Here is an 81,740-nt window from a genome sequence, read left to right as displayed (position 1 = left end):
CCCTCGCTCCCACCCCGCCACGCTAGCCCACCGGACACGACCCCAAGCGAACAGACCGACACGAACGAGCCAACCGCCATCACGAGGGCCAACCTTGCCCGCGTCATGGCGCCCATCCCAACGTCCCACGACACACCCTCAGCGCCACTCCTGCCCCCGAACCGCAACGACAGACCCCCGCAGCCCGACACGCCACCCACCGTCAGATCGCCCTGCTACCGCCCGTGCTGGCGCGCGGTGTGTACGCGGACGAGAAGGTCATGGCCACGGAGGCCACCGAGGCCGAGCGGGCCCTCGCGGACCGCATCGTGGCGGACCTGCCAGGCCTGGCGTACGTGCGGGTGGACCTGCTTCCCACCGAGGACGGACCCGTGGTGCTGGAGCTGGAGCTGACGGAGCCCAGCCTGTTCCTCGCGCTGGGCGAGGGAGCGGCCGAGCGCGCCGCTGCCGCGTTCCGGGCGCTGCTGGGCTGACGCGAGGGCGAGCGCCTGCACTCACCAGGGACGGAGACGGCCAACGTCCCGGTCCCATGCGGCGTACGCTCGGGCTATGACCGTCACCATTGCACAGCCGGGCCTCGTGTGGCTCAAGGACCCCGTCAACCGCAAGACGGGCAAGCCCACCGGCAAGGCTCCGGTGATGCGTCACCACGAGGACTGCATGCACTTCGAGCGTGCCGCCGACGGCAGCCTGCTGGGGCCCGCGCCGTACAAGGCGACCGAGGAGCAGATGGCGACCATCCCGCCGTGCCGCACCTGCTCGGACACCTCGGGATCGGGCGCCCCGCGCCCTCGTGTGGCCGCGGACCGCATCGGCGCCCCGTGCTCGCGCTGCGGCATGACGCTTCCGCTGTCCCGCGTGTGCGACAACTGCGCGTAGCGGTGCCAGCGCCTGTCGGAGGCCGCCGCTAGCCTGATCCTTGCGCCCGCCGTCGGGTGCGCATCGGCCATCTCCAGGAGGCACACGCATGAGCACGCCCATCATCGACGCGCGCGGGCTGCGCAAGACCTACTCCGTGCGGGGCCGCGGCAAGGACGCGCCGCGCACCGTGGAGGCCGTCAAAGGCGTCGACATCACGGTCGCTGCCGGAGAGATCGTCGGCTTCCTGGGTCCCAACGGCGCCGGCAAGACCACCACGCTGCGGATGCTGACCACGCTGCTCGATCCCAGCGGCGGCACCGCGACCGTCAACGGCCACGACCTCGCCAAGGACCCGGTGGGGGTGCGCCGCTCCATCGGCTACGTCGCTCAGATGGGCACCACGGACCCGAGCGCCGTCGCCGGTGAGGAGCTCGTGGACCAGGCCCGGCTGTACGGCATCGATCGAGGCGTCGCCGCCGAGCGTGGCAAGGCACTGCTGAGCGGGCTGGACCTGGACGGCATCTGGGAGCGCAAGTGCGGCACGCTCTCCGGCGGCCAGCGCCGGCGACTCGACATCGCCATGGGGCTCATCCACGAGCCCACCATCGTGTTCCTCGACGAGCCCTCGACCGGTCTGGACCCGCAGTCGCGCGCCAACCTGTGGGAGCACATCCGGCGCGTGCGGGACGACTTCGACACCACCGTGTTCATCACGACCCACTACATGGACGAGGCGGACGCGCTCAGCGACCGCCTCCTGGTCATCGACCACGGCGAGATCGTGGGTGCCGGGACCTCCGACGAGCTCAAGCGCTCCGTGGGCGGCGACCAGGTGCTGCTGACCGCCTCGAGCGCCGATGCCGCAGCGGCCCTGGCGGCGGCCGCCACCGAGGTGCTGGGCGACGTGCCCCACGAGATCGACGGAGACGTGGTGCGGCTCACGGTGCCCGATGGGGCATCCGCACTGCCCACGCTGCTGAGGGAGATGGGGAGCGGTCACGACGTCGCAGGGGTCGAGGTGCGACGCCCCACCCTGGACGATGTGTTCCTCACCATGACCGGGCGCTCGCTGCGCGACGAGGAGGCCTGACATGACCATCGCACGCGACACCTGGATCGTCTTCTCCCGCGCGATGCGGCTCAGCCTGCGCCAGCCCGTGTGGGTGGTGTTTGGACTCCTGCAGCCCATCCTCTACCTCGCCCTGTTCGGGCCGCTGCTCGAGACGATCGCGGACACCCGCGCCTTTGGCGAGGACGTCGACGCGTGGCAGATCTTCGTGCCCGGACTGCTGGTGCAGCTGGGACTGTTCGGCGCGAGCTTCGTGGGCTTCGGCCTCATCGCGGAGTGGCGCGCCGGCGTGATCGAGCGCATGCGGGTCACGCCCGCCTCGCGGGCCTCGCTGCTGCTGGGTCGCGTGCTCAGGGACGTCATCGTGCTGCTGGTGCAGGGCACCATGCTGGTGCTCGTGGCACTGCTGTTCGGTCTGCGTGCGCCATGGTGGGCCATGGTGGCCGGCGTCGCCACGGTGGCGCTGCTGGGCGCGTGCTTCGCCTCGCTCAGCTACGGCGTCGCGCTCACCCTCAAGTCCGAGGACTCGTTCGCGCCGCTGCTCAACGGCGTCGCGCTCCCGTTGCTGCTGCTCTCTGGCATCCTCCTGCCTATGTCGCTGGCACCTCAGTGGCTGGAGACCCTGAGCAACCTCAACCCTCTCAAGCATGTGGTGGACGGCGTCCGCGCGATGTTCCGCGGCGACCTGACGGACCCCGTCGCACTCTGGGGCGTAGGCATCACGGTCGCGCTGGTGGCGTTCGGCCTCGCCATCGGCACCCGCGTGTTCCGGCGCGAGAGCGCTTGACGGAATGGGCGCATCGGCCCGTCTGTTGAGCCCGTCATGGCACAGGTGACGGAGCTTGCGGGGGTCTACGACGCGGATGGCGGCGTGCGCGGCGAGACCGCGTACGTGATCGGCCACCTGCTGGGGCGTGCCCACTGCTCACTGTGCGACATCACCCACTCGCCGGTGCGACGCAAGCCCGCCTGGGACCGGATGGCGGCTACGCTGCCCGTGCCCGTGCGGCTGCTGCACCGCAACGAGCTCGACGCTGACCTCGCGGACGCCATCGACGGCGAGCCGCTCGCGCTGGTCGCCGCACGCGTCGACGGCTCCTGGTCCGTGCTGCTGGACGCCGCCGACCTCGACGGCCTGGACGGAGACGTGGACCGCTTCCGCGGGCTCCTCCTGTCGCGACTGCGCGAGCGCAGGTGGGAGCCGGCCGCTCTCTAGCGCTGCTCGGGCTCCGTCAGCTCGTACGGATCCAGCAGCCACTCGGTGCCGTCGCAGACGGCGACGATGCGGTCGCCGTCGAACTCGCCGGCATGGCCGCCGCCCAGCGGCGAGCAGCCCGGCGCGGGCGTGGCAACCACGGCATCGTCCTCGAAGGAGTCGACCAGCAGGTCATGCACCACCCACTGGTGGTCGGTCACCGTGCCGATGTCAGGATCGATGTACTCGCCGTGGAACACCGCGCGCCCGCCCTCGGCATCGATCCACGCATCCACGCCGCGGTCGCGCGAGAAGCCCTGGACGACCATGCGGCGAATCTCGTCCTGCACCAGGCTCGGCTTCCAGGTCTCGCCGTCACGCCAGAACACTCCCGTGGCGGCGCCGTTGGCGTCGTAGGAGACCCACAGCTCGAGGCCGTCCGGCTGCGCACCCACCACGTCGACGTTCGCGATGCCCCCCTCGATACGGTTGGCCGTGCTGATCGCGCTGTCCCCGAAGTCGTAGGTGTTGGTCTGGGTCAGCAGCTCGAACTCGATCACCTGCTCCCACTCGGAGCCGTCGCTGCGCTTGATCCACGCGACCGTGAGCGCGGGGTCCCAGTGCACCACGTCACGGTCGATGGTGGTGTCGAACTCCGCGACCGTGAAGTGCTCGCCGGTGGGGGAGATCAGATAGAGCTCCTGGACGTCGGAGAACCACGTGTACTGATCGCCTTCGCCCACACGCAGCACCGCGAGCTCCCAGTCCTCGTCCACCAGGTCCCACACCCACGGCTGCAGCACGTACGAATCCGGCATACGGTCGTCCTCGTGCGGCACCACCGCCGGGAGCACGTGGTCCGTGCCCTGCAGCCACTCGGGACGGCTGTCCTGCTCGCCCGCCGCGTCCACCGCGGCCGTGGGCGAGGCCGTGGGCGCGGCGGTTCCGAGGTAGCCCTGATCGGTCAGGAACCAGTACGCGCCGTACGCTGCGGCGCCCACGAGCGCGATCGCGATCAGGGCGCCCACGGGGAAGCGTCCCTCGTCCCCGCTCGGCAGCCTCATGGGGCGCAGGATATGTCACATCGTCCGTGCTCCCAAGGGCCCGCGCCGCCGCGCCTGGCCGCTCGCCACTTGCGTCTGAGAGTCGCGTTCGCCACAGTGTGAGGATGGCTGTCCCTGCCCCTGCGTCCATTCAGACCAATCCGCTCACCCAGCTCACGCTGGCTCAGCTGCGCGACCGCACCAGTGCCAAGTGGCACAAGTACGCGCCCGACGTGCTGCCCCTGTGGGTGGCGGAGATGGACGTCGCGCTCGCCGATCCCATCCGCGAGGAGCTGGAGCGCGCCGTCTCCGGTGGGGACACCGGTTACGCCTCGGGAACGACGTACACCGAGGCGTTGGCGACGTTCGCTGACCAGCGCTGGGGATGGTCGGTGTCGCCGGGCCAGATGACCACCGTGGCGGACGTCATCACCGGGTACACCGACGTCCTGTGCATGCTCACGGAGCCGGGCGACCAGGTCGTCGTGAACTCGCCCGTCTACCCGCCGTTCTACTCGTATCTCAAGGCCGCAGGCCGTCAGGTGGCGGAGGCGCCGCTGGGCGAGGACCTTCGGATCGACTTCGACGCGCTGGACGCGGCATTCACCGCTGCGACGGCCGGAGGCCGCTCCGCGGCGTACCTCCTGTGCAGCCCCCACAACCCCACCGGCGTCGCGCACACCCGAGCCGAGCTCGAGCGCGTGGCGGCCCTCGCTGACCGGCACGGCGTGCGCGTGGTGGTGGACGAGATCCATGCACCGCTGGTCTACGAGGGCCACGAGTTCGTGCCATACCTGTCCGTGGACGGCGGCGAGAAGGGCTTCTCGCTCATGGCCGCGTCCAAGGCGTGGAATCTCGCCGGCATCCCCGCCGCGATCGTGATCGGCGGCCGTGCGGTGCAGGCCGAGCTTGCGCGCTACGCGACCTCTCCTCATCACGGACCCACGCACTTTGGCACCCTCGCGCAGACAGCGGCCTACCTCCACGGCCAGCCGTGGCTGGATGCGCTCATGCAGGGCCTGGACGCGAACCGTCGCCTGCTGGGGACGCTGATCGACGAGCACCTGGCGGGCGCCGTCTACCGCCAGCCCGAGGCCACGTACCTGACGTGGATCGACTGCCGCCCTCTGGAGCTCGACACGGACCCTTCCGCGCACTTCCTCGAGCACGCGCGGGTCGCAGTGAACTCCGGACCCACGTTCGGCACCGGCGGCGCCGGCCATGTGCGCCTCAACATCGCCACGCACCCGGACATCATCACGGAGGCCGTGCGCCGCATGGGCGCCTCGACTCACCGCGGGTGATGCGAGCCGCGCGCTCTACCGGTCCAGCGGCTTGGTCCATGTGAGCGTGTAGCGCCACAGCGCCCGCCGGCGATACACCGAGCCGGGCATGATCCGCGTCGCGGCCTCCCGAACCTGTGCATACGTGTGCGGGGGAGGCCATATGGTGGGCGACGGATGCTCCCACTGCTGGCGTCTACGCCGCGCCGCGACATCAGCCGCGATCGCTACCGCCTCCCAGTGGAGCTCGCGCCACGTGGCTTGGGCGAGGCCCACGATGAGGACTGTTCCCCCCGGTGCGGTCAGCTCGGACAGCCTACGCAGCCCGGAATCGAGATCGAGATGGTGAAGCGTCGCGACGCAGGTCACCACGTCGAAGCCGTGCTCCCGCAGGTGCTCCGTCATCACGTCCGCGATCCGATAGTCGATGCCATCCGACAGTTGCGCGCGGGCGCGCTCGATGCTCGCCGCATCCGTATCCAGGGCGGTGACCGCGAGCCCCCTCTTGACCAGCTCACGGGCCAGCAGGCCTTCGCCACAACCGACATCGAGCGCCGTTCGCGCGGTCTCAGGGATCAGCTCGCTGAGCTCGCGCTGATAGGCGATGCTGTGGTTCCAGCGCTCGTGGTCCGGCAGATCGGTGAGCATGCGCCCACGCTAGCGACCCGGCGAGCGGCGTGCGCGTTGGGAGGACATGGGGATGGGGCTCGTGGAGCCTGATCCCCATGTCCCACCGGGATGGGGCGGCTACGCGCCGGCGGCGTCCAGCATCGCCACCTGCTCCGCCGTGAGCTCCACGTGCAGCGCGTCGATGTTCTCCCGGTACTGGTCGTAGGTGCGGGGCCCAATCAGGGGCAGCACGCTCGGCGAGTCCTGAGCGAGCATCCACGCGAGCACCACCTGGTTGCCCGTCGCGCCCGTCTGCGAGGCGACCTCGTCCACGGCGGCGAAGCGCGCATCGGCGTCGGGGCCGGCGTAGTTGCCCATCGCCCAGAAGTCCGCGCCGCGACGCGAGCGGTCCGAGTACGCGCCCTTCAGCACGGGCGAGTACGCCACGAGCTGGAGGTCCGGGTGATGCTCCAGGTAGTCCAGCTGCTCGTCGCCCACGATCGAGCCGTGCCGCAGGCCCGCACGGCGGCGCAGGTAGGAGTGCTGCTGCTGGAGCGCCACCGGCTGGGGCCAGCCGTGCTGCTCGCACAGCGCCCGGATCTGAGCCAGGCGCCACGCGCGCACGTTGGACCATCCGTAGGCGCCGATGCGCCCGTCGGCCACGAATCCGGCAAGGGTCTCAAGGGTCTCCTCGAGAGGCGTCGAGAGATCATCCACATGCACGTAGTACAGGTCGATGCGGTCGGTGGCCAGGCGCTCGAGCGAAGCCTCGAGACTGCGCTTCAGCACGGGCGCGGAGGCGCCTACGAAGTGCTGACGTGCGTACTCCCAGTCAGCCTCGCCGTCCTTCCACGCGGTCTCGGCTCCGTCGACCATCCCGGTGGCCTTGGTGGCGAGGAACACGCGATCGCGCACGCCGGCATCGGCCATCCAGCGGCCCAGGAGCGACTCGCTGTGACCGCCCTGCGAGCCCGGCGCCTCCCACCAGCAGTAGCAGTCGGCCGTGTCGATCATCGCGCGTGCGGGGGAGCCGTCTGCGGCCGCATAGCGCGGCGCTACCTCTCCCAGGAAGTGGTCGAGGATGCGACGGGACTCGCCCTCGGGGGTGCGGGTGCCCATGATCATCGCGCCCAGCGCGATGGGGACCAGCGTGGCGTCGGTACCCGCCAGGGTGCGTCCGGCGACGGCTGTATCGGTGGTGGTCATGCTTCCTCCACGGGTTCGCGTCGGGGCCGGTTGACCCGCTCGATGTCGACGCTAGGAGTTCGAGCGCGCTCGAAGTCAACCGATGGACAGGCCCCTTGACTTCGAGTGCACTCGAAGTCCTACTGTGGCGAGATGAGCGCCTACAGCATCGACGACGTCGCCACCCTCACCGGGGTCTCGAAGCACGCCTTGCGGTACTACGAGCGCGAGGGTCTGCTCGCGGAGGTCCCCAAGGCGCCGAACGGGCACCGGCGCTACTCCGAGGATGACCTGGGCTGGGTGCGGTTCCTGCAGCTGCTGCGCGCGACCGGCATGCCCATTCGCGAGATGAAGGCGTTCGTGGACCTCACCCACGCCGGCGAGCACACCATCGCGGACCGAGTCGAGGTGCTCGCGCACTACCGCGAGGCTCTCGTGACACGGATGGCGGCGGACCGCGAGCATCTAGAACGCCTGAACGCGAAGCTCGACTACTACCGGGGGGTGCTCGCTGCTGCGGACGCCGTCCCTGAGGACATCACCGGGTACGTGCGCACAGATCGCGCACGTACCTGACCTCGGCCACCGGCACGCCGCCGAGCTCCTCGACGTGCGCGCCGCCGTCGCCGGCCCATCCCTCGCGCTCGTAGAAGCGGCGGGCACGCAGGTTGTCACGGGCGACCCAGAGGTACGCGCGCGTCTCGCCGCGTTCGCGCAGCCGTGCGATCACCTCGGCGTGGAGCGCCGTCGCCGCCCCGGTTCCGAAAGCGTCGGGGTGGGAGTTGAGCATCCACAGCTGCGCACGCGGGATGTCGGACTCCTCGTCGCGCGCGGGCCCGATCGCCGCCATCGCCACGACTCGCCCATCCAGGGCTGCGACCAGCCGCGCCCACGGCGCGGGCTCTCCGCCGGTTGCGCCATCCCCACGCAGGCTGGCGGTCCATCGCTCGCCCACCGCGACCGGGTCACGCCGCGCCAGGAATTCCGGGTCCATGATGCCGGCGTACGCGGAGCGCCAAGCGGCGACGTGGATCTCTCCCATGGCGAGGCCGTCGGCTGGCTCGGCGTCGCGGATCACCAGGCTCATGGCGCCAGGCTAGCGATGTGCCTCACCCAGCGCGCTCGTAGGCGGCCGCGAGCCACCCGGCGACCTCGTCGTCCACGTCGTCGATGCTCGTGAGGTCTGCTCGATGCGTGCACATCCCTCCGGCCTCGACCACGCGTGTGCCGGGCGGCGTGGCGTCGAGATTCAGGCTCAGCCGGACGCGCTTCACGGACGGCGCCTGGACAAGCGCGAACTGCTTGGCGCGGCGCAGGCTCACGCCTGTCTTCTGCACCACCACCTCGACGTCGTCACCCAGGGCGCGGGCCTGGGCGACCACCGCATCGTGGATGGGCCGCAGCACCTTCTTCGCTCCCGCGTACTGCGCGCCGAGCAGATCGTCGGCGGGTGGAGGCCCGCCGGCGAGCCGCTCCCGCACCGCGTGGGCGAGCGCATTCGCGTTGCCGTGCGTGAGCCCATGGCTCGCCTTCAGGTGGGCGACGATCTGACCGTGACGCTCGAGGCCCGCTGACTCGACCTCGGTCGCGAAGTCGGCGACGCTGCGCCCCGTCGCCTCCTCGATGTTCGCCAGCTGACTCGCCTTCTGCGCCTGCACATCCGTCATGACTGCTCCTCTCATCAGCCGCATCGTCGCGCTGTCGCAGCCGCGCCGTCTTGAAGGAATTCAACCCGGCCCCGGCATCGGCCGGCGAGCGGGTCAGCGCGGCGCCTCGACGTCCGGGGAGAAGCCGGGCCCGGCGTTGCCCTCGAGCGCGAAGGAACGCTGCACCTGAAGGTAGCGGCGTGGGCTCAGCCCCGTGTGGCGCGTGAAGTCCCGAGTGAAGTGCGCCTGGTCGCTCCAGCCGCCGTCCGCCGCGACGCTCGCCCATGGCACGTCCGCGAGCGGGTCGAGCCCCTCGATGAGCCTGCGTAGGAGCAGCAGGCGCGCCAGCTCGCGCGGCCGCAGGCCTACGATCCGCGAGAACTCTCGATCCAGATGCGCGTGACTCACGCCCACCTCCTGCGCCAGATCCTGGATGGACCGACGCGGGGCCGCCACCAGCGACGCAACCGCGCCCTCGACACGACCCAGACCGGGCACGTCGAGGTTCACGAGCTCAGCGACCCGATGCTCGACCGCGTCCAGGAGCGCCTCGGGATCATCGGCCCGCCTGACGGCCAACGCCGCCCGGAGCTCGACCAGGCTGGGAGCGCCGGTGGCGAGGTCGACGATCCTGCCCCGCAGACCCGCAGGACGGTGCCCCAGCAGCGCCTCGCATCCCACGGCCGTCGTGACGATGCCCACCGCGAACGTCTCCCCGTAGGGCGCATTCGTGATGGGCGCCGTGTGCGGTCCGATCACCAGACCCTCCGCAGAAGTCACCTCGACCCCGCTCGCCGCCGTCTGGGTGATCGAATCGCCAAGGATGAGGATCGCCACCGTTGAACCCGTGGGAGCGATCAGCTCGCTGCGGTACGGCACCGTGCCGCGCGCGAACCACACCTGCTCGACCGCGCGACCGGGCTCGCCGCGCACGGGCCGTGTGCGGAAGTCGAAGTCGAACCCCAGGTCCACGCCGCCAGGCTAGCGAGAGACGCGCACGCGCGTGCCTACTCTGAAGGGGTGACGATGGCGCACGCACCCGAGGCTGAGATCTCGATCGATGCCGAGCTGGTGCGCGCCCTGCTCGCGGACCAGCACCCGGACCTCGCTCAGCTGCGCATCGGCGCCCGCATGGATGGCTGGGACAACGCGATGTTCCGCCTGGGCCCCTCGCTCGCGGTGCGCCTGCCGCGACGGGCGGTGGGCGCGGAGATCTCCGTGACCGAGCTCGACTGGCTGCCGCGCATGCGGCGCGACTGGACCTTTCCCGCGCCGGTGCCCACGCGCATCGGCCTTCCCGGCCGGGGCTATCCCTGGCGCTGGAGCGTGGTGCCGTGGCTGCAGGGACGCCCTGCGTTCGAGGAGCCCCTCACCGTCGCGGGCGCCCGCGACCTGGGCGCCGCGCTCGCGCAGGTCCACCGGCCCGCACCGGCCGATGCGCCCGTGAACCCGTATCGCAGCGGCACCCTCGCGGAGGTGGCGGAGCGCTGCGATGTGCGCCTGCGCACCCTGGAGGAGACCGGCGACCTGAGCTCGCCGGACGCCGAGCTGCTGCGGCGCTGCTTCCAAGCGGGCGCGGACACGCCCGAGCCTCGCCGCACCTGGGCTCACCTGGACCTTCATGGCGCGAACGTGCTCACGCGCGACGGGCGGCTCGCGGGGATCGTCGATTGGGGGGACGCGGCTGCCGCGGATCCCGCGACGGACCTGGGTCAGGCGTGCGTGCTCGTGGGCTCCGCGCACAGCGATGCGCTGCTGGAGGCGTACGGCACGGCGGAGGGCACGCTCAGGGTGGGTGCCGGCAGCGACGGTCGACGCAGAGTGAGGGCCCGGGCGGTTGCCTACGCAGTCACGCTCGCGACCTTCGTCGAGGAGCCCTACCGCGGTGCCGGCCTGCGCGCCGTCGCGGAGCTGGCGGAGGAGTGCCGGTCACCCACCGGCTGAGCCTGGGCGCGCCACGCCGCTGAGCAGCGCTACGCCGCGTCCGCGATGCGGCGGGCCCGGGAGGCCCCGCGCCGCAGGCGCCTCGCCACCGCGGTGGGCGCTGCCGTGAGCAGGTCCACCACCGCCTGCTCGATGGCAGCCTGGATCGCGGCGTCGCGCTCGCCCGGAGAGAGGTCCTCGCCGTGCTCCCCCAGCGCGTCGATCACCGGCGCGATCGAGACGCCGTCCTCCCAGAGGTCGATCACTCGCGGGTCCACGTAGGAGGCGCGGGCGACGGCGGGCGTGTTGCCCAGGTTCTCGGCAACCTGACGCATCGCGCCGGCGACGGCGCGCTTGCGCGCGGTCTGGCTCATGCCTGCGGCGTCTCCAGCCTGCGCGAGCGCCTGGGCGGCGATCACCGTGCCGTGCCAGGTGCGGAAGTCCTTGGCGGTCGCGCCTGGCTGCACCACGATCTGGATGTACTCGTTGATGTCGTCCGAGTCGATGTCGTGCCACACCACAGGCGTGACGTTCTCCCGCCATGCCAGCAGCTGAGGGTCGTCGTCGGTGCGGCGCTTGAGCGTGGTGATCGCCTCCTCGACCGCGGGCTCGCGCACCACCACGTGCTGCTCCTTGCCGGACTTGCCCACGTAGTCGAACACCACGCCGTCAGCGGTCACGCGTGCGTGCTTCTGGAGCAGGGTGGCGAGGCCGTAGGAGCCGTTGTTCGCGGCGTACGAGTCGCCGCCCACGCGGAACAGCCCGCGGTCCAGCAGGCGGAAGGCGATCCCCAGCACGTGCTGCTTGGACATGTCGCCGCGGCCCGCGTCCGCATCCGCGACCGCGCGCGCGGCGGGCAGTCCGCCGGCGATCTCGACCACGCGCTCGTGCTTGTCCCGGTCGCGGCGCTCGCGCCACGCGGGGTGATAGAGGTACTGGCGCCGGCCGGCCTCGTCCGTGCCGAGCGCCTGCAGGTGGCCGTTGGGCCACGGGCAGATCCACACGTCCGTCCACGCGGGCGGGATCACGAGCGCGCGGATGCGCTCGACCACCTCCGCGTCGCCGATGCGCTCGCCGGCCTGGTCGCGGTAGGTCCAGCCCGTCCCGGCTCGCCTGCGCGTGAAGCCGGGCTCGGAGGGGCGTGAACGGCGCAGTCGCGGCATGCGGAGAGAACGCGACGCCGCCTCGAGAAAATCCCGGGAATGAAACCGGTGACTCCCGCGCTGAAGTGTACGCTCTCGTACACTTAACTGAAGGAGTTCCCATGAGACGCCATCTGGCCCGCATCTACGTCGAAGCCGTGGGGGTGCTGGCACTGGCCGCCGTCGCCCTCGCGATCTGGCTCGCCACCGGCCCTGCCGGCTGGCCCGCGCTGCTGGGCGCCGCGACCTGGCTGCTCGCGCTCGGTCTCATCGGAGCAGGCAAAGTCCTCCCCTCCCGGCTGGTCGCCAGGCTCCCCCGCCACCCGTGGCCGCTGTACGGCCTCGCTGCCGCGGCCACCGTTGCCTCCGGGTTCGTCAGTGGGCTCGCGTTCGCGCTGGCCGCGACCGGTCTCGCCGCGCTGCTGGGCTACACGCTGTGGTTCTCGCGGCAGCATCGGCCGTCCCCCGTGGTCGCCGTGGGCGAGCGACTGCCGGACTTCCCGCTGCAGACGGTCCACGGCGACGAGGTGGGATCCGCGGCGCTCACGCACGAGCCCCACGTCATCCTGTTCTATCGAGGCTCCTGGTGCCCCTTCTGCGTCGCGCAGATCACCGCGATCGCCGGGCAGTACCGCGCGCTGTCCGAGCGCGGCGTGCGCGTGGCCCTCATCAGCTCGCGCCGCGCGGAGGAGACGGAGGAGCTCTCCGCGCGCTTCGACGCGCCCATGGACTTCTACGTCGACTCCGGAGGTCAGGCCGCGGCGGCGCTGGACATCGTGCAGGAGGGTGGCACGCCCGTGACCTTCGCCGGCGGCGCCGGGGACGCGGGCGGCGATACGGTGGTCCCCACCGTCATCATCACCCGCGCAGACGGCACGGTCGCCTGGATCCACCACTCGGACGACCACCGCGTGCGGCCCGAGCCATCGCTGTACCTGGAGGTCATCGATCGTGAAGGGATCGCCGTCGCGCGGGATGGCTCGTAAGGACTCGATCGCCCAGGTCGCGCTCGAGCTGTACCTCGAGCGCGGCTTCGGCGTGTCCATCGACGAGGTCGCCGCCGAGGCGGGCGCCTCCAAGCAGACCATCTACAAGTTCTTCGGCGGGCGCGATGGCCTGGCGCGAGCGGCGATGGAGCTCGAGCTGGAACGCGTCGTGGGGCCCATGCGCGAGGCCGCTGCCGCCGCAGGCGTCGCGTCCGCACGGCTGGCCGCCTTCGCCGAGGCCTACCAGGACGTGCTGTTCTCCTCGCGATGCCTGGCGATGTATCGGTTCGTGATCGGCACTGCAGGCGAGACTCCGGAGTTCGGCGCAGCATTCAACGACACGGTGGTGGAGTACGTGCTGGGACTGGTGACGCCGCTCATCGCAGAGGCAACCGGCGCACGTCCCGCCCAGGCGCGTGACCTCGCGGACCAGTTCATCGGCACCCTTCAGGGCAGCGAGCTCAACCGCGCGCTCGCGGGCGTAGCGGTGGACGATCAGCGGCTGGCACGGCTGCGTGGCCGGGCCATCGCGACCCTCGCCTCCTCTTGAGCAGGGGAGCACCGGGAGCGCGAAGCGAGGCCCGGGACTAGGCTCATGTCATGGAGACGCCGTTCGAGCCGCTGGTGACCGAGCGCCTGATGCTCAGGGCCATGACGCTGGACGACGCCGAGGACCTCGCGGAGCGACGCTCCGACACCACCACCGCGCAATACCAGGCATGGCGTGCTCCGTACCCCATCGAGCGGGCGCGCGAGCTGATCGAGGACATCACCTCCCGGCCTGGTCCGCAGCCCGGCCACTGGTACCAGATGGCCGTGGTGCGGCTGCGCGATGACAAGGTCCTGGGCGACGTGGCGCTGTGGCTGTCCGAGAACGGCCGCACCGCAGAGGTGGGCTTCACGCTCCACCCGTGGGCACGCGGCCACTACTACGCCACGGAGGCCACCGCGCGGCTCGTGGACTACGCCGTGTTCGACCTCGAGGTGCACCGGGTCGAGGCCTCGACTCACCCGCACAACGTCAGCTCGATCAAGGTGCTCGAGCGCATCGGCTTCATCCCCGAGGGCATCCGTCGCGAGCGCTACTGGGTCGAGGACCAGGTGTCCGACGACGCCATGTACGGCCTGCTCGCCCGCGAGTGGAAGGCGCGTCGAGCGCAGGACTGAGCGGCCGGTCCGACGCCGCTCACACGTCGCCGGCTAGAAGTCGCCCGGCGCGACCTGCAGGCACGTCAGCCCCAGCTCATCGCGCCACATGTCGACCACATGGTTGCGGTCGTCCAGCACGCACAGCACGTCGAAGCGGGGAGCGATCTCGCGGTCGTAGATCTCCCGCTTGACGATGCCGTCGGTGCGGTCGTCGCTGTCCGCCCGCAGGTGCAGGCCCTCGAAGGGGACCGGCAGGTGCGTGCCCAGCCACCATTCAGTCTCCGTGCGCGAGACCTCCTTGCGGCCGGAGATGATCACGATGGTGTGGCCCGCCGCATGCAGGGCGCGCACCACCTCGACCACGGGCCGGTTGGGGGTGTCCTTGTCGTAGCCGGTGGTGGCGAAGGGGTGGCGGTCACCCATGTGGGCCAGGGTGCCGTCGAGGTCGACGATCACTGCCGAGGGAAGCGTGCTCATGTCCGGCAGGCTATCCCGACAGCCGGTCGCAGGCCCGCCACGCCTAGACTGCACCGGTGGGACACCTCCAGATCAGCGACCTTCGCTTCACGCTCGCGGACGGCCGGGTGCTGCTGCGCGACGTCTCGCTGAAGGTGGGAGCGGGGGACGTCGCGGCGCTCGTGGGTCCCAACGGAGCGGGCAAGACCACGCTCACGCGCCTCATCACCGGCGACCTCAAGCCGGACGAGGGCGCCGTCGCCGTGACGGGCTCGCTGGGGGCGATGCGGCAGTTCATCGGCTCCGTGCGAGACGAGTCGACGGTGGCGGACCTGCTGCTGTCGCTGGCGTCCCCGAAGCTGCGCGACCTCGCCCAGCGGGTCACCGCCACCGAGGCCCGCATGCACCAGACGGCCAGCGAGAAGGACCAGATGGCGTACGCCGGTGCCGTGATCGCCTGGGGAGACGCCGGCGGCTACGAGCTGGAGACGCTATGGGATGTGTGCACCGTGGCGGCGCTGGGCATGCCCTTCGACAGCGCCCGCGACCGCAAGGTGACCACGCTGTCCGGAGGCGAGCAGAAGCGCCTGGCCCTCGAGGCGCTGCTGCGCGGGGACGACGAGGTGCTCCTGCTCGACGAGCCCGACAACTACCTGGACGTTCCCGGCAAGCGCTGGCTCGAGGATCAGCTCATCGCGTCGCGCAAGGCGATCGTGCTGGTGAGTCACGACCGCGAGCTGCTGGACCGTGCCGCCACGCGTATCGCAACGGTGGAGACGAACGCCAACGGCAACACGCTGTGGGTGCACGCCGGCCGGTGGTCCACGTACCGGGACGCGCGTGAGGCTCGCAACGAGCGGCTCGCGGAGGACCTGCGGCGGTGGGACGAGGAGCACGCGCGCATCAAGGAGCTGGTGCGAGTGATGCAGGCGCGGGCCAAGATCTCGCCGGACATGGCCTCGCGCTACGCCGCGGCGCAGACCAAGCTGCGCAAGTTCGAGGAGGCCGGCAAGCCCGAGCCCGTGCCGCTCGCGCAGTCAGTGTCGATGCGACTGGGCGGCGGCCGGACGGCCAAGCGCGCCGTGGTGGTCGAGCACCTGGAGCTCACCGGCCTCATGGAGCCGTTCGACAGCGAGATCTGGTTTGGCGATCGGGTGGCGCTGCTGGGCTCCAACGGGTCAGGCAAGTCGCACTTCCTGCGGCTGCTCGCCGCAGGCGGCTCCGATCCGGACGGCGAGCACCGTCCCGTGGGAGACGTGGTGCCGGAGCCGGTCGCTCACACCGGATCCGTCAGGCTGGGCTCGCGGGTGAGGCCCGGCTGGTTCGCGCAGACGCACGCGCACCCGCAGTGGCACGGCAAGGCATTGACGGAGATCCTCCACCGCGGGGACGACCATCGCGCGGGTCTGGTGCGCAAGGCCGCCATCGCGTCGCTGGACCGCTACGGCCTGGGCGGACAGGCGGACCAGGCGTTCGACACGCTCTCCGGTGGGCAGCAGGCGCGGTTCCAGGTGCTGCTGCTCGAGCTCGCCGGCGCCACGCTGCTGCTGCTGGACGAGCCCACGGACAACCTGGACCTGGAGTCCGCGGAGTCCCTCGAGGCGGCGCTGTTCGCCTTCGAGGGAGCGGTGATCGCGGTGACGCACGACCGCTGGTTCGCGCGATCGTTCGACCGCTTCCTGCTCTTTGGCGCCGATGGACAGGTCACCGAGAGCACCGAGCCCCGGTGGGACCTGGGCCGCGTGGACCGCGCGCGCTAGACGCGCTCCAGCACCTCCACGCCGTAGGGCGGCAGCGTCAGCGTCGCCACGGCGTCACCGCCGCCCAGCGGCACCAGCGACTCGCCGTCGGGCACGCGTGGGAACGCCTGGGTGGGCCGGTCCGCCATGTTGATCAGCCACACGAAGCGCCGCCCGTCCTCGTGGTGCAGCTCGCCCACGATGACGTCCGCATCGTCCGCCCTGACCTCCGGCGCGACTCCCGCATCCTCCGCCAGCGCGGCGTACAGTCGCACGAGGTCATTGGGGTTCACCGCCGGCGAGACCGCCGCCATGTGCTCGAGAGGGTAGGTGCACAGGATCGCCTGGCCCTCGCCGATGCAGTGGCGCAGCAGGGCTGGCCGGCCATGGGCATCCGTCGCGATCACCTGGGCGCCATCCGGCTCCACGGGCAGGAAGGCGCGCGAGTTCTCGTTGCCCGCCGCGGCGAACTCCAGCGTGGTCCCCGCCTCGATGCCGCCGAAGTCCTCATGGAAGGTCATCTCCACCACCGGGTCCACGATGGGATCCACAAGACCATAGCGAGTCAACTTTCTCACTCCGAACAGCTCGTGCATCGTGGGCCACCACGGCCCGCGCTGGTTCCCGTGGGCACCCAGGAAGTAGGAGGCGTACACGGTCTTGCCAGCGCGCGCCAGCTCACCCACGCGCTCCCAGGTGGGCGAGGTGACGTGCTTGATGGAGGGCAGCAGGTACAGCGACGCGTCGTCCGGCAGGCCGGGTCCGACGTCCATCGGCTCCACCTCTGACGCATAGCGGTGCTGCACGCCGTCCTTCAGGTCCCGGACGGTGCCCGGCTCCCAGGACAGCCCATCGGCCTCGCGGACGAACCCCACGGGAAGGTCCGCATGCCGAGCCGAGACGTACGCCTGCAGCAGGTTCAGGGACGCGGACGGGCCGTCGAGCTCATGCGTGAAGGGGTACTGGTTGTCGAGGTACGCCGTCACCACCATGGCGATCTCCGCATCCGGGCGCGTGCAGCGCGCGACGTCGATGCGCTCCAGCAGCTGCGCGAAGGCCTTCATCTCGAGCGCCTGCGGCTTGGGCTCGCCGTCCTTGTCGATGAGCCCGAAGTGCTGCTCGAACGGCCGGTGCGTGTACGGCGCCTGGCGTGCCAGGTGGTCGTAGTCAGTGTTGTTCCACGCGAGCCAGCCGGTCGCGCCAGCCAGCAGCGTGTGATGCAGCAGCTGACGGTAGTAGTGCGCGCCGTTGACGTCCGACGTGTAGTCGGAGGTGGTGCCGAACTCCTCCATCACCACCGGCAGGCCCGAGCGGTGCAGCTGCTCGCACACATACGCCGCCCCCAGGAACTGCCGGGACTGATCCGTCTCCATCCGGTACACGTGGGGTCCCAGAAAGTCCACCAGCTCCGCGACGTCGCGCACCCGGAAGCCGTTGTCGGAGCCCGTGATCTCGACGCCCCAGGCACCCTCGCCGATCGACACGGGCTGCGTGCCTCCACCAGCGCGCACGGCGTCGATGAGGATCTGCGCCCAGCTGATGATCACGTCCGGGTCCAGCGCGCCGTTGCCGCGCGACTTCCAGTCGCCGTAGATGGGCACCTCGTTGGTCAGCAGCCACGCCGCCACCGCGGGGTGCTCGCAGAACCGCGCCGTCAGCTCGCGGACGTACCAGGCCTGACGTGCGACGAACCACACGTCGGAGAACAGGTCCCGACCCTCGCGCCACGCCGGATCCCAGTTCTGGCCGGACATGTGGCCCACGATGAAGGTGGGGATGGTCTGCATCCCGCGGGCCTCGTGGCGGTCCAGGAAGTCGTGGAAGCGAGCCACGAGCTCCTCGTCCAGCACGTCAGGCTCCGGGTGGAAGTCCGGCCAGTAGAAGAAGGAGCGCGTCACGGTCATGCCGTGCTCGCGCATCTGATCCAGCTCCTGGTCGATGACGTCGCCGTCGTACTCGCGCCACATCAGCGGCCCGCCGGTGCGGGACCAGAAGTTGACGCCCACCCATGCCCGCGGCTGCCCGCCGGTCTCCACCTTGAGATTCGGTCGCTCCATGCCCACCATCCTGGCGCATCGGCACCACCGGACGCACGCCGCTACGCTGGCCATATGACGGACGATGGCGCCCGGGAGCCTCTCCACATCACGGATGAGACCGTCCGTGCGCTCGTCGACGAGCAGTTCCCCCAGTTCGCTGGGGTCGAGCTGGGCAGGCGCTACACGCTCGAGGACCACATGGCGATCCGGATCGGGGACCACTACGGCGCCCTGATGCCCCGCGTCGCGCGGCTCGACCATCTGTACGCACGCGTCACGGACCTCATCGCAGAGCCCTCCACGCACTGGACCTTTCCGTCCTCGCACCCGATCGCGACGGGCATGCCGGGCCATGGCTACCCCTTTCACTGGAATCTCGTGGATTGGAACTCGAGTTCGACCGCCGGGTTCGTGCCGTTGCATCCCCACGCGGTCGGAGACCTGGGCCGCGCGATCCGCGAGATCCATCAGCCGGCCCCCGAGGGCGCGCCCCTGAACCCCCGCGCGGGCCGCGGACTCGCGGTGCTCCGCGAGCCGTTCGAGCAGCTCATCGACGTCGCCGTCGCGAAGGGTGCGCCGGAGAATCGCGAGCTCGACCCGGCCGTGGTCAAGCGCATCTTCGACGCCGGAGTGGCCGCTCCGGTGGACCTGGGGCTGCACTGGACCCACGGCCGTCTCGAGCCTCGCGCGGTTCAGTCGGATCGCGGTGAGTTCGCGGGCATCCTCATCTGGCACTGCTTCGGCGCTGGAGACCCGGCTGCGGACCTGGGCTACGCGGCCAACCTGGTGCCGCTGGAGGCGCTCGACGAGTACCGCGGGGGGTACGGCGAGACGTCGGAGGAGACCATCGTGCGAGCCCGTGCGTTCCAGGTGTTCGCGGCGCTGGGATACATCTTCTACGACGACCCCTTCCTGCAACGCATGGCGTGGGAGCGCCTCATCGAGTTGGGCGCGGTCAAGGGCGGCTGACCACCCACTCCCAGAATTTGGCACCATTTTCATCGTCTCAGGCTGGCCATGAGGAAGAACCCTCCGTACAGACGAGGGACGGACGGCCGATGCGCCCATCGCCAGCCGCGCACAGGCTCGGCAAGGCGGGAGTGGGTCGTGCATCGGCGCTCGCGCTTGGAGGTTTTTTCATCGCGTAGGGGCTTGGGCGATGAAAATGGTGCCAAATTCTGGGAAGGCGGTAGGGAGGGCACTCGTCGAGCCCGTCGTGACAGACTGACGCCATGGACATCTACGAGACTCCGCTTCCGGGCATCGGCGTCCGGTACGAGTTCCAGTCGGAGAGCGGCGACCACGTGGGCGTGGTGGTGCGGCGCGACGGCAAACGCGACTTCGCGCTCTACGACCGCGAGGATCCGGACTCGTGCAAGGGCACCGTCGAGCTGTCCGAGGGCGACGCGTCCAAGGTCGCGGAGCTGCTGGGCGGCACCAACATCACCGCTCGCCTGGACTCCCTGCGACACATGGTGGAGGGGCTCGCGATCGAGTGGATCGCCATGCCCGCCTCCGGCGGACTCACGGATCGCACCATCGGCGACGGGCGCATCCGAACGGAGACATCGGCCTCCGTCGTGGCGGTGATCCGCGGCGACACGGGCATCCCGGGCCCCGACCCCGACTTCACCCTGCGCGGAGGCGACACCGTCCTCGTCATGGGCAGCACCGATGCGGTGCGCCAGGCGACCACGATCCTGACGGGATAGCCATGCTCACCGCCGCGCTGCCCGTCGAGGTGCTTCCGGAACCGGACGCCAGTCACGCAGGAGAGGTGCTCATCGAACTGGGCATCATCCTGCTGGTGCTGGCAGGTCTGGGGCGCCTCGCGGCTCGCATCGGCATCCCCTCGATCCCGCTCTACCTGCTCGCCGGCGTCCTCATGGGCGACGGCGGGTTCATCCCCGTGAGCGCCGGCGAGGAGTTCCTCGAGGTGGGCGCCGAGATTGGCGTGGTGCTGCTCCTGCTGCTGCTGGGGCTCGAGTACTCGCCGCAGGACCTGCGCAACGGGCTGCGCTCCAACTGGGTCGCGGGGCTCGTGGACGGCCTGGCCAACGCGGTGCCAGGCTTCGCGGTGGGCCTGATGATGGGCTGGTCGCTCACCGCCTCGCTGCTGCTCGCCGGGGTCACCTACATCTCCTCCTCCGGCATCATCGCGCGGCTGCTCGACGACTTCGATCGCGTCGCCAACCGCGAGACTCCCGTGCTGCTGAGCCTGCTCGTGATGGAGGACATCGTCATGGCGGTGTTCCTGCCCATCATGGCGGTGCTGCTCGTGGGCGCGACGTTCGTGCAGGGCGCCGTCGCCGCGGGCATCGCCTTGGGGCTCGTGGTGATGGCCTTCGTGGTGTCGATGAAGTTCTCCGAGAAGGTGTCGCGCCTGGTGCACTCGCACTCGCGCGAGCTGCTGCTGCTGACGGTCCTGGGACTCACCTTCCTGGTGGCGGGACTGGCCGATGCGGTGCAGGTCTCCGCGGCGGTGGGCGCCTTCCTGCTGGGACTGACGCTCTCCGGTCAGGTTGCGGACGATGTCAGGAGCCTGATGCCGCCGCTGCGCGACGTGTTCGGCGGCCTGTTCTTCGTGTTCTTCGGCCTCACCATCGACCCACGCGATCTGGTGCCGGTGCTGCTGCCGGCGCTCGCGCTCGCGATCGTGACCGCGCTCACCAAGATCTTCACTGGCGTGTTCGCCGCGCGCCGCAACGGGATAGGCCCCAAGGGCCAGTGGCGCACCGGACTGTCGCTCATCCCGCGCGGCGAGTTCTCGATCGTCATCGCCGGCCTGGGCGTCGCAGCGGGCGCGCAGGCGCAGCTGGGTCCCTTCGCGGCGGCCTACGTGCTGATCCTTGCGGTCACCGGCTCGCTGCTCATGCGCTTCGCGGACCGCATCCCGATGCCCGTCAAGCTGCGCGGCCAGAGCTCGTGGCCCGGTTCGCGCACCACCGCACCACCGCTTGCATCCGCTGGCGCACCACCAGGCGCTCCCGAGGTGCGCAAGCCGCTCGCCTAGACCGCGCATCGGCCGTCCGGACGGCCCCGCGCATGGCGCCCGCTTTTCGCCGTCTTTGCCTGCGAGAACGCCCGGCAAAACTTCGTGAAAACGGTCATTCTCAGGCCTGCGAGTGTGCGAACATTTCCTGCCGCCACTTCCGAGTGGGCGGTGCGCCGGCTACGTCGCGCAGGTGGTGTAGCAAGCGTCCGAGGCAGACTCGGACGCCAGCCCTCCGACCAGGATCCCGCAGCACGCTGCGCCTGCGAGGGGGCGTCCTGAGCTTCATAAGGACCCCGCAGTGCTCTCCCGATACCTCGAGATCCTCTCGACCCCTGGCGCCCGCGCGTTCGCGGGCTGGGGTCTCCTCGCCCGTCTGCAGATGGGCCTCACCGGCCTCGCCACGTTCCTGCTGGTGCAGATGCAGTACGGCTCGTACGCGTGGGCCGGCATCGTCCTGGCCGCGATCGCCGTCTCCTACGCCATCGTCGCGCCGCAGGTCGCGCGCCTCGTGGATGCGCACGGCCAGTCCGCCGTGCTGCGCTGGGGCTTCGCCGTCGCGCTTCTCGGTCGCGCCGCCATGCTGCTCGCCGTGTTCACCGAGCAGCCGCTGTGGGTCCTGATCGCGATCGCCCCCACGTTCGCGGCCGGCGGCTCGCAGTCGACCCTCACCCGCGCTCGCTGGGCGCACGCACTCAAGGACCGCGCCAGGCTCGACACCGCGTTCGCGCTCGAGTCCTCTCTCGAGGAGGTCATCTGGATCCTGGGCCCCGCCGTCGCCACGGTGCTCGCGGTCTCCGTCGCGTCCTGGGTGCCATCCGTGCTCGCGATGGTCTCCCTCGCCGTGGGCGGCTACGTGTTCCTGTCCCTCAAGGACACGGAGCCGCCGGTGCGCAGGAACAGCGCCGATGCGGGACTCACGGAGGCAGCCCTGGCCGTCGCCCCCGCGACGGCCGCCGCAGCCATCGCGCTTCCCCCGGTGACCGCCGCATCGGCCCGTCGCGTGCGCCGCTACCGCAACCCGTTCTCCGGCCACCTGCTGGTGACGGCGCCCACGCTGGGCATCGCCGCGCTGATCTTCCTGACGCAGGGCGCGATGTTCGCCTCGATCGACGCGTCCGTGGTCGCGTTCGCAGAGCAGCTGGACGCCAAGGGCGCGTCCGGACTGATCCTGGCCGTGTGGGCCGCGGGCTCTCTCGTGGGCGGGCTCGCGTACGGGGTGATCGCATGGCGACGCACCCTGGCGACGCGCCTGTTCTGGGGCGTCACGGCCACGGGCCTGTTCGCGGTGAGCCTGATCTTCGCTCCGTCGCTGTTCGTGCTGGGCGGCCTGCTGTTCGGCATGGGCCTGTTCATCGCGCCCAACATGGTGATCGGCGACGGCCTGGTGCATCACAGCATCCCCCGCGCGCGAATGACCGAGGGCATGACGTGGACCCGCACGGGCATCGACCTGGGTGTCGCGATCGGCGCCTGGGCCGCGGGCGTCGCGATCGACGCGCGCGGCGCGGGCGCAGGCTTCGCGATCACCGCCGTGGCGGGCCTGGCGGTCGTGGCGGCCGGATGGCGCTACATCCGCTCCCGCCCGGCGTACGTCGAGGCCCCCGAGCTGGTGCCTGCGGCCGATGCGCCCGGTCACCTGGTCGCCGCCGGCAGCGCCGATGCGACGGTCCACCTGCCGGGCGAGGTCGCCCACGCGCACGAGGCGCCGGCCTCGGCGCAGTCGCCGCGCGTCCCCGTCTGACGCACGAGACACGGCGCGCACCCTTGCCAGGGTGCGCGCCGTGCGCTTTCATCGGCACATGCGCATCGGAGCCGTCGCGGCCGTCCTCGCCTCGACGGCGGCGCTCGCCGCATGCTCGGCCGGGGATCCCCCTGCACTGAACCCCACGGCCGATGCGCCTGTCGCCTCGACCTCCCCCGTCGCCACCGCGACGGCCACGCCCCAGCCGTCGCTCGCATCGGCCGCAGTCGATCCCGGCGTCTACGCCATCGCCTGCGACCCCGCCGGCCACGCCCGCCCGGACGCCGTGACCGTGCTGAGCGAGACCCAGTACCGCATTGGCGGCTGGAACCACCTGAATGGCGTGGGGACGTTCGCGAGCGCACGGCTCGCTCCGACGGAGTACGCGATCAGCGCGCAAGCGTTCGTCGAGCAGCCCGACTGCGATGGGCAGCGAGCTCTCGAGACCGTGCTGGTGAAGAAGACCTACGACTGGGACCGCCAGCATGCCAACGGCATGGAGGCGTCCTTCCCGGCGGAGTCGCTGACGTTCGGAGAGGTGAGCGACATCGTGCTCGAGCTGCGCGTCGACGCGGCCACCACCGCCATCCCGAGCGCCAGCGACCTCGCGGCGGCCTACGGAGACGTGCTGGATGAGAAGCAGCTCGGTGAGCTCGACGCGCAGCAGATCAACCTCGAGCTGACGCTCTACGGCGATGGTGCCGGCGCCGGGGCGCAGACCATGAATGCCGGGATCATCGTCGCGGTGGACCCAGCCGAATTCGCTGACGGCTGGGTGCGCGTGGCGGTTCCGCGGGAGGACCTGACGTTCTACACCGAGACCGACTATGTGCGCACCGAGGTGGCGCCGGACGCGCACGCCACGCTGCTGGTCGAGGGCCTGCGCATCAATCCCGAGACGGCGACCGGAGCGACCGTGCGACGGTTGGTGACCGGCGTGGGCGGCGAGTTCGATCCTGCCGCCAAGCCCGAGCTGCTCAAGGAGATGGGGCTCACCTTCGCCCTCATCCAGGTGGGCCGCTCCGCGTGACTGCGCCTGTGCGTGGGCCAGGCACAATATCTCCATGATCCGCGACGCGACCCCGGACGATGCCGCTGCCATCGCCGCTCTCTACAACCCGTATGTGCGCGACACCGTCATCACGTTCGAGTACGACGAGGTGAGCTGCGAGGACATGGGAGCGCGCATCGCGAAGGTGCTGGGGCTTGGCCTGCCCTGGATCGTGGTGGAGGACGCCGAGCGGGTCGTGGGCTTCGCGTACGCCGCGCCGTACCGGCCGCGCGCCGCCTATCTGCACTCCGTGGAGTCGACCATCTACCTGGCCCAGGACGCCGGTGGCCGCGGATTGGGGCGAGCGCTGTACGGCGAGCTGCTGGAAAGACTGAAGTCCTCCGACGCGCACTCCGCGATTTCGCTGGTCGCGCTGCCCAACGACGCGTCGATGGGCCTGCACCGGGCGCTGGGCTTCCGCGAGGTGGGCGTGCTGCGCGAGGTGGGACGTAAGTTCGACCAGTGGATCGACGTGGCGTATCTCCAGCACGATCTGACGTGACCGCGTCAGCGCGCTGCCCCGCTTCGGGGCCTTTCCGCCGCTTTTCCACTCTTGCGCGGCCGTGTGAGGTGCGTCACGATGGGGTGTCGCCCCATCGATGGCTATCGAACTTGAGGGGCGTCACCCGCCCTGGCGGGTTTGAACTGAAGAGAGAACATCATGGAAGTCCCCACCTCACGGCGGGGATCCGAGGCGGGCTTCTCGCTGGTCGAGCTGCTCGTGGTCATCATCATCGTGGGCATCCTTGCCGCGGTCGCCATTCCTCTGTACCTGACCCATCAGGCCAAGTCACGGGATGCCGCCACGCAGTCGGATGCGATGAACCTGGGCATCCTGGTGCGGGCAGCGTTCGATGAGAGCGAGACCGGCGTCGTGGTGACCGGAGATGGCACGGCGTACTACATCGACGGCGAGAGAGTGCTCGGTGCCTCCCCCGGCGTCGAGTTCGTCCAGTACACCGGCGGCGACATCGACAACTGGTGCCTCGAGCTGAGGCATCCGGGAGGCGAGAAGTCCAGCAGCCCGGGCGTCAGGTTCGACGCCCAGAACGGGTACGTCGAGCAGGCCACCTGCTGACCGCATCGGAACCCCATGAACGCCCGAAGGCCCGGTCCCCTCCATGGGGGCCGGGCCTTCGTCGTGCCCGGAGCGGGGGACTCCACCGGTTGCGAATCTCCCGCGTCGAGTTAACACTGTTCACATGGCTGCAGTGAACTGGTTCGAGATCCCCGCGTCCGACCTCGCGCGTGCGAGCGCGTTCTACGCCCACGTGCTCGACGTCGCACTGGTGTCCGAGGACATCGGGGATGGCAACCCCAAGTCGCTCATCCCCGGTGGCGACGGAATGATCGGCGCGGTGTCCCACGGCCCCGACTGGACACCCAGCACCCACGGGACGCTCGTCTACTTCGACGGCGGCGACGACCTCCAGATGCTCCTGGATCGCGCGGTCGAGGCGGGTGGCCAGATCGTCGAGCCCAAGCAGACCGTCGACGCCACCTCCGGCTATTGGGCCCGCTTCCGGGACACGGAGGGCAATGTCATCGGCGTGCTGTCGCCGAACTGACGCCCTCCTGCGCACCCCACCCGCGCATTGGCCGACTCCGGCGCACATGACGAAGGCCCGACCCCCTCGCGGGAACCGGGCCTTCGTCGTACGTGACCTTCGTTACGCGGAGCGCACCGCGCGCGTCGCGTCGATCAGGTTCTTGAGCGTCGCGTTGGTCTCCTCGTAGCCGCGGGTCTTGAGTCCGCAGTCCGGGTTGACCCACAGCTGCTTGCCGGGGATCGAGTCCTTGGCCAACTGCAGCAGCTCGGTGACCTCCTGCGTGGAGGGCACGCGCGGCGAGTGGATGTCCCACACGCCGGGGCCGATCTGGCGCTCGTAGCCGTGGTTGCGGATGGCGGGCAGGACCTCCATGCGCGACCGCGCAGCCTCAATGGACGTGACGTCAGCGTTCAGGCCGTCGATCGCGTCGATGATCTCGCCGAACTCCGAGTAGCACAGGTGCGTGTGGACCTGGGTGTCGTCCTTCGCGCCGCTCGTGGCGAGGCGGAAGGAGTTCACCGACCAGTCGAGGTACGCGGCCTGGTCCGCCTTCTTGAGCGGGAGCAGCTCGCGCAGGGCGGGCTCGTCGACCTGGATGATGCCGATGCCGGCCGCCTCGAGGTCCGCGATCTCCTGACGCAGCGCCAGACCCACCTGGTTGGCGGTGTCGCCCAGCGGCTGGTCGTCGCGCACGAAGGACCACGCGAGGATCGTCACCGGACCGGTGAGCATGCCCTTGACGGGCTTGCTCGACAGCGACTGCGCGTACTGCGCCCACTTGACCGTCATGGGCTCGGGACGGGCCACGTCACCCCAGAGGATCGAGGGACGCGTGCAGCGCGAGCCGTAGGACTGCACCCAGCCGTTCTTGGTGACGTCGAAGCCCTCGAGAAGCTCCGCGAAGTACTGCACCATGTCGTTGCGCTCGGCCTCGCCGTGCACCAGGACGTCCAGGCCCAGGTCCTCCTGCAGCTTCACCACGGTGGCGATCTCGTCCTTCATCGCCTGCTCGTAGTCGGCGTCGGAGAGCTCGCCCTTGGCCCACGCGGCGCGAGCCTTGCGGATCTCCTGGGTCTGCGGGAAGGAGCCGATGGTCGTGGTCGCCAGCTCCGGAAGGTGGAAGCGGCTGTCCTGAGCGGCCGCACGCGCGGCGTACGGGCTGCGCTCGAAGTGGCCAGGCTCGACGCCGTCGAGCGCCTGGCGCACGTCCGCGCGGTTGGTGCCGGGGTGCTCGGCGCGAGCCTTGAGCGCCGCACGGGCCTCGGCGAGCGCGCCGGCGACGGCACCCTCACCCTCGGCACGGGCGGAGGCGAGCGTGGCGATCTCGCCGACCTTCTCGTCCGCGAAGGCGAGCCAGCTCAGCAGCTCATCGCCCAGGTGCTCCTCGCCCTGCAGGGTGTGGGGCACGTGGAAGAGGCTGGTGCTCGAGGACACGGTGACCGTGGCGCCCAAGGCGGCCACGGCATCGGCCTTCTCGAGTGCCTTGTCCAGGTCCGTGCGCCAGATGTTGTGGCCGTCCACGACACCCGCCACCACCGTGGTTCCGGTGAGGTCGATGCCCGTGGGGACGGAGCCGCGAACCAGGTCGATGCCGATGGCGTCGACGCCCGAGTCCTTGAGCACCGGCAGCGCGTCGTCGAGCGCGTTGTACGGCGCCGCGACGAACAGCGCGGGGCGCTTGGTCGCGGCAACCAGGGCCTCGTAGACCTTGGCGGCGTTGGCAAGCACGTCGGCACGATCCGCGTCGATGTCGGCGACCAGGATGGGCTCGTCGATCTGGACCCACTCGGCTCCGGCGCCCTCGAACTCCGCGAGCAGCTGGATGTAGACCCGAACCAGGTCGTCAAGACGCTCGATGGGGTCGAAGCCCGTGGGGGCGTCGTCGGAGGGCTTGGACAGGTACAGGAAGGTCAGCGGGCCGGTGATGACCGGACGCGTGATGAATCCGGCCTCCTTGGCCTCGACGAACTCGTCGACCCAGCGGCTCGAGGTGAGCGAGAACACCGTCTCCGGGCCGATCTCCGGCACCAGATAGTGGTAGTTCGAGTCGAACCACTTGGTCATCTCAAGCGGCGCCTTGTCGCCCACGCCGCGCGCGATCGTCGAGTAGCCCGCGAGGTCCACCGAGCCGTCCTGTGCGCGCAGGTCGTTGAAGCGCGTGGGGATGGCACCGAACGTCACCGACGCGTCGAGCACGTGGTCGTAGAACGAGAAGTTGCTGGGGATCGAGCTGTCCGTGCGGCCCAGTCCCAGTGCGGCCAGGCGGTCGCGGTTGGCGGCGCGCAGGTCCTTGGCGACGGCCTCGAGGTCCGCCTCCGTCGAGTTGCCCTTCCAGAACGACTCGAGTGCCCGCTTGAGCTCACGCATTCGGCCGATGCGCGGGTATCCGAGGATGGTGCCGCCGGGGAAGGCGGGCGCAGGGGCAGAAGAGTTCGTGGTGTCAGTCATGCTTCCTCATGGAGGTTGTGGTGCGCGGCGGGCTCGCCATTGCGCTTGGTCGACGCGTCTGAGCGCCGATGCTGTGCGTGCGCGATTCTAGCCCGATACCGCGCCCGTGGCTACGCGGGGGTGAGACGCGGTGTCCGCATCGTGAGATGGGCCTGGTGCGCGTGAGGGCGCGGGCCATCCGAGCGACGCACGCCGTGCGCACGCCGTGCGTCGATGGCGGACGTCACGGGTCCTCGCACGGCAGGCGTTGCTGCGGTGCAGGAATGAGCCGCCGCGCACACGGGTTGCACGCCGTGACTGAGAGGATGGCCACCATGGCTGAAGAGATCACGAACAAGCAGGTCACGCTGACCCGCGAGGCGGAGGGCGTGTATGTGGCCCGCAATGCGGATGGCGCGGAGTATCGGTTCGGCTACAACGTGGACGGCGCGCTGAGTTCCGTGGAGCTGCTCATGGTGGCGATCGCCGGCTGCTCCGCGACGGACCTCGACATGATGACGTCCCGCCGTGCCGAGCCCACGAAGTTCGAGGTCACGGTGAGCGCTGACAAGGTGGGCGGCTCCACGCCCGCGATCCTGCGCGACATCGACGTGGCCTTCGACGTGGCGTTCCCCGAGGGCGAGGACGGCGACAAGGCGCGTGCCCGCGTCGAGCCCGCCCTGCGCTCGGCGCACGAGAAGACGTGCACCGTGTCACGGACCGTCGAGAACGGCGCGACGGTGACCCTGCGCGAGGCCTAGCGGCGCAGCGGCAGCTGGCTCACGAGGTCCATCGCGGCCTCATGCTTGTTGAACGTGATGACGTGGATGCCGGGTGCACCCGCATCGAGCAGGTCGCGCGAGAGCTCCGCGGCGTGAGCCACGCCCGCGGCACGGGCAGCCGCGTCGTCCTCCGCGGCCTCCAGGTCTGCGATCAGCGCCTCCGGCGTCTCGACCCCCGTGAGCTGCGCCGCACGGTGCGCTCGGGTCGCTGACACGAGCGGCATGACCTCGGGGATGATCGGCAGGTCGATGCCCTCCCGCTGGGCGTCGCCCACCAGCGCCGTGTACTGCGCCGCGTCGTAAAACACCTGGGTGATCGCGAAGTCCGCACCCGCGTCCTGCTTCGCGCGCAGCACGTCCAGGCCCTGCTGGCGCCACTGCGGCATCACGTGCTGGGCGGGGAAGGCGGTCACGCCGATGCTGAGGTCATCGATGCCGTGGGCGGCCGCCACCTCGCGCAGCAGGATGACGAGCTCGCTCGCGTAGAGCAGGCCGTCGGGGTGCGGTCGCCAATCGGTCTGACCCTTGGGCGGGTCGCCACGCAGCGCAAGGAAGTCGCGCACGCCCTCGGCGAGATACTCCTCGATCACGGTGGTCAACTCCGCGCGGGACTGGTCCACGCAGGTGAGGTGCGCCAGCGGCGGAATCGTGTGCGTCGCGGCGAGGCGCTGCACCACCGTGCGCGACGTGCTGCGCGTCGAGCCGGAGGCGCCGTAGGTGATCGAGATGAAGTCCGGCTCCGTCGCCGCGAGCATGCGCATGGTCTGCGTCAAGGTCTCGTCCGCCGCGGGAGAGCGCGGCGGGAAGAGCTCGTAGCTGAGCGTGGGCGCGTGCGCGCGCAGGAGTTCCCGGATGGTCATGGCGTGGACACGATACTGGCGTGCGGCGCGCACCCGCTACCCCGCCGTCCACAGGACCGCCTCAGTGGCGCGCTCTCCCGAGGAACGGCCCGGCCGATGCGCGGGCTGGCAGATCTGCCGCCAGACTTGAGCGCATGACACCCACGACGAACGACCCGCTCCGCTGCTTTGGGGCCGGCGACGACCTGTACGAGCGGTACCACGACGAGGAGTGGGGCCACGAGGTCCACGGGGACGCCGCGCTGTACGAGCGGATGACGCTCGAGGGTTTCCAGTCCGGCCTGTCGTGGCTCACGATCCTGCGCAAGCGAGAGTCGTTCCGGCAGGCGTTCGCGGGCTTCGAGCCGGCGGCCGTGGCCGCCTTCGACGAGGCCGACGTGGAACGGCTGATGGAGGATGCCGGGATCGTGCGCAACCGCCGCAAGATCGAGGCGGCCATCACCAACGCGCGCGCCGTCGTGGCACTCCAGCAGGCAGGGCGCTCGCTGGACGAGGTGGTGTGGTCGCATCGGCCGCAGGCGCGGGCCACGAGGCCCGCCGGGTGGGAGGACGTGCCCGCCTCCACCGACGAGTCGAAGGCGTTGGCGAAGGAGCTCAAGTCGCTGGGCTTCGTGTTCGTGGGGCCCACCACGATGTATGCGCTCATGCAGGCGTGCGGGCTGGTCGACGACCACATCGTGGGCTGCGTCGCAGCGACGTGACGCGTCAGCAGTAGGCGCGGCGGTGGCGCGCGGTGGCGTCCTCGAGCAGCGCCTCGACGATCCGCTTGTCCGCCGGCAGCCATGCGACGTCGCGCCAGCCCCCTGGCTCGAGCCAGCGCAGCGCGTCGTGGTCCTCGAGCGGCCGCGGCTCCACCGTGGCGCCGTCCGCTCCGGGCAGGATCCTGGCCCACCACACCCGCATCACCAGACGCTCGACGTCGGCGTCGCCGGGACGCAGCATCCACACGGGTTCCTCGCCGCACTGGTCCTCGATGCCACGGCCGTCGTCGGGGCCCAGCACCTCGTCGCCGATCTCGACCTCGACGCCCAGCTCCTCGCGGAGCTCGCGGCGCAGCGCCTGCTCGGCTCCCTCGCCACGCTCGACCTTGCCGCCCGGGAACTCCCACAGGCCCGCGAGTGCGGCGGGTGACGAGCGCCGCGCGGCAAGAAGAGTGCGCGGGATCAGCAGATCATCGGTGATGGCGGCCGCCACCACCAGCCTGGTCTTGGCCTCCCCCATCAGCGCGCTCCGCCCGGACCGCGGCGCCCGCGATGCATGGCGACTACTCCGTCACCGCCGCGTAGCCCGCGGCATCGAGCAGCTCGCCTGCGTCCTCGGTCAGCTCGACCTTGAAGATCCAGCCGGAGCCATAGGCGTCCGCGTTGATCGCCTCGGGCGCGCTCTCGAGATCCGCGTTGACCTCGGTGACCGTTCCCGTGACGGGCGAGTACAGCTCGGAGACGGCCTTGGTGGACTCGAGCTCCCCGCACACGCTGCCGGCGTTGACCTGGCTGCCCAGGACGGGAGCCTCGACGAACACCACGTCGCCCAGGGCATCGGCCGCGTGCGCGGTGATGCCCACCGTCACGACCGATCCGGAGACAGGGTCTCCCTGGACCCACTCGTGCTCCTTGGAGTACTTCAGCTCCTCGGGGATGCTCGTCATGTCAGCCTGCCTCTCGCTCGGTGGACCGGGCCGCGCCCGTCACGCGTCTCGCTTGTAGAACGGTAGCGCGACCACCTGCATCTGCTCGTGTCTGCCGCGCACGTCCACGCCCACCATGGTGCCGGGCTCGGACAGTGGCACAGGCACGTAGGCCATCGCGATCTGGCGTCCCAAGGTGGGGGACGGCATCCCTGAGGTGACGATGCCCACCTGGTTGTCGTCCTCATCGGTCACCGCGTATCCGGTGCGCGCCGCGCGCCGCCCGTCACCCACGAGGCCCACGAGGGTCTTCGCCACGCCCTCGTCACGGATCGAGGCCAGCGCCTCGCGGCCCACGAAGTCGCCACGGTCAGGGCCGCCGTCGACGCCCCAGCTCACGATCCGTCCCAGGCCAGCCTCGAACGGGTTGGTGTCGTGGCTGAGCTCGTGCCCGTACAGCGGCATCCCGGCCTCGAGGCGCAGCGAGTCGCGGGACGCGAGGCCGCACGGCACGAGCCCCGCCTCCTCACCGTGAGCCAGGGCCAGTCGCCACACCTCGGCGGCCCGCTCGGCCGGCACGAACAGCTCGAAGCCGTCCTCGCCGGTGTATCCCGTGCGCGCCACGAACGCGTGGATGCCCCCCGTGAGCAGGACGTTCGCGGCAGCGTAGTAGCGCAGGGCGTGGATGTCCTCTGCCCCCAGGTCGCACATGCCTGCCGTGATGGACGCGGACGCCGGGCCCTGGACCGCGATGAGCGCGATCGACAGCGTCTCGTCCTCGATCCAGGCGTCGAGGCCTGCGGCCTCGAACCGTCGCGTGAGCTCAGCCGCCACGGTCTCGCGGTTCGCGGCGTTGGCCACCACCATGAAGTGGTCCCAGTCCCGTCGGTAGACCACCAGGTCATCGATGACGCCGCCGTCCTCCGCGCAGATCATCGTGTACTTGGCTCGCCACAGGCCCATACGGCTCATGTGGCCCACGAGCGCGGTGTCCAGCGCCGCCGCAGCGTCCGCGCCGCGCACCATGAGCTCGCCCATGTGCGACAGGTCGAACAGCCCGGCAGCGGTGCGGACCGCAGTGTGCTCGGCGACGTCGCTCTCGTATCGCAGCGGCATCTGCCAGCCTGCGAACTCGGTCATGGAGGCGCCCAGCGCCATGTGCTCGCGATGCAGAGGAGACTCGAGTGTGCTCACGTGCACCACGGTACGCGACGGCGCGCGATCACCAGGCGCGGGGAGGCTGCCGTGGCGGCGCGGTCACGTGCCTGTCTGCAGCAGTGCCACGACTCCCAGCACCGCGCCGGTCAGCACCGCCGCCGCGACGCACGCGATCACCACGACGACGGTGAGCCGCCGGCGCCGCTCGGCCTCGCGACGGCGCGCCGCCTGCGCGGGAGTGAGCACCGCCGCAGCACTGTCCTGCGAGGCAGGCCCCGTCGTGGAGGAGGTCGCCTCGCCGCTCAGCGTCGGCACCACCCGCGGGGTGTATGCCGGCTCGCTGGTGCCGAACGCCCCGGCCTCGGTGGCGCGAGCTCCCACGTGGCCCGGGGGGAGGTCCGGTCGGCCCGGCTTGCGGCTCTGGGGGTGCGGGGCCGGCTGCGTGGGCTGCTCGAGAGAGTGACCCGTGTCCGCCGAGCGGGCTGACGCGATCCGGGTGGCGTCGTCGTCCACTGCAGGATCGGTGGCGCGCTTCGCGATCCGGGTGGCGTCGTCGTCCACGCCGGGCGCGGTCCCGCGGGACGCCACCCTGGTGCTGTCGTCGTCCACCTCCGCGTCCGCGTCCAGCTTCCGCGCGGACAGCTGAGTGTCGTCATCACTGGCGGGAGCGTCGCGGGAGACGCGGCGCGTGGCATCCTCGGTCCCGTCCTCTGCCGCCGCCGCCGCATCGGCCCAGGTGCGCGGCGACACGCGCGTGTGGTCCTCCGCGTCGTCGTCGGGTCGCGCCTGGTCGCTCATGCGTCCACCCGCGCGCGGCCAGACACCGTCGTGTCGTCGTCGTCGAGGGCGTCCTCGCCCCACGCGGTCCACGGCGCGGGGGACGCGTCGCGAGGAGTCTGCGCGTGCAGCGTGTCCGCGACCACCACGGTCACGTTGTCGGTGGTGCCCGCCTCGAGCGCCGCCGCGACCAGCCGTTGCGCGGCCGCGTCCGCGGTTCCGGCGAGCGCCGCGATGGACGCGATCCGGGCATCGGCGATCACCTTCATGAGCCCGTCGCTCGCCACCACCAGCCGCAGTCCGGGCCGCGCGCGCACGAGCCAGCCGTCGAAACCCGGCCAGCTGTCACCGATCGCACGCGTCACCAGGTTGCGATCGGGGTGCGATTCGGCCTCCGCAGGCGTGATGCGTCCCGCGTCGACGAGCTCCTGCACGTGGGAGTGATCCACGGTGACCTGGCGCAGCGCGCCTCCCTCGAGGGCGTAGACCCGCGAGTCGCCCACGTTGATCACCATCCACCACGGCTCACCGTCATGCTCCACGGCGACGGCGCCGGACAGCGTGGCTCCCGCCTCCCCACCGGCCTGGTGCGACACGTCCGCGACCAGGCTCCTGGCACGCTCGACCGCGGCCTTGACGTCCGCAGGGGTCGCGACCGGTGCGCCCGCCAGCGGCCGGAACGCCTCGATCACTGCCTGGGCCGCTGCGGCGCCGCCCACGTGGCCGCCCATGCCGTCCGCCACGATGTGGACCCGGCCGGCGCTGAGGTAGGCGTCCTGGTTCTCCCCGCGTGGCCCGCAGTCCGTCGCACCGCCGCCGGTGCACCACGGTGTCGACATCAGCGGTCGCCCTCATCCGCGACGATGCGCACCTCGAGGTCGCCCAGCAGCAGCGTCGCGTCCGCGGGGATCGCCTCGGTGCCGTCCACCTCGCGCTCGTCGTCACCGATGCGCACATACGTGCCATTGGTGGAGCCCAGGTCGCGCACGTTCCAGGCGCCGCCCATGTAGGTGAGCTCGGCGTGGACCTTGGACATCGTGCGGGTCGAGTCGTCGACGCCCAGCCGGCCCGGCGTGTGCGTGGCAGTCGCACGGCCGATGACGATCGGCCCCTCCGTCAGCGGGTAGCGGCCGCCGCCCACGACCTCGAGCGCCCAGGAGTCCTTGCGCCGCTGCGCGATCACCGTGCGGTCGTCCTCGTCGGGGCTGACGGGGATGGGCGGTGGCGCGAGTGGCGCTCCGGCGGCCCACGGCTCCCAGGTGTCCGGCTCGGAGGTGGGGATGCTGGGCGGCTCGGGTGCGCTCGCCGGCTCGGGAGCGGGTGTCGCAGCCCACGGCAGCGGTTCCGGCAGCGGCGCATCGTGCGGCGCGCTCTGCGGCGCGGGGAGGGCATCGCTGTCGACGGCCGATGCAGGGGAGGGCTCGCGCTCCACGGACGCCTCGTGCGCGGGCTGCTCGGCACTCGGTGCGTGAGGCCGGGGGGCGGGCGTGCTCGCGCCCGCGGCCTGGAGGTACGGCGAGACCGGTCCGGAGTAGGGCTCCGGCTCCGGCGTGGCCGGCGTGGCCGATGCGGGTGGCGTGGCTGGCGCAGCTGGCGCCGGCGTGGCCGATGCGGGTGGCGTCGAGGGTGCTGGGTACTCCGGTGACGCAGCCCCAGCCCCGGCCGCGGGATCAGCGAGCGGCGGGAGCTCCGGCTCCGGTGCACTCGGCTGCGGTGTCATCGGCGCGGGTGCGGCCGCTGGAGTGCCCCACCCCGGCGGCAGGGCGGAGATGGGCGCGGTGGCGGGCGTGGGCTCGGCTGCCGCGTGCTGGTCGCGGTGCTGGCTCGACGGGGCGGGCGCCGCAGGGCGAGGCGGCTCGGGCAGCAGCGGCTCGGGCAGCTGCGGTTCGGACATCGGCGGCTCGGGCACCTGCCGCTGGGGCGCGATGCTCGGCGTGACCGGCGCGGAGGAGTTCACGGCCGCCCAGGTGGGCTCGGTGCCGGGAGCGCTGGGAGCGCTCGGTACGACGGTGTACTCGGCCTCGGGCACGTCGGCGGACTCCGCCGCACCGGGCGCGGGCGCAGGCGCGGAGGGGGCCGAGGGTGCTGACTGCGCCGATGCCCACGCTCCTGCTCCGTAGCGAGGGGGCCGCGAGGCGCGCGACGGCAGCGGGGCGGTGGCGGCACTCATGGCACGGTCCGGCGCGATCGGCGCATCGCCGGCGCTTGCCGCCGTGCCGCCGCCCCCAGCCGCCGCGGCAGGCGCAGGCCCAGAATCGCCGGTCCGGGCATCGGCCGTCACCCCCGTGTCGGGAACCACGCCGTACTTGCCCCACCCCATCACCGACGCCCAGATCACCGGGCTCACGGCGGCGAGCCAGGACAGCGCCGCAGGCGCGCGCAGACGCAGCTCGATCATTCCCGAGCCGTAGATCCACAGCACCCACCCCACCAGCGATCCCAGCAGCGCGGCGAGTGCCCCGCCCACGAGGAGCCCGCGGGCGATCGGCGGGAAGTCGGGAGACGTCGACGCCAGGACCGCGACGCCCACGACATACGCGAGCGCCCCCACCAGCGCCACCGAACGGGCGATGATCACCGGGATCACGGACATCCGTGCGGCGCGCGCCGCCGCGACCCAGCGCAGCACCGGCACCCACGCGTGAGCTGGCGTGCCGCCCACCTTGCGCAGCAGCGCACCCAGCGCGAGACCCATCCAGACGAAGCCGCCCGCGATGGCGACTGCCCAGACGATGGCGTAGACGACGAGGACCGTCCCGGTCTCCGGGCTCATGAGCGACCTCCCTTGGTGCGTCCGCGGCGACCACGTGTGCCACGGCGCGATCGACGGCTTCCCGTCCCTGACGTGTGCTCGGAACGCCAGTGCGCCCCAGGCCTCGACTGCTTCGCCTGCGGCGGTGCCGTGGGCGTCGCGACGGAGTGCCACACGGACCGCAGTGACGTTCGCATCCTGAGTCTGGCCCACCAGCCGCGCTGAGCGAGCCAGGCCGCGCGGTCCGCCTCCACAAGTTCCCAGAACTCCTGCGCATCGGCGTCCCTCGCCGCGGCGCCGGAGAACGTCGCGCGGTCGGACATGGTCGCGAGCGCCGCGCCGTTCGCCGTCGCGTACGCGGCGGCCGTCTCGCTGCGCGTCGCCAGGGGAAGCGGGTCGAGCCCGGACTCGACGGCCGTGTCGAGGTACTCCTCCCAGCCGCTGTGGATCGCGGACGCCGGCTCTCCGCGGCGGCGGCGCCGGCGGCGCGCGGCCTTCCATGCCAGGATCGCGAGGAACGGGCCCACGATCACCAGCAGGGCGAGCAGACTGATGCCGCCGATGCGCAGCGCCGGTCCCAGCCAGGTGAGCCCGCCGGGCTCCTCCTCGTCGGCGGCCTCGTCCTCGGTGGTGGTGCCGCGCTGGGTGGACGGCGGCACGATGGCCTCGGCGCGCTCCGGGTCGAGCGCGGACGCGAACTCAGGGTCCTGAAGAGCCGTCGTGTCAGGCGCGAGCGGGCTCTCGTGCTGCGGAGTGACGTCCGCGGCGGCCCACGCGCCGTCCGCGCCCTGCACCTCGACCCACGCGGTCATGTTGCTGCCGCGGCACTCGCCTGCCTCGCACACCGCGGTGGCGTACCCGGCCGGGTCGGTGTCCGCCAGGCGAGCCCCGAGCACCACCCGGGACGGGAAGCCGAGCTCGGCGGCCATGAGCGCCGCAGCGGCAGCGAACTGCTCGTCGTCGCCCACCGCCGCCACCAGGGACGCGCTGCCGGCGTCGCCTGCGGAGTCCTCGCGCTCGAGGAGCTGCGTGAACAGCCGCTCGATGCGGTCGTACGAGTGCCCCGCGGCCGAGGACGCGAAGGCGTACTCCCCCAGGTCCTCCTGCCACCGCGGCAGGTCTCCGTCCACCGGCTGCTCGAGCGCGTGGCTCAGGTAGCCGCGCTCGCGCAGCCGGGTGATGAGCTCCTGCAAGCCCTCGCCATCGCGCGAGACCTCCTGCCGCGCGACCCAGTCGGACAGCGCCGGCGGGATGAGCGACGCCTCGATGGTCGCGGAGCCAGGCGACGGCCCCAGGTCCGCGAGCGTGAGCGGCTCCTGCGGCACGTTGCCGCGCACGCGATAGGCGTCACCGGAGACCACGCCGCCCTCGACGGCGGTGATTCCGGTGGCCTCCTCGGGGAGGTAGAAGAATCCGTCCACCAGCTGCGAGCGCCGCGCGCCCTGGAAGCTGATCGAGCCCAGCTCGCCCACGAGCGGCACCCAGATTCCACCGCCCGCGCCGATGGCGATGTCCACGCCGGCGGGCACGGTGTCCTCGCCTGCCGGGATGGTGGACGGCACTCGCTGGAAGCGCACGGGCGCCTCGCCCTCCCGGGCGGAGGCGGAGAAGCTCTCGCCGTCGAAGCTCGGCAGGGCCGCGACTCGCACGCGTTGAGGGGCGCCCTCGGTGACGGTCACGCTGAACAGCACCGCGTCATAGGCATCGTCCGTGAACCACGAGCGGTAGGTGGCCAGCGGCGTGACCGCAGAGTCGAGCGTGAGCCGAGGGTCCACCACGGTGCGTGCCACCTCGCGCGGGGTGTCCGCGGCGATGGGGCCCGCGACCAGCACGGCGGTCACGGTTCCCAGCATCACCATGACGGCCACGGCCGCCGCCCCCGCCAGGTTGCGCAGGTGCGGAGCGCGCGTGAGCCGCGCGCGATCGGCGCCGTGCGCGCGCGAGATCGCGCGTCGCCGCTGATAGGCGGAGCGCCAGCCGAACCATCCCAGCATCAGCAGGAAGGCGGCGAGCCCGATGGCGAACTCCCGCGTCACGTACAGGCCTGCGGGCGCCCACGGCGGTGTGGGCGCACGCGTCGCGGGGCCGAGCGCGATCGCGAGGACCACCATCACCCCCACGACCACGGCACCCAGCGGCCACCACCGGCGCGCACGCACGGCCGCCCAGGTGGCCAGCAGGGTGCCCACGAGGAAGAGCGCGTAGACGGGCACCAGAGTGCCGCGATAGGCGCCCAGCGGCAGCGGCAGGGTGACGATGTCCTTCCAGCCCAGCACCGGCCCGCGCACCAGCTCGAGCAGGGAGGCGGCGACGCTGTCGAGATCGCTCAGCGCACCAGGGATCGCGAGCCCCAGCCCTCCCGCGACATAGGCGATCACGATCAGCAGGGTCGCGAACCCCGGGCCTCGCCCCAGCCGGTCCGCGAGGATGGTGACGCACGCGCCCGCCGCCGCCGCGACGGCGACCACGATCACATATCTCGACGATTCGAACACGGGGGCCAGCGCCAGTGCGGCGACGGCCGCGCCGGCGACCATGAAGAGCGTGTTGAGGAGGACGAAGGTCCACGTGGTGCGGGCCCCTGACGTGCGTGAGCGCCTCATGTCGCACCCCGTGCCAGCAGCTGGCGCAGATCGTCGAGGATGCCCAGGCTCAGCACTCGCGTGCGTCCCACCGCGTGCATGGACGGCTCGGACTGCGGGTCGCACACCACGGCGGCCACTGCGACGTCGGACGGGAAGGCCAGCGCCGCGGACTGAAGGTGCGGCAGCAGCGCGGAGGAGCCGGTGACCAGGAAGGCCAGCGATGTCTCTGCCGAGGAGTCGACGAGCATGCGGGCCAGCGTGGGCAGCGCGACCACGTCGACGCCCGCGTCCACGCCCGCGAGGTCGTCGAGCAGAGCGCGCGGCGTGGTGACCCGGAGGGCGCTGAGCGAGCGCACGGAGGCCTGGGCGAACTCGGGCACCTCACCGCTGACAACCACCTCGACGTCGCGACCGTCCCGGATCGCCCGCACCCCCAGCGAGCCGACGGCGCTCACCGCCATCTCGAACTCGATCGGGGACGAGTAGGAGCGCTCGTCGAGGTCGAGCAGGATCGAGATGGTCGAGCGGCGCGTCTCCTCGAACTGGCGCACCATGAGCGTGCCGGTCTTCGCCGTGGACTTCCAGTGGATCTGGCGCTGCGCGTCACCGCGCGCGTACTCGCGCACAGCGTGGAAGGAGATGTCCTCGTTGGTGATGGTGCGGGTGGTGCGCCCCTCGAGGTCGCGGATGAAGCCCATCGAGGTGCTGGGGATCGCGATCGTGACGGGGTGGATGAACAGCGTTCGCACCTCCGCCCAGTGGAACTCTCGCAGCAGCAGCTGCAGGGGGTCGGACCGCGACGTGGTGGCGGGTCCCACATCGACGATGCCTCGGTGCGGCGCCGGGATCACGATGGCCTCGCGGTGCTCGTGGCCGCGGCGCAGCAGGGGCACGTGGAAGTCGATCAGCCCCTCGCCCACCGGCACATCCACGCGCCCGGGCAGCGCGATGCGGGCCCGCGGGTTGGTCACCACGATCTCGCCCGCGGCATCCGTGCCCGCGACCACCGCGTCGTGACCCAGCGAGAAGTCCACCACGTACTGCTCGCGGCCCAGCAGGAACGGCAGCGCCATGAGCAGCAGCACCAGGCCCACGGCCGCTCCGATGAGGAACTCGCCCCACCCGAACGCCAGTCCCAGCACCAGGCCCACCACCACCCAGGCGATCGCGGCCCAGCCGGCCGGCGTGACCACGGAGCGCGCCTCGGTCCACGCGTGTCGCACCGCGTCCGAGGCGGTGCGGGTGGCGTGCAGGGCCCACAGGCCCAGGGCGACCCACCGTCCGCGCGACTCACCCGTCAGCTGGGTGCGCGTGCGCGTGCCTGCACGGGTCACGCCGGACCGGGTGTACCCGGTTCGCGTGTGCCCGGCGGCGGTGCGGTCGGCCCTGGTGCGGCCGGTGGACCCTCGGCTCACACGAGATCCTTCTGCGTGGGCGGCGGGGTGTCGAGGAGGATCTGGCCGATCACGGCGGTCGCGGTCACGCCGTCGAACTCGGCCTCGGGGTCGAGGATGAGGCGGTGCGCCAGGATGGGGTCCGCGAGGTTCTTGACGTCATCGGGCGTGACGTAGGTGCGCCCGTGAGCGAGAGCCCACGTGCGGGATGCGCGTGCGAGCGCGATCGCGCCACGGACGGAGACGCCCAGGCGCACCTGGGTGGCGTTGCGGGTCGAGTCCACGATGCGCGCGATGTAGTCGAGCACCAGCGGGCTGGTGTGCACCTGCCGGGACAGCTCCGTCATCGCGGCGATGGTCTGCAGCTCGACCAGCGGGCTGACGGTGACACGGGGCGGACGTCCCGCGTCGATGATCTGCAGCGTCGCGCCGTGGTCCGGGTAGCCCAGCGACGTGCGCATCATGAAGCGGTCCAGCTGCGCCTCGGGCAGCGAGTAGGTGCCGGCCTGCTCGACCGGGTTCTGGGTCGCGACCACCATGAACGGCGACCCGGCGGAACGGGTGTGGCCGTCGACGGTGACGTTGCCCTCCTCCATCACCTCGAGCAGCGCCGACTGGGTCTTGGGGCTCGCACGGTTGATCTCGTCCGCCAGCACCACGTTCGCGAAGATGGGCCCCGCGTGGAACTCGAAGGTGCCCTGCTTCTGATCGAACACCGTGATGCCCGTGACGTCGCCCGGCAGCAGGTCCGGGGTGAACTGGATGCGGGTCGCGGTGCCCTTCACCGTCTGGGCGAGAGCGCGCGCCAGCGACGTCTTTCCGGTGCCAGGCACGTCCTCGAGCAGCAGGTGGCCCTCGGACACCATCGTGGTGAACGCAAGCTCGACCACGTGGCGCTTGCCGAGCACGGCGCGCTCGACGTTGTCGGCGAGCGCCTTGAAGGTACCGGCGAACCAGTCGGCCTGCTCATCAGTGAGGGTCATCGGGGCTCCTTGAAGTGGACGGGAGGGGTGGTCATGGCGACGGCTCCGGGCTGGGGTCCGGCTCGGGTGGCGGGGCGACGGCGGGGTTCTGGCACTGGATCGGGTCGAAGGTCACCGCGCCGATGCCGGCGAGCGCACCCTGGAAGGACACCGTCAGCTGGCCGCTGGCCAGCGTCGAGAAGTCCGATCCGGTGATGGGGTCGCCGTTGTAGTCGAACTTCTGCCACGAGCCCAGGACGTGAGCGGGCAGCGGACCGGCGGGGGTGGGGAAGCGCGCAGCACCGCCGTCGAGGCGAGCGCAGATCTCGGTGCTCACCGACGGCGCGTAGGCGGGGCTGCCCCCCGCGGGGGTGAGCTGCACGGCGCCGCCGCAGTACGAGGCGTCGTACACCGAGCACCACTTGGCCCACACGGGCGCGCTGACGTTGTGGCGGTCGCGGATGGGGAAGGACGTGCTCGAGCTCTGGTTCGACGCGGATCCCTCGAAGTAGCGGATCTCGACCCACCTGGACTCGCCGCCGCCGAGCCGCTCGAAGCTGGGCTGCGACACGGAGTTGAGGTTCACCGCGCACGCGAGGGAGCCGGTGACGGCGCAGGTGGTGCCCACCGAGTAGGGGGACGTGACGACCGGCGTGGGCGGCTGTCGGCGGGGCAGGAGCGCGACGTCACGCTGTGCCTCGCCAAAGGACTGCGGGCCGGTGCTCGGCACGGTGCTGACCGCGCAGACCGTGCGGGTCTGGTACTGGAACGGACTGAGGCCGTCCACCGTGATCCGGTAGATACCCGCCGCGGTGCCGGTGGTCTGCACATCGCATCGGTTGCCGTTGTACACGCCGATGCCGACGGTGCTGCCCGCACCGCCCAGCGTCACCGCGACGTCCACCTGCGCGGAGTCCAGCGAGGTCTGCTCGTACGTCGCGTTGTTGACGGACTCGATGGTGGGACTGCCCACGCCGTTGCCGCGCACGGACACGGCCGCGCCGGTGGCCTGGGCGCCGTCGACGGGGGGCAGGGGCAACGACGTCTCCGGGGTCAGGGTGATGTCCTGGGGCGAGTTGGAGCCCAGCGCGTACGTCACGACCGGCTGCGCGCCGGTGCCGCGCACGGTGTGGACGTACGGCTGTCCCGTGGGGCTCGTGATCCGCACCTCGCGCGTCGACGGGTCGGACACGGTGAACCGCAGCTCGACCTGCAGGCCGGCGCCATTGGACGTCCTCGCGGGGCTCACGGACTGGCCGGTGATCGCTCGCGGCGGCGCGTATGACCATGCGACGGTGGACACGCCGGCCTTGGACTCGCCCACGGTGTTGACCGCGCGGACCGTGTAGGTGCGCTGATCGCCGTTGGTGAGCCCGGTCATCTGGCCGCACGTCCCGCTGGCGTCGCAGGACGCCACCTGGCGGTTGCCGTCGTACACGGCGAAGCCGGAGATCGAGGGGTACGACGAGCGTGCACCGCCGGGGCTCACCGCGAGGGTCGCGGTGCCGTCGCCGAAGCCCACCTGCCGCACCTCGGCGGGGCCCGCAGGGAAGCCCTGGAGGTCGATACTCACCGAGCCCAGCCGGTCGCCGGCGCTCACGCGGCCCTGGGCGTCGCGAACCGCGAACGTCGCGTCGCACACCGCACCCGGCGCATCGGCCGTCCACGAGGCCCTGATGCCCGTGCTGCCCACGAGCGAGAAGGTGACGTCGGGGCAGGAGCCTCCCGCGCTGACAGACACCAGCTCCAAGGGGACGTCCGGCAGCGGGTTCACCTCGCCGTTCGCGCCCACCACCGTCACCTGGCAGGAGGAGCCGGACGCCTGCGAGCAGGTCTGCACGACGCTCGCGCCCTTGGGCAGCTTGGACGGCGCGGGGCCCACCTTGAGCGTGAGGGACACCGCCGGCGTCGTGGGGTCGGAGGGCAGGGACACCGTGATCGCGTCCGCCTGGCCCGGGATCGCCTCGCGCGACCGGGCGCTCACCGTCAGCTCGGTCCCCGACCGGGTGACCTCGAACATGGCGCCGCTGTAGGCGTGGGCGATCTCGACGGGGCGTGACTGCGCGCCGGCGGGCCAGGTCACCATGGATGCGAGGTCGAACGTGGTCGAGTCTCCGGGCGAGACCTCGAGCGAGCCGCCCGTCAGGATGGGCTGCGGGATCTCCGCGATGATGACGATCGGCACGGGCAGCAGCGTGGGCTCGTCCTGCCCGGCGATCAGCACGGGCACCAGACAGGTGTCGGTGTAGGGCTCGCCCTCGCCGGCCGTGTAGCGCAGCGTCGTCCCCGCGATGAAGCGACACTCGGAGTCCGCTCGGTTCCCGGACGCGGTCACGCCATCGCCGTCGATCGAGACCTCGACGCCTTCGGGGAGCGCGATGAGGTCGAGCAGATCGAAGGTCACCGAGGCGCCCTCGTCGACCTCGGGCGGGGTGAACGGATCCTTGAGGGCGACACGCACGTCCTCCTCCCCCGGGACGCGCAGGAAGCCGTAGGTGGTGACGGCCTCCCCGGCGAAGTTCGTCCCATCGAGCTGGAAGGGGATGAGCCTGCCCATCTCCGGCAGCGGTCCGGAGATCGAACGGCCGGACACGGTGAGGTCCTGAGGGTCTCCCCACAGAGACAGCGTGAGCGTCGAGGCGTCCCCTGATCCCCACGAGACCTTGTCCGTGAGCACGTCGACCCCGGTCTCGAACTGCTCCCTGTTCTCCGCGGTGAGCACCGTGTCCAGCACGATGGGGACGTCCGCGATCGGCTCGCGCACCGCCTTGAGGATGATGCGGCCGATCGCGGTGCTGCCGCCCTGGTTGCGCACCGAGTACACGTAGGAGTAGGTCCCCGGCTCCTCGCCCACCAGCATCTCGACGCGACCGTCCTCGATCCCGACCAGCCGCTCCGCGAGGTCTGCGTGCTCCGCAGAGCCCGGCGCGGCGTCAGGTGTCGCCTCGATCAGCTCGAGCTCGCCGCCCGCGAGATCGATGTCGTTCGTCAGCGGGCTGATCAGCACCCGCCTGTCCGGGCCCACCTGCGCCTGCACGTAGTCCGAGTACGTGACGGGACGGGGGTCGACATCCGCCGCGAGCACGCCCACCGCGACCGTGCCCACGGCGCTCTGGCCGCGCGCGTCGACCACGCTGTACGTGAACGCGACCTGTCCCGAGAATCCCGGGTCCGCGCTGTAGACGATCTCCTGACCGTCGGAGGACACGCGCGCCGAGCCCGACGCCGGCTGGGTCTCCACGCGCTGCAGCGCGACCGTGTCGCCGTCGGGGTCGATCCCGGTGCCCACGAACGGCAGGCGCACGGACTCGCCCGATGCGACGCGTCCGCTCAGGGTGCGCGGCGTGGGGGGCTGGTTGGTGTCCGACGCGAGCACCGTGACCACCACGCGCGCCGTGTCCTGCTGGGTGGGGTAGCCCAGCACGTAGGCGGCGTAGCGGATCTCGTACACGCCCGGCTGGTCGGGCGCGAGGTAGCGGATCCGGGTGCCGGCGGGGAACGCGAGCCCGGAGCCCGGGTCCGACTCCACCGAGTCAGCATCGAGCGCGATGACGTTGCCGGCCGGACCCACGTCGTTGGCGAGCACGGCGATGTCCGCCTGCGTCCCCACCCGCACCGTGATGGAGTCGTCCACCGCGAGCGGCGTGGTGGGCGAGTCCGATCCCAGCAGGATCACGGTGATCTCGCCGCGCACGGACGCCTCCTCCCGGCCACTGCCGTCGGAGACCTCGTAGGACACGACGCCCAGCGGTCCCGCCTGGCCGGAGGCGGTCTCACCGCTGATCCGCAGTGCGCTGTGGCCCACGACGTCCGCGGACAGCTGCGCGCCATCCTCGGGCTCGATGGTGAGGTCGCTGAGCAGCAGCACGTGGCCGCCGGGATTGGTCACGGCGGAGAGGACGTCGACCGTGGCGTCCTCGCGGGCGCGCACGAACGCGGTCAGCGGCAGGGTGGTGAGGCGCTCCTGCTCCGGCGGGATCACCGTGATACGCGCCACGCCGCGAGTCTCCGCGACGCCATCCGTGACGGTGAAGTCCACGAGGTACGAGCCCGGCGCGTCGGCGGCGAACGTGAAGCCGATCAGGCCCTGCGCCACGGAGATCGCCGCGGCGTCGTCGACCCCCATCGCCGCCTCGGTGACGGCGAGCGGGCCGCGCGCGCCGCTGACCTGGCTCGCGACGTCGACGGTCGCGGTGACCCCGGCCGTCACGGTGACCGCGACATCGTCGACGCGCAGCTGCGGCTCGCCCAGCACGGCGATCGTGAGCGGGCGCGACGCCTGGGCGCCGTGGGAGTCGGAGACCGTCACCTCGACGGGCACCGCTCCGGACTCGGTGGAGGAGGCGTTGGTGTGCTGGAAGAACACCTGCCCCTCCGGCGACGCCGCGACCAGCCCCACGGTCGCGTCCGTGGTCGCGGAGACCAGATAGATGGGGTCGCCCTCGGGGTCCACCCAGCCATTGAGCACGTCCGCGGAGACGGTGCCGCCAGGCGCGACCTGCGGGCTGGGCCAGGTGATGCGACAGTTCTCGACGCCGCACCACACGGGAGCGGAGTTCTCGTCAAGATCCTTGATCGTGAGGGTGACCGTGGCGGGAGCGGACTGCAGGCCGTCGTCCGTGGTGCCGTCCGAGACCACGTACGTGAACGTCGCGCTGCCGGTCGCACCGGGAGCCACGTCCACCACGATGGCCTGGTCGTCATCGGACGTCGACAGCGTGCCGAAGCTGGGGTCCAGGCCCGCCGCTGAGCCGGGCACCACGGTCAGGATGTCCTCGTTCGCGTCGTGGTCGTTCAGCAGCACCGGGATCATGACCTGCCGGCCGGCGCGCACGCCGAACGAGTCGTCCGCGGCCACCGGCGCGCGCGGCTCCGCGACCTGCGTCGCGACCTCCTCGTCCGGCGCGGACGCGACGTCGTCCTCATCGGCGACCCATTGCTGGGAGGAAGGCAGGAGCGCACCCGACGGGACTGCCCACACCCAGCCGGACCGCGTCTCGTTCAGCACCACCCGCGAGCCGTTGCTGCGCAGCTGCGGGCTGCGACGCTCGCCCAGGGTCCCCTCGCCGTAGTCGAGCGTGGTCGTGGTGCCGTTCGACATCCACAGCGTGCCGGGCCCCTCGCCCACCGGCAGCCACGCACCCACCACCACGCCTGAGCCCGGCATGGCGACGGGCTGCGCCGGCTCGCCGAGCGCCAGCTCCGTGGAGCCGTGCACCCGTGCGGGAGCCGTACCGTCGAGCGGCACCGAGATCGCCCCGAACTCGTCCGCCACCACCACGCTCGATGCCGAGTCAGTGGAGGCCTGCAGCCGCGCGCCCGTCGCGGCGGAGGTCGCCACCGGCTCCGCAAGATCCTGGATCCACACCAGCCCCGTCTCGGGCTCCAGGACCGCCCACCGGTCCCCCGCGAACGTGATCTGCGCGTCCTCCGACGCGGGTCCCTCGGGCAGCGCCATCTCCTCCGGGCGCGCTCCGTCACGCAGGTCCGCGACGAACACGGAGCGCCGCTCCGCCGAGTACGCCGCGACCCTGCCATCGGCCGTGACCGCGACCGCCACCGCGCGGAACTGCGGCCGGTCCTCTCCCTCGCCCACCACCACGTCGCGGTAGGGATCGATCGGGCTCGGCGTGACCGCGGCGCCGCTGGAGACCTGGCCCGCGAGCACCTCACCGGTGTCCGTCAGGTAGGCCACCCAGTCCCCGGCGTGAACCACCACGTCCGTCCCGGCGGGCGTCGCCGCCATGCCCTCGGCCGCCTCGTCGATGTCCACGGGGCGCGCCACGTCGACCGTGGTGACGGACGCCAGGTTGTCGGAGTACACCAGCAGGCGGTCCTCGGCCTGGATGATGTCGCTGGGCGAGCTCACGTCCTTGACCGTGTCCAGCTCGGAGACCACCGTGTTGACGCGCGCGAAGCGCTCTCCCGTCGCGGTCTGCAGCGCCCACACCGACGGGTTGTCCGGCTCCACCTCGCGCTCGTCGAAGCCCGGCGCGACCACCGCGCCCACGGCCACCACGCCCACCAGCAGTCCCACGCCGATGCGGCGTGCGAGGCGCCAGCGCGCGGCGGTGGCCCGGCCCACGCCGGAGTCGACTGCGCTCACGTCCTACTGCCCCGCCACGAGAAGGATGGTCACGAGCACGCCGATCGCCGCCGCGCCCGCCACGAGCGCGGCGATCGCGATGCCGCGGCCCACGCGATTGGCCTCCGCCTCATGGCGCGTCTTGGTGCCGGCGCGGGTGCCGGCCCTGCTGCCGCCCGCATCGTCCCGGCGCAGCCGCCGCGACTCGACGGGCACCGTGGAACGCGCGGGCGCACGCGGGCCGTCCGGGCTGGGGGCGCTCGCCGTCGCCTGGGCCCACTCCTCGGTGGGCACGTCGAGCGGCGTCACGGGAAGTCCCAGCTCCTGCTCGACCGCCTGCAGGGCCTGCCCGAACGCGAGCGCGCTGGGGTAGCGGTCGCCGGGCAGCTTGCGCATGCCACCCTCCAGCGCACGCTCCAGGGTGGGCGGGATGTCCGAGCGGCCGATGGGCGTGTACTTGGCTCGCGCGATGCGCGCACGCAGCTGGCTCTCGTCCCCACGACGGCCGTCCGCGCCATCGAACGGCCCGCGCTGCGCGAGCAGCGTGTAGACCGTGGCCGCGAGCGCCCACACCTCCGTCGCGACGGTGCCGGACGTGCGCCGCTCGACGACCTCGGGCGCGCTCCACGGCGGGGACATCGCGATGGTCTCCTCCTCGCCGTTGGCGACGGCGGTCGCCACGCCGAAGTCGGACAGCACCGGCTGTCCGAAGGAGGTGACGAGGATGTTCGACGGCTTGATGTCGCGGTGCAGCAGCCCGGCGCGATGCGCGGCCTCGACCGCTGCGGAGATCTTGATGCCGATGGACAGCACCTCCGGCACCGCCATGCGCTCGTTGCGATAGCGGTTGGTGAGCGACGCCGGGCAGTACTCGACCACGAGGTACGGGCGGCCGTCCGGCGCGACCGAGGCCTGGTAGACGGTGAGGATCGCGGGGTGCGCGCTCAGGCTCGCCATGATGTCCGCCTCGGCGGCCAGGGCGCGGGCGGCGGCCTCGTCCTCGATGCGGCTCAGCAGCACCTTGACGGCCACGAGCCGGCGCGGCATCTCCTGCTGGAACAGGAACACGTCGGAGAACCCACCTGAGCCCAACGGGCGTACGTAGGTGTAGCCCGCGAGCACCGGCGGGCTGAGCGACTGCCGTCGAGCCACGACACCTCCCCCCGTCAACTCGTGCCACCGTGTTGAGACCCCTGGTGGGGCCTGGGAACGCAGGTCACTCTAGTCGAGTCCCACCTGCGTTCAGAAGAGCCTGGGCACGGATGTGACCAGGTCGACTCCGTGCGACTCAGCCCTGCTCCGCGTACGCCTCCACGGGCGGGCACGCGCACACCAGGTTGCGGTCGCCGTGCACGTTGTCGATACGCGCCACCGGGGACCAGTACTTGTCCTGGCGCAGGCTCGGCACAGGGAACGCCGCCTGCTCGCGCGAGTAGGCGCGATCCCAGGAGTCGCTGACCACCGCATCGGCCGTGTGCGGCGCATGCCGCAGCGCCGTGTCCTCCGCGGCGATCTCGCCGCGCTCGACCGCCGCGATCTCCTCGCGGATCACCAGCATCGCCTCGATGAACCGGTCGATCTCGCACAGGTCCTCGGACTCCGTGGGCTCGACCATGAGCGTGCCCGCGACGGGGAAGGACATGGTGGGCGCGTGGATGCCGAAGTCGATGAGTCGCTTCGCGATGTCCTCCGCCGTGATGCCCGTGGACTTCGCGAGCGGGCGGATGTCGAGGATGCATTCGTGCGCCACCAGGCCGTTCGGTCCGCGGTACAGCACCGGGAACGCGTCGGCGAGGCGGGCGGCGACGTAGTTGGCCGCGAGCACTGCCGTCTCCGTCGCGCGGGTGAGGCCCTCATGTCCCATGAGCGCGATGTACGCCCAGGTGATGGGCAGGATGCCGGCGGAGCCGAACGGCGCGGCGCTCACGGGGGCGCCGCGACGGCGCAGCTCTGCGGGCCGCTGGATGGTCTGGCGCAGCGCCGGGAGGTAGGGCACCAGGTGCTCTGCCACCGCCACCGGCCCCACGCCGGGACCGCCGCCGCCGTGCGGGATGCAGAACGTCTTGTGGAGGTTCAGGTGGGAGACGTCGCCGCCAAAGTGGCCCGGCTTGGCGATGCCCACCAGCGCGTTTAGGTTCGCGCCGTCGATGTAGACCTGGCCGCCGGCCTCGTGGACCGCGGCGCACACCTCGCTCACGTGCTCCTCGTAGACGCCATGCGTCGACGGGTAGGTGATCATCATGCAGGCGACGCGGCCCTCGTGGGCGGCGAGCTTGGCGTGCAGGTCCGCGAGGTCGACCTCGCCGTCGGGGGCGGTCGCGACCACCACCACGCGCAGCCCGGCCAGCGCCGCGGACGCAGCGTTGGTGCCGTGGGCCGATGCGGGGATGAGGCACACGTCGCGCTCGGCCTGTCCGTGGTCTCGGTGGTACGCGCGAATCGCGAGCAGACCGGCGTACTCGCCCTGGGCTCCCGAGTTGGGCTGCACGGACACGGCGGCGTAGCCGGTGATGTCAGCGAGCCAGCCTTCGAGCTGAGCGATCATGTCGCGGTATCCGGCCGTCTGGTCCGACGGCGCGAACGGGTGGATCCGCGCGAAGCCCGGCCACGAGATGGGCGCCATCTCGACGGCCGCGTTGAGCTTCATGGTGCACGAGCCCAGCGGGATCATGGTCCGGTCGAGCGCCAGGTCGCGGTCCGCGAGCCGGCGCATGTAGCGCATCAGCGAGGTCTCCGAGCGGTGCTCGTGGAAGATCGGGTGCGTCAGGTAGTCGCTGGTGCGCCGCTGCGAGCGGGGGATCGCGACGCGGGGTGCGGTGTAGACGCTGTGACGCTTGACGGCGGTGACCGCCTCCACCAGGTGGTCGAGGATGTCCAGGCTGGTGACCTCGTCGCATGCCATCGCGACGTGGTCGTCGTCCACGCGACGCAGGTTGATGCCCTGGGCGGCCGCGCGGGCCAGCACGGAGTCCGCGCCCCCGGGGACCTCCGCGACCACGGTGTCGAAGAAGTGCTCGTGGCGGATCCTCACGCCAGCCGCCGCGAGCGCATCGGCCAGCGTCACGGCCGTGTTGTGCACCTGCTGGGCGATCGCGCGCAGCCCGTCCGGGCCGTGGTGGATCGCATAGAAGCTGGACACGATGGCGAGCAGCGCCTGCGCCGTGCAGATGTTCGACGTGGCGCGGTCGCGCCGGATGTGCTGCTCGCGGGTCTGGAGAGCGAGCCGGTACGCGCGCTTGCCGGCGGCGTCGACGCTCACGCCCACCAGGCGGCCGGGCAGCTGACGCTCGAGCCCCTCGCGCACGGACATGAAGGCGGCATGCGGCCCGCCGAAGAACAGCGGCACGCCAAAGCGCTGCGCCGATCCCACCGCGATGTCCGCTCCCACCTCGCCGGGGGCCTTGATCATCGTGAGCGCGAGCAGGTCGCACGCGATCGTCACCTGCGCGCCTGCGGCATGCGCGGCCTCGATGAACGGCTCGGGCTCGCGCAGCACGCCGGTCACGCCGGGCTGCTGGATCACGAGGCCCACCAGGTCCTCGGGCGCGGTCCAGTCCTCGTCGAGCTCCTGCACCTCGAGTCGCAGTCCGATCGCCTCGGCGTGCGCCTCCACCACGGCGATGGTCTGCGGCAGGCACTCGGCGTCGAGCACCACGAGGCCGCCTTCTTTGCCGGACACGGCGCGCCGCATCAGCAGCACGGCCTCCGCCACCGCGGTGGCCTCGTCCAGCAGCGACGCGCCGGCCACCGGCAGCGCGGTGAGGTCGGACACCATGGTCTGGAAGTTCAGCATCGCCTCGAGCCGGCCCTGCGAGATCTCCGCCTGATAGGGCGTGTATGCGGTGTACCAGGCGGGATTCTCGAGCACGTTGCGGCGCACCACCATGGGCGTGATGGTGTCGTAGTAGCCCTGGCCGATCATCTGGATGTGCACCTTGTTGCGCTGCGCGAAGGACTGCAGGGCGTTCAGGGTGTCGTTCTCCGTGAGGGGGTCCGGCAGCACCAGCACGTCGTCCTGGCGGATCGACTCGGGCACCGCCGCCTCCGCGAGCACGGCCAGCGACGCGTGGCCCACCGCGTCCAGCATCGTCGAGATGGCGGACTCGTCCGGTCCGATGTGCCGGTCAGCGAAGGAGGTCACTGGCCCATTGTGTCGCAAACGTCCTGGAGGCGACAGGGAGCGGTGTGGCGCGTCGCTCTCGACCCGACAGTTTGAACCCATCCGGGCTCGACGCGCCGCGCAGGGCCCTCCGCGAGCGCCCACCCCCCGGCGAGTCGCCGCGAGGGCGGTTCGGACTGTCGCAGGGTCGCGCCCGGCCGTGTCCGGACGATGCGAGGGAGGCCCCCGCGCGCTGCCCCTAGTCTGGGGCCATGGCTCAGTGGGATCCTGACAGCGGCAAGGTGCGCCCCACGTGGGAGGTCAGCTTCTCCCCGTGGTGGGTGTTCGTGGGCTGCGCCCTGGCCGGCGTGATCTGCGCCGTGATCGTGTTCGTCACCGTGCTGGGAGGCTCTGCCGGCGACCTGCCCAGCGGCGGGCGCCTGGTCGAGAGCGGCATCGCGCTGCTGGGACTCATCGTCGCCGTGTTCATCCTCGTGGGACCCCTGCTCGCCTGGGGCCTGGGATTCATGCTGCGCTCCACCACCAACGACAACGTTCACATCCTGGCGTTCGCCGTGCTGGGCCTGGCGGTGGGATTCATGCTGGGCAACCTGGTGGGCGCCGGGGCCTTGATCGCGCCCGCCGCGGGTGTGGGCGCCGGCGCCGCGCGCTGGGCGATCTCCAGCCGCGCGCGCCTGTGAGGGCCGAGCGGCCCGCGTCCGACGTGAGCACGATGGTTGGCTCGGACACCCCGGCGGCGCCCGCCTGCTGAGCGCCACGGTTGTGCCACGATGTCGCCCAGGAGGTGCGTCGATGGAGCTGCTCGTGATCCTGGCGGTGGGCGTGATGCTGGGCTGGGGCGTGTCCATGACGCACCCGCTGGTCAATGCCGGACCCGTGATCGGAGCCGCGGCCGGCGCCGTTGGCGCGTGGCTGGGATCCCGAGCGCTGGGCGGCATCTTCGCGCCGCTGCTCACCGGCCACGAGCTCGCCGGCGAGGTCGCTGGCGCCGCGGTGGGGGCGATGGTCCTGGCCGCGATCGCGGGCGGTGCTGTGCTCGCGCTGCGGGGGCGGCGTCGCTGAGTCCTGGCAGCGCCTGACTACGCTGGGCGGCGTGAAGGTCTTCGTCCAAGTCCCGTGCCTCGATGAGGAGGCGACGCTCGCCACCGTGCTCGAGTCCATCCCCACCAGCGTCGACGGGGTCGACGAGCTCCACGTGCTGGTGATCGACGACGGCTCGAGCGACGCCACCGCGGAGATCGCCCGCAGCCACGGCGCGCACGTGATCAGCCACGCCCGCACCATGGGCCTCGCCCAGTCCTTCCGGGACGGCGTGGACTACGCCCTGGCGCAGGGCGCGGACATCGTCGTCAACACCGACGGCGACAACCAGTACCGGCAGGAGCGCATCGGCGACCTCATCGCGCCGCTGCTGCGCGGCGAGGCGGATATCGCGATCGGCGACCGCCAGACCCACACGATCGCGCACTTCAGCCCGTTCAAGAAGACCATGCAGCGGTTCGGATCCTGGGTGGTCAACAAGGCGGCGCGCACGCGCCTGCCCGATGCCGCGTCGGGCTTCCGCGCCTACAGCCGGTATGCGCTGTACCGCCTCAACATCGTCACGCAGTTCAGCTACACCATGGAGACCATCATCCAGGCGGGCGACAAGCGCCTGGCGATCGTGTCGATCCCCATCGACACCAACGCCAAGACGCGTGAGTCGCGTCTGTTCGGATCCATGTTCGAGCACATGGCGAAGTCCGCGCAGGCCATTCTGAGGGCATCGATCATGTACCGGCCGTGGGGCGTGTTCGCCACCCTGACCGCGATCTTCGGCGTGATCGGCCTCATCCCGTTCGTGCGCTTCGCGATCCTGCGCGCGACGGGCAACGATGGCAACCACCTGCAGTCCCTGATCTTCGGCACGATCATGCTCGTGGGTGCCGGGCTGTCGCTCGCGCTCGGCGTGCTGTCCGATCTGATGAAGACCAACCGCATCCTCACCGAGCAGATGCTCGAGCGGCTCAAGGAGCGCCAGTACGGGCCGGCGCCGTCGCCCGCGACGCACGCGTGGGCTCCGCGGTCCGTGGCGCAGCCGCACGACGGCGTGCTCGCCGAGCCGGAGCCCGAACGAGAACGGGCCTCCCAGGAGTAGCCGGCCGCGCATCGGCCGTCGCAGCAGCCCGGCCGATGCGCACGCCACCACCGTGGCGATGGTCACCGTCGGCTGGCGGCATGTCAGCGCTCCGGCCTACGCTCAGAAGCGAGGAGGAGTCGATGCAGACCGCGAGCGCGCCGCCGCCGTACACGAGCACCACCAGCACGCACCTGCTGAGGTTCGTCGCCATCTGGGTGACGGCCATGGGACTGCTGCTGCTGGTGCTCTCGAGCGGCCAGCTGTTCGTGTGGGACGACCCGGGCGCGCTGCTCCTCGCGATGGCGATGACCGGAGGCGGTGCGGCCGTGTGGCTGGGGTGCCGGTGGTGGCTCGAGTCGCTGCACCGCAGCAACCGCGAGTTCCTCCTGAGTGAGGACGGGGTGAGCGCGCTCGCGGGAAGGGCGGCCTTCGCCCGCAGGGTCCGCACCTGGTCCGTGGTCGCATTGGTGGGATTCATGGTCGCGGGCGCGGTGGTGATCTTCGCCGGCTCCGCGATGGGCTGCGTGGGCGCGCGCGACGGGGCGTGCCGGCTGCCGGAGATCGACAGCTCGGTGTTCAGCGCGTCGCGCTCCCTCGCGGTGGGCGCTGGTGCGGCGTACGTGGGCCTGATGATCCTCGGCCGCTCTCACCGGCTGGAGTCCGACCGCATCGAGATGGTGATCGCGGAGGGCCAGCGACGGCGCATGGAGGGCCCCATCCCGGGCGTGTCGCGCAGCCGCTGGGAGTAGCGCGCACGCGTGCGCATGTTTCCAGGAGGTGAAACTGTGACCTCCGACTCACCACTGACGCCCGCGAGCGCCTAGCCTGGCGTCGTGAACGACATGACTCCTCCCGTAGCCGCCCGCGAGCACACCGTCGAGAGCTTCACCCGCGAGTTCCTGCGCGAGCTGAACTTCGGTCGCGGCGTGGACCTCGACCGCGCATCCGCCAACGACAAGTACATGGCGCTGGCGCGCACCGTCCGTCACTACCTCATGACGGGTTGGCTCGAGACGCTCAGGAACCAGTACCGCGATCAGGCCAAGGTGGTCGCGTACCTGTCCGCCGAGTTCCTGCTGGGCCGCCAGCTCGACAACAACCTGCTGACCTCGAACCTCGAGGGCATCGCTCGCGAGTCGCTCGACCAGCTGGGCATCAGCCTCGACGATCTGCGCGAGGTCGAGATCGAGCCCGGGCTGGGCAACGGCGGCCTGGGCCGCCTCGCGGCATGCTTCATCGACTCGCTCGCCACGCTGGACGTGCCCTGCATCGGCTACGGCATCCGCTACGAGTACGGCATCTTCAAGCAAGCCTTCGTGGACGGTCATCAGGTCGAGAAGCCGGACACCTGGCTCGCGCTGGGCTCGCCCTGGGAGTTCCCGCACCCCGAGAACGCGGTGACCGTGGGCTTCGGCGGCCACGTCGAGGACGTCACCGACGAGGACGGCGTGAAGCGCCGCGACTGGGTGCCCGCCTCCGTGGTCAACGGCGTGCCCTACAACTACATGGTTCCCGGATACGGCACCAACCGCGTCAACACGCTGCGCCTGTGGTCCGCGCGGGCGCCCAAGGCGTTCAACCTGCAGGTGTTCAACGAGGGTGGCTACGAGGAGGCGGTCAAGAACCAGACCTTCGCGGAGAACATCTCCAAGGTGCTCTATCCCGAGGACTCCACGCCGCAGGGCAAGGAGCTGCGCCTCCAGCAGCAGTACTTCTTCGTCGCCTGCTCGATCGCCGACTTCCTGTGCAACGTGCTGCCCCAGGACTTCGACCTGCACCGGCTCCCGGACCGCATCACGTGGCAGCTCAACGACACCCACCCCGTGATCGCCGTGCCCGAGCTCATGCGCCAGCTGGTGGACCTGCGCGGGTGGACCTGGGAGGACGCCTGGGGGGTCACCCAGAAGGTGTTCGCCTACACGTGCCACACCCTGCTGCCGGAGGCGCTCGAGGTCTGGCCCGTGGACCTGCTGGGCAAGCTGCTGCCGCGCCACCTCGAGATCATCTATCGCATCAACGAGCTGTTCCTCGAGGAGCTGCGCGACACCTACCCAGGCGACGAGCTCAAGGTGCGGCACATGTCGATCATCGCGGAGCACCCCGTGCGGGCCGTCCGCATGGCGCACCTGGCGACCGTGGCCGGCTTCAAGGTCAACGGCGTGGCCGCGCTGCACTCCGAGCTGCTGCGCGACAAGGTGCTGAGCGACTTCGCACAGCTGTGGCCGGAGAAGTTCACCAACGTCACCAACGGCGTGACGCCTCGACGCTTCGTGCGCATCGCCAACCCGTCCATGTCCGGCCTCGTCACGGAGGCGATCGGCGACGGCTGGATCAAGGACCTGTCGCAGCTGTCGCGCCTGGAGCCGCTCGCGGAGGACGCCGAGTTCCGCCGCCGCTTCCGCGACATCAAGGCCGCCAACAAGGTCGAGTTCGCGCGCGTGCTCAAGGAGCGGGACGGCATCGAGATCGCTGGCGACGCCATGGTGGACGCGATGGTCAAGCGCCTGCATGAGTACAAGCGCCAGACGCTCAAGCTGCTGCACATCGTCTCGCTGTACCAGCGCATCGGCTCGGGGGCGCTGCCGTTGGAGAGCGTCACCCCGCGCACGTTCGTCTTTGGCGCCAAGGCCGCTCCCGGCTACGCGCTGGCCAAGCAGATCATCGCGCTCATCAACGCGGTGGGCTCCACGATCAACGCCGATGCGTCCCTCGAGGGCCGTCTCAAGGTCGCCTTCCCCGCCAACTACAACGTCACGCTGGCGGAGAAGCTCATCCCCGCCGCGGACCTGTCCGAGCAGATCTCCCTCGCGGGCAAGGAGGCCTCCGGCACGGGCAACATGAAGTTCGCGCTCAACGGCGCGCTGACCATCGGCACCGATGACGGCGCGAACGTCGAGATCCGGGAGCTGGTGGGCGACGAGAACTTCTTCCTGTTCGGCATGTCCGAGCCCGAGGTCGCGGACCTCGAGGCCAGCGGCTACAGCCCGGAGGCCGTCTACGCCTCGGACCCGGACCTCAAGGCCGCCATCGACCTGATCTCCTCCGGCGCCTTCTCCGGTGGGGACCGCACGCTCCACGAGCCGGTGATCGCCGCGCTGCTGGGCGAGGACCGCTTCATGGCGCTCGCGGACTTCCGCTCGTACGTGGACGCGCAGGACCGTGTCGAGGCGTACTACGGCGACTTCGAGGCGTGGAGCCGCTCCGCGATCCTCAACGTGGCGCGCTCGGGCTTCTTCAGCTCGGACCGCTCGATGGTGGACTACATGGACCGCATCTGGGGTGCCAAGCCGGTCAAGCAGAACTTCTGACCCCCGCGGGACCCGATCTCCCGTTCCCAGAATTTGGCACCATTTTCATCGTCCAAGGCCGCTTCTGATGAAGAACCCTCCAGGCTGAATGGCCTGAGCATCGTCGGGCGAGCCCGACGTGCGGGGCGCCGACTGCATTGTCAAGGCCCGCATCGGCCGTGCGCCTCCCTCCTCAGTGGAGGCTTCTTCCTCGCGAAGGCTCGTAGAAGATGAAAATGGTGCCAAATTCTGAAAAGCGGGGTGGGGTTCACCGTCCAGCCGCTGCCGCGCTAGGGTGAAGGAGCCAACGCGGGGAGCTCGGGTCAGCCGAGCTGAGAGGACGGCCGTCACGCGCCGTCGACCCGAGAACTTGACCTGGGTAATGCCAGCGTAAGGACGTGCCTCACGGGCGCGGCGTTGGGCGGAGCGCATTCCGCCGCACGGCCGATGCGCGCTCGCCTTCTCGCGCCGTCGCGCCGTGGAGCGGCGCTGCGCTGTCCCTGGGTCTGACCCGCAAGGAGACACCGTGATCGCCGAGATCCAGGTCCTGCCCCGCCCCATCGGAACCCCTGAGGACCGCTACGCCCACGTCGATGCCGCCATCGCGGCCATCGCCGCCTCGGGCCTGACCTACGAGGTGGGCGCCATGGGCGCCACGATCGAGGGATCCCCTGACGGCGTGTGGGCGCTGCTGCGCACCGTCCACGAGGCCACCCTCCAGGCCGGTGCCGAGGGCTGCCTGTCCGTCATCAAGGTCTCCGGAGCCTCGGGGGACTCCGGCCCCAGCGTCCAGGACCTCGTGGGCAAGCACCGGCCATGACCCCGCGCACGCGCGCCGCGCTCGTGGGCGGCGTGACGGTCGCGGTGCTGATCGCCGCATGGGAGGCCGCCGTGCGCATGGGCGACCTGCCGCCGTTCGTGCTGCCGGCGCCGTCCCATGTGGCGGCCACCGCCGTAGGGTCAGCCCCGCTGCTGGGCCCCCACGTGCTCACCACGGCCACGGAGGCGGTGCTGGGCCTCGCGCTCGGCGCCACGGTGGGATGGCTGCTCGCCGTCCTGACGGCGACAATCCCGACGACGGGTCAGGTCGCGCAGCCCGTGGTGCTGCTCAGCCAGACCATCCCCACGGTGGTGCTCGCGCCGCTCATGATCCTGTGGGCGGGGTTCGGGCTGACGTCCAAGGTCGTGCTGGTCGCGCTCACCGTGTTCTTCCCGGTCCTGATCGCCTCCTCCGCCGCCATCCGCGACGTGGACGCCGAGCACGCGGACATGGTCGCAGGGCTGGGCGGCACCCGCCGGCACCAGCTGTGGATCGTCCGCCTGCCCGCGTCCGTGCCGGGAGCGCTCGCGGGTCTGCGCATCGCCGCCACCTACGCCGTGGGTGCCGCCGTGGTGTCCGAGTACCTCGCCGGCGCCTCCGGCATCGGCGTGTTCATCCAGCGCTCCCGCAAGGCCTACGCCGTGGACCAGATCTTCGTGGGGATCGCGCTCATCGCGATCCTCACGGCCGTGCTGGTGCTCGCGATCGTGGCGCTGCGCCGCGCGCTCACCCCCTGGCAGCCCGCGCACGCGCGGCTATGACCCCTCTACCCCCATCACCCTCAGGAGAACTCATGAAGAACCGCACCCTCGCGAGCGCATCGGCCATCGTGGCCGCCACCGTGCTCGTCGCCTGCTCCAACGCCACGGAGACGGACGCATCGGCCGATGCCGGCGACGCGCTCACGCCGGTCACCGTCGTGCTCGACTGGACGCCCAACACCAATCACAACGGCCTCTACCTCGCACTCGAGAACGGCTGGTACGAGGAGGCCGGGCTGGAGGTGACGGTCATCGAGCCGGGCGAGACCTCGGGCCTGCAGCTGGTCGCGACCGGGCAGGCCGACGTCGCGTACTCCGTGGCCGAGGGCCTGCTGCCCGCCCGCGCCGCCGGCGCGGACGTCGTGTCCGTCGCCACGGTGATCGAGCACAACACCTCCTCCCTGCTGTCGCTCACCGAGGACGGCATCGAGCGCCCGCGCGATCTCGAGGGCAAGCGCTACGGCAGCTACGGCTCGCAGCTGGAGACCGCGATCATCTCCGCGCTCGTCGCGTGCGACGGCGGCGACCCCGAGCTGGTCGAGCACACGCCCTTGGTGAGCGACGACTTCCGCATCGGCCTCAGCGAGGACCAGTTCGACGCCGCCTGGGTGTTCGACGCGTGGGACACCATCCGGCTGGGAGACGTGGACGGCCTCGACGTCAGCACTCTGGCCTTCCGCGACTGGTTCGACTGCATCCCCGACTGGTACACCCCGTTGCTGGCCACGAGCGCCGAGGCGATCGCCGAGTCTCCCGAGACCGTGCGGGCGTTCGTCGAGACCACGGCGCGCGGCTACGCCGCCGCGATGGAGGAGCCCCAGGCTGCGGCCGATGCGCTGCTCGCGGCCGCGCCCGAGCTCGACGAGGAGCTGGTGCGGGCGAGCTCGGACTGGCTGGCCACGCGGTACGCGGACTCTCCGGAGACCTGGGGCGAGCAGGACCCGCAGGTGTGGGACGAGTTCGCCGGCTGGCTCGCGGCCGGCGCGATCCTCGAGGGAGACCCGGACGTGGAGGGGGCCTGGACCGACGAGTTCCTGCCGGGGCGGCCGTGACGCAGGTCACCGCGGCAGGTGCCGCCACTGGCGAGCGCTCGCCCATGCTGGCGGTGCGCGACCTCACGGTCGCGTTCCCGCCAGCCCGCGGGAAGGGCGACGCGACGGTGGCTCTCGACCGGCTCACGCTCGAGGTCTCGCGAGGCGAGTTCGTCGCGGTGCTCGGGCCCTCCGGCTGCGGCAAGTCGACGCTGCTGCGGGCGTGGGGCGGGCTGCTCGTTGAGCGGGCGCGGGTGAGCGGAGAGATCGCCGTGCCGCGCGCATCGGACGGGACCCGGGCCACCGCGTGGATGCCACAGCGCGACGGGCTGCTGCCGTGGCGGCGGGCACTCTCGAATGCGATGGTGGGAGCCATCGCAGCGGGGGTGCCGCGCGAGCGCGCGCTGCCGCGCGCGCGGGCCCTCCTCGTGGAGTTCGGGCTGGGCGGCTTCGAGGACGCCTGGCCGCACGAGCTGTCCGGAGGGATGCGTCAGCGTCTCGCGCTGCTGCGCACGTGCCTGACGGAACGGCCCGTGCTGCTGCTCGACGAGCCGTTCGGGGCGCTGGACCCCGTGACGCGCCGGCGCATGAACGCGTGGCTCGCGTCCGTGGGCCTGGTGTCGCAGGATGGGGAGCGTGCCGTGGCGCTCGTCACGCACGATGTCGACGAGGCGATCACGCTGGCGGACCGCATCGTGGTGATGTCCGGACGCCCGGGGCGGATCGTCCACGAGGTCCAGGCGCACGGCGAGAGTCGCTACGACCGCGAGGCGCTGCTGGCGTCGCTCGACGCTTGAGGGCGCCACTGGGCCCGCCGGGCCGCGCGTGCGGAGGGACGATGCGCGAGTAGCCTCAGCGCTCGCGCCGGCCTCGCAGGCGGTCCAGCTGGCGTCGCTCGCGCTTGGTGGGCCGCCCGGCGCCCCGGTCGCGCACGCCGAAGGCGGCGGGGCGCTCCGCACGCGGCGTCGGCGGCGGCGAGTGGTCGATGTAGGCAGCCTGCGCAACCGGAGCCCCCACGCGCTTGACCAGCAGCTGGCGCACCTCGACGATGCGCACCTGCGCCGGGCCGCCCGGATGCACCAGGGTGACCTCCACCCGATCGCCAGGGCGCACGGACGTCGATGGCTTGGCACGGTCGCCGTTGACGCGCACGTGGCCCGCCTTGCACGCGGCCGTCGCCTGCGAGCGCGTCTTGGCCAGGCGCACGGCCCACACCCACACGTCTGCCCGCGCGCTGGTCCTGTCCACCCCGCCAGGCTACGGGTGCGCGCGGCGCGAGACCGCATCGGCCGGGCATACCCTGAGTGGCATGGACACCCAGGTGATTCTCGAGGCGATCGGCTGGATCGGCTCGATCCTCATCGTCTGGTCCCTCGTGGTCGCGCGAGTGCTGCGGTTCCGGTGGATGAACCTCATCGGAGCGGTGCTGGCCACGGGCTACAACGCCGCCATCGGGGTGTGGCAGTTCGCGTTCATGAACCTCGCGATCACCCTCATCGACATCTACTGGCTGGCCCGGCTGTACCGCGAGGCTCACGACGAGCAGGTCTATCGCGTGCTGCCCGTGGACGCGGACAACGCGTTCCTGCGCCACGTGCTCGCCGAGCACGCCGCGGACATCCAGGAGCACCAGCCCTCCTTCGAGCTCGACGGCGACACCGGCACCGCAGCCGGCGGCACCCGCCACACGTTCCTGGTGGTGCGCGGGGACGAGGCGGTGGGCGTGGTGGCCGTGCGCGACATGGGCGATGGCCGCGGCCTCGTGGAGCTGGACTGGGTCAAGGAGCGCTTCCGCGACTTCACGCCGGGCGAGTTCGTGTACCGCGAGTCGCGGGTCCTGGCCGAGGCGGGCTTCAGCCGTCTCGAGGTGGACGTGCGCGAGCAGCTGGATCGCGACTACATGCGCCGCATGGGCTTCCGGACGGAGGGCCCGCGCTGGGTGCGCGAGGTGGCTCCCGCCTGAGGTGGAAGACTGCTGGGGTGACCGACACACGCCACTTCGCCTCCGACAACTACGCCGCGGTGCACCCCGAGGTGCTGGCCGCGATCGCCGGCGCCGACGGCGGGCATCAGCCCGCGTACGGGGCAGATGCGGCGACCGCGGCGTTCGATGAGGCGGTGGCCTCCGTGTTCGGGGCCGAGGCGCTGGGCTTCCCGGTGTTCAACGGCACCGGCGCGAACGTCATCTCGCTGATGGCGCTGTCGCCCCGCTGGGGCGGGGTGGTCGCCTCCGAGCACGCGCACATCAACGTCGACGAGAACGGCGCCCCCGAGCGGGTGGGCGGCCTGAAGATCCTGCCGGTGCAGGCGGCCGATGGACGGGTCACCCCGGCGTCGCTGTCGCGGTGGCTGGGGGACAGGGGCGACGAGCACCGCGCGCAGCCGATGGTGCTGTCCGTCACCCAGCCCACCGAGCTGGGCACGGTCTATCCCCTCGAGGACCTGCGTGCGCTGGTGGACGCCGCGCACGATGCCGGGATGACGGTCCACGTGGACGGGGCGAGGATCGCCAACGCCGCTGCCGCGCTCGGCGTGGGCCTGCTGGGCGCGTGCGGCGGGGCGGACATGGTGTCCTTCGGCGCCACCAAGAACGGCGCGATGGGCGCCGAGGCCGTCATCGTGCTCGATGCGCAGGTGCGCGCCCGGATCGAGCCGGACCTGCCCCACCTGCGCAAGGCCACCATGCAGCTGGGATCGAAGATGCGCTACGCGTCCGCGCAGCTGACTGCGATGTTGACCTCCACCGGCGACACCGAGGACCCCCTGTGGCTGCGCAACGCGCGCCACGCGAACGAGATGGCCGGCGTGCTGCGCTCCGGCCTGGAGCCGCTCGCCGGCGACGGCGCGCTGCGCTTCACGCAGGACACCGAGGCCAACGCCGTGTTCGTCGAGATGCCGCGCACCATGGCCGCACAGATGCGGGAGACCTACCGCTTCTACGACTGGACACCGGGCTCGACTGCGGACACGGTCGAGGTGCGCCTGATGTGCTCGTGGGACACGGAGCCGGCGGACTGCGAGCAGTTCGCGGCTCTGGCGCGCGAGGTCGCAGGCGCCTGATGGCCGTCGCGTGTCCCTGCGGATCCGGTGACCCGTTCGCGCAGTGCTGCCGGCCCGTGGTGCGCGGCGAGGTCGAGGCGGCGGAGGCATCGGCCCTCATGCGATCTCGCTATACGGCGTTCGTGCGCCGGGACGTCGATCACCTGCTGCGCACGTGGCATCCCTCGACCCGTCCGCGGACGCTCGACCTCGAGCCGGTGCAGTGGCGTGGGCTGGAGGTGGCGGACATCACACACGACGGCTCCGCAGCGGACCGGGCGACCGTGACCTTCACCGCCCACTGGGTGGATGATGCGGGCCTGCCAGGGACGATGCGGGAGACGAGCAGGTTCGTGCGCGAGGACGGTCGGTGGCTGTACGTGGACGGGGACGTGGGCTGATCCGGTCGCACCCGCAGCGTGCCGGAGGTCCCGTCACCTGACGTTCATCTTTCGGCCACAATGGTGGGCGTGACCGAACCCCTGCTGCTCGCAGTCGTCGTCGCGACCGCACTCGCCTTCGATTTCACCAACGGCTTCCACGACACCGGCAACGCGATGGCGACCTCGATCGCCACCCGGGCACTGAAGCCCAAGCAGGCCGTGCTGCTGTCCGCCTCCCTGAACCTCGTGGGCGCCTTCCTGTCCCTCACGGTGGCCGCGACCATCGCCACCGGCATCGTGGATTCGGACATCGTGACGCTCGAGGTCGTGCTCGCCGGACTGGCGGGCGGCATCGTCTGGAACCTGCTGACGTGGCTGTTCGGCATCCCGTCCAGCTCCTCGCATGCGTTGGTGGGCGGAGTCGTGGGCGCCGTGATCGCCGCGGCAGGGGTGTCCGGCGTGCTGTGGTCCGGTCTGACCGCGAAGGTTCTCATCCCGGCGCTGGTGGCGCCCGTGATCGCGATCCTGGTGGCGACCGTGGGCACCGCCCTGGTGGGCCGCATCACCCAGGACGTGCCAGACAAGGACAACGACCGCATGTTCCGTTGGGGCCAGATCGGCTCCGCCTCGCTGGTGTCCCTCGCGCACGGCACCAACGACGCGCAGAAGTCGATGGGCATCATCCTGCTGGCCCTCATCGCCGCGGGAGCGGTGCCCGCGGACTCCTCGGTGCCGTTCTGGGTGATCCTCTCGTGCGCCCTGGCCATGGCCCTGGGCACCTACACCGGCGGCTGGCGCGTGATCCGCACCCTGGGCAAGGGGCTGGTCGAGCTGTCCTCCCGTCAGGGCATGGCCGCAGAGACGTCCTCCGCTGCGGTGATCCTGCTGTCGAGCCACTTTGGCTACTCGCTGTCCACCACGCACGTCGCGACCGGCTCGATCCTGGGCTCGGGGGTGGGAACCAAGGGTGCCTCGGTGCGCTGGGGCGTCGCGGGCCGCATGTTCGCCGCGTGGATGATCACCGTGCCGTCCGCCGCCGCCGTGGGAGCGGCGTTCTACGGCATCGACGTGCTCATCGGCGGCACCGCCGGGTCCTTCGTCGTGTTCGGGCTGCTGATCGCGATCTCCGCGGTCATCTACGGGTGGTCGCGGCGCCAGCCGGTGTCCTCCAGCAACGTCAACGATGACTGGGACCCCGCGCAGCAGTCCGAGTCCTACGTCGCCGAGTCCGTCACCATGCACCGGCCGGAGATCATGCGCGTCAAGCGCAAGGAGCTCAAGCGAGCGAAGAGGCGGGCCAAGGCTGCTCGAGGGGCCGAGGAGGCCGCGCGCAGGCGGGCCGCCGCACGCGTGGCCGAGCTTAAGGACGAGCCAGCCGTGCGGCGCGGCTCGGAGAGGGACGGTGAGCGCTGATGTCCGAGTACGTCGAGTGGGGAGCCTTGCTCAACGTGCTGCTCGTCGGCCTGCTTGTGGGTGCCGGGCTGCCCGCGCTGTTCGCCGTGGGAGTCCGTGCCATCGCGGGTCCAGGCGCTCGAGCCGAGGACGGCTCGGTCTCCGCCGGGCGGCGGGTGCTTGCGTGGATCTGCTTCGGCATCGCGATCCTCGCGATCGTGGGAGCCATCGCGTTCCTCGCGGCAGGCGGGCACTGAGCCAGAGCGCCCGGGAGCGCGCCGTCAGACTTCGAGGGCTGCGTGCGTCAGCTCCCACGGTTCGCCGGACGGGTCCGTCGCCACCAGGCTGAACGTCGCGTCCGCGACGTCGAAGTCCAGGGTGACGGTCGCATCGGCCGCCTTCCAGCGCAACGTCCCCCGCGAGCCGGACAGCGCGTGCGAGAACTCGCCCCCGAACCCGGGATGCTCGCCTCGTAGTCGAATCGCCGCGACCTGAGCCTCGACCACCGGTGAGGCCAGCGCCGCCTCGACCTCGTCGCGCGTGTAGTGGTGGCGGTTCACGTCGCGGCCCACCCCGGTGCGCTCCAGCAGATCGGTGTCGTTGGCTCCCGCCAGCAGCCCCACGTAGTACACCTGTGGCGTGCCGGGCGTCATGAGCTGGATGAGGCGAGCCAGCAGGTAGCGCCGGTCGTCCCGGCCCAGCGCGTCGTAGAACGTGCAGTTCACCTGGTAGAGGTCCAGGTTCGACGCGGCGGCTCCGGTGGCGAGACGGCTGCCGCCCCCGCTGGCGTCGTGGATGGACTCGACCAGGGCGTCGATCTGCGCGGGCTCGAGCAGCCCGGGCTCCCCGGGCACGAGGTCGCTGGCGCCCACGTCCACGATGCCGATGCCGTCGTGGGTGTCGAGCACCGTGAACGCGTTGGCCGGCCGCATGTCGAGCCACCGCGACAGCGGGTCGAGGTCCTGCGCGTGCAGCGCGTGCAGCACCAACGGCGGGAGCGCGAAGTCGTACACGTAGTCCACGGTGGGGGCGAGGTCGATCTGCTGGGTGTGGTGCCCGTGGACCTCGAGCAGGACCTGCGCTCCACGCTCGTGGGCAAGCGCCATGATGCGCTCCGTGTACACCGCGGTGGCCTCGGTCATGAAGCAGTCCGTGCCCGGCTCCTTGCCGGTGTATCCGACCGCGTCCAGACGCAGCAGCGTCACCCCACTGGCGACCATGGTGTCGATCACGTGCGTCAGGTAGGCCCACGCCTGGTCGGAGCGAAGGTCGATGTCCACCTGGTCCGCCGTGAACGTGGTCCACACCAGGCGGCGCTCGCCGCCCCACGTCATCACCGTGAAGGGCAGTCCCGGGCGCGGCCGGTAGATGCGAGCGAGGTCCTGCTCCGTCGCGCCGTCGGGGAACACGCTGCCGAGGGTCAGGAACATCGGCTCCCACGGCGACTCCGCGCCGCGCTCCAGCACGTCCCGGTGCATGGCCGATGCGGCGGAGACGTGGTTGACGATCACGTCGCTCATCACGCTGTGCGTGCGGGCGAGCGCGGCGACGCCGTCCCATGTGCCCAGCCGTGGGTCCACCTGCGCGTGGTCCTCGGGGTCGAAGCCCGCATCCGCCCCATCGAAGGGCGTGAAGTACGGCAGCAGGTGCACGCCCCCGAAGACGCCGCCGAGCGGGCCCTCGAGCAGGTCCGTCAGACCCGCGAGGTCGCCGCCCAGCCTGTCCACGTACGTGATGAGCTGCGGGCGGTGCGCTGGCGATTCGGTCATGTCATCTCCTCCGACCATCATGCGTCACGAGCGCTCGAGGCGCCGCTGGAGCCACAGCGAGCGCGGCAGACGGGCTGCCTGCGACAGCTGCGCCCACGGCGCCAGCACGTCGAAGGCATGCGCGCCGCCGGGCCACACGTGCAGCTCGGCATCGCCGCCGCGCTCCCAGATGCGCGATGCGAACTCGACGCACTCGTCACGGAAGGTCTCGGCTGAGCCCACGTCGATGAACGTCGGGGGCAGTCCGCCCAGGTCCTCGTTCGCGGACGGCGACGCGTACGGCGCGGGGTCGGCACCGTTCAGGTACGCCTCCCAGGCGGTGGCGTTCGCGGTCGCGTCCCAGGACCCCACTCCCACCATCTGGCGTGCGGAGCACGAGCTGGAACGGTGATCCAGCATGGGGCACAGCAGCATGAGCCCGGCGAGCGCCGCACCCCCGCGATCGCGCCAGAACAGCGCCGTGGACGCCGCGAGGCCGCCGCCCGCGCTGATGCCAGCGAGCACCACGCGCTGGGGGTCCAGCAGGTCCGGCCCCTCGCCCGACGTCACCCAGGTGAGGGCGCTCACGGCGTCCTCGAGCGCCGCGGGGTACGGGTCCTCGGGCGCCAGCCGGTACTCCGCGGACACGACCGCGCATCCCGTCTCGTAGGCGAGCTCGGCCACGAGGTCGAGATCGGAGTCCGCCGTGCCTGCGACCATGCCGCCGCCGTGCAGGAACATGATCACGGGCACAGGCTCCCGCGCGGCCGCGGGGCGCAGCACCACGAGGTCTACATCCCGGGCGCCGTCCACTCCCGGTGCGGTGAGGTCCAGCCGGTCGAACGCCGCATGGGTGCTGGCGTGCATGGTGGACACATCCGCGCCCAGTCCCCGCACCCGTGGAATGTCCTCGCGGGCCATGGACGTGACGATGATGTCGCGATGCTGCTCGAGCGCCCGCGCGATCTCCGGGTCGAACGCGGGCCTGGCCATGCTCTCCGTCATCCCTTCACCGCACCCTGCAGCAGCGCGGCCACGAACTGGCGCTGGAACACGAGGAACACGATCAGCACGGGGGTGAGGATCAGCAGCGATCCCGCGCACAGCAGGGGCACGTCCGTGCCCCACTGCCCCTGGAACGCTCCCAGCGCGCCCGCCATGGTGCGCTTGGTGGGGTCGTCGACCAGCACGATCGCGAGCAGGAACTGGTTCCACGTCCACAGGAACAGCAGGATCGCCAGCGACGCGATGGCAGGACGCGACAGCGGGATGTGCACGCGCCAGAACAGCTGCCAGGTGCTGGCGCCGTCCACCTTGGCGGCCTCGGTGAGGTCCTGGGGCATGTTCACGAAGTGCGCCCGCATCCACATCACCGCGAACGGCATGAACAGGCCGATGAGCGGCAGGATGATCGCCCACTGGGTGTTCAGCAGTCCGTAGTCGCGGATCTGGTAGTACAGCGGCACGATGATGCCCTCGAAGGGCAACGTGAGGCCCAGGATGAAGACCACGAACAGCGTGCGCCGGAACGGCACCTGCAGGTGACCCAGCGCGAAGCCGGCCAGGGTCGAGATGAGGAGCGCGATGGGCACCACTCCCAGCTCGATGAGGACGCTCGAGGTGAGCATCTTCGCCATGTCCGCGGACTGGAAGGCCAGGACGAAGTTGTCCCAGTGGTACTCCTCCGGCAGTGACAGGCCGTCGGGGTAGGTGCCCGGGGGGTGCAGCGCCGTCACGAACAGCGTGATGAACGGCACGATGGTGACGAGCATCACGAAGATAAGGATGCCGCGGCCCAGAAGCAGCTCGCGCGAGGACGGCCTCATGAGGTCGACTCCGATCGGGTGATGCGGTTGAGGGGCAGGACGACGATGAGCACGAGCGCGGTGAGTGCCACGGCCATCGCGGACGCCTGGCCTATCTCTCGCTCGAAGAACGCGAGGCGGTAGATCTCGAGGCCGGGCACCAGGGTCGCGTTGCCGGGACCGCCCTGGGTCGAGATGTAGATGATGTCGAAGCTGCGCAGAGCGCTGATGACGGTGATGATGATCGCGACGCCCAGCTCCTGCTTGACCGCGGGCAGCGTCACCGCGAAGAACTCACGGATGGCGCCGGCGCCGTCGAGGCGCGCCGCCTCGTACAGAGCCGGGTCGATCTTGGTCATGCCAGCGAGCATCAGCAGCATGCACAGGCCCACGTTGACCCAGGCCCCGATGATGCCCACGGCGGGCAGCGCGGTGTCGAAGTCGCCCAGCCACGCGCGCGTCACGCCATCCAGCCCGATGAGCGCGAGGCCCTGGTTGACCAGGCCGTTGGAGGCGAGCAGCCAGGTCCACATGATGCCGGCGGCGACCAGCGGGATCACCTGGGGAAGGAAGAGCACGGTGCGGGAGGCGAGCGCGAGCTTGCTCTCGCCGAACTTGCGGATGATCGCGGCGGCGATGACGCCGAAGATCACGGGGATGACGGAGAAGTACAGGATCAGCTGGAACGCGTTGACGATGGGCCCGATGAGGTCCGGGTCAGTCACCAGCCGCACGTAGTTGTCGAGGCCCGCCCACTCCGCGGTGGTGATGCCGTTCCAGTCGTACAGCGAGTACTGCACGGTGGCGGCCAGCGGACGCAGCACGAACAGCGCGTAGAAGAACAGCGCCGGTGCGACCAGCAGGAGACCAGGCAGCCCCGCTCGCAGGCGCCGCGCCTTGTCGGCGCGGCGCCTGCTGCGGATGTCGCCTGGCGGCTCTTCGGTCAGCGCCGGTGCGCTGGCTCCAGGAGAGGAGCGCCAGGGTCGAGCCATCGTGGGATCAGCCGCCGATCTGCTCGAGGTAGTCGGACTGGACGGACTCGAGCAGGCCCTCGGGCGTCTGCTCTCCCGCGACCATGCGCTGGAGGTTGGGGGTCCAGCTCTCGGCGTAGATGGCGCCCGTCGCGTTGGCGATGAAGTCCATCGCGCCGTTGTTCTCGCCCACGATCGCGCCGGCCTCGAGGGTCTGCGCGGTCACCGAGTTCGGGTCGACCTCGGGCATGAAGGCGTCCGCCGGGCCCATCGGGTGCGAGCCGCCGACCTCGACGGCGATGGTGCGAGCCGTCTCATCCGTGGCGACCCAGTTGAGGAAGGTCGCGGCGCAGTCCGGGTTCGCCGCGTTCGCGGAGACACCGTAGGTGAGCGGTGCGGACATGGCGCCCAGCTGGCCGCCCTCCTCGAGCGGGGGCATGAGGAAGAAGCCCACGTTGCCCGGCATCTGGGCGTCGAGGTTGCCGGACTCCCAGTCGCCGTTGAAGATGAACACCGACTCGCCTCCGATGAAGCGGCTCATCATCTGCGAGTAGTCGATCGCGTTGATGTCGTCAGCGAAGTAGCCCGACTCGATCCAGCCGTTCAGGTGCTGAGCGGCCTCGAGGTTGGTGTCCGTGTCGATGGTGGCGCCGTCCTGGAGGTAGATCCAGGAGTTGATCTCGCTGGGCGGTCCGTACGAGGCCATGAGGCCCTGGAGCGGGAACGCGAGGCCACCGGTGGCGCCACCGTTGAACTGGTTGATGGGCGTGAGGCCGGCATCGGCTGCGGCCTGCAGGTACTCGTCGAACTCGGCGAGCGTCGCGGGCGGCTCGGTCATGCCGATCTGCTCGGCGAGCTCCTTGTTGTAGAACACGCCCGTCATCGAGAAGTTGACGCCCATGGCGTAGAGAGGGCCGGAGCCACGACGCCCCTCAGAGTCGACGCGCATCTGCTCGAGCTGCGAGGACGGCCACTGGTCCCAGCCAAAGGACTCGGCGTAGGAGTCCAGGTCCAGGAGCAGGCCCTGGCTCGCGAGCTCGGACATCTGCGGCAGGCGCATGATGTCGGTCTCCGAGTCCGCCAGGATGCGCGGCGCGTTCTGGGTGATGACCGCGAACTGGTCCTCGCGGATGTTGAAGGTCACGTTGTCGTGCTGCGCCTCGAACTCTGCGGCGAGCTCGCCGAAGAGCGGGAAGCCGGTCTCCACGTACGCCTCGAGAGTCACCTCCTCGGTGCCGCACGAGACCTCGCCCGCGGGGCCCTCGGTCACGCTGGAGTCGGGTGCTGCCGTCGTCTGGTCCGCCTCGGGCTCGGCGTCGCCGCCGGGAGGGGAGCAGGCGGCGAGTGCGAGAGCACCCGCCATGCCGAATGCGACCGATGCCACCACGCGACTGCGCGGAGCTGAGGCTCGGTTCTGAGATGTCTGAGACATCCTTGTCTCCTTTCGATTCCTACTGAGGTCCGCGGCCTGCGGAAGTCGGTGCTAAAACGAACTAGCAACCGCTAGCGTGCGGCATCGTGCGCATCGATGTCAACCCAGCGGCGGCTCGGTGGCTAAATCGTTATGGTTGTGCCCTGACGATCGCGCGATCGCGCATCGGCCGGAGACGACGAGGAGGGCGCGGTGGTGCGCAAGCGGGTCACGCTCGCCCAGGTGGCGGCGGAGGCGGGCGTAGCGGTGTCCACGGCCTCCCTCGTGCTCGGCGGGCGCGCAGCGGACGTCCGCATCTCCGCCGCCGCCCAGGAGCGCGTGCAGGCCGCTGCGGAGCGCCTGGGCTACCGCCCCAACGCCGTGTCCGTGGGCCTGCGCAAGGGCCGCACCAGCACGTTGGGCTTCATCTCGGACTCGGTCGCCTCGTCCCGCCTCGCGGGCGAGATGATCAAGGGCGCGATCGAGGCCGCGCGAGACCGCGGGTTCATGGTGTTCGTGGGCGAGACCGGCGGCAACGTCACCCTCGAGCGCCAGCTGCTCGAGGCGATGGTGGACCGCCAGGTGGACGGCGTGATCCTCGCGGCGCTGCTGACCCATGGCCGCGAGCTGCCCGACGGCCTCGACCAGACTCCCGCCGTGCTGCTCAACATCGCCGTCGACGACTGCGGCGACCTGCCGGTGGTCCTGCCCGACGAGCTCCAGGCCGGCAGGGACGCCGCCGCCGCCCTCATCGACGCGGGTCACCGCGACATCCACCTCGTGGGCTCCGGGCCCGGACGCGAGGACGTCCGCACCATCTCCGTCGCCGCCAAGCTCCGTCTCGACGGCATCCTCGAGGTGCTCACGGCGCATGGCCTCGAGCCCGCGTCCGGGCGCGCCATCAACCAGTGGCTGCCCCCCGAGGGCTATGCCGCGGTCGAGAGCATCCTCGAGTCGGGCACGCCAGGCGCGATCGTGTGCTTCAACGACCGCCTCGCGATGGGCGTTTACCAGGCGCTCCAGGATCACGGCCTGCGCATCCCGGATGACGTCTCGGTGGTGTCCTTCGACGATGCGTCGATCGCCGGCTGGCTGCGACCGGGCCTCACCACGGTCGCCCTTCCCCACCGCACCATGGGCAAGCGCGCGGCGGACGTGCTGATCGACGTGATCGAGCACCACCGCGCCACGCCAGACGAGCGCGGCCCGCACGGCGTCCAACTGGTCCCCATGCCCATGCGTGTGCGCGGGTCCATCCGCGACCTGAGCGCCTGACGCCCATCCGGCGTGCGCATCGGCCGTCCCCACCTGAGGAATACCTGTCAGCCAGCCGCCCGTTGACGGTGGGGTGCGCCGGAGCGACCCCTCATGCTCCGGCCTGACGGAAGGAGCACATCATGTCAGCGCTCATCATCACCACGAACTACGGCATCGAGCAGGACGAGCTCAAGCAGCCGCTCGAGGCCCTCAAGGCCGCCGGCGTCCCGGTCACGCATGCCGCCGTCGAGGTCAGCCCCGTGCAGACCCTCGTGGGCGACAAGGATCCGGGCGAGACCTTCGAGCCGGACGCGTTGCTATCCGACGTGGACGCCAGCGAGCATGACCTGCTGGTCATCCCCGGCGGCACCATCAACGCGGACACCCTGCGCACGGACGATGCGGCGGTCGCCTTGGTGAAGGCCTTCGCCAGCTCGGGGCGCACCATCGCGGCGATCTGCCACGGGCCGTGGCTGCTCGCCGAGGCGGACGTCGCCCGCGGCAAGACCGCGACGTCCTACCCCTCGCTCGAGACGGACCTGCGCAACGCAGGCGCCACCTGGGTCGACGAGGAGCTGCGCACGTGCGAGATGGAGGGCTACACCCTGCTGACCTCGCGCACCCCCGACGACCTGGACGCGTTCAGCGCCGCGGTGGTCGACGCCGCGCGCTAGCCGAACCGGCTCCCGACACGCCCGGGATGCACGAAGGCCCCCGATCCATCAGGATCGGGGGCCTTTCGCAAGGGTGCGCGAGGGGGGATTTGAACCCCCACGCCCTTTCGGACACTGGCACCTGAAGCCAGCGCGTCTGCCGTTCCGCCACTCGCGCGCGACGAGCAACTTTAGCACGACCCGTGAGTCCTCTACGATTCAGCGTATGGGAGTCCTCGATCGGTTCGAGAAGGGCCTGGAGAACGCGATGCAGGGTGCGTTCGCCAAGACCTTCAAGTCCGGCGTCAAGCCCGTCGAGATCGCGAGCGCGGTCCGGCGCGAGTGCGACGCGCGTGCGGCCGCGGTGGATCGGTCCAGGACGGTGGTGCCCAACGAGTACTCGGTGGCGCTCAGTCCCACGGACTTCGAGAACATCGAGCAGTGGGGCTCCGACGCCCTGGCGCACGAGCTCGAGGACGCGCTGCGCGACCATGCGGAGCGCCAGCGCTACAGCTTCGTGGGCGCGGTCAAGGTGGAGATGACCCTGGACGAGACGCTGTCCACGGGCCGGCTCGCGGTGCGCAGCCGCTCGACCCGCGGCCCCGTCGCCCCGGTGACGAGCCACGATCACCATTCGCGCTACCCGCTGCTCGACATCGACGGCGAGCGCTACCACCTCACGGGCGAGATGACGGTGGTCGGCCGCGGCTCCGAGTCCGACATCGTCGTGGACGACACGGGAGTGTCGCGCCAGCACTGTCGCTTCGAGGTCACGGACCAGGGCACCATCCTGACGGACCTCGGCTCGACCAACGGGACGCTCGTCGAGGGCCAGCGCATCACCGAGGTCACCCTCGTGGACGGCAATGCCGTTACGGTGGGACGGACCACGATCATGTACTGGGACGGCCTCCCGGTGGACGAGGACCTGTAGCCGCATGAGCGAGATCTCGATCACCCTCCTGCGATTCGGCTTCCTGATCCTGCTGTGGGCGCTCGTGCTCGCCGCGATCGGGGTGCTGCGCGCGGACCTGTACGGCACGCGGGTGACCTCGCGCGGCCGCGGCCGCGAGGCGCGACGGAAGGCCGATGCGCGCACGGACAAGGTGGCGGCGCCCAGCAGGTCCGCGACCGGCATCAGGACGGGCTCGATCTCCACGCGGGACGAGACGGCCGCGCACCTGGCGGTGACGGCCGGAGCGCTCAAGGGCACCACGATCCCGCTCGGGTCCGCACCCATCCTGGTGGGCCGCTCGCCCACCTGCACGCTCGTGATCGACGACGACTACTGCTCCGCCAAGCATTGCCGGATCTTCCCCGAGGACGGCGGCTGGAAGGTCGAGGACCTGGGCTCCACCAACGGCACGTTCCTCGACAACCAGCGCGTCGACGACCCGATGCCCTTCAAGCGCGGCGACAAGCTGCGCCTGGGCGCCACCACGGTCGAGCTGAGGGGCTGACGTGTACCTGGGACTTCACTTCGCCGCGCGCTCTGATGTGGGGCTCATCCGCTCCAACAATCAGGACTCCGCGTTCGCCGGCCCGCATCTGCTGGTGGTCGCGGACGGGATGGGCGGCGCCGCGGGCGGAGACATCGCGTCCTCGATCGCGGTGGGCCGCCTCGCGGCCCTCGATGGGGAGTCCCACGGTCCCGACGAGGCGCTGGACGAGCTGAAGGACGCCATCGCGGACGCTCACGCGGAGATCGTGGACCGGGCCCGCAACGACCCCGAGCTGTCCGGGCTGGGCACCACGGTGACCGCACTGCTCAGGGCAGGCTCGACGCTGTCCATGGCGCACATCGGCGACTCCCGCGCCTACCTGCTCCGCGACGAGCAGCTGGACCAGGTCACCACGGATCACTCGTTCGTGCAGCACCTGGTCGACACCGGTCGCATCAGCGCCGCGGACGCCGAGCATCACCCCAAGCGGTCCATGCTGCTGCGGGTGCTGGGCGACGTGGACGCGGACGTCCCCGTCGACATCTCCGTGCGCGAGACCCGCCCGGGAGATCGCTGGATGCTGTGCTCGGACGGCCTGTCCGGCGTCGTCAGCCGCGAGACCCTGCACAAGACGATGGTCGAGGTCGAGGATCCGGGTGACTGCGCGGATGCGCTGGTGTCCCTGGCGCTGTCCGCCGGGGCGCCTGACAACGTGACGTGCGTGGTGGCCGACGTGGTCGACATCGACGACGCGCCCGACGGTGTGGGACCGCCCACGTCGACGCAGATCGTGGGCGCCGCCGCCCGCGACCGGCACCGTCCCTCCGCAGGCGGCTCCAGCGCCGCAGCCAAGGCCGCCCGCCTGTCCGCCTCGGAGGAGTCCGAGGAAGACGAGGAGCCTTCCCGATGGGAGGTCCTCTGGCCCCGCGTACGGCCCTGGGTGCTGCCCGTGGTGGCCCTGCTGGTCGTGGTGGGCGGCGCGTGGGGCGCGTACGCCTGGACGCAGACGCAGTACTACGTGGGTGAGGAGAACGGGAACGTCGCGATCTTCCGCGGCATCCCGCAGGACCTGCCGGTGGTCGAGCTGCACACCCTCGTGGAGCGCACCACGGTGCCGCTCGACGAGCTGCCTGCCTATCAGCAGGAGCGCATCGACGCGACCATCCGGGCCAGCAGTCTCGAGGACGCGTTCTCCGTGGTCGACGCGCTCGAGGCGGAGGCCTAGTGGCCACGGTCGCGGAGCTCGAGGTCCGCACCGGCAGGCGCGCCGAGCTCGCGCTGCTGGGGATCGCCTGGGTCATCATCGTCCTGTCGCGAGCGCTCGTCGACTATCACGCGGACTTCCTGGAGCTGGCGCCGCTCGCGATCTACGGCGGCGGTGCAGCCGCCCTCATGCTCGCCTGCCACCTCATCATCCGCCGCTACGCGCCCTCCGCGGATCCGGTGCTGCTGCCTGCGGTGTTCGCGATCAACGGCGTGGGCCTCGCGATGATCCGCCGCATCGACTTCGCCTACGCGCAGTACCGGGGCAGGGAGACCGACTTCGGCGCCGCGCAGATCGGCTGGACCATCGCCGGCGTGATCCTCGCCATGGCCGTGATCCTCGTGATCCGCGACCACCGCAAGCTGCGCCGCTTCACCTACACCGCAGGCGTGGTGGGCCTGGTGCTCTACCTGCTCCCGCTCGTGCCGGGCCTCGGGGTCGAGATCAACGGCGCGCGCATCTGGATCGACGTCTTCGGCCGCTCCCTGCAGCCGGGCGAGTTCGCGAAGATCGCGATGGTGGTGTTCTTCGCCGGCTACCTGGTGACCAACCGCGACACCCTCGCGCTGGCAGGCCCCAAGATCCTGGGACTGCGCTTCCCGCGCCCGCGCGACATGGGCCCGCTGCTGGTGGTGTGGGCCGCGGCGCTGCTGCTGATGATCTACCAGCGCGACCTGGGCGCCTCGCTGCTGTTCTTCGGCATCTTCCTGGGGATGCTCTACGTGGCCACCCAGCGCATCAGCTGGGTCATCACCGGCGTCGCGCTGTTCGGCGTGGGCGCCGTCGCCGCCGGCATCGTCTTCCCCCACGTGCGCTCCCGCTACGACGCCTGGCTCCATGCCCTCGACCCTGAGGTGTACTCCTCCGGCACCTCCGAGCAACTGGTGCGCGGGCTGTTCGGCATGGCATCGGGCGGGCTGTTCGGCACCGGCCTGGGCCAAGGCCGCCCGGACCTGGTGCCGTACGCGGAGTCGGACTTCATCATCGCGTCGATCGGAGAGGAGCTGGGGCTCACCGGCCTCATGGCCCTCCTGGTGCTCTACCTCATCGTCGTCCAGCGCGCGTTCCGCACGTCCATCGGCGTGCGGGACGGGTTCGGCAAGCTGCTCGCCGCCGGACTGGGCTTCTCGCTCGCGCTGCAGGTGTTCATCGTCGTCGGTGGCGTCACGCGCGTGATCCCGCTGACCGGTCTCACCACTCCCTGGCTCGCGTACGGCGGATCATCGATGCTCGCCAACTGGATCGTCGTGGGCCTCCTGCTGCGCGTCTCGGACCAGGCCAGGCGCGCCCGGACGGAGGCGAGCGCATGAACGAGCCCGCCCGCCGCCTCAGCGTGATCGTGCTGGTCCTGTTCCTGGCTCTGCTGGGAGCCACCTCGTGGATCCAGGTCATCAACGCCGAGGATCTCAACCAGGACCCCCGCAACGTCCGCACGCTCTATCGCGAGTTCGGCAACTTCCGCGGCCCCATCGTGGTGGACGGGCAGTCCGTCGTGTACTCGACTCCCGTCGACGATCCGTACAACTACCAGCGCAGCTACACCGACGGCGAGCTGTTCGCGTCCGCGACCGGCTTCTACTCGATCGTCTACGGACGCACAGGCCTGGAGCAGACGGAGAACCAGCTGCTGAACGGCAGCGACGACTCCCTGTTCTGGACGCGGCTGGGCAACCTGTTCGCCGGCGAGCAGCAGCAGGGCGCCTCCGTCGAGACCACGCTGTCCGGCTCGCTGCAGCGCGTGGCCGCCGAGGCTCTGGGCGACCGCGCAGGCGCGGTGGTGGCGCTCGATCCTGAGACCGGCAAGGTGCTGGCGATGGTGACGAGCCCCACCTACGATCCAGCGCTGCTGGCCGGCCACGACACCTCCGTGGTCAACGAGAACTACGCGAACCTCCTGGCGGACCCGGCGGGCCCGCTGATCAACCGCGCGATCGCGGGAGACACCTACCCGCCGGGCTCGACGTTCAAGCTGGTGGTCTCCGCCGCCGCGCTCGAGTCCGGATTCACGCCGGACACCGAGCTGTACGCGCCTCAGGAGCTGGAGCTCCCTGGCACCACCACGACGATCGGCAACTACGGCGGCGTGGCATGCGACCCCAGCGACCACATGTCGTTGGCCGATGCGCTGCGCGTCAGCTGCAACACCGCCTTCGCGGACCTCGGCATGTCGCTGGGCTGGGGTGTCATCGAGCGCAAGGCGCACGACTTCGGGTGGGACGAGCCGCTGGACATCCCCCTGCCTGTCACCGCATCGCGCCTGCCCGAGTCGCCCGACGCGGCGCAGACCGCCATGAGCGCCATCGGGCAGTACGACGTGCGCGCCACGCCGCTGCAGATGGCGATGGTCGCCGCGGCCATCGGCAACGACGGCACCCTGATGCGCCCCTACCTCGTCGACGCCGTGCGGGCGCCTGACCTCAAGGTGCTGTCCACCACCGAGCCCGAGGTGCTGCGCGAGTCCATGACACGCTCGGACGCGACAGACCTGCGGGAGATGATGGTCGACGTCGTCAGCAACGGCACCGGCGCCGGTGCCCGCATCGGCGGTGTCGAGGTCGCCGGCAAGACCGGCACCGCGGAGACAGGCCGGGACACCGCGCCGCACACCTGGTTCGTCTCCTTCGCACCCGCCGACGATCCCGTGGTCGCCCTCGCGGTGATCGTCGAGGAGGGCGGCGACGGCGACCGCGGCGCGACCGGCGGCACGGTCGCCGCGCCCATCGCGAAGGCCGTCATGGAAGAGGCGCTGCGCCTGGACGCGGAGGGCGACCTGTGACCATCTCCTCCGGAACCACCCTGGGCGGACGCTACGTGCTGCGCTCCCTGCTCGCCGTGGGCGGCATGGGCGAGGTGTGGCGCGGCGAGGACACCGAGCTGGACCGCCCGGTCGCTGTCAAGGTGCTCAAGGAGGGCGCCGCGGCGAACGAGACCTTCCTCAAGCGCTTCCGCAACGAGGCCAAGAACGCCGCGGGACTGGCCCACGAGAACATCGCCCAGGTCTACGACTACGGCGACCAGGAGGGCACCGCGTACCTGGTGATGGAGCTGGTCGAGGGCGAGCCGCTGTCCACCATCCTCGAACGCGAGCGCACTCTCGACGAGGCCCGCCTGGTGCGCATCATCATGCAGACCGCACGTGGCCTCGACGTGGCGCACGACGCCGGAGTGATGCATCGCGACATCAAGCCGGGCAACCTGCTGGTCGCGCACGGCGACGCGGTCCGCATCACCGACTTCGGCGTCTCGCGCAGCATGGATCAGACCACGCTCACCCAGACCGGCATGGTGATGGGCACCGCGCAGTACCTCGCGCCCGAGCTGGCGCTGGGCAAGCCCGCGACCCCCGCATCGGACGTCTACGCGCTGGGCATCATCGCGTTCGAGGCCGTGGTGGGCAAGCGGCCGTTCACGGCCGCCACGGCCGTGGACATCGCCATCGCGCACGTCAACGAAGCGGTGCCACCCCTGCCCGCGACCGTGTCGCCCGACCTCGCGCAGCTCATCAAGGAGCTGCTCGAGAAGAACCCCCGCAAGCGACCGCGCACCGCCGGCGAGCTCATCGAGCGCCTGGGCTCCTTGACCCTGCGAGAGCCGGGCACGGTGCCCTCGGCACCCACCGCAGCATCGGCGCCCCGCGGAGAGGCAGCCAGCACGTCCGACGGTGCCCGCACGCGCCGCGGTGGAGGTCGCACCATGCCGCCCTCCATCGCCCCGCGCGAGTACCGACCACGACCCGATGGCCCGCCTCGCGGGCGTTCAGCACGATCAGTGGGACAATGACGACCGACACACGCACCGACGTGGGAGACAAGGACTGATGAACGACGACGCGAAGATCCTGGCAGGCCGCTACGAGGTCGGCGAGCTCATCGGCCGCGGCGGCATGGCCGAGGTCCACATCGGCTATGACACCAGGCTGGGCCGCACGGTCGCCATCAAGATCCTGCGCGCGGACCTCGCGCGCGACCCGTCCTTCCAGACCCGCTTCCGCCGTGAGGCGCAGGCTGCCGCCGGTCTCAACCACCCCGCGATCGTGGCGGTGTACGACACCGGCGAGGACGCCTCCCGGACTGCGGAGGGCGCCCACCAGGCGGTGCCGTTCATCGTCATGGAGTACGTCGAGGGCCACACGGTGCGCGACATCCTCAAGGGCGACGTCGCCGCGCCCATCGACGAGGCGATCGAGATCACCACGGGCGTGCTCACCGCCCTGGACTACGCCCACCACGCAGGGCTGGTCCACCGCGACATCAAGCCCGCGAACATCATGCTCACCCCCACCGGCGCGGTGAAGGTCATGGACTTCGGCATCGCCCGCGCGCTCGCCGATGCGGGCAACACCATGACGCAGACGCAGGCGGTCGTGGGCACCGCTCAGTACCTGTCTCCGGAGCAGGCGCGCGGCGAGACCGTGGACGCACGCTCCGATCTGTACTCCGCGGGCTGCGTGCTGTTCGAGCTGCTCACCGGCCGCCCGCCGTTCGTGGGCGACTCCCCCGTGTCCGTCGCGTACCAGCACGTGCGCGAGGAGGCGCCCAAGCCATCCGACTTCGCCTCCGACGTCCCCGCCGAGCTCGACCAGGTGGTGCTGCGCTCGCTCGCGAAGAACCGCGACCACCGCTACGCCACCGCACAGGAGTTCCTGGGCGACCTTCGCGCCGTGATGGCGGGCGGGCCGCTCAGCCCCTCGACGGGCGCCATCGCCGTGGGCTCCGCCGCGTTCGGAGCAGGAGCGGCAGGCGTCGCCGCCGCCGCGAGCGCCGGCACGGGCGAGAACCCGCAGCTGAGCCCCGAGGACATCGAGGACCAGCCCACCCAGGCGATGCCCGCGCAGCCGGGTGGTCCGGAGACCGGCGAGACGCAGGTCATGACCTCCGCCGGCGCCCCCTGGGCGGCCGTGGGTGCGGGCGCCGCCGCCGTGCCGCCGCCGCAGTCCTCGATGGTGGACGTGGTCGACGAGCACGACCTCGAGGACGACGAGGACGCGCGCCGGCGCAAGCTGATCCTGTGGATCTCGCTGGGAGCCGCCGCGCTCATCGCGATCATCCTGCTGCTGTGGCTGTTCCTGCGCGACTCCGGTCCCGAGGAGCCCACCACCCAGACCGCCACCATCCCGAACGTGGTGGGCATGGAGGAGGACGAGGCTCGCGCGGAGCTCGAGGAGCTCGGATTCGTGGTCGAGTCCGAGCCCGAGCCCAGCCAGGACCTCGCCGAGGGCCTGGTGACGCGCACCGATCCCCCCGTGGGAGACGAGCTCACCTGGACCGTCGACGGGGAGGCGCAGGCGATCGCCATGGGCGCCACCGCATCGGCGCCCGCCAGCGGTCCTCCCACGGTCACGATCTTCGTCTCCGCAGGCCCCGACTCCGTGACCATCCCGTCCGTGCGCGGCATGGAGCAGGCCGATGCGATCTCCCGTCTCGAGGAGGCCGGGCTCACGGTGGCCTCGGTCGAGCAGGAGGACGATCCCGACCTGGAGGCGAACCGCGTCACCAAGGTCGAGCCGGCCGAGGGCGAGGAGGTGCCTGCGGGAAGCTCGGTGACGCTGTTCGTCTCGAGCGGGCAGGTCGAGCTGCCCGACCTGGTGGGTCAGGACGAGGACGCCGCGCGTGCGGCGCTCACCGAGATCGGACTGATCCCGGACTTCACGGACGTCGAGGACACGTCCGTCGCGGAGGGCACGGTGCTGTCCCAGAGTCCCGGCGCCGGTCGCGTGCCGCAGCGCTCGACGGTGCAGCTGGAGGTCGCGGTGGCGCCGTCCACCGTCGCCGTGCCGGACGTCACCGGACTGGGCAAGGCGGAGGCCGAGCGACAGCTGGGCACCCAGGACCTGACCTTCACGTACGCGCCCGACCAGTTCGACCCGAACATCCCCTCGGGCTCCGTGAAGTCGCAGAACCCCAACGGCGGCACTCAGGTCGCGCCTGGCACGCAGGTGACGCTGGTGCTGTCCAAGGGACCCGAGCCTGCGCCCGACCCCGACCCCGAGGTGTCCGAGGAGCCTGGTGGATGATGAGCCGCGCTGCGCACGAGCGGAACGTCCGGCCACCGGAACCCTCCAGCAGTTGAACTCCCTGAGGACCGCCTGCATCCAAACCGCCCCTGCGCCCGGAAGTAGGGGTGAGGCGCCTCGCACCCGGCGAGGTGCCGCGAGCGGGAAGGGAACCGTGCGAGAGTCGATCCCAGGGCAGAATGGGGACATGACGCCCCGAGGGCAGGTGGGTTGACGATGGCCGCAGCACGCGCTGGCAGAGCCGTTCTGAGGGAATCCGCGATGCCCGCGACGGCGTTGAGGGGAGCATCATGTCTCCCGTGATGACCTCCGACAGCCTGCGGTCGTTCGTCGAGTCGCGGCTCCCCCGCGTGCACGAGGCGCTCGCGGCGCACGTGAGCACCGCGGCCTCCGGGCTGCCTCAGGCGGGTCCCGACTACGCGCGCCTGTGGGAGACCATCGGCGATCAGTTCGTGGGCGGGAAGAACATGCGGCCTGCGCTCACCCTCGCCTCCTACGCTGGCCTGGGCGGCGAGGACACGGACGCGGTGGTGCCGGTGGCGGCAGCCATGGAGATGCTCCACACCGCGATGCTCGTCCACGACGACATCCTCGACCACGACGAGGTCCGTCGCGGGCGCCCCAACGTCGCGGGCAGCCGTCGCGCGGAGCTCGCAGGGCGGTCGCTTCCACCGCAGCAGGTGGACGATCACGTGCTCACCGCCGCGCTCCTGGGCGGAGACCTCGCGCTCTCGAGCGCGTACGACCTCATCTCGCGCACCACGCTCCCCGCGCACCACCGCATCGCGTGCCTGGACCTCATCACCTGCGCGGTGCGGGCCACGATCGCCGGCGAGCTGCTCGACATGTATGGCGACCTGACGCCCGTGAAGCAGGCGGACGCCCTGCGCGTCGCGGAGCTCAAGACAGCGACCTACTCCTTTGTGGTGCCGCTCCTGGCCGGCGCCCAGCTGGCAGGAGCGGACCCCACCATGGTGGGCCACCTCGAGCGCATCGGCACCTCGCTGGGGCTCAGCTTCCAGCTCGCCGATGACGACCTGGGGGTGTTCGGCGACCCCGACGTGACGGGCAAGTCCAACCTGTCGGACCTGCGCGCAGGCAAGCGCACCGAGCTGATGCGGCTGGGCTTCGCGGCGGCGGACCCCGCTCAGCT

Annotated in this window: 75 protein-coding genes, 1 tRNA gene and 1 riboswitch (1 of these 77 only partly in view); of the genes, 46 read left to right on the top strand and 30 right to left on the bottom strand. The window is 71.1% G+C overall.

The window, feature by feature from the left end; genetic code table 11:
• Positions 1-260 precede the first annotated feature (260 nt).
• The 5 genes from Dac01nite_RS04730 to Dac01nite_RS04710 all read left to right on the top strand — a co-directional run bounded on the left by Dac01nite_RS04730 (position 261) and on the right by Dac01nite_RS04710 (position 3,146).
• Positions 261-473, top strand: a complete 213-nt coding sequence (locus Dac01nite_RS04730; RefSeq protein WP_203653712.1) for a hypothetical protein — start codon at positions 261-263, stop codon at positions 471-473.
• A gap of 76 nt (positions 474-549) precedes the next feature.
• Positions 550-879 (top strand): hypothetical protein, encoded by a 330-nt coding sequence (locus Dac01nite_RS04725; protein ID WP_203653711.1) that lies wholly within the window; start codon positions 550-552, stop codon positions 877-879.
• Positions 880-967: 88 nt separating this feature from the next.
• Positions 968-1,951, top strand: coding sequence for an ATP-binding cassette domain-containing protein (locus tag Dac01nite_RS04720; RefSeq protein WP_203653710.1), 984 nt, complete (start codon positions 968-970; stop codon positions 1,949-1,951).
• Between the two features lies 1 nt (position 1,952).
• Positions 1,953-2,717, top strand: a complete 765-nt coding sequence (locus Dac01nite_RS04715) for an ABC transporter permease (protein ID WP_203653709.1) — start codon at positions 1,953-1,955, stop codon at positions 2,715-2,717.
• Between the two features lie 36 nt (positions 2,718-2,753).
• Complete coding sequence (locus Dac01nite_RS04710) at positions 2,754-3,146, top strand: hypothetical protein (RefSeq protein WP_203653708.1); 393 nt, start codon at positions 2,754-2,756, stop codon at positions 3,144-3,146.
• Here Dac01nite_RS04710 and Dac01nite_RS04705 read toward each other — a convergent pair.
• Positions 3,143-4,189, bottom strand: coding sequence for a hypothetical protein (locus Dac01nite_RS04705; protein ID WP_203653707.1), 1,047 nt, complete (start codon positions 4,187-4,189; stop codon positions 3,143-3,145). The genes Dac01nite_RS04710 and Dac01nite_RS04705 overlap by 4 nt on opposite strands.
• 104 nt (positions 4,190-4,293) lie before the next feature.
• Here Dac01nite_RS04705 and Dac01nite_RS04700 point away from each other — a divergent pair, with 104 nt between their 5' ends.
• Complete coding sequence (locus tag Dac01nite_RS04700; RefSeq protein WP_203653706.1) at positions 4,294-5,472, top strand: MalY/PatB family protein; 1,179 nt, start codon at positions 4,294-4,296, stop codon at positions 5,470-5,472.
• A 15-nt stretch (positions 5,473-5,487) separates the two neighbouring features.
• Here Dac01nite_RS04700 and Dac01nite_RS04695 read toward each other — a convergent pair whose 3' ends face one another.
• Complete coding sequence (locus Dac01nite_RS04695) at positions 5,488-6,099, bottom strand: class I SAM-dependent methyltransferase (RefSeq protein ID WP_203653705.1); 612 nt, start codon at positions 6,097-6,099, stop codon at positions 5,488-5,490.
• Positions 6,100-6,198: 99 nt separating this feature from the next.
• Positions 6,199-7,266: an aldo/keto reductase gene (locus tag Dac01nite_RS04690; RefSeq protein WP_203653704.1), complete on the bottom strand. Its 1,068-nt coding sequence runs from the start codon at positions 7,264-7,266 to the stop codon at positions 6,199-6,201.
• 132 nt (positions 7,267-7,398) lie between these two features.
• On the opposite strand from Dac01nite_RS04690, the gene Dac01nite_RS04685 reads away from it, so the two are divergent.
• Positions 7,399-7,821: a MerR family transcriptional regulator gene (locus tag Dac01nite_RS04685; RefSeq protein WP_203653703.1), complete on the top strand. Its 423-nt coding sequence runs from the start codon at positions 7,399-7,401 to the stop codon at positions 7,819-7,821.
• Here the strand turns inward: Dac01nite_RS04685 and Dac01nite_RS04680 are convergent.
• From Dac01nite_RS04680 to Dac01nite_RS04670, 3 genes are all read right to left on the bottom strand, one after another.
• Entirely contained in the window at positions 7,784-8,332 is a 549-nt protein-coding gene (locus Dac01nite_RS04680) for a GNAT family N-acetyltransferase (RefSeq protein ID WP_203653702.1), read from the bottom strand. The genes Dac01nite_RS04685 and Dac01nite_RS04680 overlap by 38 nt on opposite strands.
• A 22-nt stretch (positions 8,333-8,354) precedes the next feature.
• The gene (locus Dac01nite_RS04675; RefSeq protein ID WP_203653701.1) at positions 8,355-8,912 is read right to left on the bottom strand and encodes a DUF5655 domain-containing protein; all 558 of its coding nucleotides are present in this window, start codon (positions 8,910-8,912) and stop codon (positions 8,355-8,357) included.
• Between the two features lie 93 nt (positions 8,913-9,005).
• Positions 9,006-9,863 carry a helix-turn-helix domain-containing protein gene (locus Dac01nite_RS04670; protein ID WP_203653700.1) on the bottom strand — a complete coding sequence of 286 codons (858 nt, stop codon included), beginning with the start codon at positions 9,861-9,863 and terminating at the stop codon, positions 9,006-9,008.
• A 54-nt stretch (positions 9,864-9,917) separates the two neighbouring features.
• On the opposite strand from Dac01nite_RS04670, the gene Dac01nite_RS04665 reads away from it, so the two are divergent.
• A complete protein-coding gene (locus Dac01nite_RS04665; RefSeq protein ID WP_203653699.1) occupies positions 9,918-10,835 on the top strand; it encodes a phosphotransferase in 918 nt (305 codons plus the stop codon).
• Positions 10,836-10,864: 29 nt separating this feature from the next.
• Here the strand turns inward: Dac01nite_RS04665 and Dac01nite_RS04660 are convergent, their stop codons facing one another.
• Positions 10,865-11,977 carry a DNA topoisomerase IB gene (locus tag Dac01nite_RS04660; protein ID WP_203653698.1) on the bottom strand — a complete coding sequence of 371 codons (1,113 nt, stop codon included), beginning with the start codon at positions 11,975-11,977 and terminating at the stop codon, positions 10,865-10,867.
• Positions 11,978-12,078: 101 nt separating this feature from the next.
• Here Dac01nite_RS04660 and Dac01nite_RS04655 point away from each other — a divergent pair, with 101 nt between their 5' ends.
• The 3 genes from Dac01nite_RS04655 to Dac01nite_RS04645 are packed head-to-tail and all read left to right on the top strand — an operon-like array spanning position 12,079 to position 14,109.
• Positions 12,079-12,942 carry a redoxin domain-containing protein gene (locus Dac01nite_RS04655; RefSeq protein WP_203653696.1) on the top strand — a complete coding sequence of 288 codons (864 nt, stop codon included), beginning with the start codon at positions 12,079-12,081 and terminating at the stop codon, positions 12,940-12,942.
• Positions 12,932-13,492, top strand: coding sequence for a TetR/AcrR family transcriptional regulator (locus Dac01nite_RS04650; protein ID WP_203653694.1), 561 nt, complete (start codon positions 12,932-12,934; stop codon positions 13,490-13,492). Before Dac01nite_RS04655 ends, Dac01nite_RS04650 begins: the two co-directional genes overlap by 11 nt.
• A gap of 50 nt (positions 13,493-13,542) precedes the next feature.
• A complete protein-coding gene (locus Dac01nite_RS04645; RefSeq protein WP_203653693.1) occupies positions 13,543-14,109 on the top strand; it encodes a GNAT family N-acetyltransferase in 567 nt (188 codons plus the stop codon).
• Between the two features lie 33 nt (positions 14,110-14,142).
• Here the strand turns inward: Dac01nite_RS04645 and Dac01nite_RS04640 are convergent, their stop codons facing one another.
• Complete coding sequence (locus Dac01nite_RS04640) at positions 14,143-14,568, bottom strand: phosphatase domain-containing protein (protein ID WP_203653692.1); 426 nt, start codon at positions 14,566-14,568, stop codon at positions 14,143-14,145.
• A 56-nt stretch (positions 14,569-14,624) separates the two neighbouring features.
• Between Dac01nite_RS04640 and Dac01nite_RS04635 the strand changes: the two genes are divergently transcribed.
• Positions 14,625-16,307, top strand: a complete 1,683-nt coding sequence (locus Dac01nite_RS04635) for an ABC-F family ATP-binding cassette domain-containing protein (RefSeq protein WP_203653691.1) — start codon at positions 14,625-14,627, stop codon at positions 16,305-16,307.
• On the opposite strand, the gene Dac01nite_RS04630 is transcribed toward Dac01nite_RS04635, so the two are convergent.
• Positions 16,304-18,343 carry a cellulase family glycosylhydrolase gene (locus Dac01nite_RS04630; protein ID WP_203653690.1) on the bottom strand — a complete coding sequence of 680 codons (2,040 nt, stop codon included), beginning with the start codon at positions 18,341-18,343 and terminating at the stop codon, positions 16,304-16,306. The genes Dac01nite_RS04635 and Dac01nite_RS04630 overlap by 4 nt on opposite strands.
• A gap of 54 nt (positions 18,344-18,397) precedes the next feature.
• Between Dac01nite_RS04630 and Dac01nite_RS04625 the strand changes: the two genes are divergently transcribed.
• From Dac01nite_RS04625 to Dac01nite_RS04590, 8 genes are all read left to right on the top strand, one after another.
• Positions 18,398-19,294 (top strand): phosphotransferase, encoded by an 897-nt coding sequence (locus Dac01nite_RS04625; RefSeq protein WP_203653689.1) that lies wholly within the window; start codon positions 18,398-18,400, stop codon positions 19,292-19,294.
• 263 nt (positions 19,295-19,557) lie between these two features.
• Positions 19,558-20,037: a cation:proton antiporter regulatory subunit gene (locus Dac01nite_RS04620; RefSeq protein WP_203653688.1), complete on the top strand. Its 480-nt coding sequence runs from the start codon at positions 19,558-19,560 to the stop codon at positions 20,035-20,037.
• Between the two features lie 2 nt (positions 20,038-20,039).
• Positions 20,040-21,338 carry a cation:proton antiporter gene (locus Dac01nite_RS04615; RefSeq protein WP_203653687.1) on the top strand — a complete coding sequence of 433 codons (1,299 nt, stop codon included), beginning with the start codon at positions 20,040-20,042 and terminating at the stop codon, positions 21,336-21,338.
• Positions 21,339-21,618: 280 nt separating this feature from the next.
• Positions 21,619-23,061 (top strand): MFS transporter, encoded by a 1,443-nt coding sequence (locus Dac01nite_RS04610; protein WP_203653685.1) that lies wholly within the window; start codon positions 21,619-21,621, stop codon positions 23,059-23,061.
• 58 nt (positions 23,062-23,119) lie between these two features.
• Complete coding sequence (locus Dac01nite_RS04605; protein WP_203653683.1) at positions 23,120-24,091, top strand: hypothetical protein; 972 nt, start codon at positions 23,120-23,122, stop codon at positions 24,089-24,091.
• A gap of 34 nt (positions 24,092-24,125) precedes the next feature.
• Positions 24,126-24,614 (top strand): GNAT family N-acetyltransferase, encoded by a 489-nt coding sequence (locus Dac01nite_RS04600; protein WP_203653681.1) that lies wholly within the window; start codon positions 24,126-24,128, stop codon positions 24,612-24,614.
• Positions 24,615-24,773: 159 nt separating this feature from the next.
• On the top strand, positions 24,774-25,190 hold the full coding sequence (locus Dac01nite_RS12180; RefSeq protein WP_203653679.1) for a type IV pilin protein: 417 nt from the start codon (positions 24,774-24,776) through the stop codon (positions 25,188-25,190).
• Positions 25,191-25,314: 124 nt separating this feature from the next.
• Positions 25,315-25,680, top strand: a complete 366-nt coding sequence (locus Dac01nite_RS04590; protein WP_203653677.1) for a VOC family protein — start codon at positions 25,315-25,317, stop codon at positions 25,678-25,680.
• A gap of 102 nt (positions 25,681-25,782) precedes the next feature.
• On the opposite strand, the gene metE is transcribed toward Dac01nite_RS04590, so the two are convergent.
• Positions 25,783-28,110 carry a 5-methyltetrahydropteroyltriglutamate--homocysteine S-methyltransferase gene (gene metE / locus Dac01nite_RS04585; RefSeq protein ID WP_203653675.1) on the bottom strand — a complete coding sequence of 776 codons (2,328 nt, stop codon included), beginning with the start codon at positions 28,108-28,110 and terminating at the stop codon, positions 25,783-25,785.
• A 314-nt stretch (positions 28,111-28,424) separates the two neighbouring features.
• Here metE and Dac01nite_RS04580 point away from each other — a divergent pair, with 314 nt between their 5' ends.
• Complete coding sequence (locus Dac01nite_RS04580) at positions 28,425-28,850, top strand: OsmC family protein (RefSeq protein WP_203653673.1); 426 nt, start codon at positions 28,425-28,427, stop codon at positions 28,848-28,850.
• On the opposite strand, the gene Dac01nite_RS04575 is transcribed toward Dac01nite_RS04580, so the two are convergent.
• Positions 28,847-29,731, bottom strand: a complete 885-nt coding sequence (locus Dac01nite_RS04575; RefSeq protein ID WP_203653671.1) for a methylenetetrahydrofolate reductase — start codon at positions 29,729-29,731, stop codon at positions 28,847-28,849. The genes Dac01nite_RS04580 and Dac01nite_RS04575 overlap by 4 nt on opposite strands.
• 134 nt (positions 29,732-29,865) lie before the next feature.
• Here Dac01nite_RS04575 and Dac01nite_RS04570 point away from each other — a divergent pair, with 134 nt between their 5' ends.
• Positions 29,866-30,432 (top strand): DNA-3-methyladenine glycosylase I, encoded by a 567-nt coding sequence (locus Dac01nite_RS04570; protein WP_203653670.1) that lies wholly within the window; start codon positions 29,866-29,868, stop codon positions 30,430-30,432.
• A 4-nt stretch (positions 30,433-30,436) separates the two neighbouring features.
• On the opposite strand, the gene Dac01nite_RS04565 is transcribed toward Dac01nite_RS04570, so the two are convergent.
• The 12 genes from Dac01nite_RS04565 to gcvP form a co-directional block, all read right to left on the bottom strand.
• Positions 30,437-30,952 (bottom strand): (deoxy)nucleoside triphosphate pyrophosphohydrolase, encoded by a 516-nt coding sequence (locus Dac01nite_RS04565; RefSeq protein WP_203653669.1) that lies wholly within the window; start codon positions 30,950-30,952, stop codon positions 30,437-30,439.
• Between the two features lie 43 nt (positions 30,953-30,995).
• Positions 30,996-31,379, bottom strand: coding sequence for a glycine cleavage system protein GcvH (gene gcvH / locus Dac01nite_RS04560; protein WP_203653668.1), 384 nt, complete (start codon positions 31,377-31,379; stop codon positions 30,996-30,998).
• Positions 31,380-31,418: 39 nt separating this feature from the next.
• Positions 31,419-32,552, bottom strand: a complete 1,134-nt coding sequence (gcvT, locus tag Dac01nite_RS04555; RefSeq protein WP_203653667.1) for a glycine cleavage system aminomethyltransferase GcvT — start codon at positions 32,550-32,552, stop codon at positions 31,419-31,421.
• Between the two features lie 63 nt (positions 32,553-32,615).
• Positions 32,616-33,314, bottom strand: a complete 699-nt coding sequence (locus Dac01nite_RS04550) for a hypothetical protein (protein ID WP_203653666.1) — start codon at positions 33,312-33,314, stop codon at positions 32,616-32,618.
• Positions 33,311-34,132, bottom strand: coding sequence for a PP2C family protein-serine/threonine phosphatase (locus Dac01nite_RS04545; protein ID WP_203653664.1), 822 nt, complete (start codon positions 34,130-34,132; stop codon positions 33,311-33,313). The genes Dac01nite_RS04550 and Dac01nite_RS04545 overlap by 4 nt, the downstream gene beginning before the upstream one ends.
• A complete protein-coding gene (locus Dac01nite_RS04540) occupies positions 34,132-36,066 on the bottom strand; it encodes an FHA domain-containing protein (protein WP_203653662.1) in 1,935 nt (644 codons plus the stop codon). The genes Dac01nite_RS04545 and Dac01nite_RS04540 overlap by 1 nt, the downstream gene beginning before the upstream one ends.
• The gene (locus Dac01nite_RS04535; RefSeq protein ID WP_203653661.1) at positions 36,063-38,648 is read right to left on the bottom strand and encodes a transglutaminase domain-containing protein; all 2,586 of its coding nucleotides are present in this window, start codon (positions 38,646-38,648) and stop codon (positions 36,063-36,065) included. Before Dac01nite_RS04535 ends, Dac01nite_RS04540 begins: the two co-directional genes overlap by 4 nt.
• Positions 38,645-40,045: a DUF58 domain-containing protein gene (locus tag Dac01nite_RS04530; protein ID WP_203653660.1), complete on the bottom strand. Its 1,401-nt coding sequence runs from the start codon at positions 40,043-40,045 to the stop codon at positions 38,645-38,647. Before Dac01nite_RS04530 ends, Dac01nite_RS04535 begins: the two co-directional genes overlap by 4 nt.
• Positions 40,042-41,007, bottom strand: a complete 966-nt coding sequence (locus tag Dac01nite_RS04525) for an AAA family ATPase (RefSeq protein ID WP_203653659.1) — start codon at positions 41,005-41,007, stop codon at positions 40,042-40,044. The genes Dac01nite_RS04530 and Dac01nite_RS04525 overlap by 4 nt, the downstream gene beginning before the upstream one ends.
• A 31-nt stretch (positions 41,008-41,038) precedes the next feature.
• A complete protein-coding gene (locus tag Dac01nite_RS04520) occupies positions 41,039-47,092 on the bottom strand; it encodes an Ig-like domain-containing protein (RefSeq protein ID WP_203653658.1) in 6,054 nt (2,017 codons plus the stop codon).
• 3 nt (positions 47,093-47,095) lie between these two features.
• Positions 47,096-48,223 carry a serine/threonine-protein kinase gene (locus Dac01nite_RS04515; protein ID WP_203653657.1) on the bottom strand — a complete coding sequence of 376 codons (1,128 nt, stop codon included), beginning with the start codon at positions 48,221-48,223 and terminating at the stop codon, positions 47,096-47,098.
• Between the two features lie 136 nt (positions 48,224-48,359).
• Positions 48,360-51,158: an aminomethyl-transferring glycine dehydrogenase gene (gcvP, locus tag Dac01nite_RS04510; protein WP_239066520.1), complete on the bottom strand. Its 2,799-nt coding sequence runs from the start codon at positions 51,156-51,158 to the stop codon at positions 48,360-48,362.
• A gap of 284 nt (positions 51,159-51,442) precedes the next feature.
• Between gcvP and Dac01nite_RS04505 the strand changes: the two genes are divergently transcribed.
• The 9 genes from Dac01nite_RS04505 to Dac01nite_RS04465 all read left to right on the top strand — a co-directional run bounded on the left by Dac01nite_RS04505 (position 51,443) and on the right by Dac01nite_RS04465 (position 60,006).
• The gene (locus Dac01nite_RS04505; RefSeq protein ID WP_203653654.1) at positions 51,443-51,871 is read left to right on the top strand and encodes a hypothetical protein; all 429 of its coding nucleotides are present in this window, start codon (positions 51,443-51,445) and stop codon (positions 51,869-51,871) included.
• A 112-nt stretch (positions 51,872-51,983) separates the two neighbouring features.
• Positions 51,984-52,253, top strand: coding sequence for a hypothetical protein (locus Dac01nite_RS04500; RefSeq protein ID WP_203653652.1), 270 nt, complete (start codon positions 51,984-51,986; stop codon positions 52,251-52,253).
• Between the two features lie 31 nt (positions 52,254-52,284).
• Positions 52,285-53,328 (top strand): glycosyltransferase family 2 protein, encoded by a 1,044-nt coding sequence (locus Dac01nite_RS04495; RefSeq protein ID WP_203653651.1) that lies wholly within the window; start codon positions 52,285-52,287, stop codon positions 53,326-53,328.
• Positions 53,329-53,450: 122 nt separating this feature from the next.
• Complete coding sequence (locus tag Dac01nite_RS04490; RefSeq protein WP_203653650.1) at positions 53,451-54,059, top strand: hypothetical protein; 609 nt, start codon at positions 53,451-53,453, stop codon at positions 54,057-54,059.
• Positions 54,060-54,152: 93 nt separating this feature from the next.
• The gene (locus tag Dac01nite_RS04485; RefSeq protein WP_203653773.1) at positions 54,153-56,618 is read left to right on the top strand and encodes a glycogen/starch/alpha-glucan phosphorylase; all 2,466 of its coding nucleotides are present in this window, start codon (positions 54,153-54,155) and stop codon (positions 56,616-56,618) included.
• A 279-nt stretch (positions 56,619-56,897) separates the two neighbouring features.
• Positions 56,898-57,011: riboswitch (TPP riboswitch) on the top strand.
• A gap of 112 nt (positions 57,012-57,123) precedes the next feature.
• The gene (locus Dac01nite_RS04480) at positions 57,124-57,417 is read left to right on the top strand and encodes a thiamine-binding protein (RefSeq protein WP_203653649.1); all 294 of its coding nucleotides are present in this window, start codon (positions 57,124-57,126) and stop codon (positions 57,415-57,417) included.
• Positions 57,414-58,178, top strand: a complete 765-nt coding sequence (locus tag Dac01nite_RS04475) for an ABC transporter permease (RefSeq protein ID WP_203653648.1) — start codon at positions 57,414-57,416, stop codon at positions 58,176-58,178. The genes Dac01nite_RS04480 and Dac01nite_RS04475 overlap by 4 nt, the downstream gene beginning before the upstream one ends.
• 32 nt (positions 58,179-58,210) lie before the next feature.
• Positions 58,211-59,230: an ABC transporter substrate-binding protein gene (locus Dac01nite_RS04470; protein ID WP_239066501.1), complete on the top strand. Its 1,020-nt coding sequence runs from the start codon at positions 58,211-58,213 to the stop codon at positions 59,228-59,230.
• The gene (locus tag Dac01nite_RS04465) at positions 59,227-60,006 is read left to right on the top strand and encodes an ABC transporter ATP-binding protein (RefSeq protein ID WP_203653646.1); all 780 of its coding nucleotides are present in this window, start codon (positions 59,227-59,229) and stop codon (positions 60,004-60,006) included. The genes Dac01nite_RS04470 and Dac01nite_RS04465 overlap by 4 nt, the downstream gene beginning before the upstream one ends.
• 55 nt (positions 60,007-60,061) lie before the next feature.
• On the opposite strand, the gene Dac01nite_RS04460 is transcribed toward Dac01nite_RS04465, so the two are convergent.
• The gene (locus Dac01nite_RS04460; RefSeq protein ID WP_203653644.1) at positions 60,062-60,457 is read right to left on the bottom strand and encodes an RNA-binding S4 domain-containing protein; all 396 of its coding nucleotides are present in this window, start codon (positions 60,455-60,457) and stop codon (positions 60,062-60,064) included.
• Between the two features lie 61 nt (positions 60,458-60,518).
• On the opposite strand from Dac01nite_RS04460, the gene Dac01nite_RS04455 reads away from it, so the two are divergent.
• Genes Dac01nite_RS04455 through Dac01nite_RS04435 form a run of 5 tightly spaced genes read left to right on the top strand, consistent with a single transcriptional unit; the run spans position 60,519 to position 64,280 of the window.
• Complete coding sequence (locus tag Dac01nite_RS04455) at positions 60,519-61,172, top strand: hypothetical protein (RefSeq protein WP_203653643.1); 654 nt, start codon at positions 60,519-60,521, stop codon at positions 61,170-61,172.
• A gap of 17 nt (positions 61,173-61,189) precedes the next feature.
• Positions 61,190-62,269 carry a threonine aldolase family protein gene (locus Dac01nite_RS04450; protein ID WP_203653642.1) on the top strand — a complete coding sequence of 360 codons (1,080 nt, stop codon included), beginning with the start codon at positions 61,190-61,192 and terminating at the stop codon, positions 62,267-62,269.
• Positions 62,269-62,649 carry a YchJ family protein gene (locus Dac01nite_RS04445; RefSeq protein WP_203653641.1) on the top strand — a complete coding sequence of 127 codons (381 nt, stop codon included), beginning with the start codon at positions 62,269-62,271 and terminating at the stop codon, positions 62,647-62,649. The genes Dac01nite_RS04450 and Dac01nite_RS04445 overlap by 1 nt, the downstream gene beginning before the upstream one ends.
• A gap of 60 nt (positions 62,650-62,709) precedes the next feature.
• On the top strand, positions 62,710-64,044 hold the full coding sequence (locus Dac01nite_RS04440) for an inorganic phosphate transporter (protein WP_203653640.1): 1,335 nt from the start codon (positions 62,710-62,712) through the stop codon (positions 64,042-64,044).
• Positions 64,044-64,280, top strand: coding sequence for a hypothetical protein (locus tag Dac01nite_RS04435; RefSeq protein WP_203653639.1), 237 nt, complete (start codon positions 64,044-64,046; stop codon positions 64,278-64,280). The genes Dac01nite_RS04440 and Dac01nite_RS04435 overlap by 1 nt, the downstream gene beginning before the upstream one ends.
• Before the next feature lie 24 nt (positions 64,281-64,304).
• Here the strand turns inward: Dac01nite_RS04435 and gtfA are convergent, their stop codons facing one another.
• The 5 genes from gtfA to Dac01nite_RS04410 are packed head-to-tail and all read right to left on the bottom strand — an operon-like array spanning position 64,305 to position 69,979.
• Positions 64,305-65,792, bottom strand: coding sequence for a sucrose phosphorylase (gene gtfA, locus Dac01nite_RS04430; RefSeq protein ID WP_203653638.1), 1,488 nt, complete (start codon positions 65,790-65,792; stop codon positions 64,305-64,307).
• 24 nt (positions 65,793-65,816) lie between these two features.
• Positions 65,817-66,776, bottom strand: a complete 960-nt coding sequence (locus tag Dac01nite_RS04425) for an alpha/beta hydrolase (RefSeq protein ID WP_203653637.1) — start codon at positions 66,774-66,776, stop codon at positions 65,817-65,819.
• Complete coding sequence (locus tag Dac01nite_RS04420) at positions 66,773-67,597, bottom strand: carbohydrate ABC transporter permease (protein ID WP_203653636.1); 825 nt, start codon at positions 67,595-67,597, stop codon at positions 66,773-66,775. The genes Dac01nite_RS04425 and Dac01nite_RS04420 overlap by 4 nt, the downstream gene beginning before the upstream one ends.
• Positions 67,594-68,568: a carbohydrate ABC transporter permease gene (locus Dac01nite_RS04415; RefSeq protein ID WP_203653635.1), complete on the bottom strand. Its 975-nt coding sequence runs from the start codon at positions 68,566-68,568 to the stop codon at positions 67,594-67,596. Before Dac01nite_RS04415 ends, Dac01nite_RS04420 begins: the two co-directional genes overlap by 4 nt.
• Positions 68,569-68,575: 7 nt before the next feature.
• Positions 68,576-69,979: an ABC transporter substrate-binding protein gene (locus Dac01nite_RS04410; RefSeq protein WP_203653634.1), complete on the bottom strand. Its 1,404-nt coding sequence runs from the start codon at positions 69,977-69,979 to the stop codon at positions 68,576-68,578.
• A gap of 192 nt (positions 69,980-70,171) precedes the next feature.
• Between Dac01nite_RS04410 and Dac01nite_RS04405 the strand changes: the two genes are divergently transcribed.
• Complete coding sequence (locus Dac01nite_RS04405; protein WP_203653633.1) at positions 70,172-71,233, top strand: LacI family DNA-binding transcriptional regulator; 1,062 nt, start codon at positions 70,172-70,174, stop codon at positions 71,231-71,233.
• Between the two features lie 122 nt (positions 71,234-71,355).
• On the top strand, positions 71,356-71,889 hold the full coding sequence (locus Dac01nite_RS04400) for a type 1 glutamine amidotransferase domain-containing protein (RefSeq protein WP_203653632.1): 534 nt from the start codon (positions 71,356-71,358) through the stop codon (positions 71,887-71,889).
• A gap of 74 nt (positions 71,890-71,963) precedes the next feature.
• Here the strand turns inward: Dac01nite_RS04400 and Dac01nite_RS04395 are convergent.
• A tRNA-Leu gene (locus Dac01nite_RS04395) sits at positions 71,964-72,046 on the bottom strand.
• 48 nt (positions 72,047-72,094) lie between these two features.
• On the opposite strand from Dac01nite_RS04395, the gene Dac01nite_RS04390 reads away from it, so the two are divergent.
• The 8 genes from Dac01nite_RS04390 to Dac01nite_RS04355 all read left to right on the top strand — a co-directional run.
• Complete coding sequence (locus Dac01nite_RS04390; RefSeq protein WP_203653631.1) at positions 72,095-72,802, top strand: FHA domain-containing protein; 708 nt, start codon at positions 72,095-72,097, stop codon at positions 72,800-72,802.
• Positions 72,803-72,806: 4 nt separating this feature from the next.
• The gene (locus Dac01nite_RS04385; protein WP_203653629.1) at positions 72,807-73,328 is read left to right on the top strand and encodes an FHA domain-containing protein FhaB/FipA; all 522 of its coding nucleotides are present in this window, start codon (positions 72,807-72,809) and stop codon (positions 73,326-73,328) included.
• 1 nt (position 73,329) lies between these two features.
• The gene (locus Dac01nite_RS04380; protein ID WP_203653627.1) at positions 73,330-74,535 is read left to right on the top strand and encodes a PP2C family protein-serine/threonine phosphatase; all 1,206 of its coding nucleotides are present in this window, start codon (positions 73,330-73,332) and stop codon (positions 74,533-74,535) included.
• Entirely contained in the window at positions 74,535-75,884 is a 1,350-nt protein-coding gene (locus tag Dac01nite_RS04375; RefSeq protein WP_203653626.1) for an FtsW/RodA/SpoVE family cell cycle protein, read from the top strand. The genes Dac01nite_RS04380 and Dac01nite_RS04375 overlap by 1 nt, the downstream gene beginning before the upstream one ends.
• Positions 75,881-77,350: a peptidoglycan D,D-transpeptidase FtsI family protein gene (locus tag Dac01nite_RS04370; RefSeq protein WP_203653624.1), complete on the top strand. Its 1,470-nt coding sequence runs from the start codon at positions 75,881-75,883 to the stop codon at positions 77,348-77,350. The genes Dac01nite_RS04375 and Dac01nite_RS04370 overlap by 4 nt, the downstream gene beginning before the upstream one ends.
• Positions 77,347-78,354 carry a serine/threonine-protein kinase gene (locus Dac01nite_RS04365; protein ID WP_239066499.1) on the top strand — a complete coding sequence of 336 codons (1,008 nt, stop codon included), beginning with the start codon at positions 77,347-77,349 and terminating at the stop codon, positions 78,352-78,354. The genes Dac01nite_RS04370 and Dac01nite_RS04365 overlap by 4 nt, the downstream gene beginning before the upstream one ends.
• Before the next feature lie 37 nt (positions 78,355-78,391).
• Positions 78,392-80,587, top strand: coding sequence for a Stk1 family PASTA domain-containing Ser/Thr kinase (pknB, locus tag Dac01nite_RS04360; protein WP_203653622.1), 2,196 nt, complete (start codon positions 78,392-78,394; stop codon positions 80,585-80,587).
• 290 nt (positions 80,588-80,877) lie between these two features.
• Positions 80,878-81,740: the 5' portion of a polyprenyl synthetase family protein gene (locus Dac01nite_RS04355; protein ID WP_203653620.1), read on the top strand. The gene runs 220 nt beyond the window's last position; the window shows 863 of its 1,083 coding nt (coding positions 1-863); its start codon is at positions 80,878-80,880; the stop codon falls past the right edge of the window.

The organism is Demequina activiva (genome assembly GCF_016862815.1).
In the GTDB taxonomy this organism is placed as follows: Bacteria; Actinomycetota; Actinomycetes; order Actinomycetales; family Demequinaceae; genus Demequina; species Demequina activiva.
This window is presented reverse-complemented; position numbering and strand designations above follow the sequence as displayed.

Coding starts and splice junctions, on each gene's coding strand:
- Dac01nite_RS04730 (WP_203653712.1), top strand. CDS start 261: ATGGCCACGGAGGCCACCGAGGCCGAGCGGGCCCTCGCGGACCGCATC.
- Dac01nite_RS04725 (WP_203653711.1), top strand. CDS start 550: ATGACCGTCACCATTGCACAGCCGGGCCTCGTGTGGCTCAAGGACCCC.
- Dac01nite_RS04720 (WP_203653710.1), top strand. CDS start 968: ATGAGCACGCCCATCATCGACGCGCGCGGGCTGCGCAAGACCTACTCC.
- Dac01nite_RS04715 (WP_203653709.1), top strand. CDS start 1,953: ATGACCATCGCACGCGACACCTGGATCGTCTTCTCCCGCGCGATGCGG.
- Dac01nite_RS04710 (WP_203653708.1), top strand. CDS start 2,754: ATGGCACAGGTGACGGAGCTTGCGGGGGTCTACGACGCGGATGGCGGC.
- Dac01nite_RS04705 (WP_203653707.1), bottom strand. CDS start 4,189: ATGAGGCTGCCGAGCGGGGACGAGGGACGCTTCCCCGTGGGCGCCCTG.
- Dac01nite_RS04700 (WP_203653706.1), top strand. CDS start 4,294: ATGGCTGTCCCTGCCCCTGCGTCCATTCAGACCAATCCGCTCACCCAG.
- Dac01nite_RS04695 (WP_203653705.1), bottom strand. CDS start 6,099: ATGCTCACCGATCTGCCGGACCACGAGCGCTGGAACCACAGCATCGCC.
- Dac01nite_RS04690 (WP_203653704.1), bottom strand. CDS start 7,266: ATGACCACCACCGATACAGCCGTCGCCGGACGCACCCTGGCGGGTACC.
- Dac01nite_RS04685 (WP_203653703.1), top strand. CDS start 7,399: ATGAGCGCCTACAGCATCGACGACGTCGCCACCCTCACCGGGGTCTCG.
- Dac01nite_RS04680 (WP_203653702.1), bottom strand. CDS start 8,332: ATGAGCCTGGTGATCCGCGACGCCGAGCCAGCCGACGGCCTCGCCATG.
- Dac01nite_RS04675 (WP_203653701.1), bottom strand. CDS start 8,912: ATGACGGATGTGCAGGCGCAGAAGGCGAGTCAGCTGGCGAACATCGAG.
- Dac01nite_RS04665 (WP_203653699.1), top strand. CDS start 9,918: ATGGCGCACGCACCCGAGGCTGAGATCTCGATCGATGCCGAGCTGGTG.
- Dac01nite_RS04660 (WP_203653698.1), bottom strand. CDS start 11,977: ATGCCGCGACTGCGCCGTTCACGCCCCTCCGAGCCCGGCTTCACGCGC.
- Dac01nite_RS04655 (WP_203653696.1), top strand. CDS start 12,079: ATGAGACGCCATCTGGCCCGCATCTACGTCGAAGCCGTGGGGGTGCTG.
- Dac01nite_RS04650 (WP_203653694.1), top strand. CDS start 12,932: ATGGCTCGTAAGGACTCGATCGCCCAGGTCGCGCTCGAGCTGTACCTC.
- Dac01nite_RS04645 (WP_203653693.1), top strand. CDS start 13,543: ATGGAGACGCCGTTCGAGCCGCTGGTGACCGAGCGCCTGATGCTCAGG.
- Dac01nite_RS04640 (WP_203653692.1), bottom strand. CDS start 14,568: ATGAGCACGCTTCCCTCGGCAGTGATCGTCGACCTCGACGGCACCCTG.
- Dac01nite_RS04630 (WP_203653690.1), bottom strand. CDS start 18,343: ATGGAGCGACCGAATCTCAAGGTGGAGACCGGCGGGCAGCCGCGGGCA.
- Dac01nite_RS04625 (WP_203653689.1), top strand. CDS start 18,398: ATGACGGACGATGGCGCCCGGGAGCCTCTCCACATCACGGATGAGACC.
- Dac01nite_RS04620 (WP_203653688.1), top strand. CDS start 19,558: ATGGACATCTACGAGACTCCGCTTCCGGGCATCGGCGTCCGGTACGAG.
- Dac01nite_RS04615 (WP_203653687.1), top strand. CDS start 20,040: ATGCTCACCGCCGCGCTGCCCGTCGAGGTGCTTCCGGAACCGGACGCC.
- Dac01nite_RS04605 (WP_203653683.1), top strand. CDS start 23,120: ATGCGCATCGGAGCCGTCGCGGCCGTCCTCGCCTCGACGGCGGCGCTC.
- Dac01nite_RS04600 (WP_203653681.1), top strand. CDS start 24,126: ATGATCCGCGACGCGACCCCGGACGATGCCGCTGCCATCGCCGCTCTC.
- Dac01nite_RS12180 (WP_203653679.1), top strand. CDS start 24,774: ATGGAAGTCCCCACCTCACGGCGGGGATCCGAGGCGGGCTTCTCGCTG.
- Dac01nite_RS04590 (WP_203653677.1), top strand. CDS start 25,315: ATGGCTGCAGTGAACTGGTTCGAGATCCCCGCGTCCGACCTCGCGCGT.
- metE (WP_203653675.1), bottom strand. CDS start 28,110: ATGACTGACACCACGAACTCTTCTGCCCCTGCGCCCGCCTTCCCCGGC.
- Dac01nite_RS04580 (WP_203653673.1), top strand. CDS start 28,425: ATGGCTGAAGAGATCACGAACAAGCAGGTCACGCTGACCCGCGAGGCG.
- Dac01nite_RS04575 (WP_203653671.1), bottom strand. CDS start 29,731: ATGACCATCCGGGAACTCCTGCGCGCGCACGCGCCCACGCTCAGCTAC.
- Dac01nite_RS04570 (WP_203653670.1), top strand. CDS start 29,866: ATGACACCCACGACGAACGACCCGCTCCGCTGCTTTGGGGCCGGCGAC.
- Dac01nite_RS04565 (WP_203653669.1), bottom strand. CDS start 30,952: ATGGGGGAGGCCAAGACCAGGCTGGTGGTGGCGGCCGCCATCACCGAT.
- gcvH (WP_203653668.1), bottom strand. CDS start 31,379: ATGACGAGCATCCCCGAGGAGCTGAAGTACTCCAAGGAGCACGAGTGG.
- Dac01nite_RS04550 (WP_203653666.1), bottom strand. CDS start 33,314: ATGAGCGACCAGGCGCGACCCGACGACGACGCGGAGGACCACACGCGC.
- Dac01nite_RS04545 (WP_203653664.1), bottom strand. CDS start 34,132: ATGTCGACACCGTGGTGCACCGGCGGCGGTGCGACGGACTGCGGGCCA.
- Dac01nite_RS04540 (WP_203653662.1), bottom strand. CDS start 36,066: ATGAGCCCGGAGACCGGGACGGTCCTCGTCGTCTACGCCATCGTCTGG.
- Dac01nite_RS04535 (WP_203653661.1), bottom strand. CDS start 38,648: ATGAGGCGCTCACGCACGTCAGGGGCCCGCACCACGTGGACCTTCGTC.
- Dac01nite_RS04525 (WP_203653659.1), bottom strand. CDS start 41,007: ATGACCCTCACTGATGAGCAGGCCGACTGGTTCGCCGGTACCTTCAAG.
- gcvP (WP_239066520.1), bottom strand. CDS start 51,158: ATGCTGGACGCGGTGGGCCACGCGTCGCTGGCCGTGCTCGCGGAGGCG.
- Dac01nite_RS04505 (WP_203653654.1), top strand. CDS start 51,443: ATGGCTCAGTGGGATCCTGACAGCGGCAAGGTGCGCCCCACGTGGGAG.
- Dac01nite_RS04500 (WP_203653652.1), top strand. CDS start 51,984: ATGGAGCTGCTCGTGATCCTGGCGGTGGGCGTGATGCTGGGCTGGGGC.
- Dac01nite_RS04490 (WP_203653650.1), top strand. CDS start 53,451: ATGCAGACCGCGAGCGCGCCGCCGCCGTACACGAGCACCACCAGCACG.
- Dac01nite_RS04485 (WP_203653773.1), top strand. CDS start 54,153: ATGACTCCTCCCGTAGCCGCCCGCGAGCACACCGTCGAGAGCTTCACC.
- Dac01nite_RS04475 (WP_203653648.1), top strand. CDS start 57,414: ATGACCCCGCGCACGCGCGCCGCGCTCGTGGGCGGCGTGACGGTCGCG.
- Dac01nite_RS04470 (WP_239066501.1), top strand. CDS start 58,211: ATGAAGAACCGCACCCTCGCGAGCGCATCGGCCATCGTGGCCGCCACC.
- Dac01nite_RS04455 (WP_203653643.1), top strand. CDS start 60,519: ATGGACACCCAGGTGATTCTCGAGGCGATCGGCTGGATCGGCTCGATC.
- Dac01nite_RS04445 (WP_203653641.1), top strand. CDS start 62,269: ATGGCCGTCGCGTGTCCCTGCGGATCCGGTGACCCGTTCGCGCAGTGC.
- Dac01nite_RS04440 (WP_203653640.1), top strand. CDS start 62,710: ATGGTGGGCGTGACCGAACCCCTGCTGCTCGCAGTCGTCGTCGCGACC.
- Dac01nite_RS04435 (WP_203653639.1), top strand. CDS start 64,044: ATGTCCGAGTACGTCGAGTGGGGAGCCTTGCTCAACGTGCTGCTCGTC.
- gtfA (WP_203653638.1), bottom strand. CDS start 65,792: ATGACCGAATCGCCAGCGCACCGCCCGCAGCTCATCACGTACGTGGAC.
- Dac01nite_RS04425 (WP_203653637.1), bottom strand. CDS start 66,776: ATGACGGAGAGCATGGCCAGGCCCGCGTTCGACCCGGAGATCGCGCGG.
- Dac01nite_RS04420 (WP_203653636.1), bottom strand. CDS start 67,597: ATGAGGCCGTCCTCGCGCGAGCTGCTTCTGGGCCGCGGCATCCTTATC.
- Dac01nite_RS04415 (WP_203653635.1), bottom strand. CDS start 68,568: ATGGCTCGACCCTGGCGCTCCTCTCCTGGAGCCAGCGCACCGGCGCTG.
- Dac01nite_RS04410 (WP_203653634.1), bottom strand. CDS start 69,979: ATGTCTCAGACATCTCAGAACCGAGCCTCAGCTCCGCGCAGTCGCGTG.
- Dac01nite_RS04400 (WP_203653632.1), top strand. CDS start 71,356: ATGTCAGCGCTCATCATCACCACGAACTACGGCATCGAGCAGGACGAG.
- Dac01nite_RS04390 (WP_203653631.1), top strand. CDS start 72,095: ATGGGAGTCCTCGATCGGTTCGAGAAGGGCCTGGAGAACGCGATGCAG.
- Dac01nite_RS04385 (WP_203653629.1), top strand. CDS start 72,807: ATGAGCGAGATCTCGATCACCCTCCTGCGATTCGGCTTCCTGATCCTG.
- Dac01nite_RS04370 (WP_203653624.1), top strand. CDS start 75,881: ATGAACGAGCCCGCCCGCCGCCTCAGCGTGATCGTGCTGGTCCTGTTC.
- pknB (WP_203653622.1), top strand. CDS start 78,392: ATGAACGACGACGCGAAGATCCTGGCAGGCCGCTACGAGGTCGGCGAG.